Genomic DNA, 113443 nt, shown 5'->3' on the forward strand with positions numbered 1-113443 from the left:
GGATCCGCCCGGGACCGCCGGAGACGACCTAACCTGTTCGTATGACTGACAGACGCCCCGAGTTGCGTGCTTCCGACACCGACCGTGAGCGGGTGGCGGAGATCCTGCGCGATGCCGTCGCCGAGGGCCGGCTGGCGATGGAGGAGTTCCAGGAGCGGCTGGAGGCGACGTACGCGGCGCGTACGTACGGCGAATTGGAGCCGATCACCGCGGATCTGCCGGCCGACGCGAGCGCACCGACGGCTCCGGGGCCCCTCTCGCTGCGCAAGGAAGGCGCAGCGAGGTCCTGGGCCGGGCGGATCGTGAGCGGCGCGCGGGGTTCCACGACCGGCGTGGGCATCCTCGGCGGCTTCCAGCGCAAGGGGCGGTGGACGATCGGGCGCCGCTTCACGGCGGTCTGCTGCATGGGCGGCGGTGAGATCGATCTGCGGGAGGCCGACTTCGCCGGACCGGAGATCGTCATCGACTGCTATGCCGTCATGGGCGGGGTGCAGCTGGTGGTCCCGCCGGGCGTCGAGGTCGACGTCCGGGGCCTGGGCATCATGGGCGGATTCGACCCGGGCGAGGACGGGGTGCCCGGCGACCCCGGCGCGCCCCGGGTGATCGTCAGGGGGCTGGCGCTGATGGGCGGCGTCGGCATCGAGCGCAAGGCGCGCAAGGCCGACGCGCGCCGCCTCCGGGACGAGCGCGGTCAGCGCAAGGAACTGGGCTGACGCGGCGGGGCATCCACGCCCGGCCCGCTCAGAGCGAGGCGGGCGCGGACCGCTTGAGGTGGTCGAGGTCGAGGGCGTTCGCCATCGCCCGGTAGCCCTCGTCGCTGGGGTGCAGATGGTCGCCCGAGTCGTAGACGGGGCGCAGCCGTACGGGTGCCGCCGGGTCGCGCAGCACCTTGTCGAAGTCCACCACCTCGTCGTAGACCGTGCCGGAGCGGATGATGCGGTTGACCTGCTCGCGGACGGAATTCAGCAGGTTGGAGTACCCGCGGTGCCCGCCGAACGGGGTCAGGGTGCTGCCGGTCACCCGCAGGCCCTGCTGGTGCGCCTGGCGGACGATCTGCCGCATGCCGGCGACGATCTTCTTCGGGTCGAGCTGGCGCGGTGACTTGAACAGGTCGTTGAGGCCGATCTCGACGACGACCGCCTTCACGTCGGTGCGCGAGAGCGCGTCGCGCTCCAGGCGGGACAGCACGCTGGGGCCGTTGTTGGGCGAGAAGCGGCTGCCGTTGACGAGCAGCCGGTTGCCGCTGATGCCCTGGTTGAGGACGCCGTAGCGGGGGGCGCCGGGTTCGTTGCGCAGCCGGGCCGCGAGGAAGTCGGTCCAGCGGTGGTTGGCGCCGGCGGTGGAGGTGATGCCGTCGGTGATGGAGTCGCCGATGGCGACGACCGTGCCGCGCGCCTCGGTGCTCCAGACGTCCACGCCGGTCAGATAGCGCCAGTACGGGCTCTGCTCGGTGTACGCGGCGCCGGTGGCGTCCTCGGTGCGGTCCCCGCGTGCCAGGTAAGAGGTCTGACGGGCATACGGGTGATAGGTCGCGGGGCCGGAGGGGGAGGGGGAGTAGGTGGTGACCAGGAGATCGGCGTCGTGCGGCACGTCGAGGCGCACGGGGTCGCTGGTGACCGCGCCGCCCGCGGGGATGCTCACGGCGGGCCGCCCGCCGAAGGTCAGCCGGCGCATGGTGCCGGCGGCGGCGGTCGGGTTGCTCGGCGTGGCGGCCAGCGCCAGCGAGGCATGACTGACCGGCAGCGGGCGCGTGCCGTAGAGGTTGGAGAGCTGGATGCGCGCGCTGGAGCCGCCGACGCTGGTGTGCACGACGTTCCGTATCGACATGCCCGCGTACCCGTCCAGGGTGCCGGGCTCCGCGGCGGCCGCGGACGCCGCCCAGGTGCCGACCCACTGTCCGGAGACCGCGGGCTTCGCCGGGTCACGCGGCTTGCGCGGGGTGCCCAGGCCGCCGTCGTCGCCGCCGAAGCCGACGAATATCGCGGTCGAGATCAGTACGACCACTGCCGCCAGGCCGGCGAGCAGGGCGTAACCCACACTTTTGTTCATGCGGGAGAGGTCTCCTGGGGAAAGCGGAGCGGCGCGCTCCGGGTGGGCAAGGGCAGCGAATGATCAGCGGCACCGTTGCGGTCCGATCGGTTCTCCATGATCCCACGGGCCTTCGGGAGGCCGCCCGGCGCCCTGGCGATGTCCCCCATGACGTGGACGCGGGGAACTCGTGGTTCGTTCCGGGAGTAGGTCACAGTTGGACATACGGCTGAACCGGCGGCCGGCGGACGGTCGGATCGGACCGCCCCGCGGGCCGGCCGTGCGGGACAGGGTACGGCCGCAGGGATGGCGGGGCTCGGTGGGAACGGTGGAGCGGATGCAACGAACGAATGCGGATCGAGCGCCGGACGCGCCCTCGGCGGGCCGGGGCGCGCCGGGTGGCGGGTTCGGCTACAGCGCCGCCGACGCGGAGAAGCGGCGCGGCGTACGGCGGATGAAGACGTTCGCCACCGGCCTGCTGCTGGCGGTGGCGCTGGTCTACGTACTGGCGAAATGGGCGGGATCCTCCGGGGCGGGCGGCTGGACCGGCTATGTCGCGGCGGCCGCGGAAGCCGGCATGGTCGGTGCGCTGGCCGACTGGTTCGCCGTGACCGCACTCTTCAAGCGGCCCCTGGGGCTGCCGATCCCGCACACTGCCATCATTCCTACCAAAAAGGATCAACTGGGTCAGAGTCTCGGCGATTTCGTCGGGGAGAACTTTCTGTCGAGTGATGTCGTGCGCAGCCGGCTGCGGAAGGTCGGCATCAGCGCCCGGCTCGGCGGCTGGCTCGCCGACCCCGGGAACGCCGACCGGGTGACCGCGGAGCTCTCCACCGCGCTGCGCGGTGCGCTGACCGTCCTGCGGGACTCCGATGTGCAGGCGGTCGTCGGCGAGGCGATCACCCGGCGGGCGGACGCGCAGGAGATCGCGCCGGGCATCGGCGCGATGCTGGGGAGGGTGGTGGCCGAGGGCGGCCACCGGCGGGTGGTGGACCTGGTGTGCGGCCGCGCCCACGACTGGCTGGTCGAGCACGGCGACTCCGTCATGGCGGCCGTCTCCGGCGGCGCGCCGGGATGGACGCCGCGGTTCGTCGACCGCAGGGTCGGCGACCGGGTCTACAAGGAACTGCTGCGGTTCGTCACGGAGATGCGGGACATGCCCGAGCATCCGGCGCGCGGCGCGGTGGACCGTTTCCTGACCGACTTCGCGGACGATCTGCAGAGCGACCCCGAGACGCGGCAGAAGGTGGAGCGGCTGAAGTCGGAGGTGCTGGGGCGCGGCGAGGTGCAGGACCTGATCGCCTCCGCGTGGGGCTCGGTGCGGGCCATGATCGTGGCCGCCGCCGAGGACGAGCACAGCGAACTACGGCTGCGGGTACGGGCGGCGCTGCTCTCCCTGGGGCAGCGGCTGGCGGTCGACGACCGGCTGCAGCGCAAGGTGGACGGCTGGCTGGAGGGCGCGGCCGTCTATGTGGTGACGACATATCAGGGCGAGATCACCTCCCTGATCACCGACACCGTCGCCGGCTGGGACGCCACCCACACCTCGAAGAAGATCGAGGCGCACATCGGCCGGGACCTGCAGTTCATCCGCATCAACGGCACGGTCGTGGGCGCGCTGGCCGGCCTGTGCATCTACTCCGTCTCCCGGGCGTTCGGCGGCTGACCGTGCCGGCGCCGGTGACCGGGCGGGCCCGCCCGTCCGGTGACGCCGGGGCGCCGCTGCCTCTGGCGACCTGCGCCCGCAGGGCTTACGGTGCCCGCGTGCGGGAGCGGATACCGGTAGTCGTGCAGGGGCGGCGCACCCGCCGCCGGCCCGTGGCGCGCGCCCTGTGGGCCGGCGCCGAGCTGACCGTGACGTTCGGGGCGGTGCTGCTGTTGCTCGTCGTCCATCAGCTGTGGTGGACCAACCGTCAGGCGCAGGGTGACGCACGCGACCGGGTCGCCCGGCTGGAGCGTCAGTGGGAGACGGCACCGCGGCAGCCCGCCGTCCGGCCGCCCGACGAAGGCGGCTCCGAGCAGCGGGACGACGCGAGCGCCGCCCCGGACGGCGCCCCCCGCGGCGGTCCCGCCCGCACCGGGACCGGGCCGCAGCCGGACCTGGCGTACGCGGTGCTGCGCATCCCGCGGATCGGCGTCACCGCGCCCGTCGCGCAGGGCGTCGGCAAGGCCGCGGTCCTCAACAGGGGCTACGTGGGGCACTATCCGCAGACGGCACAGCCGGGCGGCGCCGGCAATGTCGCGCTGGCCGGGCACCGCAACACCCACGGTGAGCCGTTCCGCCGGCTCGACCGGCTGCGCCCGGGGGACACCGTGCGCCTGGACACCGCCGAGGCCCGCCACACCTATGTGGTCCGCAAGATCCTGCCCCGGACCACTCCCCGGGACGGCACGGTCCTCGCGGACGTGCCGTACAGCAGCGTGCATCCCGGGTACCGCTTCAATGCGCCGGGTGCGTATCTGACGCTGACCACCTGCACGCCGGAGTACAGCTCCGCCTACCGGCTGGTCGTCTGGGCGGTGTTGCGGTCGACGCAATCGAACACAGAAGCCACCGGCGTCCCCTAGGCGAGTGCGTCCGAGGACGCTCATCTAGGCTCTCGACCCGTGCGAAACCAGTTCCCCGGCGGGCGAACCCCGGGCTCCCGAAAGCGCCCCGCGCTGCTGTGGCTGCTTGTGCCCTATGTGCTTTTCCTGGCGGTACTGCCGCTGGTGAACCGGGTGACGCCGACCGTGCTCGGCCTGCCGCTGCTGTTCTTCTGGATGCTGGTGGCCACCCTGCTCACCCCGGTCTCGGTGTGGCTGGCGCGGCGCGCCGACCTCAAGCGGGGCCGCGCGTGAACGCCGCGATCTCCACCTCCGTCTTCGGCGTCTTCATGGTGCTGACCGTGGCGCTCGGCCTGCTCGCGGTGCGCGGCCGGGGCTCCGGCGGCGGTCTCACGGAGTGGTCGGTGGGCGGCCGCAGCCTGGGCACCGTCTTCATCTGGGTGCTGATGGCCGGCGAGAGCTATACGAGCTTCAGCTACCTCGGCGCGGCCGGCTGGGGCTACAACTTCGGTGCCCCGGTGCTCTATGTCCTGGCCTACATGTCCTGCGGCTATGCGATCGGGTACGTCGTCGGCCCGATGCTGTGGGCCTACGCCCGCCGGCACGGTCTGGTCGGCATCACCGACATGGTGGCGCACCGCTACGGACGGCCCTGGCTCGGCGCCGCGGTCGCCGTCCTCGCCACCGTCTGCCTGCTGCCCTACATCCAGCTGCAGATCACCGGCATGGGCGTGGTCGTCTCGACCATTTCCTACGGAGCCATCAGCCTCAACTGGGCCTACTTCATCGGTTTCGCGGTCACCACCGGCTTCGTCGTGGTCAGCGGGCTGCGCGGCAGCGCGTGGGTCTCGGTCCTCAAGGACATCCTCGTCATCGCCACCCTCGCCTTCCTCGCGATCTACGTACCGCTGCACTACTTCGACGGCTACGGGCCCTTCCTGGACCGCGTCGTGGCGGAGAAGCCGCAGTGGCTGACGTTCCCCGGCCACGCGTCGGGCGGGCTCGGACAGACCTGGTTCATCACCACCACCCTCGTCAACTCCCTCACCGTGGTGATCTTCCCGACCACGGTGGCGGGCTACCTCGGTGCCCGCAACGCCGACGCGCTCCGCCGCAACGCCATGTACCTCCCCTTCTACAACGTGCTGTTGTTCGTCCCGATGCTGCTGGGCCTGGCCGCGCTGTTCGTGGTGCCGGGGCTGGTGGGCGCGGACTCCAATCTGGCGCTGTTCAAGCTGGTGGTGGACTCCCTGCCGGCCTGGGCCGTGGGGGTGACCGGGGTGGCCGCCGCGCTCTCCTCCATCGTGCCGATGGCCGTCTTCATGCTGGTCATCGGCACGATGTGGGGGAGGAGCGTGCTGGGCGCGGTGCCCCGCCTGGCCCACCGTCAGAAGCTCTGGTCACAACTGGTGGTGGTCGCCGCGGGTGCGCTGGCGCTGCTGCTGACCTACACCGCCCCCAACACCCTCGTCCGGCTGTCGCTGATCTCGTACGAGGGCATGGCACAGCTCGTGCCGATGCTGCTGCTGGGGTTGGTGTGGCGGCGGCTGACGCTGCACGCCGCGGTGAGCGGCCTCGTGGCGGGCTTCGCGCTCGTCTGTGTGCTGGTGTTCGGCGGTCACGACCCGGTGTGGGGACTCAACGCGGGAATCGTGGCGCTCGCGGTGAATCTGGTCGTGGCGCTCGCGGTCACCTGGCTGGGGCCGCGTGCCACGGATGAGCGGCCGGACGCGGAGGTGCTCGCGCTGGACGACGAGTTCCCCCGGGAGGGCGCGGTCAGCGCTCCGGCGTCGACGTGATCTTCTTGCCCTCCTTGGAGACCGCGAACCACAGGCCGTCCTTGCCCTGGCCGTTGATGTCACCGGGCTGCTTGTCGCCGGTGAACCAGTAGACCGGCCAGCAGTCGACGGCCAGCTGCCGGATGCCGTCCGGGCGGGTGACGGTGGTGATCAGTTCCTCGGGGATCCCGGTGAGCTTCGAGCGGTCGGCGGGCTTGGCGGGCTTCCAGGTCTCCAGGCAGGCGTCGTTGCAGGCGAACTTCATCGGCCAGGCACTGTCCTTGTTGAAGCGGTACAGGGTCCGGCCCTTGCCGTCGACGAGGATCTCGCCGAGGTCGGGGTGGGGGAAGACGGACACGTCGGCGGGCTCCTGGGCGCCCGCCTTCTTGCCGTCCGCCGCCAGGGCGTTCCAGGTGCCGCCGACGCCCTGGCCCTTGGTGTCGCCGGCCTTGGTGTCCTTCGCGTAGCGGTAGGCGGGCCAGCCGCCGATGGTGAGCTGCTTGGTGCCGTCGGCGCGGGCCACCGAGCCGAGCGCGCTCTTGTCGATGCCCGCGGGTGCCTCGGCGCCGTCGGCGGGGACCGGCGGCCAGGTGGTCGCGCAGGAGCCCGAGCAGTTGGACTTGGGCGGTTTCGGGGTGTCCTTGTCGAAGCGGTAGAGCGTCATGCCCTTGGCGTCGGTGACGATCGGGCCGAGCGCGTCGGCCTGGCGCAGGGCGAGCTTGCCCGCGCTGGGCCCGGCGGCCGCCTCCTTGCCCTCGTCGCCGCCGGCCTGGCCGTACGCGCCGCCGTCGCCCGCGCCGCCGGAGGAGCCGTAGTCGCTGGTGCCCTGGCCCGCGGGCTGCACGGTGTCGGTGGTGGGGGTGGTGGCCCCCTGGTTGCCACTGCTGCCGCAGCCGGCGGTCAGCGCCAGGGCGGCGACGGCCGCGGCCGCGAGTCCCACACGACGTCGAGTGCTCATGATGTCTCCTTGAGTCGGTTGGCTGTCCGGTGGTGGGTCCGGTCCGCTGTCCGGTTCCCGGCCGGTGCTGCTCGGTGGCGGGCCGGTGCTTGCGTCCGGGTGCCGGCCGGGTGTGTTGCCGGGGATTACGCGGTGCGGGGTGCCCCCGTTCAATCCGCGCGCAGATTTTCCCCGGCGGCCAAAAACCCGGCCGGCTCTGTCAGTTGGCGCCCTGGATGCGCAGGGCGAGGGCAGGGCAGCGGCGTACCGCGAGCTGGGCGCGGCGCCGCATCCGGGCCGGCATCGGCATGCTGGCCTCCTCGGGGTAGCCGTCCGGGCCGAGCCGCACGATGCCGGGCACCACGTCCGCGCAGAGGCCGTGGCCGCGGCAGAGCGTCCAGTCGACCAGCAGCCGCTCCTGTGGCGGCGCCGGAGGCTTGACGGGTGGCGGTGCCTGGTGCCCGGTGACCGGCAGGGCCCCGGTCACCGGGCGGCCGCACCCGAACCCCCGTGCGTGGCGCTCGAACTCGTCGGGGAAGGCGGCGAGAGCCGAGGCCACGAAGCGGGCGGTGCCGTCCGGGTGGCTGCAGGCGCCCCTGCCGCGCACCGCGCCCATCCGGGCGCGGACCGCGTCCATGGCGGTGTCACCGCCGCCCCGGACGGCGTGCGCGAGGGCGTCGGCGAGGGCGGGCAGGCCCAGTACGCACGGGCCGCACTGGCCCGCGGACTCGGCGGCCATCCAGCGCGCGACGCGCACCGTCTCGCCCGCCGGGCAGGTGTCGTCGGGCAGTGGAAGCACCGCCCCGGCCCCGAGTACGGCGCCGTGGTCGGCCAGTGCGTCACGGGACAGCGTCGCGGTACGGGCGTCCTCGGGGGACAGCCAGGTGCCGTGGTAGCCGCCCAGCATGACGCCCTGGCCCGGCCCCGATCCGCAGAGCGCGAGGACCCGGGCGAGGGGAATGCCGTAGGGGACCTCGACGACCTGGTGGCCGGAGACGGTCAGCAGCAGCGTGCCGGGCTCGGCGGGCAGGCCGGTGGTGCGGTAGCCGAGTGCGCCCAGCCGTGCCGCCAGGGCGAGTTGGGCGTACGTCTCGGTGTTGGACAGCAGCGTCGGCACGCCGTTCAGGCCGCGTTCGCTGGAGCGGACCTTGCGGCCGGAGGGCAGGCCGGGTCCGCCGTTGAGCCCGTTGGTCAGCGCGGTGCCCTCGCCGGTGACGAACCGTTCGGTCAGCAGCGTCACCCGCAGGGCCGGGCGCACCGGCCCGCGTTCGTCGATGGCGCGACGTACCGAGTGCTCCACGTCCCGGCGGGTCACGCCGATCGCGACCTCCTGCGCGCCGATCGCGTCGGCCGCCAGCAGGGCGCCGTCGAGCACCAGATGCGGCACGTGCAGCAGCAGCGCGGTGTCCTTGAGGCAACTGGGTTCCCCCTCGCTGCCGTTGACGACCACGGCGGCCTTGCCGTCCGAGCGGCGGATGCCGTCCAGGACGGCTTTCAGCTTGCGGGCGAAGGGGAAGCCCGCGCCTCCGCGGCCGCGCAGATCGGTGTCCTCGGCCAGCGCGATCAGCTCCTCCCGGTTCAGCTGGGGCGGAGTACCGTGCCGGGCCAGATGTGCCACCCGGTCCAGCCGTGGCATCTCGTCGAGGCCGGCCAGCAGCCGCGGCGGGCCCAGCGAGGCCAGGGTGGGTACGGGGTCCGCTCCGGGGACGGCCGGCAGCGGACGGGTGGGGGCGGGGGCGGTCACGGGCGCCCTCCGGGAATGCGGCCCGGGCCGCGCAGCCGCAGGGCGAGCCGTACGGCCACCCCCACGAGGCAGATCGCGTAGCCCGCGGTCGCCCAACCAGCGGCCTCCCGGCCGGACTTCAGCCCGTGCACCAGGGCCAGTGCCCAGGCGGCATAGGCGCTCATGTGCAGGGCGCGCCACCAGCGGGAGGCGGTGTGGCCGGTGAACGCGCCGCGCACCGCGCCGGTCACCGCGACGGCCACGAAGATGTACGTGGCGAGGGTGCCGAGGCCGATGAGGAACGGCCGCGCGCCGTCGGTGAAGGGCACCGCGACGGAGAGGGCGCCGGTGTGTCCCTGGGCGACCTTGACCCAGATGTGCAGGCCGAGGAAGCCGAGTCCGGCCATGGCCGTGCCCCGGTGCACCGCCTGCGCGAGCAGCCGGTGTCCGGAGTGCAGCACCATCCGGTCGGTGGCTGCGAGTCCCCAGAGCACCGTGACCGACAGGGAGACCAGGGCGAGTACGCCGGCGCCGAAGTCCAGGAACTGCACTGCGGTGTTCATCGCACCGGAGTGCAGGGTGACGGCGAGGAAGAGCAGCAGCGCGGCGGGAAGTGCCGGTCGCAGTAAAGCCGTTGACGCGCCGCCGCCCGGCCGGGTCGGGGGCGTGCCGGGTTCGTTGGGTGGTCGCCGGGGGCGGGGCGGTGGGGGCGAGGGCCGGGCGCGGTGTGCGTGGCGGCTCTGCAATCTGGGTGCGGACATCGATCCTCCCGGGGGTGGAGGGCACGGGTGCGGGATCCGAATTTCGATGAAATCTCCCGGCGGTGGTATTTGCGCCGGGGCATTTGTTCGGGTGACCCCCGGTAACAGTCAACATTCTGTCACCAAGTGGATACACACGGCCGTAATCCGGATGTGCAAAAGCATCTACGAACACGTTCGAGATTTCGTAAGGTTTATCGCGCTGTGACAAATTCCTGCACCGGCGTCGCGGTCGCGCAGGGAGACTCCGGATGATGCCGACTCAGCGCCAGGGCGGTATCCAGCCCTGTCCCAGCCGCATCCCCGCCAGGATCGAGGTAGCGATGTGTGATCTCCTGAACCGCATCGGGTCGCGTCCCCGAGGCGAGTGGAACCGGATAGTAAGAAAGGAACTTCCGGGCCTCGCAGAGAAGGTGGTCGCGGAGTTGCAACGCGGATTTCCCGCATTGTCCGCACTTCTCGGGGATACACCCGTGGAAGAGGCACAATGGGCCCTTGAACAGGCCCTGCTGACATGCCTTGGTTATCAAACAACATCGGAAAGTAAACGGCCGGCCGTATCGTCCGTGGTCACGCCGATGCCCGTCGCAAGGGCCCGCCAGGACCTTTTCGACGCGCTCGCCGGACGACGCGACGTCCCCGAGGGTGGACTGGCCGAACTGGCCCGTGCGGCCGGCTGGCCGATCCCCGACACCCTCCAGGCCGTGGTCCTCGGTACCCCCGCCGAGGCGCCCCAACTCGCCGCCGCACTGGGCCATGCGCTCATCGGCACCGTCGACGGCGACACGTGCCTGTTCGTCCCCGACCCGGCCACCCAGACCAGGGCCCGGCTGGAGGCGGCGCTCAAGGGCCGGGCGGCCGCGGTGGGACACGTCGTGTCCGCCACCGAGGCCGCCTCGTCGCTGCGTTGGGGCCGCTATCTGCTGACGCTGGCGCCCAGCCGCGTCGGCCCCGAAGTGCGCCCGGCGTTCGTCGACGACCACCTCTCGGCGTTGCTGCTCCTCCAGGACGAGTCCCTCGCCGACGCGCTCACCGCCCGCTGGCTCGGCCCGCTGGACGAGTTGACGCCCCGGCAGAGCGAGCGCCTCGAAGTGACGCTGCTGGCCTGGCTGGAGGGCGGTGGTGCGCCGGAGGCCGCGAAACTGCTGCATGTGCACCCGCAGACGGTGCGCTACCGCCTGCGGCAGATCGAGAAGCTCTTCGGCCCGGCGCTGCGTGACCCGCGCACCCGCTTCGAGCTGGAGATGGCACTGCGCAGCCGCCGCCTGATGGCGCATGTGCGCAGCTTCCGGGCACGGGCCGGCCGCCGGGCGCGGGGCGTCACCTCCGCCATCCGTCCGCTCGGCATGGCCCGGGAAGCGCGCGTCAACGGGCTCTGAGAGAGCCGGCGGAAGGCGCTGCCTTCCGCCGGCCCCCGTACGGCAGCTGTCCGCCCGGCCCAGCTCGACCGGCTCGGCCGGAACAGCCGGAACAGCCCGTACAGCACGGAGCGGCGGCCCCGAATCCCGGTTCGGGGCCGCCGCGTCGGTGTGCCGGGCCGTCAGGTGCAGTTGCGGCCGCTGTTGATGCAGTTGACCGCCTTGCTCATCAGGTCGTCCGGCATGACGTTGATGAAGTCACCGTGGTCGGTCACCGGTTTGTGCAGCTGCTCGGGGAAGCTGTCCACCGCGAAGCTGTTGCCCTGCGGGACGTCGTAGGTGATCCGCTGCACCAGCTGCGGTATCGCCGTGAACCCGTTGGGGCAGGCGCCGTTCTGGTCCGAGAACGTCACATGCGTACGGTGGTTGGCGCTGTCGGTGCTGCGGCCGTCCCAGCAGTTCTGGAAGGCGAAGGTCCGTACGACGTTCGCGCCGTCGGGGCAGATCGGGTACTTGTCCTTCAGCTGCCGGTCCTCGAAGCCCTCGCAGCTCCAGGAGGCGTTGGCGTTGTCCGTGCCGTTGGTGAACGCCTTCGCGTCACCGGTGATGATCCGCAGGAAGCGCGGCATCGCCTGGACCTGGCCCTGCTGGCTGCCGCGGAACTGCAGCGTCACCGAGGCCGGTTGGAGCACCGAGCCGACATTGCCGTCGTGCCCGGCTCCCGGCTCGTGCACCGACGTGCCGTCCAGCTTGCGCAGCACCGGCCAGTAGTGGGTGGACTGGTCGCCGTTGTTGCAGGTGGTGTCCGACTCGGAGAGCTTGCGGTCGTCGGAGAAGGCGTCGGTGGAGACGTTGCCCACGTAGTCGTGGACGTGGTGCGCACCGTTGCTCACGCCCGGCGTGACGATGACGTTGTCGGAGTTGAAGTGTCCCTCCTCGTTGCGTCCGCACTCGGTGACGAAGGTGCCGGTGGAGGCGCCGTCGCCCTGCGGGGCCGCGAACGGCGGCCCGCCGGCGTTGGGCTGGACGGAGGTGATGTCGACGAAGTCCTCCGGGGAGGGGCCGCCCACCTGCCCCTGCCCGCCGTCGCCCTGCTGTCCGTCCTGCTCCTGTCCCTGGTCCTGTTGTTGATCCTGCTGCTGGTCCTGATCGCTGTTCGGGTACTGGCCGCTCTGGTAGGACTTCGCGGAGTCCTGGTCGGCCGCCCCCTCCTCGCCGGTGGGCTGGTAGCTGCAGCCGCTCATGCGCAGCAGGTAGTCCGGCCGCTTCGCCGACCGGTCGATCGCGTCGGCCATCGTCCCGAGGGTCCGCTGCCGCTTCTGCTTCAGGTCGCTCAGGACGGTGCTGCCGCCGCCCTCGGTCATCCGCTGATAGGCGTCGGCCACCTGGGCGTCCAGTGCGGCGAGCCCCTTGGAGACCTGCAGTTGGGCGCCGCGCGGCACCTCCCGCAGCCGGTCGCCCACATCGGGACATTTCACGGTGGTCGCCGCCGTGGTGCCCTGCTGGTCCGTCGTCGCGTCGGGACCGGAGTTGCCGGCCAGCGCGGTCGTGGCGACCACCGCGAGTCCGCCGCCGCCCAGCAGGAGGGCGGCCGCGGCGACCAGCATTCTGTTCGTCAACCGCGAGCGTTTATGAGCCTGCTGTTTCTGCCTCATGAGATCACTTCGCTTCGTCCGATGTGAGATGTCGTCGATCCGGCGCGCCTGCCGGGCGCGGGGGCGCCGAGGTTGCCGAAATCGACGAACCCGGTCTTCTCCAGGACCGTGATGTGGTCCAGGACGACGGAGTTGGTCCGGGACGCCAGACTCCGCACCATCGTGTTGCCGCTGTTCGCCCTTACGAGCGCCACCAAGCCGAAGACCTTGCCGTGCGCCCTGCGCAGCAGCTGGGCGAACAGCGGGTCGAAGGCGGCGCCCTGCGCGGCGTCGAGCTGGGCCAGCCAGCCCTGCTGCTGATCGCTGGGCTGGTTGGAGAGCTGGATGCCCAGCGCCCGGCCGGCCTCGATCGCCCGCCGGTCCAACTCGGTGTGACCCGCGACGAGATGGTTGCCCGCGGTCTTCACCGCCTTGCTCCTGCCGCGCTCCTGGGCCTGCCGGCCGGCGGGCAGTTCCCAGAGCCCGGCCAGTCGGACCTTGCGCACGAAGTCGCGGTCCATCGCGGTCAGCGGGCCGTACCGGGTGGACACGGTGCCGCCGCCGTCGTCGTCGAACGCCGGGGCACTCTGGGCCGAAGCGTTCTCCCCGAACAGCTGCACGGGCAGCAGCAGCGCCGCGAGCGTGGCCACGAGCGCGCAGACCACCAGTCCGGTCGCGATGGTGCGTCCGGACATTGCGGAGTTGATGACGATCGACCGCACACGGCCTCCCGGTTTTCGTCCCACTGGGTTCCTCCCGGTGGGCCGGCCGACGGCCGCCCACGGGAATGTCACCGGACGCTAAGGGCCGCGAAGCGCCCGCGGCCCCGGGTCCTCACCCCTGGACAAATAACGGCCGGGCCCGCCGCGGCACTGCTACGGTGCCGCGAGCGGGCCCGGACGGTCGCACGGGCGGCCCCGCACGTCGGAAGTGCCCTGGTCCCGCGTGCGCTCAGCGCGCGGCGTGGCCCGCCGCCGGCCTGCGACGGTGCCCGCGCGACGGACGGACCTCGCGCCGCTCCGGCGCGTACAGGGCGTCGATCTCCGCCGCGTAGGCGCGCACGATCGCGGCCCGCCGCAGCTTCAGCGACGGCGTCAGCAGCCCGGCCTCCTGGCTGAACTCGCCCGGCAGGATGTGGAACGCGCGGATCGACTCGGCCCGCGACACCGAGGAGTTCGCCCGGTCCACCGCCCGCCACACCTCCGCCCGCACCTGCTCCTGCGGGGACAGCTCCGGATGCTCGGGCCCCTGCCCGTCGCGCAGCCGGCGCCAGTGCTCCAGCGACTCCGGATCCAGCGTGATCAGCGCCGTCACATAGGGCCGGTTGTCGCCGACCACCACACACTGCGAGATCAGCGGATGGGCCTGCAGCCGCTGTTCCAGGGCCTGCGGGGCCACGCTCTTGCCGCTGCTGGTGATGATGACGTCCTTCTTGCGGCCGGTGATGACGAGGTAGCCGTCCTCGTCCAGGTGCCCGAGGTCGCCGGTCGGCAGCCAGCCGTCGTAGAGCCCGCTGCCCGGGGCGTCCCGGTCGTCGAGATAGCCCGCGAAGACGACGGCGCCCCGCACCCACACCTCGCCGTCCAGCGCCAGATGCACCGCGCTGCCCGGCAGCGGCCGCCCCACCGTCCCGAACCGCACCCGGCCCGGCGGCTGCGCGGTGATGGCGCCGGTCGTCTCCGTCAGGCCGTAGCCGTCGTAGACGGTGATCCCGGCGCCCGCGTAGAGCAGCCCCAGCTCCCGGCGCAGCGGCGAGCCGCCGGAGATCGCGGTACGCACCCGGCCGCCCAGCAGCTCGCGGATACGGGAGTACACCAGCCGGTCGTAGACCGCGTGCCGGGCCCGCAGAAAGGGGTCGGGGCCGCGTCCGGAGCGGTGGGTCCGGTCCGCGACGGCCTCCGCGTGGCGCACCGCCACCGCCATCGCGGTGTCGAACAGCCGCCTTCTGCCGGTCTCTTCGGCCGCCCGGCGGGCCTGGTCGCAGATCTTCTCGAAGAGGTAGGGCACCCCGAAGAGGAACGTCGGCCGGAAAGACGCGAGGGCCGGGAGCAGCTGGCGTGCCGACAGGTCCGGCTGGTGGCCGAGCAGCACTCCGCCCCGCAGGCAGGCCACCTGCACCATCAGGCCGTAGACGTGCGCCAGGGGCAGGAAGGCGAGCAGCGAAGGCCGCTCCCCGGGCCGGGCGAGCAGATCGCCCCAGCCGGTGCAGATGGTGTCGCACTCGGCGGCGAGATTGGCATGCGTGATCATGCAGCCGCGGGGGTGGCCGGTGGTGCCCGAGGTGTGGACGATCGCGGCGACCGACTGCGGAGTGACCGTACGCCGCAGCCGGTGGACATCCGCGTCCGTCAGCCGGGTGCCCTCCTCGCCCAGCCGGCGCACGCAGTCCCGGTCCAGCTGCCAGATGCGCCGCAGCCCCGTGCCCTCGTCGCAGGCCGCCGCCACGGTCATGGCGTGCGCCTCGTTCTCCACGACGATCGCGGCCACCCGCGCACCGGAGAGGATGCAGCGCAGCTGCTCGGCGGACGCGGTCGGGTACACCGGCACGAGCTGCGCGCCGATCGCCCATACCGCGTAGCTGAAGAGCGTCCACTCGTAGCGGGTCCTGGACATCACCGCGACCCGGGTCCCGGGCCGGATGCCCTCGGCCAGCAGCCCCCTGGCCAGGGCCAGGACCTCGTCGCGGAACTCCGCCGCGGACACCTCCCGCCAGGTGCCGGGAGCGGCCGGGTCCCGGCGGGCGAGCTGGGCGAGGTCCGGGTGCCTTTCGGCGGTGTCGAAGACGGAATCGGCGAGACCTCCGCTGCGCAGCGGAGCCGCCAGGGCCGGGACGCTGAAATCGCGCACAGCACCTCCTAGGTGTTCCCCCTGATCCGCCGCCGCCCCGGCGGCAGGGAGGGCAAGTTACCGGCAGGTCAGCACTCTGCCCAGGCGTGCGGCTACTCTTGAGCGGAAGACGACAAGTCTTGGGCGCGGACCGCCGCGAGATGATCGCGACGGACGCGCCACCGCATGTCCGCGCGGGACGCTCGACGCCAGACGGAAGGAGGACGCCGGATGCACCGCATCGCCGCTTCCTTCCCCGGCCGGGTCCGGAGGGCGTCCACCGGCATCCGCCACACCTCCGCGCTCTTCGTCCTCCTCGCCGGTGTGCTCGCCGGTCTGCTGCTCGCCCAGAGCGGCCTGGCCGGCTCGCTCACCGCCGCCGCGACCACCGCGGCGGTCGTGCTGGTGTGCCGCGCCTTCCTGATCGCGGCCTACGCCCGGCCGGTGCCACCGGGCCGGATCCGCACCGCCATCCGCGACCGCGAACGGCGCACCGCCTTCCTCCCGCAACGGGACCCGGACGCCGCCGGCCGGCCGCGTCCGCGAGCACCGGGCCGTCCCCTCCTGACGGCCGCGTAGGCGCTTCCGGCACCGCTGCACCTCGCCCTCCCGGCGAATCCCGTTGTCCCGCTGCGCCCATGCGGCTCGTCACGCCGAATTCCCCTGCTCTGGCAGGGATCCGCTTTCCGGCACGACGAGACCCGTGGAGGGCTCATCCATGTCCGTTTTCGGCTTTCTCGGCGATGCGCTGGCGCGCGGCGCCGCGGCGATCGACCCGCTGTTCGGCACCGCGGCGACGGCCGTCGCCATCGTCCTGTTCACCCTCATCGTCCGCGCCGCGCTGCACCCGCTCGCCCGCGCCGCGGCCCGCGGTGAGAAGGCGCGCACCGCGCTCGCCCCGCAACTCGCCGCACTGCAGCGCAAGCACAAGGACCACCCCGAGCGGCTGAAGGAGGCGATGGCCGGCCTCTATGCAGAGACCGGTTCCTCGCCCCTGGCAGGCTGCCTGCCGACGCTGATCCAGCTGCCGGTCTTCTTCGTCATGTACCACCTCTTCTCCACCGGCGGCGGCGGGCTGCTCGACCACACCCTGCTGGGCGCCCCGCTCGGCGGCCACTGGAGCGAGGCCCTCGCCGACGGCGGGGTGTTCGGCCCGCACGGCCTGGTCTATCTCGCGCTGTTCGCCCTGATCGCGGCGGTCGCCACCTGGAACTACCGGCGCGCACGGGCCTCCATGGCCGCGGCCCCGCAGCCGGCCGCCGGCGGTGCCGCGGTGCCCGGGATGGCCGGGATGGCGAAGCTGATGCCGCTGCTGTCCTTCGGCACGCTGATCACCGTGGCGGTGGTCCCGCTGGCCGCCGGCCTGTACATGGTCACGACGACGACCTGGACGGCCTGCGAGCGGGCCCTGCTGCACCGCGACCGCGGCCGGAGCACGCCGGAAGCGGAGACGGAGGCCGGGACGGCACCGGGCGCCGAGCCGGCACCGGCCGCCGGCGCGGAGAAGGAGAAGGCACAGCCGCGCGCCGCACGGCAGCGTGCGCCGAAGACCCGGGCGGCGCGGCAGCGTGCGGCCCGGGCGAGGGCGCGTACGGGGCAGGCCGGAGCAGGATCCGCGGCCTCCCGCCCCGGTCCCGCCCGCGGAACGGGGCCGGAGGGAGAGGTCGTTACTACCGCTCAGTAACGGTCCAGTCCGTGAACGGGGTCTTGCGGAGTGGACCCCGTTCTTGGACGATCAGCCAAATCGCTCGATGGCCGTCCCCCATCGGCCGGCCCGGAAGACCCCTTCCAGGGCCGACCCTTCGACCACGGGAGTTGTACCGATGAAGCTGCTGCGTGTCGGAACGGTGGGGGCGGAACGCCCGGCGCTGCTCGACGAGACGGGGGTCCTGCGGGACCTGTCGGGCCACGCGCCGGACATCGACGGAGACCTGCTCGCCAACGACGAGGCACTGGCGTCCCTCCGCGCTGCCGCCGCCTCCGGCGAGCTGCCCGCACTCGACGCGGCGGGGCTGCGGGTGGGCCCGCCGGTGGCCAGGATCGGCAAGGTCGTGTGCATCGGGCTGAACTACCACGATCACGCCCGGGAGACGGGGGCCGCGACCCCCGAGGAGCCGATCATCTTCATGAAGGCCCCGGACACGGTCGTCGGCCCCGACGACACCGTGCTGGTGCCCCGCGGCAGTGTGAAGACCGACTGGGAGGTGGAGCTGGCGGTCGTCATCGGCCGTACGGCCCGCTACCTGGAGAGCGATGAGCAGGCCCTGGCGGCCGTCGCCGGCTACACGGTCGCCCACGACGTCTCCGAGCGCGCCTTCCAGATCGAGCGCGGCGGCCAGTGGGACAAGGGCAAGAACTGCGAGACGTTCAACCCGCTGGGCCCGTGGCTGGTGACCGCCGACGAGGTGCCCGATCCGCAGGCGCTCGGCGTACGGCTGTGGGTCAACGGTGAACTCAAGCAGGACGGCACGACCGCCGAGCAGATCTTCCCGGTGGCCGAAGTCGTCCGCTACGTCAGCCAGTTCATGACCCTCTACCCGGGCGATGTCATCAACACCGGCACCCCGGCCGGTGTGGCCATGGGCCAGCCGGAGCCGAAGCCCTACCTCCGGGCCGGCGATGTCGTGGAGCTGGAGATCGACGGTCTCGGCCGTCAGCGCCAGGAGCTCAAGGACGCCTGACCTGCTCTGCGATACGGCCGGCGGACCCTCACGGGCCGCCGGCCGTACGCGTTTCGCCGACAGCTCAGCCGGTCAGGAAGCGCTCCAGGGCCTCGACCACGAGTGCGTGGTCCTCGGCCTGGGGGAGTCCCGACACCGCGACCGCCCCGACCACGCCCGTGCCGCGCAGCCGGATCGGGAAGGCGCCGCCGTGCGCGGCGTAGCGGTCCGGATCCAGCCGCGAGGACTCCTCGAAGGTGCTCCCCTTGGCGCGGAAACGGGCGCCGACGCGGAAGGAGGACTCCGCGTAGCGCTCGACGACGGCGCACTTGCGCGCGAGCCAGGCGTCGTTGTCCGCGGAGGTGCCCTCCAGAGCGAAGTGGAAGAGCTGCTGCGCGCCGCGCCGGATCTCGACCGTCACCGCGGCGCCGCGCTCGCGCGCCAGTTCCACCAGCAGTGAGCCCAGCCGCCAGGCGTCGTCGTGGCCGAACGCGTCGAAGACCAGCCGCTCCTCCTGGGCGGCCAGTGCGGCGAGTTCACCGCCCGTCCCGCCGCCGGCGCTCATGCCGCGGCCTCGATCCGGACCGTACGGCCTTCGGCCGCCGAGAGCTTGGCGGCCTCCAGGACGCGCAGCGCGGCCGCGGCCTCGGTGGCCGTCACCGGCGGCTGCCCGCCCTCGCGCAACGCCCGCTCGACGGCGGCGTAGTACGCGGGGTAGTCGCCCGGGAGGGTCGGCACCGGCTCGCCGCCACCGGTCAGCGGCGACTCGCCGGAGCCGAGCCGGCCCCAGCCGGACTCCGGCTCCACGCCCCAGTCGGCGCGGTCCTTGCCCGGCCGCAGGCCCTCGCGCAGAGCCGCTTCCTGCGGGTCGAGGCCGTACTTCACATAGCCGGCCGAGCTGCCCAGCACCCGGAAGCGCGGCCCGAGTTGCGCGGTGGTGGCGCTCATCCACAGGTGGGAGCGGACCCCGTTCGCGTGGGTGAGGGCGATAAAGGTGTCGTCGTCGGCGGCGGCGCCCGGGCGGCGGACGTCGGACTCGGCGTAGACGGAGACGACCGGGCCGAAGAGGGCCAGCGCCTGGTCGGCGAGGTGGCTGCCGAGGTCGTAGAGCAGCCCGCCGATCTCCGCCGGGTCGCCGGACTCGCGCCAGCCGCCCTTGGGCTGCGGCCGCCAGCGCTCGAAGCGCGACTCGAAGCGCTGTACCTCGCCCAGCGCGCCGTCCTCGATCAGCTTGCGCACCGTGCGGAAGTCGTTGTCCCAGCGGCGGTTCTGGAAGACGGAGAGCAGCAGGCCGCGGTCGTCGGCGAGGGCGGCGAGCTTCTCGGCCTCGGCCGCGGTGGCGGCGAGCGGCTTGTCGACGACCACCGGCAGACCGGCTTCCAGCGCGGCGGTGGCGAGCGGCACATGCGTCTTGTTGGGCGTGGCCAGCACGATCAGATCGAGGTCCGCGGCGCGGTCGAGGACGGCCTCCGGGGTGTCGGCCGTGCGCACCTGCGGGTGCTCGGCGCGGGCCTGCGCCTGCCGCTCGGGGTTCGCGGTCGAGACGGTGTCGAGGACCAGGCCGTCGGTGGCGGCGATCATCGGGGCGTGGAAGACCGAGCCCGCCAGGCCGTAGCCGAGGAGGCCGACGCGGAGCGGGGCGTGGGGGGCGCGGGTGCCGGTGGAGTCGCTCATGGCTCCCACTTAAGCAACGCTGTTGCCAAAGTGCAAGCGATGCGGACAATGGGTGGGTGACCAGCAACGATCCCGCTCACCGCGCCGCCCCTACGGCGGGGCCGAACCGTTCGGACCCGCCGTCGGGCAACCCCGGCGCCAACCTCCCCGCACTGCGCGGCCACAACGCCGCGCTGGTGCTCGGCCTGCTGCGCGCGGCCGGCGAGAGCGGGGTCAGCAGGCTGGAGCTCGCCGAGCACACCGGGCTGACCCCGCAGGCCGTCAGCAAGATCACCGCCCGGCTGCGCGCCGACGGGCTCGCCGCCGAGGCCGGCCGCCGCGCCTCGACGGGCGGCAAGCCCCGCACCGTCCTGCGACTGGTCCCCGGCGCCCGGCACGCCGTCGGGCTGCACCTGGACCGCGACGAACTCACCGCGGTGCTGGCCGACCTCGCCGGCGACGCGGTGGCCGTCCGCCGCGCGCCGCTCGCCTTCGAGGCCGGTGCCGCGGAGGTACTGGCCACCGCGGAACGCGAGGTCACAGCGCTGCGCGCGGCGGCCGGCGGGCCCCCGGTGCTGGGCGCCGGCGTGGCCTGCCCCGGGCCGCTGGACCACACCCGCGGCGTGCTGGGCCGCGTCACCGGTGCGCCCGCCTTGGAGGGCTTCCCCCTCAGGGACGCGCTCGCCGACCGGCTCGGCCTCCCCGTGGTGCTCGACAAGGACACCAACGCGGCGGCCCTCGGCCTGGCCCAGGGCACCCGCCGGGGCTCGTTCGCCTATCTGCACCTGGGCACCGGGCTCGGTGCCGGGCTGGTGCTCGACGGCGCCCTGCACCGCGGCCCGCGCACCGGCGCCGGCGAATTCGGCCACCAGGTCCTGCAGTTGGACGGGCCGCCCTGCGGCTGCGGCAGGCGCGGCTGCGTCGAGGCGCTCTGCCTGGCGGCGGTGGCACGCGGCGATCTGGCGGAGGCCGCCCGGGTGCTCGGCGTCGGCGCGGCCAACCTGGTGGAGCTGCTGGACATCGACCGGGTGCTGCTGGGCGGGCGCACCGTACTGGGCAGCCCGGAGGAGTTTCTCGGCGGTGTGGCCCGGGTGCTCGCCGCCGAGTCCGTTACGCGGGGCAGGGCCGGGCCGCCGGTGGAGGTGGCGCCGGCCCGGGGCGGCCCCCGGGTGGTGGCGGACGGGGCGGCGCAACTGGTGCTCGCACCGCTGTTCGGGGCGTTCGGCTCCGCACTCGCGGCCCGCCGCGAGACCTCCTGAGGCCGGCCCCGTACGGCGGCTAATCACGATGAGCGGAAAGTCAGCTGATAAGGGGGGAATCGGCGGCTGGTCGGGTGCACACGGGCCGGACCTTCCGGCAGGGCGAGGCGTGCGTGGCAGGGTCCTGAAGGGTCGTGCCGCCCAGCGGCCCGGGCTCGCGGGCCGTTTGCCCGCGGCCCGCCGACGCCCCTTGCCCGCCGACCGAGCAGCGGAGGACCGCGATGCATCCGTCCGGCGCACTCACGCGCACCGTAGCCACCGTTCGCCGCACAGGCACCGCTCACCCCGGGCGCTCCGGGTGCCGCCGCGGCGTCCGGGGTGCCGGACCCGCGCGCGGGGTCCTCACCGCCGGGCTCTTCGCCGCCCTGCTGGCCGGTGCGGCCGCTACGCTCGGCGCGGCGCCGGCCGCCGCCCACGCCCCGACGCCCGCCGACACGTCCGCCCGGACAGCCGCCGCCCACGCCCCGGTTCCCTCCGTCTCCTGCGGGCGGCCCGACAGCACCCGCTTCCCCATCGACTCCCGGGTGGCCGGCGGACAGCGCGCCTACCCGGCCGGCGGCGGCTGGCAGACCTGGAAGCTGGAGCTGCGCAACACCACCGACGCCGCCTGCGAGGACGTCCACCCGGTCGTCGTCCTCGTCGCGGCGCACAGGGGCCTGCGCTCCGGTCAGATCCACCTGGAGTTCCGCGACCCGGCGGGCGGCGGCTGGCGTCCGGTGCCGTTCGAGTCGACCGAGCGCGACGAACAGGTCGGCGTGTTCGGCAAGGGGGCCGACGGCGGTGCGGGCGGCAGCCCGGCGGAGCGGGCGGCGGGCCGCGGCGTGACCGTACCGGCGAAGGGCACCACGGCCCTGCCCGTCCGGATGCGCTTCGCTCCGGACACCCCGCAGGGCGACCTCACCGCCAAGGTCACCACCATGCAGCGCCGCGGCAGCGACGGCGAATGGGTCGGGCAGTCCGACGACTACCGCTTCGCCGTCCGGCCGCGCGGCACCTCGCACGCCCCGACCCCCGGCGCCCCCACAGCCCCCTCTGCCTCCTCGGCGCCGGGGATGCCTCTGCCGCCCCTGGCCCCGTCACGTCCCGCACTGTCCTTGCCGCCCCAAGCCTCGGTGTCCCCTGACGCCACTCCCGCAACGCACGAACCCACCCCGCCCTCGGAGTTGGCCACGACCGGCCATGCCCCTGTCTTCGGCTTCGGCGCGCTGGGCGCCGGCCTGCTCCTGAGCGGCGGTGTGCTGCTGGCGTGGGCCCGTCGCCTGCGGCGTTGACCCCCGCGGCGCTGCGCCTCGCCGGGCGGGGTACCCCCGGCACCGGCTGACTTAGGGTGGGGGCGTCGGCCGTACGTACGAGAAGCGGGTCACCCCGAGCGACCCGCGCCCGGTACGGGACGGACGGCGGCCCTGGTCAACACGTACGGCAGGAGTCCGGCAGTGGCAGAGCGCAAGCCGATCGAGTCATGGCTCACCGACATGGACGGCGTCCTGATGCACGAGGGCATCCCCGTCCCCGGGGCGGACGCCTTCATCAAGCGGCTGCGCGAATCGGGCCGGCCCTTTCTGGTGCTGACCAACAACTCCATCTACACCCCGCGCGATCTGCACGCCCGGCTGTCCCGGATCGGGCTGGACGTGCCGTGGGAGTCGATCTGGACCTCCGCGCTGGCCACCGCCCAGTTCCTGGACGACCAGCGCCCCGGCGGCACCGCGTATGTCATCGGCGAGGCGGGTCTGACCACCGCCCTGCACGACATCGGCTACGTCCTGACCGACCACGAGCCGGACTACGTCGTGCTCGGCGAGACCCGTACCTACAGCTTCGAGGCGCTCACCAAGGCCATCCGGCTGATCAACGCCGGTGCCCGCTTCATCGCCACCAACCCCGACGAGACCGGCCCCTCGGCCCAGGGCGCGCTGCCCGCCACCGGCTCGGTCGCCGCCCTGATCACCAAGGCGACGGGCGTCGAGCCGTACTTCGTCGGCAAGCCCAACCCGCTGATGATGCGCCACGGACTCAACGTCATCGGCGCCCACTCCGAGACCTCCGCCATGATCGGCGACCGGATGGACACCGACGTGCTGGCGGGCCTGGAGGCGGGCATGGAGACCTTCCTGGTGCTCACCGGACTGACCCGCCCCGAAGACGTCGAACGGCACCCCTTCAGGCCGTCCCGCGTCGTCGACTCCATCGCGGACATCGTCGACCTCGTCTGACGCCCCGTCCGGGCCCCGGCGGACCGCCGCGGCCCGGACCCTTCACCACAACGGCGCAGTGGCGGGCCGCACCGGATGCGGCCGGCCCCGCGCGGGCGGACCTTCGGAAGTATCGGAGGTTCACCATGCGCTCACCGCAACTCACGTTCTGTGCCGCAGTGGCGGCCTGCGCGGTGACGGCGGCGCCCGCCCATGCCGGGGAGAAGCCCGGCGCAGGGACCGGAACGGTCTCCGTCACCCCCGTCTCGGCGGTACCCGGCGGGGACGTCATCCTGCGGGTCACCGGCTGCCCGGCTGCCGAGGCCACCGCCCTGTCGGGGGCGTTCGCCGGCACCGTTCCGCTCGCCCGGGCCGCCGGCGAGCTGACGGGCCACGCCCGGATCGGCTCCGGCGCGCAGCCCGGCGCGCACCCCGTCACCGTCGCGTGTCCCGGTGCGGGCGGGCGGACGACCAAGGTCACCGGGACGATGCAGGTCAGCGCGCCCGTCGCGCCGAGCGCACCGGCACGGAGCGGTGCCCGCCCGGCCACCCGGGAGACCCCGCCGGGACAGGCCGACCCGGACGGCAAGGCCCCGCCCGCGGGAGAGCTGAGCAGCACCTCCGCGGTCGGACTGGTGCTCGCGGGGGGCGTGATCCTGGTCATCGCGGGACAGCTGCTGCGGCTGCGATTGCGGCTCCGGCGCGAACGGCAAGGCGGTACGGATGAGAGCTGAGGGCGGTACGGATGAGGACTGAGGGCGGCGCAGATGAGAGCTGACGGCAGCCGGGCGAAACCGCTCGGCACCGGCCATGGCCGACTGCTGACCGGTGTGGCCTGGGCGCTGTTGCTGCTGGGACTGTGGGTGTGGGGCCGCGACCTGACGGACGAGGTCGCGGCCCAGCTGCCCACCACCGGCGATGTCGCCGCCGTCGGCCGTCCGCCGGGCGCGCCCGCGCACGCCCACGCCCCGGTGGCCGCATCGAGAACCGTCCGGCCCACCCGCCTCACCATCGATGCCCTCGGGGTACAGGCCGGCGTCGTCCCCCGCGGCCTTGCCACGAACGGTGCGGTGACCCCGCCGCCCCGGACGGCACCGGACGTGGTGGGCTGGTACGCCGGGGGCCCACCACCGGGTGAGCAGGGTGCCGCAGTGCTCGTCGGACGGGTCGCCACCTCGTCCGACGGAGCTGTTTTCGACGGCCTGAGCAGCATCAGGCCCGGAAACGTGGTGACGGTGCAGCGCTCGGACGGCAGCACCGCCCAGTTCACCGTCGAGGACGTCAAGCTCTACGACCGGGCGCACTTCGACGCCGGCAGGGCCTACGGCGCGCACGAGCGGGGCCGGTCGGAACTCCGGCTGATCGCCACCGGCGGCACCACCGACCCGGCGACCGGCGACAGCACCGTGAACGTGGTCGTCTCCGCCCATCTGACGGGATTCGAGCCCGCGGGCCCGGTGGCCGGCTGAAACGGCCTCAGGCGCGCAAGAAGCACAGGCACACAGGACAGGCGCGCAAGAACAACAGGCGCGCAGCCGCTCAGGAGCTACGCAGCCGCCGGCGAATATTGTCGAAGTGCTTCCGCACCGCCCGTTCCGCGCGACCCGCGTCTCCGGCGCGTACGGCCGCCACGATCTCCCCGTGCTCGCGCCAGGTGGCCCGAGGGTCCGCCGTCGCGTCCGCCAGATCCGTACGCACCCGGTGAAAGGCTTCCCAGAACGCGTCCAGCACCTCACTGAGGAGCGGGTTGGCCAGCCCCCGGTACAGCGCGGCGTGGAACGCCCGGTCCGTCTCCGCCGCAACCGCCCCGGCCGCCGCCTCCTGTTCCATCCGGGACACCAGCCCGTCCAGTTCGGCGAGATCCTCCGGCGGCACCTGCCCCGCGAGCCGCGCGATCAGCCCGGCCTCCACCGCCTCGCGCAGCTCCAGCAGTTGGCGCAGGCTGTCCTCACCGCGCAGATGCCCGGCGACCGTACGGAACGCCAGGCCCTCGCTCATCGGCGCCATCGTCATCGGACCGACATAGGTACCGAACCCGTGCCGGATCTCCACGATGCCCATCGCCTGCAGCCCCTTGAGCGCCTCCCGTACGGAGTTGCGGCTCACCCCGAGCAGCTCCATCAGCTCCGGCTCGGTGGGCAGCGCGGCGCCGGACGGCAGCCGCTCATCGATGATCAGCCTCTTGATGCGGTTCTGAATGTCGCGCGCCATGCGGTGACTCTGCCCCGGGGACGACGATTTGACCAGCGATATGACGGCATTTCATCGCGCGATACGGACCGAATGAAGAAGGAACGCGGCAGGTAAAGCAGTCCCCTCGAATTGGTAAAGTGACGCCCCAAATCACGTCGCGAGGCGGCGAGTCGACGGAATGGGGGCGTCATGGCTGACGACATGTACATCGACGAGACGCAGCTCAACAAGCTGGGGAAGAGCTTTGAGACGCATGCATACGATTTGGAGCAGTATCTGAAGGAATTTTCCTCGAAGGCGGGCGAGGAGCAGATCCACGACGGCTTCGGAATTCTCACCGAATCCGAAGAAATCACCTCCGCCTACATCGAGTTGGCCGAGCACATGGCCAAGTCCCTCGGGAACCTCCACCGTCACCTCGACGGCATCGGCGGTGGCATGCGCGAGAACGCCAAGAACACCGAGTCCGCGGACGACGCCATGGCCGACATGTTCAAGGGGGATGACAGGTGAGCGAGGAGAGCGCCGCCGAGAAGGTCTACGAAGCCGGCATCGAGATCGTCAACCCCGGTGGCCGCCCGGACGTCCTGCGGGACGCGGCCCGGGGCTGGCGCACCATGGGTGATCACCTCGACACCATGTTCTCCACCCTGGACACACAGGTCCAGAACACCCTCGGAGAGCACTGGCGCGGCGAGTCCGCGGACGCCTTCAAGGCCCACTGGGACGAGCTCAAGAAGGCGGTCGACGAAACCGTCCCGGTCTTCGAGAAGGCAGCCAAGGGCCTCGACGAGGCCGCCGACTCCATCGAGACGATCAACGACGAGATCCATCAGATCTATCTGGAGATCGGCGTCTCGGTCGGGGTCGGCGTGGCCCTGTCCTTCGTGACCCTCGGCTTCGGGGCCGCGGCGGGCGCCGCCAACGCCGCCCGCCTCGCCGCCCAGGCGGCCCGCGCCGCCACTCGGCTCGGCGCCATCCTCAGCAAGGTCGCCAAGGCCTTCCGCGCCATCCAGACCTTCGCCCGAGCCGGCAAGTGGCAGCGCTTCCTCGTGGAGATGGGCACGCAGTACGCGGGGGGCTTCGCCTCCGGCGTCGGCACCAGCGTGATCAGCGGCAAGGGCCCCGAATGGCGCGACAACGCCATCAACGCGGGCTACGGCGCGCTCGGCGGGGCCGGTGCGGGAGCCCTGATCGGCGGCCGGCTCGGCGGCGGGATCGCGGAGAGCGCCGCCTCCGGCGCCCTCGGCGGGTCCGGGGCGAGCGTCGTCGGCGACCTCACCAACAACGCCATCAAGGGTGAGGACAACGACGGCACCCAGATCGCCATCGGCGCGGTCTTCGGCGGTCTCGGCGGCGCCGCGGGGGGCGCGGCCACCCACCACGCCATCGACGGGCAGAATCTCAACGGCACACGCGAGCTGGGTATCGACGTCGGCATCAACGGCTCTGCCGGCATGGGCGCGGGCGAGGCCGGCAACGACATCAAGGACGCGCAGGAAGATGCGACCAAGGGCAACGAGAAGGGTGCGGAGCGAGTGAAGGACAAGCCGGACACCAGTAAATTCGGGGCCTTCGGATGAGCGCCGGGGCGGTGCGGCTCGGCCGTTGGGTCACGGTGGCGGGCCCGTCGGCGCTCGTCGTGCTGACGGGCGGCTGGGTGTTCCTGGGTGCCGGCCCGGCCCGAACGTGCGTGGTGTGGGGAGCCCTGGCGGTGGTGGCCGCTTGCGTGGTGGCGCTGATCGGCCACGGCCTGACCGCGGGCCGGATCTTTCCGGAGCAGGCGTACGCCCGCGCGCTCGACGCGGTGCGCGACCCCGCGGGCCGCGCGGGTGCCCCGGTACCCGCGGACCTCCACAGCTCCCGCTGGACCTGGGCCAGGATCACGGCCGTCGCGGTCGCGGTACCCACCGCGCTGGTGCTGTCCGTCTGCCTGGGCGCGGCCGACCCGGACCGCAGCCCCACCGCGACCCGGATCGCCGACGCGGACCACGTGATCAAGGAACTGCCGGTGACCGCCGTCGGCAATGTGGTGCGCGCCGGAAGCAGCAGCCGTTCCGCGGCGACCGCCGACTACACCGTCAAGCTGCCGTCGGCCGCCGACGGCAAGGACGTCTCCGCGACCTTCCGCACGGAGACCAGGAGGGGCCCCCGGGAGGTGGGTGACACCTTCCCTGTCGCCTACGTGCCCGAGCAGCCCCGCCTCGGGGCCGTCGGCGCCCTCACTCCGGCCGAGGTCGAGGCGCAGCTCGCGGGCCGCACGCTGTCGCAGGGCAGTTCCCTCTTCGCCGCGGTGGGATGGGCCGTCGTCGCGCTCGCCATGCTGGGTGTCGCCTCCCCGCCGCGCGGGGCCCGGCGCGTCCAGGCTGACTGGGTCGCCCTCCGTGCCACCGTCACCGGCGCGTCCGAGCATGCCGAACCGCCCTCCGGCAGCGACGCCAAGAAGGACGCGAAGAGCACCTCGCGCTACAAGTGCCTGACCCTGAGCACCGAGGCGGGCGAGGTGCCGCTCGGCCTTGCGGCGTCGCACGAGCGAGCGACCCCGCTGCTCGTCGGCCGTGCGGGCTGGCTGGTGTGGAACCCGGCCGCGACCGGGAAGAAGGTCGCCGCGGACTTCGTCGCGGACGAGGGCTGGCAGTTGCCCGGCCGCGTCCCCGGCGCCGAGGCCGCGCGGGTGGCCGCCCAGCCGCGCGGGCCCGTCGCGATCGACGCCGGCCGGCAGGTCCGGCTTTTGGAGTTCGGCAGTCTCTGGCCCCGTACGGTTCCGGTGTCCGTGCTGCTCGGCCTGCTCGTGTCGGTGGCCGCCGCGGGCGCGCTGCTGCTCCCGGCGGACGGCGGCTGGCGGGTCTGGACGGCCGTGGCCGGCGTCGCCGCGCCCTTCTTCGTCTGGATGCTCGGTGGTCTGCTGGCCCCGGCGAAGGCGACGGAGGCCAAGGGGGCGGTGGCCGGGGAGCCGGCCGCCTGACGACAGCGGAGTCGGGGTTCCGGGGTCTCGGCCCCGGGACCCCGGGCCACCCCGCGTGGGGAGCGGCCCCCGCCGCGACCCTCCCGACAACGACTGAGGCCCCTCGCATGGCGAGGGGCCTCAGTGCTACGTGCGCCGCCAGGGACTCGAACCCCGGACCCGCTGATTAAGAGTCAGCTGCTCTAACCAACTGAGCTAGCGGCGCGCGCTGACCTGAAGAACTTTACACGAAATCCGGGCGTGCCCCGTACCCGCGAGCGGGCTCCCCACGCGCTGAAGCGGTGTGATTCAGCACACGTGCGCGGGCTCCCCGGCCCCGTCCTCCCGTTCCGCGCGGCACTCCGGCGGCCGGGCGGCCGAGTGGCCGAGTGGCCGAGTGGCCGAGCGACCACGCGTTCCGGCCGGAGTTCTCGGGGTGCGGACGATCACGTGCCCGTAATGCTCCATAACGTCACCTTTCTTCCTGATGTGAACCAGATGCCCCGTCAGCATGCGATATCTCCTGCCGGTTGAGAGGCTGAGGTGAACGCCGCGGCGAGAGCCGACGGGTTCCGGATCACAGGAGGGCCCGAGATGGCGGTGCTGGGACACCTTGCGCGCACTCACGTGCGCAGGAGCCCGCATGCCGGATACCGGGCCCGGTCCGATGGCGACGGCGCGGGCCGACCCGGCATGGCGTCCGTCACTCCTTCTTCACCTCCCGCAACCCCGACCTCCGCGGCGGCGTCTGGTAGGACGCGCGCCCTGGCCCGGGTCCACCGGGACCCGTCCCTCCCTCGGAAAGGTTGATCGTCGTGGTGTCGACAGCCAAGCGCACCCTTGAGATGCAGTTCCTCCTCGGGCCGGACGAAACGGTTCCGGTGGCCGGCCGCTTCAGCTACCGCAGTGACCGTCCGTACGAGGTCGAGGTCGCCTTCCTCAGTCGTGGCCGGACGATCGCCACCTGGCTGTTCGCCCGCGACCTGCTGCTCGCCGGCATGCGCGGCGAGGCCGGCGAGGGGGACGTACGGGTGTGGCCCTGCGGGGAGCCGGGGGGCCGGCAGCGCGCGCATATCGAACTGTCCACCGACGACAGCGTCTGCGAGCTGTCGGTGCGCGCGACGGAGCTGACCGCATGGCTGGAGCAGACGGCGGCGATCGTGCCGCCCGGACACGAGGACGACTACCTCGACATGGACACCCATCTGGCCCGGCTGCTCGCGGGGAAGTGCTGATGACGTCCCTGACCACGGTGACCGGTCCCGGCCCGGTCGTGCCGTCCGCGCGGCAGGCCACGAGTCCTGCCGCGCCCGGAGCGGGCGGGCGGGCCCGGGCGCCCGGCGGCGTACCGGAGCGCGCCGCCGCCGAGGACGGGCAGGCCCTCTCCCCGAGCGCGCCGCACGACCCGCGGGCGCACGGCTTCCTCCCCGAGCGGCCCCCTGTCCGTTCCATGATCGGTACGTGGACGCGGCTGGACGCCATGGCCCGCGCCGCGGCGCTCGCGCCCGGCCGCGAGAGCGCCGTCGACCTGGTCGAACGTGCGCACCACGCGCAGGAGTTGAGTGCCCTGCGGCAGCGGGTCTCGCGGCTCTCGCCGCGCAACGCCGAGGCCGCCGCGATGCGGGTCGCGGTGATCGCGGTGGCCTGCGGCTGGGGCGGTCTCGACCCGCTCGCGCCGACCGCACGCAAGGTCGCCGACGAGGCGTTCCTCGATCTGTGGGCGGCGATCGCGCAGCGGATCGACCATGACCAGTTCGTCGCGCTGCCCACCCTCGCGCTGCACAACTGGGCCCCCGAGCGGAAGCCCCGCCGGCACATCCCCATCGACCAGCTGGCCCGCACCGAGCCGCTCGTACCGATCGTCCGCTGGGCGCCGGAGGGGCAGCCGCTCAGCCGCCTGGACCGGCTGATGCTCGCCGCGACCCGGCTGGAGGCGCACGGCATATGGCTCTTCCGGCTCGCCGAGACCCTGGCGGGCCGCTCGCCCGACGACTCCTCCACGCCCACCGCACTGCGCCGCCTGGTCCGCATCCAGCACGCCCTGCGCGCCCAGCTGCGTGCCGAGACAGCCGAGTTGGCGGACGCTCCGGCGGCCACCGTGCCGCAGAGCGCGGTGCTCGCGGCGCTCGCAGAACAGGGTGCCCTGGAGCCGCCGGTCCTTCAGGCCGCGGACGCGGTGCTGGGCATCGGCGGGCGACGCGTGGGTGAGGGCGGGCGCCAACACCAGCGCCGCCACCTGCCGGCGCAGCACCGCGCCTGGCTCAGTGCGATGGACCGCCACTGTGCGCCGGTGCGCACCCTGGCGCACCGGGGCGGCCCGGATGCCGCGGTCTACCGCGAGGCACAGGAGTCGCTGATCGCGCTCCGGCGCACGTACACCGCGCTGGTGCACACGGCCGCCCGCCCGGAATCCGGCTCCCTCACGGTGGCGGCCTGACCTCTGCCGGTGGGGCCGTGGGCAGCGGCCGGGCCGTGTGGGCGGCGGGGGAGAGTCGCTGGGAGAGCCCGGAGATCCGGTTGTTATTGGTCTGGACATGTCCAACACCGCTCACTAGTCTGCGTTTTGGTCTAGACCGCACTTCCAGCTCACGGAACTCCCCCCACGTTCTTCAGGAGCGAAGCATGCGCAAAAAGCTCAGTGCCGCCGTGATAGGTCTCGGCATCGTCGGCGTCTCCTTCCTGTCGACCGGCAGCGCCTCCAGCCACGGCTACAGCGACGCGCCCCCGAGCCGGCAGGCGCTCTGCGCCAACGGCACCGTCAAGGACTGCGGTGCGATCCAGTACGAACCGCAGAGCGTCGAGGCGCCCAAGGGCTTCCCCGCCGCCGGCCCCGCCGACGGCAAGATCTGCTCCGGCGGACACGACAACTTCGCGGAGCTGGACGACCCGCGGGGCGGCAACTGGCCCGCCACCAAGCTCTCCGCAGGGCAGGGCTACACCTTCACCTGGCGGCTGACCGCACGTCATTCGACCGCCGACTTCCAGTACTTCATCACCAAGGACGGCTACGACCCGAGCAAGCCGCTCACCCGTGCCGACCTCGAACCCGAGCCGTTCATGACGGTCCCGATGGGCGGCGCGCAGCCGGGCCAGACGGTCCAGCACCAGGGGACCGTGCCCACCCAGAAGTCCGGCCACCACCTGATCCTCGGCGTCTGGAACGTCGCGGACACGGGCAACGCCTTCTACGCCTGCTCGGACGTCGACGTCTCCTGACCTCCGGTCCGCCCCACGACGGCGGCGCGGTACCGCTGGGCCTCCCTGCCTTCCCCCGGGGAGGCCCTCGTCGCGTCCCGGCCCCGGTGCCCGCGTCGCGTACCGCCCATGGCCTGCGCCACCCTCCATCCCTGCATCGCTCTCCACAACTGACGATGTGTCAGCTACGCTGCGGCGCCATGGCAGCCAACGGCACCAGCGGCGGCACCTCCCGCGCAGGCGACGGCGCCGCCACCGTCGCCGAACTCGTGCTCGCGCAGTGGAACGACCACCGGCCCGGTGTCCTCTGCGGTGACCGCACCCTGACCCACCACGAGCTGGCCGCAGGAGCCGCCGCCCGAGCGGCGTTGCTCGGCGAACTGCTGCCACCCGCGGCAACACCCCACGTCGGTGTACTGCTGGACAACGTCCCCGAATACGCGCTGTGGCTCAGCGCGGCGGCGCTCGCCGGCGCGGCCGTGGCCGGCATCAACCCCACCCGCCGCGGCCCGGAACTCGCCCGCGACATCGCCCATACCGACTGCGCGCTGCTGATCACCGAACGCGCCCATCTCCCGCTGCTGGCCGGGCTGCAACTACCCCTCCCGCCGGACCGTGTGTTCGTCGTGGACGACCCGGCCTTTCGGGACCTGCTCACGCCGTACGAAGGTGTCCGCCCCGCCGAGGTCACCGGCACCGGCCGGCGAGGGACGCCCACCCCGGCCACCCGGATGCTGCTCTGCTTCACCTCCGGATCCACCGGCGCGCCGAAGGCCGCCCTGTGCAGCCAGGGCAGACTGGCGGCCGCCGGCCGTTCGCTGGCCGGATACTTCGGCGTGCGCCGGGACGACGTCCACTACCTCTGCATGCCGATGTTCCACGGCAACGCCGTCATCGCCGGCTGGGCCCCCGCGCTGGCCGGCGGCGCGGCCGTCGCGCTGCGCCGCCGCTTCTCCGCCTCCGCCTTCCTCCCGGACGTCCGCCGCCACGGCGCCACCTACTTCACCTACGTCGGCCGTGCCGTGCAGTACCTGCTCGCCACCCCGCCGGGCCCCGACGACCGCGACCACCGGCTGCGTGCCGGATTCGGCACCGAGGCCGGCAGCGTGGACGCCGCGCGCTTCGCCGAACGGTTCGGTGTGCGCCTCACCGAGGGATACGGCTCGTCCGAGGGCGGCGCCGCGCTCCAGCGCTCGCCGGACACCCCGCCGGGCGCCATCGGGCGGCCCGCCCCTGGGGACGACCTCGCCGTCGTCGACCCGGAGACCGGCGTCGAGCTGCCGCCCGCCCGCCTCGACCCGGCCGGGCGCCTGCTCAACGGCGAACAGGCGATAGGGGAGCTGGTCAACCGCGGCCGCAGTTCCTTCGAGGGGTACTGGCGCAATCCCGAGGCCACCGCCGCCCGCACCCGGGGCCGCGCCGCGGGCCGGGGCGCGGGCTGGTACTGGACAGGTGACCTCTTCTTCCGCGACGCCGAGGGGTTCTTCCACTTCGCCGGGCGCACGGACGACCGCCTGCGGGTCGACAGCGAGAATCTCGCCGCCGCGATGATCGAGAACATCCTTGCCCGCTACGCCCCGGCCGCCGGAGTCGCCGTGTACGCCGTGCCCGATCCCATCGCGGGCGACCAGGTGATGGCGGCCCTCGCCCTTCGCGAGGGCGCGGCCTTCGACCCCGACGACTTCGCGGCGTTCCTCGCCGCCCAGCCGGACCTGGGGACGAAGATGGCACCGCGCTTCGTACGGCCGGTGGCCGCGCTTCCGGTGACCGCCACCAACAAGGTGCACCGCGTCGCGCTGCGCCGGGCCGGATTCCGCTGCCCCGAGCCGGTGTGGTGGTCGCCGCGAGGGGACGGTGCAGCGGGAGGCGCCGAGTCCCAGGGGGCTGCGGGGTGGAGGTACCGGCCGTTCGGCGCGGGGGACCGCGCCGCACTCCTGGCCCTCTACCGCGACCATGAACGGGAGCATCTGCTGGACCGGTGAGCCCCGGCCGGGCCGAGGCAGCGCCGTGCAACGACGAAGTGGGCGTCCCCGGAGAACCGAGAACGCCCACTTCACAGGTGCGCCGCCAGGGACTCGAACCCCGGACCCGCTGATTAAGAGTCAGCTGCTCTAACCAACTGAGCTAGCGGCGCGCGCTGACGAAAGAAATACTACCCGGTCCGAAAGGGTGCTCAGGACCACGTAGGGCGCCCCCTGCCCGCCGGTCAGATCGCGAGCGAGAGCAGCACCGGAGCGGCACGACGGTTGAGGGCATCGGCGGCCTGCCGCAGGCGGTGGGCGTGCTCCAGCGGCATGGACAGCGCGAGGCAGCCCACCGTCGAGCCGGCCGTGATCGGTACGGCGGCGCAGACCGTACCGACGGCGTACTCCTGGAGGTCGAGGACCGGGACCGTCGGCGGCTGGCTGTCGAGCTTGTGGAACAGCACCTTCTCGTTGGTGATCGTCCGGGAGGTGAGCCGGGCGGTCTTGTGACGGGAGAGGTGGTCCTTGCGGCCGTCGTGGTCGAGCTGTGCGAGGAGGCATTTGCCGACCGCGCTGGCGTGTGCCGTACGGCGGAATTCGGCCCACTCGTTGACCTTCGGGGCGAGCGGCCCGTCGGCGTAGTGGAGGATCTTGACCTCGCCGTCGATGTACCGGCTGATGTAGACGGCCGCGCCCACGGAGTCCCGCAGTTCGTCGAGCGTCACCTGCAGCTTGTCCCGAAGGGCCTGGGTGCGCTCACCGCCCGACCCCAGCAGCAGCAGTGAATCGCCGACCACATACGCCCCGTCCCCGACCTGCTCCACATAGCCTTCACGCTGCAGCATCGACAGCATGTGGGAGAGGTGGTCCGGGGACATGGCTGTTTCGCGTGCGATCTGCGCGTCGGTCACGCCGTGGGCGTGCCTGGAGATCGTTTCGAGCACGCGAAGGGCGTACTGCACCGAATGGAACGGCGCGGTCGGCTCGGGCTTCAGCGCCACGGTGTCCCCCTACCAGGTTGTTACCGCTTGCGTCGTGACCGTCGTCGCACCGGACGCGGTCGACGCTTGGCCCGCGACCGTTTCCGTACAACGGGGCTCGTCTCACGATAGCGGTCAACGGCCCTCGATGGAGGGGGTCTTGACCGAAAAGCGTGGGCGGACACGCGTCTGTCCAGGCGCGCGCCACCCTGGCATATGACCATGGCACGGTAAACCCGTTCGGGGGACGGCGGCCGCCGTCGCACGGTGCCCGTGGCGGCGCCCGGCCCCGGCACCTTCACCACGCGCCGGAGCCCGGCCCCCACCTGGGGGACCGGGCTCCGGCGCGTGCGCGGTGTCAGAGCACGGCGCTCAGAAACTCGCGGGTGCGCTCGTGCTCGGGATCCGTGAACATCTGCTCCGGCGGCCCGAATTCGATGACCCGGCCGGCGTCGAACATCATCACGCAGTCGGAGATGTCGCGGGCGAAGTTCATCTCGTGCGTGACGCAGAGCATCGTGATGTCCGTGGTGTGCGCGATGTCCCGCAGGACGTCCAGCACACCGGCCACCAGCTCCGGGTCGAGCGCCGAGGTCACCTCGTCGAGCAGCAGGACCTGCGGCCGCATCGCCAGCGCCCGCGCGATGGCGACCCGCTGCTGCTGGCCGCCCGAGAGCTGGCTCGGGTACTTGTCGAGGTGCTCGGTGAGGCCGACCAGGTCGAGCAGCTCCCGGGCCCGCTCCTCGGCCGCGTCCTTCTCCAGGCCCAGCACGTGCACCGGCGCCTCGGTGATGTTCCGCAGCACCTTCATGTTGGGGAAGAGGTTGAACTGCTGGAAGACCATGCCGATGTTCTTGCGGACCTCACGGCTGTACCGGTCGCTCGCGGGGACGAGCTTGCCGCCCTTCTCCTCGTGCGTGAGGTATTCGCCGTTGAGCTTGATGGTGCCCTCGTCCGGCTTCAGCAGCGTCATCATCAGCCGCAGGATCGTGGTCTTGCCGGAGCCGGAGGGACCGATCAGGGTCACGTGCTTGCCGGAGAAGACCTTCATGTCCAGCGAGTCGAGGACGGTGTGCGAGCCGAACCGCTTGGTGACCTTGTCGAAGTGGATCAGCTCGCTGCCGTCGACCGCCGGGTTGGCCGTCTCCTTGGACCGGTCCGCCGCGTCCTTGGGACCGGTGGTGTTGGGGGTGTTGCTGTCAGCGGACAAGACGACGCTCCAGGGCTCGCAGGAGAAGAGAAGCGGGGTAGGCGATCAGGATGAAGGCGATACCGACGACCGTGTACGGCTCGACGGTCTGGAAGGTCGCGGAGGAGAACTGCCGTGCCTCACCCAGCATCTCCAGCACGCCGATCGCGAAGAGCATCGGCGAGTCCTTCAGCATGGCGATGACGTAGTTTCCCAGCGCAGGGACCACGCGGCGGATGGCCTGCGGCAGGATCACGGCTATCCAGGTGCGGCTGCGCGGCAGGCTCAGCGCGGTGGCCGCCTCCCACTGGCCGGCCGGTACGCCGTCGATGCCGGCGCGGTAGACCTCGGCGGTGTACGTCGAGTAGTGCAGGCCCAGCGCGATCACGCCGGTGACCATGGCGGTGAGCGTGATGCCCCACTCGGGCATGACGTAGTAGAGGAAGAACAGCTGCACCAGCAGCGGGGTGTTGCGCACGAACTCGGTGATCGCGGTCACCGGCCAGCGCACCACCTTGAGGGAGGAGCGCTGCGCCAGGGCCCACACGAGGCCGAGTGCGAAGGCGATCAGTGAACCGAGGGCCAGGGCCTGGAGGGTGACCAGGACGCCCTTCCAGAACGTCGGCAGGAAATCGCCGACCGCGGACCAGTCGAACGTCATCGCACATCACCCTCCGCCGCGGCGCCGGCCGCCGTACCGGTCGCCGGCCCGGCCTGCGTGCCGACGCTCAGCTTGCTTTTCATGGCGGTCCGCTCGGGCGGTGCCTGGCCGATGCCTGCCTTGGCGTGCCGCTCCACCACGCGCATCCCGCGGGTCAGTACAAAGGCCAGCACGAAGTACATGACCAGGATGATCGTGTAGACGGGCGCGCTCTGCGCGGTGGCGTTGCGCACCAGCGAAGCACCGAAGGTGATGTCGCCGACGCCCAGGATCGACACCAGCGCGGTGCCCTTGAGCAGCTCGATCAGCAGGTTGTTGAAGGGCGGGATCATGCCCGGCCAGGCCTGCGGCAGGATGATCTTCCGCAGCTGCTGGGCCGGCGAGAAGCTGAGCGCGATGCCCGCCTCACGCTGCGCCGGGGAGACCGCGGCGACCGCGCCGCGCACCACCTCGGAGCCGTACGCGCCGTAGGTCAGGCCCAGCGTGAGGACGGCGGCCCACATCGGGACCAGCTGCCAGCCGAAGCCCATCGGCAGCACGAAGAACACCCAGAACATCAAGATCAGCGCGGAGGTGCCGCGGAAGATCTCGAAGTAGGCGCCGGACACGAAGCGGACGATCCACAGCCGGTGGGTGCGCGCGACGCCGATCACGAAGGCCACCAGGGCGCCGAGCGCGGCGCTGTAGACGGTCAGCTGAACGGTGATCCACACGCCTTTGAGGAGGAGTTCCCACAAACCCCAGGTGATATCGCTCATGGCCGGCACTTCTCCTTGGCGGTGATCTCCGTCATCTGGTCCTTCTTGAACCCGAAAGGCCGCATCAGGTCCAGGAGCTCGCCGGTCTTCTTCATCTTGTGCAGCTCGCGGTTGAACGCGTCGCGCAGCGCCGTCTCGGGGGTCCGGAAGGCGAAGCCGCCGACATCGATGACCGGCTTGCCGTCCACCAGCGGCGTGACCTCGGCGGTCGCCTCGGCCTTGGTGGTCCTGGACTGGCGTACGACATTGCGCACGGTGACCGCGGTGCCCACGAAGACGTCCACCCGGCCCTGCTCGACGGCGAGCAGGCCGGCCAGCTGGTCCGGGAGCGTGGAGATGTCCTTGACGCCGGCTTCCTTGGCGTAGTCCAGCTCGGCGTATCCGACGCCGGTCGCCATCTTCGCCCCGGTTCTGGCGATGTCCTTATATGTGTGGAGCTTCATCGGATTGCCCTTGCGGACAAGGAAAGCGTCCAGCATCTGGTACTCGGGATCGGCGAAGATGACCTTGGCGCAGCGTTCCGGATTGATGTACATCCCGGCGGCGACCACATCGAACTGCTGAGAATTCAGCCCGACGATCAGCGATCCGAAATCGGTCGGAAAGGGCTCGACCTTGGGTACGCCGAGCCGTTTGAAGATCTCTTTGGCGATGGCGGGTGAGGAGCCGGTCATCTTGCCGTCCCGGCCGATGTAGCTGTACGGCTGCTCACCCGCAAGGCCCAGGGTGACCGAACCTTTCGCACGCAGCCGCTCCAGCAGGTGGCCGCCGTCCTTGGCGTCGGCCGTCGGCACCTGGCTGCAGCCGCTGGTCCCTCCGATCGCACCCGCTGCGCCGAGCGCCGCTACCCCCGCGAGCAGCGAGCGGCGGCGGATGCCGCTAGGCCATTGTCCTTTGGATTCTGAGATGTTCCGTTGTGGTGGCGCCATGGGCGCGCGACTACCCGAACGCCCGGCATATATGCCGATCGTTTCCAGCCCTTGATATAAGCGCCTCGGAGTTGTTCCGTACGCCGGTATTGCCCCCCTACGATCTGGACATGACCGATCGCTTCATCGAAGTCTCCCTGGACAAGCGCGGCGTGAGCTGCACGGCCAAGCTGCTCGACGACCGCGCGCCGATCACCTGCAACGCCGTATGGGACGCCCTCCCGCTCGGCGGCGACGTCTACCACGCCAAGTACGCCCGCAACGAGATCTACACGCTTGTCCCGCCGTTCGCCCCCGAGGAGCCACCGCTGGAGAACCCGACGATCACCCCGATCCCCGGCGATCTGTGCTACTTCACCTTCAGTGACACCCAGTTGGGCACCAAGTCCTACGGCTACGAGACCCAGGCCAAGCACCAGGGCCGCGCCACCGTCGTCGACCTCGCCCTCTTCTACGAGCGCAACAATCTGCTGATCAACGGTGACGCGGGCTGGGTTCCCGGGATCGTGTGGGGTGCCGTCGTCGACGGTCTGGACCGGATGGCCGACGCCTGCCAGGACCTGTGGCGGGCCGGCGCCCTGGGGGAGTCGCTCAACTTCCGCCGGGTGTAGCGGGAGCGGGGATCTCCGCGATCCCCGCTTCGTACAGCGCGTGCGAGGCGCGCAGCACCAGCGCGTCGGCGTGCCGCGCCCCGACCAGCTGCACGCCGATCGGCAGCCCGTCGCCGTCCACCCCGCAGGGGACGGTGGCGGCGGGCTGCTGGGTGAGGTTGAAGGGGTAGGTGAACGGCGTCCAGCCCGTCCAGCGGGTGTGCCCCGACCCGGCCGGCACCTCCGCACCCGCCTCGAACGCGGTGATCGGCTCGGTCGGCGTGATCAGCAGGTCGTAGGTCTCGTGGAAGCGGCCCATCGCCTGGCCCAGCGCCATGCGCGTGTCCACCGCCGCCAGATAGTCCAGTGCGCTGTAGCGGGCCCCCTGGTCGCAGATCTCCCGCAGGCCGGGGTCGAGCAGCTGCCGGTCGGCGTCCCCCAGGTGCTGCACCACCCGGGCCGCACCGCTGAACCACAGCGTGTGGAACGCCTCCACCGGGTCGGCGATGCCCGGATCCACCTCCTCGACGTGCGCGCCGAGCGCGGCGAGCCGGTCGACGGCGCCGCGGACCGCCGCGGCGATCTCGGGCGCCACCGGCACGTCCCAGCCGAGCGACGGGCTGTACGCCACCCGGAGTCCTGCGACCGGGCCGGCCAGGGTCTCGCGGAAGGAGGCGGTGCCCGGCGCGAGCTGCGACCAGTCCCGCCAGTCCGCGCCGGTGATCACGTCCATCATCAGTGCCGTGTCGGCCGCGTCCCGGGTCATCGGGCCGACATGCGCCAGCGTCCCGAACGGGCTCGCCGGATAGAGGGGGACCCGGCCGTAGGTGGCCTTGAGGGCGAAGATCCCGCAGAACGAGGCGGGGATGCGGACCGATCCACCGCCGTCGGTGCCCAGGCTCAGCGGCCCCGCGCCCATCGCCACGGCCGCCGCGCTGCCGCCGCTGGAGCCGCCCGCGGTGCGCCCCGCGTCGTACGGATTGCCCGTCACGCCGTGCCGCGGACTGTCGGTGACACCCTTCCAGCCGAACTCGGGGGTGGTCGTCTTGCCGAGGAACACCGCACCGGCCTGGCGCATCCGGGCCACCGACGGCGCGTCCTCGTCCCAGGCCGGGCCCTCGGCCCGGACCGTGCGCGAACCGCGCAGCGTCGGCGTGCCGCGGGTGAGGATCAGGTCCTTGACGGTGGTCGGCACGCCGTCCACCGGGCCGGCCGGCTCCCCGGCCCGCCAACGCTCCTCCGACTCCTTGGCGGCCGCCAGCGCCTCGTCCGCGGTGATCAGGGTGAAGCAGTTCGTCCGGGCCTGGGCGGCCTCGGCGCGCTCCAAGGCCGCGCGGGTGACCTCGACGGGGGAGAACTCGCCGGCGGCGTACCCGGCCGTGAGCCGCGTGGCGGTGAGATCGGCGAGATGGGTCGGTGCGGTCGTCATGCGTCCTCCGAGCGTGGGCCGCCCCGGAGCGGGGCAGCGGGCGGGTACGGGGCTGCTGCGGGGTGGGGACGTGCGCGGGCGTTGCCGATCGAAGGGCCGGACCGTAACCGGTGGGGCCGTTGGGGCTTATGGGTTCGGGGCTCCTGGGCCCGGAGGCCGGGGGTACGGGAGTGCCCCGGAGGGCGGGAGGCCGACCGGTCCGCGCCGGTCGGCCTCCGCCGCCGTCAGCGCACCGGGACGTAGCCGAGCCGCTTGTCGACGAGGTTGCTCAGGGGCTCGCCGGCGGCCCACTGGTCGAAGTTGTCCTGGAACTGCTCGGCGAGGGCGTCCCGCCAGCCCAGCGTGTCCCCGCTCATATGGGGCGAGATGATCAGGTGCGGGACGTCCCACAGGGGGCTGTCCTCGGGCAGCGGCTCGTGCTGGAAGACGTCCAGGGCGGCCGCGGCGATCCGCCATCCGCGCAGGGCCGCGACGAGATCGTCCTCGACGACCAGCTGTCCACGTCCGATGTTGATGAACCGGGCCTCCGGCTTCATCCGGTCGAACGCCCGCCGGTCGAAGAGATCGCGGGTCGCCTCGGTCAGCGGCGCCGCGCAGACCACCCAATCGGCCTGCGGCAGCAAGCCGTTGAGCGCGTCACTCGCATGGACCGTGCCGAACGAGGGATCCGGTGATCGTTCCCGGCGGCCGACAATATCGACGGTGATGCCCAGCGCCTGGAGGGTGGTGCCGATGGCCCGCCCGATCGGGCCGGACCCCACCACGACCGCGCGGGTGCCGGCGACCCGCAGCGTCTCACGGTGCCGCCAGCGCCGCTGGCGCTGCAATTCCCAACTTCCGTAAAAATCTTTCGCCATGGCGATCACCAGCCCGGCGACGTATTCGGCAATCGGCTGCTCGAAAACGCCGCGCGCGTTGGTCACCAGGGTGTCGTCGGCGATCAGCGCCGGGCACAGCAGCCGGTCCACGCCGGCGCTTGCGGTGTGCACCCAGCGGGGTTTCGGCCCCTCGGAGGGCCAGGAGTCCCGGATCGCATCGGAGGTGAAGTCCCAGGCCAACAGCACGTCGGCGGAGGGGATCAGGTCGGCCAGGGACGCCTCGTCGGCGTAGATCACCTCGGCGCGGCCGGTCAGTCTGTCCAGCTTCGGCGACGGGTCGGAACCAAGGACGAGGACGGTGCTTTCGGACATAGCCAGAAACCGTTCTGAAACGTGAGCCCCTTTTAATGAAGGGGGCGCCGACAGATGCCTGAGATGCGAGGATTGACCACGCTAAGAAGTCGTATCTACGGTGTCAACAACGGCTCTGTCCCGACGTCCCGGCTTGTCCGGCTGCACCAATATCCCCGGCCACTGGCCTGGCCACTCCAGCCCTTCGTTTTTTCTTCTAGGGGCCTTCATGGACGTCTCCTTTCTGGGTGGCCCACAGCCGCAGCTCGGCGTGGGCGTCGTCGCTCCCTTCGACTTCGCGCTCGACCGTGAGCTGTGGCGCTGGGTTCCCGACGATGTCTCCCTCCACCTCACCCGCACTCCCTTCGTGCCCGTCGAGGTCAGCCTCGACCTGGCCCGTCTCGTCAGCGAGCACGAAACCCTGCACGCCGCCGTCCAGGCGCTGTGCGCGGTGTCCCCGCAGGTGATCTCGTACGCCTGCACCTCCGGCAGCTTCGTCGCGGGCATGGCCGGCGAACGGGCCATGTGCGCCGCCATGGCCCAGGCGGGAGAGGTCCCCTCTCTCACCACCTCCGGCGCGCTCATCGAAGCGCTGCGCGAGATCGGCGCCCGCCGCATCGCGGTGGTCACGCCGTACACCAAATCGGTCACCGACTCACTGGAGGACTATCTCGGCGAGGCAGGCATCACGGTCACCGGCCGCGCCTACCTCGGGCTGACCCGGCACATCTGGAAGGTGCCCTACCGCGACGTCGTCGACATGGCCCGCACGGCCGTGGTCGGTGCCGCCGACGCGCTGTTCATCAGCTGCACGAACCTGCCCACCTACGACGTCATCCCGCAGCTCGAGGCCGAGCTGCGGATGCCGGTCCTGTCCGCCAACCAGGTCACGATGTGGGCCGCGCTGCGTGCCATCGGCGTGCAGGCGGTAGGCCCGTATCAGGCACTGCTCGACCCGGTGGCGCGGCGCGGCCCCGCCGCGATGTCCGGGTCGGGAGTCGTCGAGGGAGGACCACGGGTGACGCCCGAGGCCGCCTTCGCCGGCACGTCGGTCCCCCCGCCGGACGGCGAGGTGCCCGACGGCGGCGATCCGCCGCCGTACCTGCCCGACGATCCCGGGCCCCAGCCGCCGGTCTGAGGCCGGCCCGGATCCGACACCCACCCATCCGCTGCCGGCGTCCCCATCGCCGGCAGCGCCCACCCGCACAGCAGCGCCCGCACCCACACGGCTGCACCCGTGCGGATGTAACGGCCGGGCCGTCCTCGCGGCCTCCGGCGCACCCGCGTCCCTGACGCCCCGCCTGCCTTCACCGAACCCCCCCGCATCGGCAGAACCACACCAGCAGAACCACCCGCACCCGCACACCCAAAGGGAGACCTGCATGGCATCGGTCGGCTTCCTCTACCCCGGCTACTCCGCCGAGGACGACTACCCCCGGCTCGAAACGCTCCTGGGCGGCACGGTCAGCCTGCCGCTCGTGCACACCGACATCGGCGAGGACGCCCACCGGGTGGACGCGCTGCTGGAGATGGGCTCCGCCTCGCGGCTCGCCGCCGGCGTCGCGGAGCTGAAGAGCCGTGGCGCCGAAGCCGTCGTATGGGCCTGCACGAGCGCCAGCTTCGTCTTCGGCTGGGAGGGCGCGCACGAACAGGTCCGTGAGCTGTCCGCCACCGCCGGGCTGCCCGCCTCCAGTACGTCCTTCGCCTTCGCGCACGCCGTCCAGGCGCTCGGCGCCCAGCGGGTCGCGATCGCCGCCACCTACCCCGCCGATGTAGCCGAGCACTTCCACGCCTTCCTCAAGTCCGCCGGTACGGAGGTCGTCTCGACCCGCGGCAGCGGCATCATCACCGCCGCCGAGGTCGGCACCTGGGGCCGCGCGGAGGTACTGGAACTCGCCCGCGCGGGCGACCATCCGGACGCCGAGGCGGTCCTGCTGCCGGACACGGCCCTGCACACGGCCGAGCATCTGCCCGCGCTCGAAGCGGAGCTGGGCAAGCCGGTGCTCACCGCCAACCAGGTCACGGCCTGGGAAGGGCTGCGCCTGCTGGACCGCGAGATCGCCTGCCCGGCACTCGGCACTCTCTTCTCGCGACCCGCGCGCACCTGACGCGGGGCCGGCGGCAGGCGGCGGCCGCCCACCGGCCTGCCGCCGGAGCGAGCCGGGTCCCCCGGGGTTCGAACCCCGGGGAAAGGGGCCGGGCCCGCTCCCGGGAATAAGCGGAGAAGTGCTCCGGTTGTCCTCCTCGCACACCGGCAACGCGAGGAGGACCCGCACCGTGAGCGGCGAAGACGACATCCGGGACACCGGCGACGGCATCCGGGGCACCGCCAAGGGCACCGCACCCGTTCCCCTGTCCGTACTCGACCTGGTGACGGTGGGCGCCGGCCGCACCGCGTCCGACGCGGTGCGCACCGCGGTCGGCATCGCGCGGACGGCCGAGCGCCGCGGCTTCCACCGCTACTGGGTCGCCGAGCACCACTCCATGCCCGGCGTCGCATCCTCCTCGCCCGCGGTGCTGCTCGCCCATCTGGCGGCGCACACCGAGTCCATCCGGCTCGGCTCGGGCGGCGTCATGCTGCCCAACCACGCGCCGCTGATCATCGCCGAGCAGTTCGGGACGCTGGAGGCGATGGCCCCCGGCCGCGTCGACCTCGGGCTGGGCCGCGCGCCGGGCACGGACGGCGCCACCGCTGCGGCCCTGCGCAGAAGCGACAGGCTGAACGAAGGCGCCGACGATTTCCCGCAGCAGCTGGCCGAGTTGACCCGGTTCCTCGACGACAGCTTCCCCGACGGCCACCCCTACGCCAAGATCCACGCGGTGCCGGGGCCGGTCCAGGCCACCTCGCCCGGCGGCGTGCAGTCCGCCCACCGGCCGCCGCTGTGGCTGCTCGGCTCCTCGGGCTTCAGCGCCCAGCTCGCGGGATCGCTCGGGCTGCCGTTCGCCTTCGCCCACCACTTCTCCGCGGCCAACACCATCCCCGCGCTCGACCTCTACCGTGCCTCCTTCCGCCCCTCCGAGGTGCTCGCCGAGCCGTACGCCCTGATCGGCGTCTCGGCGCTGGCCACCGAGGAAGAGGAGGAGGCCCGCCGCCAGGTGCTCACCGGCGCGCTCTCCATGATCCGGCTGCGCACCGGCCGCCCCGGCCTGGTGCCGAGCCCGGAGGAGGCCGCCGCGCACCACTTCACCGAGCGGGAGCGCGACTTCGTCGACAGCTGGCTCGGCAACGTCATCCACGGCACCCCGGACGCCGTCCGCCAGGGCCTGGACGACCTCGCCAAGCGCACCGGCGCCGACGAGCTGATGATCACCGCCAACGCCCATGGCGGCCCGGCCCGGCTGCGCTCGTACGAGCTGATCGCGGACGCGTACGGACTGCCGGCGGCCTGACGGGCCTCCGAGGCAGGAGGCCGCCGCGCGCCTCAGCTGCCGGTGCGCCGGCCCGCGTCGAGGAGTGCCTCGACGCGGTCGGGCGGGACCGGCCGGGAGTAGAGCCAGCCCTGGCCGGTGTCGCAGCCGATGCGGCGCAGACGCTCGGCCTGCTCCGAGCTCTCCACGCACTCCGCGGTGACGGTGAGTCCGAGCCGGTGGGCGAGCGCGACCAGCGCCTCCACGATCATCTCGTCCGCCGGGTTGGGGTGCTCCTGGGAGCGGAAGCCGCGGACGAAGGACCCGTCCAGCTTCAGCACGGACACCGGCAGGCGGCTGAGGTAGGCGAGGTTGGAGTAGCCGGTGCCGAAGTCGTCGATGGCGATCCGCACACCCATGTCGCTGAGCGCCTGGAGGGCCTGCAGCGGCCGGCCGGCCGAGCCCATCACCGCGGACTCGGTCAGCTCCAGCTGGAGCAGCCGCGGCGGCAGCCCCGTCTCGGCGAGGATGCCGGCCACGTCCGCGACCAGGTCGGAGTCCCACACCTGACGCACGGCCACATTGACGCTGACGAACAGCGGCTGGTCGCCGGGGTGTGCCAGCTGCCAGGCGCGCGCCTGGTGGCAGGCCCGCTCCAGGACCCAGCGGCCCAGCTCGACGATCGCGCCGTTCTCCTCGGCCAGTGCGATGAAGCGATTCGGCGCGAGTGTCCCGAATTGCGGGTGCCGCCAGCGCACCAACGCCTCGACGCCCTGTGCTCGCCCGTCGTCGAGACCGACGAGCGGCTGGTACTCCAGGGTGAACTCCCCCCGGTCGACCGCCGGCCGCAGCGTGCTGGACAGCGCCTGCCGGGTCATCCGGTGGGCGTTGCGCTCGGGGTCGAAGAGCGTCCAGCGGGCCTTGCCGTCCTCCTTGGCCCAGTACAGCGTGGTGTCCGCGGCCTGCATCAGACCGGTCGCGGTGGTGCCGTTCGCGGTCCGCTCCACCACCCCGATGCTCGCCGAGACCGACAGCCGCTGCCCGGCCAGGTCGAACGGCCGCTGCAGCGCGTCCAGCACGCTCTGGGCCAGCTCGGACAGCTGGTCGGTGCCGGTGGAGTCCTCCACCAGGATCGCGAACTCGTCGCCGCCCAGGCGGGCCACCAGATACCCGCCCCGGCCCGGCCCGCGGTCCCCGGCGCTGTCCGCGCAGCGCATCAGCCGCTGTGCCACCGCGCTCAGCAGCCGGTCGCCGACGCGGTGCCCGAGGGTGTCGTTGACGGCCTTGAAGCCGTCCAGGTCGAGGTAGCACAGGCCGATCCGGCCGGTTCCGGACGGCTCGAAGGTGGCGGTCTCCAAGGTGGTGGAGAGCCGCTCGAAGAACAGGGCGCGGTTGGGCAGCCGGGTGACCGGGTCGTGCATCTGCAGATGCCGCAGCCGGGCCAGTAGATCGTGCCGGTCGCTGATGTCCGCGACCGACAGCAGCACCCGGCCCTCGTGCGCCATCGGCTCGACGGTCACCTCCACCCAGACGGAGTGCCCCTCGGGGTGCTTGAGGCGGCGGGTGCAGCGCAGCCGGTCACTGCGGCCGCACAGCACTTCGCGGTAGGCGGTCCACACCCGCGGGTCCGCCCCGAGATCGGTCAGGTCCGAGGCGGTCGCGGCGACCAGCTCGTCGGGGTCGGCGCCGACCAGTTCGCCGAAGGCGGGGTTGGCGGCGAGGACCAGGCCGTCGCGGTTGAGGACGGCCATCGGGAGGCGGCCGGCGTGAAAGGCGGCGCGGTAGTCGCCGAGCGCGGCGGCCGAGTCGTCGCGGGGGCCGGCGGGGGCGGGGTGAGCGTCACCGGCTCCTTTGGTCGTACCGTTACGCTCCGTTACCGAGGGGAGCGTCGCTCCGGGCGTGCGGCCCGGGCTGTCGGGGTGTCCGCTCACTGCTCGCTCCCGCATGGCGCTTGTCTCGTGATGGAGGGGGGATCTCGCGCTGGAAAGTGTGGCGATCATAGAGGCTGGCGCAGCGGCCGATCCAGCGACGCAGCCGTGATGGTCGGCACGCATGACGGAACTTCAGCCATTTCTGCGCGTGTCTGTTCGTGCAGATTGCCCATTTGGCCGTTTGTCACTTTCCGTTAGGGCGTGGCCGAGACGCGCCGGTCACTCTTCTGGTCCTCCGGAACAGGGCAAATACCTTTAAATCGCCACAGGGTGGGTGAGGGGTCACCGTTCCGTCCCTGGAGGTCGATGTGTCGCGCGCCCAGACACCCGACGGGGTGGACCGCCGCCGCTTGCGGCGCGTCGCGGCCATCGCCACGTCTCTCAGTGCGCTCGTCGCGACGTCCATCGTGGCGGGCCCTGCCACCGCTTCCGAGGCATCCCTCTCCTGCGCGCTCGGGCGCTCCGACGCCCACCACTCCGAGGGTGTGGACTCCTGGAACGGCTCCTACCCCCGTCCGGCCGGCACGCTCGACGCCGTCATGGTCTTCCTGTCCTTCCCGGACTCCGAGCCCGTCGTCCGTACCCGGGACCTCTCCGCGGACTACTTCCCGGCCACCTCCCATTTCTTCCAGCGCGCCTCGTACGGCAGGTTCATGCTGCGGCCGACCATCAAGAAGAAATGGGTGCAGATGCCGCACGCCTCCACCGCTTACGGGATACAGCGGGACTGGGACTCCCATCAACGCGCGGCCTACCTCCGCGACGCGGTCGCCGCCGCGGATTCCACGGTGAACTTCAGCCGCTACGACATGGTCTATTTCGTCGCCGACCCCGACGCCCCCGGTGTCGACTCCGACGCCACCAAGGTCGTCAACCTCGATCAGCCGATGCGCGCCGACAACGCCGACCTCCGCCGCTTCGTCACCGTCTTCGAGCAGAGCCCGCCGGACCGCAACGTCCTCGCCCACGAGACCGGACACGTCTTCGACCTGCCGGACCTCTACCACCGCCCGCAGAGCGGCAACGGCGACTGGGACACCCACGTCGGGGACTGGGACCTCATGGGCAGCCAGTTCGGTCTCGCGCCGGACCCCTTCGCCTGGCACAAGTGGAAGCTCGGGTGGATCACCGACGCCCAGGTCGACTGCGCCGAGCTGACCGGCTCCACCGTGCACACGCTGCAGACGCTGTCCGCCCCCAAGGTGCCGGGCGACAAGCGCCGGCCGCGCCTGCTGGTGGTCCGCACCGGCCCCGACCGCGCGCTCGCCCTGGAGGCGCGCGGCGCCACGGGCAACGACCGGTCGGTCTGCTCCGAGGGTGTCCTCGTCTACCGGGTGCGCAGCGACGTTCCCTCCGGCTCCGGCCCCGTGCAGGTGCTCGACGGGCATCCCCGCACCGAGGCGTGCTGGGGCACCTCCGTCTACCCGCCGCTGGCCGACGCGCCGCTCGGGGTGGGGGAGAGTCTGCGCGACACCGAGGACGGGGTGCGCGTCCAGGTCGTCGGGCGGTCGACCGACGGGGACTGGACGATCAAGGTGGGGGGCGGCTGAGGAAGCCCCTGGGCTTCCGCCGGCAAGGGCTGCTTCATGGCCGACGAAGAAGGCCCTCACCGAGGTGAGGGCCTTCTTCTGTCTGTGCGCCGCCAGGGACTCGAACCCCGGACCCGCTGATTAAGAGTCAGCTGCTCTAACCAACTGAGCTAGCGGCGCCTGCTGACGGGGAAAACATTAGCACCCGGATCGGGGAGGGCAAAAATCGATTCCCCTCACTGCGGGATCAGGGCAGGAAGGCCGCTCCGAGCTGCGCTTTCGACGTACGTGGTGCCTTCTTCGCCCCCGGCGCGGGCGACGCGGAGGCACGCCCAGAGGAGGACGTCCGGGCCGGGGAGCCACGGGTTGCGGACATCGGGGGCGACCAGCCAACGGGAGACGGTCGGGGCGAGGACGTCCTCGGGGGTGCTCCCGTCGGCGGCGGTGGTGGACGCGGCGGGGATCTCCGAGGCGGCCCGGGGGTGCAGCGGCGGGACCGTCACCGCGTCCCCGGTGCCGTGGCACAGCAGCGCCGGCACGGAGGTTCCCCCCTCGCCGCCGGACCTCGCCGACGGCGCCCCCATCCAGTCGAGCAGAGCGGGCAGCCGCTGGGCGGTGCCCGGGGCGGCGAACAGCAGGATCCGGCCGCGCACCGCGGCCACCGGTCCGGAGCCCGGACCCGCCGACCACAGGCGGTCCACCATGCGGCGCCCGAAGAGCGCGGGGGCGTTGATCACGTCGAAGGCGGTGCCGCAGGGCAGGACGCTGGGTGCGGTCGGGCGCGCCGCCCACAGGGTGTGCATGCTGCCCGGGTGAGGGCTGGCGGAGGCGAGCCAGTCGGCGCCGGCGAGGGTGACGTACGCCGTGGTGGGGAACGCGAGATTCCGGGGTGTGTCGGGCAGCCAGTCGCTCATGGGGACAGGTCTACCGATTCCGCGCGATCCGGTGCTGCCGAATGCCGGAATCCGGGACAAGGCCCGGTGGTGAGGAGTATCTTCCCGCCCCTCGCATATGCCAGCGGCTCATGATCATGGACCATGAGCCGTAGCGGGGCGCGTGGGGCGCAGGGGGCGGTTGATCCGCTCAGTCGTTGTCGCCGAGCATCGGGTCGCCGTCGCGCATCAGGCTCCGGCCGAACTCGACCATCTTCTGCGCGTAGTCCTCGGTCCACTCCGCCCGTTCCGCGAGCACCGACAGCGGTAGCCGGTCGAAGCGCCTGGGATCGGCCAGCTGCGCCGCCGCCAGTGCCTGGAACTCCGTCGCCCGGTCGGCGGCCGCCCGGAAGGCCAGCGCCAGCTCCGTCGCACGGCTGAGCAGCTCGCGTGGGTCCTCCATCGACTCCAGGTCGAAGAAGTGCTCGGGGTCGGCGACGGCCTCGGGCGGCTCGAAGAGCAACGCCGCGGGCTTCATCCGCCGGGATGTGGGCGCCGTACCGCGGGGGTCGGGAGCCGGTCGCGGCTCGGACATGGACGTACCTCCTGGATCGTGTGCCGCATTCCATTGTCCCGCCCCGCGCAAGTGGGCCTACGGGCCAGGCCCGCGCCCGCTCCCCGGCCGGGGCACACCTCCTAGGGGCGCCAGGCGACGCGATGCTCCTCCAGATGGGCCAGGACGGCGTGATTGGCCTCCCAGCCGTCCGGGAACTTGACCGTCACACCGAGCTGCACCGGCTCCGTCGAGGGGTGCTCGTCGAGGAGTTCGGCGACCCCCGCCCGGCACACCACGATGCAGGCGTGCCGGTGGCGCGAGGCGAGGACGCACAGCCGGCCGGTCTCCAGATGGAAGGCGGTCGCGTCCGGACGGCCGGAGAGCGGGTGGAGGACGACCGTCACGTCGAACTCGCGGCCCTGCAGGCGGTTGGCGGTGTCCACCGCGACGCCCGTCACCCCGGCGTCGGCGAGCGCGGCGCGGACGGCCGCCGCCTGGTCGCGGTGGGCCGTGCCGACGGCGATCCTGGCGGCCGTGAGCGGGACCGGATCGGGGGAGTTCTCACCGGTCGCGGCGCCACCACGGTCCAGCAGCCGCCGCACCACGGACGCCACGGCGCGCACCGCCTCCGGATCCGTCCGCGGCGTGTGCCGGGCCGGCAGCTCCAGCAGCCCCCAGCCGGACTCCGCGGCCTCGTCCAGGACCCGGTCGACCCCCGAACCGTCCCCGGCCACCCCGAACGCCAGCCGCCGTTCGCCGTGGCCGGTGCCGCTGCGGAACGGCGTGTACGGATAGAACGCGGCGGACACCAGCGGCGCGGCCGTCGCGGGCAGCCGCCAGGACACCGGCAGGCGGTGCTGCGGAAGCCCGGGATTGTGCGCGAGCAGGGTGGACACCGCACTCGCCGACGGGTCGTACGCGAGCCCGGCCCACTGATCGCCGCCGACCACGCTGAACGGATCCAGCTGTCCCGGATCCCCCACGAACAGCGCGCGCTCGAAGAGCCCGGCGACGGCCAGCAGCGCATCGGAGCGCATTTGGTACGCCTCGTCCACGATGGCGTGCCGCCACGGCTCCTCGACCTTGGTGTACGCCCATTTGGCGGCCGTCGAGACGACGACGTCCATCCCGGCCAGATCCGCCACCTTCGCGGACGTGCGGACCGCGGGCAGCTCGGCGAGCGCCGCGTCGAACGCGCCGGGCTCGCTGCTGTGCAGCCGGCCCACGGGCAGGTGCGGATCCTTCTCGGCGAGCCGCAGCACCAGGTCGTCGACCTGTGCGTTGGTCTGCGCCACGACCATCAACGGGCGCCCCGCCGCGGCCAGTTCGCGGGCCGCGCGGACCACCAGGGTCGACTTGCCCGCGCCGGGCGGGGAGTCCACGACCACCCCGCGCTCGGTGCCGTGCAGGGTGTCGGCGAGGATCGCGTCGGTCGCCGCGGCGGCCGCGGCACCGGGGTCGAAGGAGCCCGCACCACGGGAGAGCTGAAGTGCCGTCATGCCGGGCCCTCCAGAATGCCGGTGCCTGCCGGCTGACGGTCGCCGGTCACAGGAAATCCTCCGGGGTGACGGGGTCGGGGATGTCCGCGGGCGCGCCCGCGCCGGAGGCGTCCGGCGGCGGGCCGCCGTGCGTCCAGGGGGTGTCCTCGGGGTCCGGCAGTTCCGGGCCGCCGCGGGGAGCGTGCTCGAACAGCGTCCAGCACACGGTGTCGTCGGGCTCGGGCACCGAACCGGCGTCCGGGGTCTTGCCGCGCCCCATCCCGCCGGTCAGCCGCACCACCAGCGCACCGGGCTCGTCCGCCGCGTACGCGACGAACTCGGCGGGCTGCGATCTGCCGTCGGCCAGCGGACGGTGGAGCTTGGCCCGCTCCGCCAGATGCGGCTGATCGGCCGTGCGGAGGGTGACCAGGGGGCGCGGCATCGGCCGCTTGCCCTCGGAGAACGCCATCTCGACCGCGGTGACCGTGCCGACCAGCGCCTCGCCGGCCAGCCTGCGCCCGGCCATCACCAGCGGGTCGTCCAGGGCTTCCTGGGCGTCCAGTTGCGCCTGCGCGGTCTCCCGGGAGGACAGCTTCCGGGCCGCGGTGATGGCGTCGTCCTGCTTGGGCTGCGGCGGCTCCCCGGCGCGTACCCGGTCGCGGTGCGCGGTGTAGGACCAGCGGTCGCGCTTCCAGCGGTCGGCGACGCGGGGGCCCGCGGGGAGGGCGCGCAGCAGGTCGATGCCCTGCCAGACGGCGTCCCACGTCGGCCGCAACTGCCCCTCGACGAGCGCGCGGACCTCGTCCTCGGCGCCCGGCAGCCCGGCGTCGTAGCGGGCCATCGCGGGGGCGAGCAGCCGGTTGTCGAACGCCGGGTCGGTGGCCGGTCCGGCCGGCGGGCACCGCAACTGGCCGCGCTCGTCCCGCGCGGTCTCCGCGTGCTCGGCCGCCACCGGGCCCGACACGCCCTCCGGCGGGTCGATCCAGGCGAGCAGCGCCCCCAGGTGCTGGTCCTCCAGCATGCTCTGGCCGGTCGCCCAATGACGGGTCAGCAGGCCCGTCATGGACAGCAGCAGGCAGGCGCCGGGCACCCGGGCCCGCTCGCCGACGTGCGTCAGCCAGCGGCCCAGCAGGGGAACGTGCGGCGGCGCGGGGTACGGGGCCTCGGGCTCCTGCTCGGCCGTCCGCCGGAACCGCATCGAGCGTCCCAGCAGCCGTACGAAGTCGATGCCGGAGGCGCTCGGCACGATCAACTGCGGTGCGTCCGCGCACAGTTCGACCTGGACCGGCACCTTCTTGCCGGTCTCCGGGTCGGTCTCCTTGCGCTCCTCCCACTCCACGCCGTCCGCGAAGCCGTCCAGATACGGCAGTACCGACTCGGCCAGCTCGGCGAGGAACGCGAACCGCAGATCGCGGTCGCGGGGCTGCGCCACGGCCAGCAGCAGCGGCTTCTCGCGGTCCGTGCCGACCAGGGCGCCCAGCGGGGCACCGGCCTCGCCCGCGGTGGTCAGCGGAACGAGGACCAGCGGGCGGTCGGAGAGGTGGCGGTGGCGGACCGTGGCCAGCGGCCGGGCGCGGCCGGCCGCCACGGCCTCCATCCGGGCCAGCGTCTCGATCAGCGACATCCGGGCTCCTCGGGCTCCTCGGGGCGTTCCGCTGCGGCCGGGGAGCCGTCGGTCCGCGCGGCGTCGGCCAGAGCCTCCGCTCGCAGCGCGGCGGCTCTGCGCAGGGCCGTCACGGCAGGGTCGTCACAGGCATCCCCGGCATCCCCGGCATCCGCGGTCGGGGTATCCGCACCACGCGGCCCCGGCAGCGCGGAGGCCGCGGAGAGCACCTCGCCGACGGTGCGCAGACCGCCCAACTCGCCCCGCACGCCCCGCCCCAGCGTCTCCACCGCACCGGTGTGGCGGGCGTGCCCCCGGCAGTGGAAGGCCAGCTCGCAGGCGGCCAGGCACTCCGGCGCGTAAGCCGCCTCGACCGCCTCGACGGCCTCCGTCAGCTCCTCGGCCGGCCGGGTCGGTGTGCCGTCGTCCGTGAGCCGCAGGTCGAAGGTGGTCCGCTCGGGCAGCTCGGCGGCGATCTCCTCGACGCGGGTGAGCCGGGCCAGCTGCCGGCGGGTCGTCGCCAGCTGCTTGCGGATGTCGACGGCCGCGGCGGTGGGGAGGTTGGAGAAGTCCTTGGGGCAGACCAGCAGCACCCGGTCGCGGACCCGTACCTCCCGGCCCGTCCGCGCGGCGACGTGCCCCGCGACGGTCTCCAGGGCGAGGACGTACACCGCGGCCTGCCGGGCCGCGGCGCCCACCTTGGCGGCGTCCGCCGCGCCGTCGATCATCGGGAAGGACTTGATCTCGACGACCGTCCAGCTGCCGTCCGGATGGACCACGACCGCATCCGGCTCGACGTAGGCCGGCGAGCCGGCCACCTCGACCGCCAGCATCGGATGGTCGAGCAGCGCCCAGCCGCCGGCCGCGGTCGCCTCGCGCAGCGCGAGGGCCGTACGGGCCGCGCGGCCCTCGGGGCCGGCGGCGGAGAGATCGGGGGTGGCGACCGCCTCGGCCTCGGGCGCGGGGGTGCCCGGCCGGAGCCGTTCGTGCAGCAGCCGCATCAGGTCCTGCCCGCCGTCCGCCTTCACCCGCGCCTCGAAGGCGTTGCCGCGGACGAGCGCGAACTGCGACTGGCCGTACGCCGCGGGCGAGCCGAGCGCGCGGGCCAGCGCGCCCTTGTCGATGCCCGCGCCGTCCAGCAGCGCGCGGCGGCGGCAGCCGGGGTTGGCGGCCAGTGCGGCGAGGGCGCGGGCATCGAGGGAGCGGGGCGGTACGCCGGGGCCGCGCAGCTCGGTGAGCCGCCCCCGGCCGATGCCGGGAGGCGCCCCCTGCCGCGGGCCGGGCGTCGGCATCGGCTGCGCCGCCTGCGGTGCGGCTGCCGCGGGTCGGCTGTCGCGGGAAACGTTCACCTGCGGAAGTCTCGCATCCGGCACCGACATGTGGGGCGAGGGCCGCATGTTCCCCCGAGGATCGCTGCCCGCGTCCCCGCCCACGGACAAAACGACCCCATGCGCGATGATGGAGTTCCCGCGGTCGGCGCAGGCGGAAAGCCGGTGCCCGGCCCGCACCGAGCGAGACAAGCCGGGTGACCGGCGAGAGGTACGACCCATGGCAGCGCGCATTCTCCTGGCCAGGCACGGGCAGACGGAGTGGTCCCTTTCCGGCAAGCACACCGGACGGACGGACATCCCCCTGCTGGACGAGGGCCGGCGCGGCGCCAAGCTGCTGGGGGAGCGGCTGCACCGCACGCCCTGGAACGGCCTGCCGGACGTCGAGGTGCGCACCAGCCCGCTGGTCCGCGCGAAGGAGACCTGCGAGCTGGCCGGCTTCGGCGACCGGGCGCAGGACTGGGACGCCCTGATGGAGGTCGACTACGGCGCGTACGAGGGGCTGACCCCGGCCGAGATCAAGGCCGGGCGGCCGGACTGGCTCATCTGGCGGGACGGGGTCCCGGAAGGAGAGACGCTCGCCGAGGTCTCGGCGCGGGTCGACGAGGTCGTGGCATGGGCCCGCTCCGCCGACCGTGACGTCCTGGTCTTCGCGCACGGCCACATCCTGCGCGCGCTCGGCGCCCGCTGGCTTGGCCTGGACATCTCCTTCGGGGCCCGCATCCGCCTGGAGCCGACGTCCCTGTCGGTGCTCGGCTGGGCCTACGGCGAACCGGCGATCGAACGCTGGAACGACACCGGGCACCTGGGCTGACGGCGGCCCCGCCTCAGGCCGGCTGACGGCCCGTCGGTTCCGCCGGGTCGGCGGACTCCTCGTGCCGGTCCAGGAAGTGCGCGACCGGCGCGAGGCCGCGGTGCGGGCGCAGAGCGCGGGCCGTGCCGTCGAGCATCGTGCGGATCCGCGCCGAGCGGACCTGCTGAAGCAGCGCCAGCGCCCGGGTGCCGGCCTCGGCGGCCTCCTCGGGGGCCCCACCGGCCGCGAGATTGCCCGCGAGTTCCGCGGTGAACAGGGCGATGTTGCGGCTGAAATGAGGGTCCTGCAGGGCCACCGCCCGGTGTGCGTGCTCCGCCGCGCGCCCCCGCTCGCCCAGGGCCGACCAGCACTGCGCCTCCAGACCCTCCAACTCGGCCTCGCCGTAGAAGGTCATCCACTCCGGGTCGCTGTCCGAGGGTCCGCCCGCGAAGAGGCGCTGCGCGCGGACCAGCGCCTGCTCGCAGCCCGTACGGTCGGCCAGGCCCGCCCAGCCGCCCGCCTCGCGCAGGGCGAGCAGCGACAGCAGGCGGGGCGACCCGAGGTGCTTGGCGGCCTGTTGGGCGGCCTGCGCGGCACGCACCGCCTCGCGGGGCCGGCCGGCGTCGCGGGCGAGAAAGGCGGTGTTGCAGAAGGCGTGTGCCTCCAGGGCCGGATCGCCGCACACCCGGGCCGTGGCCAGGGCCTCGGCGTAGTGCGAGCGGGCGTCGTCGAAACGGCCCGAGTCGTGTGCCAACCAGCCGACGGTGATGGCGAGTTCCCCGGCTCCGGAATGCAGCCGGTCCGCGACGGAACGGCGCTGGACACCGGAGTCCAGCAACTCGTAGGCGGCGCGCAGCGGCTGGGTCGCGCGGCGGTAGATGCCCTCCGCGCCGTGCCGGTCGTCCAGCAGCCGGATCCGCCGGACGGCTTCCTCGACGGCGGTCGCCTCGGTGGCGCCGGCCCGGCTGCCGGCGGAACGCGGGCCGGGGACGGCGATGGCGGCGGAACTCAGGGGATGCAGGGTGGTGATGCCCAGGGCGGCCGCCGGGCCGCCGGTGATGAACGCGCGACGCAGCACGTCGCTCTCCTCGCAGATCTGGATACAGGTATCGCGGTGGTCGGTGTCGGTTGCCAGGGGCGCGGTGTCGGTCGTCGCCGTACGCGCCCCCCGTCCGCGTACCGTCTCGCGTGGCGCGAACCCCATGTCGGGCAGCGTCAGACCGGGGAACATGTGCCGGAACACCCGCTCATAGGCGTAGTTCGGACACCGGATCTCCCCGGACTCGACGCGGCCCACATAGCGGGCGTCGCACGAGACCTGCTCGCCGATCTCACGGGCGGACCGACGGACCGCCGCCGCGAACTCGCCCGGTGACAGCCTGCCGCGCAGCTGTCGGAAGGCGGTGTTCGGGCGGGCGGATACGGTGCGGGACGACGCTGATCGTGCTGGTTGCGACGCCATGGCGGACCCTCTCCGTGCCATCTTCGTGCTCTGCCGCGTCTGGCGGTGCGGCGGGACGACCGTACTAGCTGTGACGGTTGCACCACACAGAGTTTGGCCACAAATCGGATATCTCTCCCGCGATCCGCCATGAAGTGCCATCCTTTGCAGCGTTACGCCGCCGTAGCCGTTGACGCGCCACGCCGTTGAAGACGATGTAAAGGGTGCGGTGCGTGCATGAGGAGGGGTTCTCCGTGTGGGAGACCGGCGTGAGCAGAGGCGTCAAGGGTTCCGCGGCCCGGGGCGCCGGCCGTACGGGGCACACCGTGGCAGGCGGCGCACCGGCCATCGCGGCCGCCCCGGGCCACCACCCCCTCCGGGAGCGGACCGCGCTGCCCGACCCCGCGCAGCCCTGTGACCTCGTCACGGTGCCGGCGCGGCAGGGCCTGGAGGCGGTCGACATCCTGCGGCTGCGGGACGGTGTCGGCCCGGTGCTGCACGACGGGGCCTGTCACACGCTGGGCTTCCTGGTGCCGCCCGGCACGGCCGACGGGTGGGACGTGCCGGGCAGCGCCTGTACGCAGACGCACGGCCGCGGACTCGCGCTGAGCGCGGCCCACGGCGAGGAGGGGGCCGTCATCGAGCCCCCGGTGACGGGCACCGGCTGGCTGGTCCCCCCGGAAGGCGCGTTCGCCGCGGCCACCGACCCCACCGTGCTGCGCGAGGCGCTGGGTCAGGCGGCCCGCACGATCGAGGCCGTCGACCGCTGCCAGTGACGCGGTGAACGGCGAGGGGCCGCCCGGACGAACCGGGCGGCCCCTCGTGGCGAACGCGCCTAGTGGGTGCGCCCGGCGGTGGGGGCACCCGGAGCCGGGTCGGCGACGGCCGGGGCGCCGTCCCTGGCCGGACGGGGGATGGTGACGCGCCCGGGGCGGTCGCCCAGCCGGCGCCGCACTCCGCGCATCAACCGCTCCGCGGTGAACGTCGCGCCGTAGACGAAGCGCATCGACGGGCCGAACGACGGCGCCGTCAGCAGACCCGCGAAGAACAGCCCGGGCCACGAGGACTCGAAGCCGGAGGTCAGCTCCGGCGCCCGGCTGACGCCCACCGTCCGCAGTGTGCCGCGCACCTGGGGGTCCAGCAGCCGCAGCCGTCCGAGGTCGGGGGTGAAGCCGGTGGCCGCCAGCACGTGCTCGGTGTCCAGGGTCTCGGTGCCGCCGTCCCTCTTGGTGAGGTCCAGGCGCACTCCGCCGTCCCGGGTCGCCGCGGCCCGGATCCGGTGACCGAGGATGACCGGTACCGCGGACTCGAACCGGTCGCGCAGCCACCAGGCGCCGGCCGGGCCCAGCGCGGTCTCCGCGATGTGCACCCGCGCCGAGGCGGGCAGTCTGCGCACCGCCCAGGGGATCTCCGACCAGACCCAGTTCGGCCAGCCGGTGCCCAGACCGCTGTGCGGATCGCGCAGCGCGCGCAGCCGTCCGCGCTCCAAGGGCTGCGGCGGGGTGTTCCAGTTGAGCCGGTCGGCGCGGGCGAGGATGCGGGCCCGGGCGCCCTCCTCGGCGAGCAGCGCCGCGGTCTCCAGGGCGGCCTGACCCGAGCCGACCACCGTGACGTCCCGGCCGGCGAAGCGGCTCAGGTCGTGGTGGTCGCTGCTGTGGGAGGCGAGGTCCGGGGACAGGCCGTGCAGCGGCTCGGGCCGGTTGACGAACGGCATCACGCCGATGGCGAGCACGACGGTCCGGGCCGCGATGGTCTCGCCGGCGTCCGTCTCCACCCGGAAGCCTCCGGCGTCCGGCCGTACGGAGGTGACGGTGACCTCCTCGACCTGCGGAACCGCCCGCTCCCCGAACCACTGGCCGTAGGCGGTGAAGGTGCCGATCGGGAGGGGGACGCCGTGGCGTACGGCCACGTCGTGGGTGGCGCAGTAGTCCGCGAGGGTGTGGTCACCGCCCGGGGCGGACAGGTTGGAGGACCAGGGTTCCGACTTGAGGAACATGCCGCCCGGCATGTGATCGCGCCAGGAGGCCATCGGGCGGCCCAGCACCCGCAGGCTCAGCCCGGCCGCGGCCGCGTGGGCGGCGATCGAGAGTCCGTAGGGGCCGGCGCCCACCACCACGAGGTCGTACATGGGAGTCCCTGCTCTTTCTCATTGTGTGGTCGGCCTGTCGTCGCCCGCCGGGGTCCCGGCGGGCAGCTCAAGGCCAGGGGTGGTCAAGGCTGTTGGGATGCGCCGACGCGGTGCGTGGTGACCGCGCGGGCGGTGTGCGGTGTGCTGCCCGGTGCCGCGGCGCGCATCCGGTACGCGCCCTTGCGGGCGCCGCGGCGCAGCCATGCCCCGGTCATCGCGAGGAACGGCATCGGGTCGTCGGCGGCGAACCACGCCCGCTCCACCTCCGTGGATCCGCGGATGACGTTCGGCAGTGCGCTCCGCGGCCGTTCGGCGAAGGCCGCGGTGACGGCGGACAGCAGGGCGTAGTTCTCGGCGCGGAAGACGCGCCCGGGCGTACTGCGGCGACCGGGCACCGTGCGGCCGGTCAGGTCCAGATGCAGCGCACGGACCACGTCCAGGCCGGACGAGTCGGTGAAGAGCCGGAACTGGGCGCCCGGCCGGGGGTTGAAGTCGAGGAGGTGGTAGCGCCCGTGGGCGTCGCGGCGGAAGTCGAGGTCGAGGATGCCGCGGTAGCCCAGATGCCGGGCCAGCCGCAACGAGGCGCGCTCCACCTGGGGGTTCGGCAGCCAGCGGCCGACCGCCGTCAGTCCGGTGCGCAGCGGCCAGGCGCGCTCCTTGCGGCCCGAGCCGCCGATCAGGCACCCGCCGCCGTGGGTGAAGCAGCCGTGGAAGAACCAGTCGGTGTCCGGGCCGCCGGGCAGCTGCCGTTGCAGCAGCAGGGCGCTGCCCGCGCGTTCGGACCGCTCGTAGAGCCTGCGGGCTTCGTCGGGGGTGCGTACCAGGGTGGTGCTGCGCAGTCCGGTGGAGGGCGACAGCAGCCAGGGGCGGCTCCACTTGGCGATGACGGGCAGCCCCAGGTCGGTCGCCGCGTCGGCCGCCTCCTGGGTGCTGCCGGGGATGACGGTTGCCGGGTGGGGCACGTCCAGCTCCCCGCAGAGACGGGCGAGTTCGGCCTTGTCGGCCACCCGCTCCGGCAGGTCGGCCGGCTGGTCGGGGAGCAGATAGCGGCCCAGGAGCCGGCCGGCGAGCCGGGCCGCGACGATCGCGCCGCGGTCGTCCATGGGGATGAGTACCGCGGGTCTGCCGATGCGTTCGGAGATGTCGCACAGCTTTTCCAGCAACGGGATATCGGCCACCGGCGGCGCCGGGAGTTCGTGGGACCGGTGCAGGTATCGCGACCGGTCCACTGGGCCTCCCGCGGCGGCCGCCACGACGTGGACCTCGATTCCGGACCGGCCCAGCGATCTGATCGCTCCCAGGGTGCCGTGATGAAAGGGATTGGGGTCGAGTCTGAGCAACAGGGCGGGCACATCGGTGTCGAACGATGGCATGAGGGGAGTCCTTCACTTCGATGGACCGTGTGGGGGATGCAATTCGCTAATGGGCTATCAAAATGCATTCAGGCGGCCGAAATGGGAGATCTCCCTATTACCGTCACAAGAACCGGACGCCGAACAGCGGGCGTCTCCAAAGGAGTCACTATGTCCCAGCGAAGCCGGAGGCTGACGGGCGCTGCTCTGGGGGCGATGACCATCAGCCTGCTCGCCTCCTGCAGCCTTGTGTCCGTACCCGATCGCGCCGCAGAGAAGGACGACGCACGCAACTCCACCGCGGTCTCGGCCGCCTCGACGTCGTTGGGTGCATTTCTGGGATCCGACGAGGAAGGGGTGCGGCGGATGCCCGACCTTCAGGAATGGCTCGGGGGGACGGACATCGGGGTCGGCCACACCTATCTGCCGGGTGACCGGTGGGCGAGCATCGAGGGCCACCCGGACTTCCTGCGGCCCTGGGCCGACTGGCGCGGTGAGGACGAGGACCGGCTGTTCGTGCTCAACGTGCCGATGATGGAGCGCAATGAAGAGGGCGTGTCCGACGACGACGTCCGCGATCTGCTGCAGTACGCCGCGGACGGGGACTTCGACCACCATTTCCGCCGGCTGGCGGAAAACCTGGTGGAGCAAGGGCTTTCGGACACGGTCATCACCCTCGGCTGGGAAATGAACGGCGTCACCTACACCCATCGCTGCGGACCCGACCCGGAAGCCTGGAAGGAGTACTGGAACCGCATCGTGACCGTGATGCGCTCGGTGGAGGGTGAGGATTTCCGATTTGATTTCACGCCGAACCGCGGCCGGGACGCCATCGGCTGGACGAAGTGCTACCCGGGTGATGACGTGGTCGACATCATCGGCATGGACTCCTACGACCAGCCGTCCGGAATGACGTTCGACGAAATGATCGAGGAGCCGTACGGGCTCCAGGACCAGGTCGATTTCGCCGACGAGCACGACAAGGAGATCTCGTACCCCGAATGGGGACTGTTCCGGAACGGCGACAACGACGAATTCGTCCGGCGCATGCTGGAGTGGATCGACGAACACAAGCCGCTCTACCAGACGATCACCGACTACTGCCCGCACGGTGTCTGGCAGTGCGAGGAGAACCCGCGCTCCTCGCGGGCGTACCGCTCCGCGCTCTACGACCTGCCGGATCCCGAGCCGTCCCCCGCACGCCCGCCGGTGCCCGGCAGGCGGGAGAACTGCTTTCCCCTCGACCTCGGGGACAGCATCGAGCGCTGGTTCGGTACCCGGAGGCTGTGCATCCGGATCGATCTGCTGGGGCGGCTGCTGGGGAAGGCGGACTAGTGCCCGCCGGTCCCGGCGGGCCGTGTACCGGGGGGTCATTTCCTGCACACACCCTTCGCCTGCCAGGTGTTCAGCCGGGCCCGCAGAACGCGTACCGGCGTCATCCGGCTGCGGACGACGCCGGCCGCCAGGGCACGGCCGGTCACCTGCGCCGCGTACAGGCCGAGCGCCGGACGCAGCGCGCGGGGGGACAGCAGCAGCCGCTGATTGGTCACCGGCTCCGGGCGCCAGTGCAGCTTGTACGGCTCAGAGCCGCGCAGCAGGCTGAGGACGGTGCGGCCGGTGCCGACGACGTGGCGTGCGTCGTGGCGCATCAGCATGGCGGTGATGTCCACCTTCCTGGCGCGCAGTTCGGGGTCCGCCCCGTAGAGGTAGCCGCCCGCCAGGTCCGCGGACAGCAGCATGATGTCCGCGGCCATCACCCGGCCGTCCATCCGGTACTCGGTGAGCTCCGCCTCGCCGTTGCCGACCATCTCGCGGGTGGCGCGCACCAGGTGCTCGGCGAACCGCGGGCGCAGGTGCTCGGGCGTCACCCCGCGCCCCTGCCACCAGAGCCCGTGCAGCCGCAGCAAGGTCTCCACCGAGGCCGGCACCTCATGGGCCGGCACGGAGCGCTCCTCGACGCCCAGGGCGTCGAGCCTGCGCAGCCTGGCCCGTACGCCTCGGGCGCGGGCTCCGGGTACCCGCCGCAGCAGCGCGTCCATGGACACGCCGGGCAGCTCCAGGCACACCGAGTCGACGAGCGAACGGCGAGGGCCCTCCCAGGCCGCGTAGAGCTGCTCGGCGGCGGCGCCGGGGCGTACCTCCCGCAGGTCGACGAGGGCGCCGCGGGCGGCACCGCGCAGCCCCTCGGCGAGCGCGCCGGCCGCGAGGGCGGCGCAGGAGTCGTCGAGCAGCACGTCGGAGAAGTCGGAGATGCTGCCGCCGAGGGAAACCAGCACCGGCAGCGGACGGTGCGTCAGCATCAGCGGCGCGGCCCCGACGAGCCGGCCGCCGCGCCGCACCAGGATCACCCGCAGCCGCCCGGGAACGCCGTACGACAGCCACCACGAGTACAGCCAGGAGTGGCTCTGGAACGGGGTGGCGGCACGGCAACGGCCGTGCAGCGCACGCCACTCCGGGGCCAGCGCGGCGAACTGCTCCGGATCGCGGCACACCACCGTGTCCAGGGTGTCGGGGTTCTCGCACGACGGTGCCCGCGAGGGAGCCGGCACCGTCGTCGCCGGTGCCGGCGCCTCCGGGACGCCCGGTACGGGCCCCGCGGCCGACAGGTTCCACGCGGTCCGCTGCGACGTCATCGCACCGCTTCCCTGGCCGCGGCCTTCGCGCCCGGTGCGGGCACGGGTCCGTGCGCCGGGGCGGGGACGGTGGCGCCGTGGGACGCCCCGCGCCGCCGGCGCGGCCGGACGAGGAGCAGCAGGCCGCCCATCAGGCCGCCCGCGCAGGCCCCCACCTCGGTGGCGATGGGCACGGACGGCGAGGACGGGTCGACGGGGGACGTGGCGCGGGAGAAGACCATCAGCTTGGCGCGGGTGCGGGTGGCCGTCCCGTTGCCGGTCCGGGTCAGTGAGCGGGCCACCGCGTTGGCGATGTCGGCGGAGGCGCGGGGGGTCGCCGCGGTCCCGGTGATCTCGATCATCGGGGCGTCCGGAGACGTCGTCGCGCGGACCCCGCCGCGCAGCGCGGCGAGCGGCACATCGGAGACGTGGTGCGCGTCGGCGAGAACCGCCCCGCTGGTCGCCACCCGCCCGTACGCCTGTGCGAAACCGAGGGCGGTGGCGGCGTCCGAGCCCTCCGCGGGCACCACCACGACGTAGCTCGTCGCGGCGTACTGGGCCGGCTGAACCATCCCGAAGGTCATCCCGCCGGTCGCGCCCAGCAGCGCACACAGCGGCAGGGGCCACCACGTGGGCAGCCGGCGCAGCCGCGCCCGCAGCCGGTTGCCCCGGCGCCGTGCCTCCGGCGCGGGCATGGCGGATTCTTCCCGTACGGTCTCGTCCATCATGGGGTTCACCTCTTGGAGAGCGACTGGTCGCTCGGGGACGGGGACGGGTCGGGCAGCGACACGTTCGAGGAGTACGACTCCGGCGAACGGGCCGCGGAGACGGTGGATCCGGAGCCCGCGGACCTCATCGCGGGTCCGGCGAGGGCCTGTTGGTAGACCGCCATGAGCGCCTCCGCGCTGTGGGCGATGTCGTAGTGCTCCACCACCGGCGGCACCGGCAGCCGGCCGGGCCCGGTGCGCCGCAGTTCCCGGATCGCGGTGGACAGCTCGTAGGCGCCGGCGCGGAACCGGTGGGCGCCGGGGGCCTGGTCGGCGGGGAGTTCGTCGACGGCCGGGCAGCTGCCGTGCAGGACGTGCAGCCCGGCGGCGAGCGCCTCCAGCACGGCCAGGCCGAACGCCTCGTCCGCGGACGGCGAGACGAAGACGTCCATCGCCGACAGCAGGTCGGGGATGTCGAGGTCCTCGCCGGGACCGGCGGAGGGTGAGGAGGGGCTGACCGCGCCGCCGCGCTGGCCCAGCAGGTGGATGCGGTCACCCGCGCCGAACTGCTCGGCCGTCCGCCGCAGGGTGTCGCGCTCGGGTCCGTCACCCGCCAACAGCAGGTGCGCCCCCGAGATTTGGGTGACCGCCCGGACCAGGACGTCGAACCGCTTGCCGGGGACCAGCCGCCCGACCCCGCCGACCACGAAGGCGTCCGGCGGCAGCCCCAGCCGGGCGCGGGTGGCGGTGCGGGCGTCCGCGTCGAACGCGAAGCGGTGGGCCTCGATGCCGTTGGGCACCACGTGGATGCGCTGCTCGGGTACTCCCCAGCGGACCAGCCGTGCGGCGACGGTGTCGGAGACGGCGACCGTGGCGGCCCCCAGCCGTTCGGTCGCCCGGTACAGCTCGCGGACGCCGCGGGTCAGCCGGCGTCCCTCGATCACCGCGTCGCCCAAGGAGTGCTCGGTGGCGACCACGGTGCGCACACCGGCCAGCCGGGCGGCGATCCGGCCGTAGACGCAGGCGCGGTAGAGGTGGGTGTGCACCAGGTCGTAGTTGCCGTGGCGGATCAGCCGGGCCAGGCGGGGGAGCGCGGTGAGGTCCCGGTTGCCGGTCATCCCGAGGTGGGTGACGGGGGTGCCGTCCGCCTCGATGCCCTGGGCGACAGGGCCCGGATCGGTGAGGGTGATGACCTCGCAGGACACCGGCAGCCGGCGCAGCATCAGCCGCAACTGCTGCTCGGCGCCGCCCACTTCGAGGCCGGTGATGATGTGCAGGACTTTCATCGGATACCTCCAGCGGTAGCGGCCGGGGCGGGCTCTTCGGTGGGGAGGGGGCGGCGGCGCAGGGGGTGCAGCGCGCGCTTGAGATGCAGCCGCCAGGAGGTGTCGGAGGCGCCGATGTGGACCCGCGGCAGGGCGTGCAGGGAGGTCAGCGGGCCGGGGTCGATGGCGCAGGCGTACCGGTAGCCGGCCGCGCGGACCGCCGCCACCGCCCGCGCGTCGACGGTGCCGTAGGGGTAGCAGAAGCCGTCGGGGGCCTGACCGGTCACCGCGGCGAGCCGTGTCCGGCTGCCCGCGGTCTCCCGCTCCAGGGCGCCGTCGTCGACGGAGGTGAGGTCCAGGTGCAGCATCCCGTGGGAGCCGACCTCCAGGCCGGCGTCCGCGACCGCGCGGATGCCGTCCTCGGTCAGCAGCGGTTTGCGGGGCCCGAGCGGATCCCAGGCGTTCTCCCCGCCGGGCCGGCCGGGCAGCACGAACACCGTGGCGGTGCAGTCGTGGCGGCGCAGCAGCGGCAGCGCGTCGGAGAGGAAGTCGGCGTAGCCGTCGTCGAAGGTCAGCCCCACCAGGCCGGCGCCCCGCCCGGCCGCGCGGGCCTGCAGCAGCTCGCCGACGCCGACGCCGCGCAGTCCGCGCCCGCGCAGCCAGCCGAGCTGGCGGTGCAGCCGGTCGGGGGAGACGGTGACGTGGTACGGATCCTCGGTGACATCGGCGACCGAGTGGTACATCAGCACCCACGGCGGGGTGCCGCGGGAGCGGCGGGCGGCCGGGACGGAGGCGACGGCGCGGGTGCCCGGCGTCATGTCGTCGTTGCCGGTCGCGGGTTCAACGGGCATGGGTGCGCTTTCCTTCGACGGTGGCTAGGGGGTTTGCGGGGGGTCTCCGCGGAGCGCGGAGCGAAGCCTGCTGCGGGCGTCGGTGGGGCGGCCGGATCCGCCGACGGCGTTCCCGGGGCCGTTCGGCGGTGCGGCGGGAGTGTGTTCCCCGCCGGGTGCCGGGGTGGTCCGCCGGGCGCGCCCCAGCAGCTGCCGGACCTCGGGGGAGCGGACCGCGACGGCGGTGGCGGCGAAGACGGCGGGCACCAGCAGCGCGCCGGCCGCCGCGCCGAGCAGCGGATGCGGGGCCAGCGCGGCGGCCGGCCCGCCGACGGCGGTGGCCGCGGCGGCCGCCAGTACGAGACGGCCGAGGCCCGCCGCGACCCGGCGCACGGTGATGGCGATGACGCGGGTGCCGAGACCGTGCAGCAGGAGGAGCGCGGTGGCGGTGATGCCGGCCGCGTTGGCGGCGGCGATGCCGTGCACCCCCCACAAGCGGACCGCGAACAGCCCGGTCAGGACGGTGATGAGCAGCCCGGTCGCCATCGACGCGGCCGGGTACCAGGTGGGCCTGGCCGCGCAGAAGAACGGCCGGATGAGTGCCCCCACCAGGCTGTGCCCGAGCAGACCGAGCGCGTACACCCGCATCACCGACGCGGTGGCGGCGGTGTCCGCGGCGGTGAACGCGCCGCGCTGGAAGAGGACCTCGATGATCTGCGGCGCGCACGCGATGACGTACGCCGTGCCCAGCAGCACCACCAGGCCCGCGAGCGTCAGATCGCGTTCCACCCGGCGCCGGGCCCGCTCGGCGTGGCCCTCGGCGACCGCGCGGGCCACCACCGGGAAGGTGACGGTGCAGATCATCAGCGAGAACACCATCGGCATCTGCGCGACCTTCTGCGCGTAGTTCAGATGCGAGATGGCGCCGGCCGGCAGCGAGGAGGCCAGGAACCGTTCGACGAGCACCTGCGCCTGCCGGCCGAGCGCGAAGCAGATGACCGGCGCGAGCAGCCCGAAGCCGAGCAGCGCGGTGCGCTTGGCCACGGCCCGGGGGACCGGCCGCAGCGTCTTGCGGGACGGCAGCCGGCGGACGAAGAAGGGGAGCTGGAGGAGAGCCATCGCCGCCCCGCCGAGCGCCACCCCGGCGGCCGCGGCCCGCACGCCCCATGCGGCGTGCAGCGTCAGCATCGTGCCGATGATGCAGAGGTTGTAGGCGATGTAGATGGCGGCGGGCGCCATGAAGCTGCGGTGGGCGCGCAGCGCGGCGCTGAAGTAGCCGGCGACGCCGAAGGTGAGGACGGTCAGCGCGGTAAGCCGGGTGCAGTCGACGGCCGCGGCCGGGTCGGCAAGGCCCGGCGCCAGCACCCGCACCAGCAGCGGAGCGCCGAGCGCGAGGAGCGCGGAGCCACCGGCCAGCGCGCAGAACAGCCGCGGGAACGTGGCGGTCAGCAGGGCCCACACGGGGTCGCGGCCGTCGTCGGGCAGCTGCCCGGTGGCGCCCTCGGCGGGCCGGGCCGCCCGGGCGGACAGCGCGAGGCTGAACGCCGGGACCAGCAGCAGCGCCATGGCGTCCTCGATCAGCAGCGTCGCCGCCACCTCCGGCACCGTCCACGCCACCAGGAACGCGTCGGTATCGCTGCCCGCGCCGAAGAGATGCGCGATCGTCTGGTCGCGCAGCAGCCCGCACAGCGAGCCGGCGGCGGTCAGCACCGCGGTCAGGGCCGCGGCGCGGGCGAGGAACCGGCCGAGCGGGCTGGAGTTGGGGGGACCGCCGGTTGCGCCCGCGCGCGTACCGACCGGCTCCGGGGGCGCCGCCTGGGGATGTACGGCCGCGGGCCGCGCGTCGGCCGGCGCCTGCTGCTCGGCGGTCGTCTCGCTCATCGCGTGTCCGCCCCGCGCGCGGGCTCCGGGGTGGCCAGCGCCCACCAGGACACGAGCCCGAACAGCACCGCGGTGAGCACCGTCGTGGGGCCGCCGATGTCGGCGTAGAGGAAGTCGACGGCCTGCCAGACCAGCAGTCCGATCGCGATGAGCCCGCAGTCGGCGTGCCGGCCCCCGCGACGGGCGGCCGGCAGTCGGCGCAGCGCGCACACCAGCAGCGCCGCCCAACTGCCCAGCAGCGCCGTGATGCCGACGAGGCCCTGTTCGCTGAGGACCAGCAGATACATGTTGTGCGGGGAGAGCAGCGGCTCCCGCTGGAAGCCCGCTCCGGCGCCGCCGGTGTCGCTGCCGGAGGACAGGCCGAGCGAGGCGTGGCCGTCGCGGTGGGCGGCGAAGCCCTTCAGGCCGACGCCGGTCACCGGGGCGTCGCTCCAGATGGAGGCCGCCGCGGCCCAGAGGGCGTACCGGTCGGTGACCGAACGGTCGGGGGCGGCGGAGACCTCGGTGATGCTGGCGATCCGCTCGCTCATCATCTGCGACCCGACACCGGCCCCGCCGACCAGCACGACGGTCAGGGCACCCAGCACCGCCAGGGTCCGCACGGCGAGCCTTGGCCCGGCCAGCAGCAGCACCACCAGGACGGACACCGCCGTGGCGATCCAGGCGCCCCGGCTGAAGGACACCGCGAGGGGCACCACGAGCAGCGCGGCGCTGCACAGGGCCGCCGGCCGGAGGTGGCGCGGCGCGTCGGCGGCCGGTGCGAGCCCGAGGGCCAGCGCCGCCACCAGGCCGTAGGCGACGACCGTGGCCATCCCCATGACGTCGAGCGATCCGAACGTGCCGACCGCGCGGATGTCCTTGCCCATGTAGGACGCGCCCGTACCGGTCATGAACTGATGGACGCCGATCGCACCCTGCACCAGGGCGAGCAGCACCACCGACCCGGCCACCACCCGGAAGTCCCGGGGGGTGCGCAGCGTCAGCACCAGCGCGGCCGGCACCAGCACGAAGATCTGCACGGCGCGCACGAAGCCGGGCAGGCTCGCGGCCGGGTCGTCCGAGGCCATGGTGGACACCGCGAAGCCCACCGCCAGCGACCCCAGCACGAGGGCCGCGGTGAGGGTCAGCGGCCGCGCGCGCTGCCGCACCAGCCGGATCAGGCAGCACAGCAGCAGCACCGCGGACGCGGCGTCAGCCGGTGTGATCCGGCCGGGGGCCGTGACATCGCCCCGGTCGGCCGGTGCGCACAGCAGCAGGACCGTGGCGAGCGCCGGGACCAAGGGTGCGTAGCGCTTCGACAGCGCTCTCGCCCGGTCGGCCACGGGCCACGGTCCGGTGAGGACGGACGATGGCGCGCCCGCGCTCACCTGCCCTCCAGCCGGAACAGCGAGGACGCCGTACGCAGCATGATCCGGACGTCCTGCCAGAGGGTCCAGCTGTCGATGTAGAGGTTGTCGAAGCGCGCCCGGTCCTCGATGGAGGTGTCCCCGCGCAGCCCGTGCACCTGGGCCAGGCCGGTGATGCCCACCGGCATCCGGTGCCGGGCGCCGTACTCCGGGTAGCGCTGGCTGAACTGCTCGACGAAGTACGGGCGTTCGGGACGGGGCCCGACCAGGCTCATGTCGCCGCGCAGCACGTTCCACAACTGGGGCAGCTCGTCGAGCGAGGAGCGCCGCAGCAGCCGGCCGACCGCGCTCATCCGGCGGTCGTCCGCCACGCTCCACAGCGTCGCCGACTCGTGCGCGTTGCAGGGCCGCAGCGTTCGGAACTTGAGCAGGGTGAAGGCGCGGCCGTGCCGGCCGATCCGCTCCTGCCGGAAGATGACGCCGGGCCCGTCGGAGAGCCGTACCGCCACCGCGCAGCCCAGCAGCACGGGAGCGGCCACCGACAGCGCGAGCGCGGCGAGGGCGATGTCCAGCAGCCGCTTGGCCCAGCCGCCGTGCCGCGGTGCGGGGTTCTCCAGCCGGCGGCAGGTGAAGCCCCACAGGTGCTCGGTGTCGCGCCGCGGCGGCCGGCCGTCGTGCGGGACGGCCGCGCCCGCGAGCCAGACCGCGATGCCCTGGTCGAGGAACCGCTGGAGCAGGGCCGAGGTCTGCGGATCGGTGTGCGGCGGCAGCATGAAGACCGCGTCGCGCACGGTGTTCTGGAGAACGGCGCGGGCGATGTCGTCGGGCGAGTTGAGGCGGGGCAGCGGGGGCGCTCCGCCCTCCGTGGGCGCCGCCTGGGCGCCCGGCACGGCGGAGCCCGGGACGACCACGCCGACCGGGCGCATGCCGTATTCGGGGTGGGCGTGCAGCGCGGCGGAGAGCCGGCCGACGGCCGGGTCGGGGGCGATGATCAGCGTGGAGCGTGGCCGGCGGCGGGCGGCGCCGCGCCGTGCCCGGTAGACCGCGGCGCGGCCGCCGCACGCCAGAGCGGCGTGCGCCGCGACGGCGCACAGCAGCGCGTCCGGGCGCAGCACCTGGCCCGCGGTCATGGCGGCCAGTGCCGCGGCTGCCACGCACCAGCAGACAGCGGCCCGGCCCAGCAGTGCGGGCAGGTCGCCCAGCGCGGTCGGGACGAGGCCGGGGCGGTAGAGCCCGGCGTGGGCGTTGAGCAGCACCAGGCACAGCACCATGGGGCCGAGCAGCGCCAGTGTCGGGCCGGGGTCCCGTACGAGGAAGGCGGCGCCGGCCGTGGCCAGGCAGTCCGCGGCCATCAGCGGGGCGGTGGTCCCGTGCCGGGTGGTGCGGCCGGCCCGCGTCGGTGGTGAGGTGTGGTCGTGGCCGGACCGCCGCGGTGGAAAGACCGCGGCGGTCTGCGGCCGGGTGGCTGTGGACCGGGGCAGGACCCGGGCGGTATGGGTCGCGTCCGCGCTCTCGGTCGTCATCGCCTGCTCTGCTCCCTGTTCTCGGGGCACGGCAGTCCGAGCAGTTCGCGGTACAGATCCAGAACCGCTGCCGCTGTACGCCGCACGTCGTATGTGGTCCGCACGTGCTCCAGGGCCCGCTGGCCCAGCGTCACGCACAGCTGAGGGCGGGTCAGCAACCCGCACAGGGCCCGGGCCAGGGCGGCCGGGTCCTCCGGCGGTACCAGGCAGGAGGACGCCGCCTGGGGCGGCAGGCTCTCCCGGGCACCGCACACATCGGTGACCACCACCGGGCGGGCACAGGCCATCGCCTCCAGTGGGGCCAGCGCCATGCCTTCCCAGCGCGACGGCAGCACCACGAGATCCGCCGCGCGATACCAGGGGGCCGTGTTCTCGGCCGCGCCCGCGAAGAGCACCCCGGGGGGTGCGGCCTCGTGCAGCAGCTGCCGGTCCGGTCCGTCGCCGACCAGCACGAGCCGGGCGTCGGGCACCGCCGCGGTGACCTCGGGCCACGCCTGCAACAGGGTGAGCTGGCCCTTCTGTGGGCACAGTCGGCCCACACACACCACCAGGGGCGCATCGGGGGGCAGTTCGCTCACGGTGGGCAGCGAGGCGCGCAGCTGCCGCCGGGCCCTCTCGTCCGAGCTGCCCGGGGCGTAACGGTTCACATCCACGCCGTTGCGGATCACCGCCCACCGGGCCGCCACGCCCGCCTCCGCGCCACGCAGCCGCTCCGCCTCGCTCACGCACAGCACCCGGTCCGACCAGCGCGCGGCATACCGCTCCCACGCGAGCGCGAGGCGTGCCGTCGGTCCGCCGACGGCCTCGAACGACCAGGCGTGCGGCTGATGGACGGTCGGGATCCGGCCGCGGACGGCCAGCCGGGCGGCGAGCCCCGCCTTGGCGCTGTGCGCGTGGACGAGGTCGGGACGGGTGCGCCGGATCAGCCCGGCCAGCCGCCACGTCTCACCCGGAAGGGTCGGCCCGGGGGACCGGCTCGCGGACCACGGGGCCACTTCCGCGCCGGCCGCCGCCGCGTCACCGTGCAGAGCGCCGCCGGGCGGCGCGGCCACCACGACCCGCAGGCCGGCGGCGACTTGGGCACGCACCAGGTCGGCGACGACACGGGCGACCCCGCCGTCGACGGGCTGGGAGACATGGAGAATCGTAGGCCGCTGTTCGGACTGCAAGTCATGCGGCAGCACGCGCACTGCTCCCCTGATTACCGAGCTGACAGAACTCTCTGCGGGAATTTCCGGGACACGTCGTTCAGCGCCTGCTCTCGGCCTGGACGAAGAGCGCGCCGACCAGGTATCCCGCATCGCGGGTGTCGAAGCGGAAAGTGAGGCGGTCGCCGCCGGACCGGAGGGCCGACTTGATGTCGAAAACATCGGAGTCGAATCCGAGGGTATTCCGGTACGCGGGCAGCCGGACCGTATCCTGACCGTAATCCGCGATCGTCGAATTCATCACATCATTAGCCGGGTTGGCGGAATCCGTGAGGGAAACCGGTGGCCCCTGGTCGGCCGCGACGCTCAGCGCGTCATTTCCCTCGCCCCGGTCGCCGTTATAGGCGACCACCCCCGCGCTGCCGGTCGCATTCGCCGGGATCCGCAGTTTGTCCAGTCCCACCGAGAGCGCGGGATGCTTCGTGCCCAGCGGCTGGAAGCCGTCCCAGAGCGCCAGAGTGCGCAACGGCTCCCGGGCGTTCTCGTACGCGACGACCAGCGTCCAGCCCCCCCACGCCCCTGCCGGGGAGTGGCCCATCGCGACATTGATCTGCGCCACCGTGTACGCGCCGGATCCGCTGTCGCGCACCAGCTTGGTGACGTCCGCCGACGCCTGGAAGCCATCGGTTTTCGACGTGGTGCGGTGTCCGGTCACGGTGTCGGCGAGCACCTGCTTGTACCGGCCGCCGGGCTCGGCGATGAGCACCCGCTCGTTGTCCTTCGGCGGCTTCTGCTCACCGACCCGGAGATTGCCGCCCCAGTACAGCCGGGCGTAACTCACCCGCGAGTCGGCCGGCAACCGCAGGTCGGCGCTGCTGGAGTTGTAGGTGTTCGGGTCGGAGTCGACGTCGATGTACGCCATTCTGTAATGGCCGTTGACGCCGGGGCCGCCCTGCTGTGCTCCCGAGCAGGGCGCGGCCGTGCCGGTCGCCGCCGCCCCGCAGGTGATCGAGGAGTTGGCCGCTCGCGCGATCCCGCCGTGCTGGACGGCGCGGTATCGCTCCGCGAAGGGAATGCTCGAGGATTCCTCGGGGGCCGGCGCCGCCGCCGCCGAAGACAGGGTGGCCGAGAGTGTCACGGACACGAGCGCACATACGACACCACGCCCGGTGAGGCCCATCGACTTCCGCATGTCTTCCTCTCCGACTTCTATCAGTCAAACAGGAGAGCACTCTGACATTAAGCCTGTTGGAAATTGCGGGAGGCACGCCGTGAGCCCGTGCGGGATTCCATCGTCGGAATAGCGGACTGCGGAGGGTGGCGGTGTGCGGGCCGGTGGCCGGAAGAACGTTTTACCGGACGGCCGAACGCCCCGCATCCATGCCGTAATTCGCTCGTTGAGCGCGGTGCCCCATTCGTGAACTGAAAGGAGATTGATGATGAAGCGCTTCGCCAAGACCGCCTCGGCGGCTGCCGTCACGTGCGCGATGGTGATCGGTGGCGCCGGTGTCGCATCGGCCACCAACGGTGGTCACCACCACCACAAGGGCGGCAAGGGCGCGACGGCCAAGGCCCGCGCCTCGCACTCCCCGGGTGTCCTGAGCGGGAACGTCATCCAGATTCCCGTGCACATCCCGGTGAACGTGTGCGGCAACACGGTCAACGTGCTTGCGCTGCTGAACCCGGCCTTCGGAAACTCTTGCGTCAACAAGTGATCCGGCGGCCGGCTCGGGAGGTTGCCGGGCCGGTGCGGTGAGGCTGTACAGCGGTGGGCCGTCGACGACTTCGGCCGTGGTGGCCCACCGCATCGCCGTGCGCGCGAGCAGGGTGCCCGCACCCGGTGCTGACCAGCGGATACGGTTTCCGGACCGGGCGCCATACTGGGGGCATGGCGAAAAACAGGCGCGGGCGAGGCGGCCCGGAGCCCGTCGAGGAGACGGTGGACGGCGGGCTCGCGCAGTTGCGCCCCGACCGTGACCGGCCGCGCGGCTTCACGCTGCTGATCGACGGCGCCCCGCAGTCCCATGTCGACCTCGACGACCCGGCGTACCTCGACTTCGCCTACCAGCGCCGGCTCGGGCACATCGTGGATCTGGCCGCGCCGTCCGGCAAACCGCTCCAGGTCGTGCACCTGGGCGGCGGTGCGCTGACCATGGCGCGCTATGTCGCGGCGACCCGTCCGCGCTCCACCCAGCAGGTCGTCGAGATCGACGCGCCGCTGGTCCAACTCGTGCGCCGGGTACTGCCGTTGGAGAGCGGCTGGCGGATCCGGGTGCGCGGCGGGGACGCCCGTGCGGGACTGGCGAAGATCCCGGACGGCTGGGCGGACCTGATCATCGCCGATGTCTTCAGCGGTGCCCGCACGCCCGCGCATCTGACCAGTGCGGAGTTCGTGGGAGAGGTCAGGCGGGCGCTGCGGCCGGGCGGCTGGTACGCGGCGAACCTCGCGGACGGGCCGCCGCTGCGGTTCCTGCGGGGCCAGATCGCCACCGCCCATACGATATTTCCGGAGCTGTGCCTGACCGCCGATCCCGCGGTCCTGCGGGGCAAGCGCTTCGGCAACGCCATCCTGCTGGCGGCCGAAGGGCAGCTGCCGGTCGCCGACCTGACCCGGCGGGCGGCGACGGACCCGCAGGCCGGCCGGGTCGAACACGGACGGGCGCTGCTGGACTTCACCGGCGGCGCGGCCGCGGTGACGGACGCCACGGCGGTGGCCTCGCCGCCCCCGCCCCCCGAGGTCTTCGACTGAGACGACGGCGCGAGGGCCCCCGTGGCGAGGGGAGCCCCTTCACCACGCGACCGGCGGCCGCCGGCCAAACCGCCTGCTATGTCGCGTTGTTGCTGGTCACCACGGTCGGCGGATGATCGTTCCAGGTGCAGATCACGGACGTGTGGGCGCCGCCGCCGGTGAAGTCCACACGGATCCACTTCTCCTGCTTCCACACCTGCATCTCCCAGCCGGAGTTCGGGGTCGCCGACACCAGCTGGGCGGAATCGGTGCCCATGTCGAAGACGACCCGGCCGCCCTGCGTGGAGTAGCTCTTGATCTGGCCGCCCCCGGCCGGCGACGAACTTCCCGGCGCGGTGGGGGAGGGGCCGCGCGACCCGGCGCCCGCGGAATGGGAGGGCACCGACGGCTGGGACGCCTTGGCGTCCGACGGGGAGGCGTCCTCGTCGGACGGAGCGGACGGCTTCGGCCGGTGGGTGGAGGAGGAACGCGGCGAAATACCGCTGTCCGGCCCGCTCCCCGCGGAGGGCGCCCGGTCGGAAAGGGGCAGCGCGCGCGGCGCGTCGTACGCCGTGCCGGACAGCACGGTGTGCACGCCGAACCACGACAGCGTGACCGCGGCGCCCGTCGCCAGCGTCCAGGCCGCGGCGTGAACCAGTCCTCGTTGCATTTGGCTCATACTGCACCACCCGCCTGCCGGGTCGCAGCCCCTCCGCGACCGCGGTCAACCACCGTGTGGGCGTCAACCCCGGGTAAAGACACCCGCCCGTATGGCGTACGGTGCCGCCCATGGCTCGTGTGCTCGTCGTCGAGGACGATCAGTTCGTACGCTCGGCCCTCATCCGGCATCTGACCGAGGCATCCCACACCGTACGGAGCGTCGGCACCGCTCTGGAGGCGCTGCGCGAGGTGGCGCACGTCGGCTTCGACGTCGTCATCCTCGACCTGGGACTGCCCGACCTGGACGGGTCCGAGGCGCTGAAAATGCTGCGCGGGATCACCGACGTACCGGTGATCATCGCCACAGCGCGGGACGACGAGACGGAAATCGTCCGGCTGCTGAACGACGGCGCGGACGACTACCTCACCAAGCCCTTCTCCGTCGAGCACCTCTCGGCCCGGATGTCGGCCGTACTGCGTCGCTCCCGCGCCACCACGGCCGGCGCAGAACCGCCCTCACGAGTGATCCGGGTAGGCGGGCTCGCCATCGACCCGCTGCGGCGGCAGGCGGAACTGGACGGAGCCGCACTCGACCTGACCCGCAGGGAATTCGACCTGCTGGCGTTCCTCGCCGGCCGACCCGGCGTCGTCGTGGCCCGCAGGGAACTGCTCGCCGAGGTCTGGCAGCAGTCCTACGGCGACGACCAGACCATCGACGTCCACCTCTCGTGGCTGCGCAGGAAGCTGGGTGAAACCGCCGCGATCCCGCGCTATCTGCACACCCTGCGCGGCGTCGGTGTGAAGCTGGAGCCCCCGCTGTGAGATGGGCACTGGTCAAGGTGGCCCTGGCCGTCACCGCCATGGTCGTGGTCGCCTTCGCCGTTCCGCTCGGGCTCGTCGTCAAGGAGATGGCCCGCGACCGCGCGTTCTCCAACGCCGAGCGGCAGGCCGCCACCATCGGGCCGGTGCTCGCCATCACCTCCGACCGCGCCCAGCTGGAGCGGGCCGTCGCCAGCGCCGAGACCGGCGCCGGTGGCCGGATCGGGGTGCATGTGCCGCCCGGCGCCAAGGGCGGCAAGCCCGCCGAGATCGGCTCCCGGCGGGCCGCGCCCGAGGACGTCGAGTCCGCGGCCAGGCTCGGCCGGGCCTCCATCTCACCGGTACCCGGCGGTTCCTCGCTGCTCCAGCCGACGGCTGTGGCGTCCGGTATCGCCGTCGTCGAGGTCTATGTGCCCGATGACGCGCTCACCAACGGCGTCGCCACCTCCTGGGTGGTCCTCGCCGGCGTCGGGCTCGCGCTCATCGTCGGCTCGGTCGCCGTCGCCGACCGCCTCGGTACCCGGATGGTGCGGCCCGCGGAACGGCTGGCCGGCGCCGCGCACGACCTGGGCAAGGGCGAACTCGGCGTCCGCGTCCCTGAGGACGGGCCCAAGGAGCTGCGGTCCGCGGCCGTCGCCTTCAACTCCATGGCCGACCAGGTCGTCCAGCTGCTGGCCAACGAGCGTGAGCTGGCCGCCGACCTCTCGCACCGGCTGCGGACGCCGCTGACCGTGCTGCGGCTGAACGCCGCCTCGCTCGGTGACGGGCCGGCCGCCGAGCAGACCAGGGCCGCCGTCGAGCAGCTGGAGCGCGAGGTCGACCAGATCATCCGCACCGCACGCGAACAGAAGGCGCAGACCCAGCAGGCCGCGGCCGCCGCCGGCTGCGACGCGGCCGAGGTGATCCGCGAGCGGATGGGCTTCTGGTCCGCGCTCGCCGAGGACGAGGGACGCACCGTGCGCGTCGCAGGCGCCGACCGTCCGGTACGCGTCCCCGTCGCCCGGCCCGATCTCGCCGCGGCGCTGGACGCGATGCTCGGCAACGTCTTCCGGCACACCCCGGAGGGCACCGCCTTCGCCGTGGATGTCCACAACGCGGAGGAAGCGGTGATCGTGCTGGTCTCGGACGCCGGGCCCGGCATCCCCGACCCGGACGCGGCGATGCGGCGCGGTCACGGCGGCGGCGGGGACGGCTCCACCGGCCTCGGGCTGGACATCGTGCGGCGGCTGGCCGAGTCGACCGGCGGCGATGTGCGCATCGGCCGCTCGGTCCTGGGCGGCACCGAGGTACGGGTCTGGCTGGCGCTCGACGACCGGCGCGCACGCCACGGGGAGCGGCGCGGGCACCGCCTGCGGCGCACGCTCGGCAGTCGCGGCAAGCGGGCGGCGAGCCGGGTCTGAGGGCTGCCGCGACGGCGCGCGCCCTGGGGCGGGCGCCGGTCCCCGGAGGGCGGACGCGCGCCGTCGACGAGCCGCCGGAGGGGCGGCGGGACGCCCGCGCTTAAGCGCTCCCTTCCGCTGCCTTAAGAGGTCCATAAGTCCGTCAACGGCCGTACGGAAACGGGTAATTGTCCGTTTCGCAGTCGCTAGCGTGCGGGAGCACCCGATACCCCCCACGTGACGACAGGCAGGCACGAGATGAGTTCCTCGGCACACCGCCGGCGCATGAGCCGCACCACCAAGCTGATCGGCGCCGCCGTGGCCGCCGCCGTCGCGGCGGGCGGCGCGATCGCCGTCACCGGATCGGCCATGGCCACCAAGGCACCGCGCAGCGGCGACGCGACGACCGCGAAGGCGTCCGCCGCCTTCGCGCCGTTCGTCGACACCTCGCTCGCCCCCGCCTACGACCTCCTCGGCACGGCCGAGAAGACCGGGGTGAAGAACTTCACCCTCGCGTTCATCACCTCCGGCGGCGGCTGCGACCCCAAGTGGGGCGGCTCCGGCGCGCTGGACGGCGACCCCGTCGCCAAGCAGATACCCGACCTGCGGGCCGCGGGCGGCGACGCCCGCGTCTCCTTCGGCGGCGCCAACGGCTCGGAGCTGGGGCTGGCCTGCGGATCCGCCGACGAACTGGCCGCCGCCTACGGCAAGGTCATCGACCGGTTCGAGCTCAAGAAGGTCGACTTCGACATCGAGGGCGGCGCGCTTCCCGACACCGCGGCCAACACCCGCCGCGCCCAGGCCATCGCCCAGCTGCAGAAGAAGCACCCGGACCTGGACGTCTCCTTCACCCTGCCGGTCATGCCCGAGGGACTGACCCCGGACGGCGTGAAGCTGGTCGCGGACGCCAAGAAGAACGGCGTCGAGATCTCCGCCGTCAACATCATGGCGATGGACTACGGCCCCTCCTACGACGGGGACATGGGTACCTACGCCACCCAGGCCGCCACCGCCACCCAGGCGCAGATCAAGGAGGCCCTCGGGCTGAGCGACGCGGACGCCTGGAAGACCGTCGCCGTGACCCCCATGATCGGCGTCAACGACGTCCAGAACGAGGTCTTCAAGGTCGATGACGCCACCGAGCTGGTGAAGTTCGCCCAGGACAAGCACCTGGGCCGGCTGTCGATGTGGTCCTCGACCCGCGACAAGGCATGCGAGGGCGGCGCGTCGAACTCCGCGCAGCCGACCTGCAGCTCGATCGAGCAGGGCCCGCTGGACTTCACCAAGGCGTTCGGCGCGTACACCGGCTGATCCCGTGCTGCCGGGCGCTCCCCGGCAGCTCCCGGACGGGGCGCAGCGGCATTCCCCCACCAGCTGCGCCCCGTCGTCCTGCCCGGGGCGCAGCGGTCGTCAGCTGTCCGGCAGTTCGTTGGCGCGGGCCACCCCGGCGTACCACCGGGCGCTGGACTTCGGCGTGCGCGTCTGCGTCGCGAAGTCCACGTGCACCGCGCCGAATCGCTTGCTGTAGCCGTAGGACCACTCGAAATTGTCCAGCAGCGACCACAGGAAGTACCCGCGCAGATCGACGCCCGCAGCGAGCGCCCGGTGGGCGGCGTGGAGGTGGCCGCGCAGGTAGGCGATGCGCTCCGGGTCGTGCACGGCTCCCTCGGCGTCGGGCTTGTCGTCGAAGGCGGCGCCGTTCTCGGTGATGTAGAGGGGCAGGCCCGGGGCCTCGCGGTGAAAGCGCAGCAGCAGGTCGTACAGGCCCGACGGATCGATGGACCAGCCCATCTCGGTGTGCTCGCCGGGCGGTTGGTGGAAGGCGATGTGCTCGGCGCCGGCCCACGGTGAGCGGCTGCCGGCGCCGTGGCCGTCATGGCGCGGAGGGGCGTTGTCGGTGCTGCCTGATACCAATGACGGTGTGTAGTAGTTGATGCCCAGCGCGTCGAGGGGGTGGTGGGCGATGGCCAGATCGCCGTCGTGCACGAAGGACCAGTCGGTGAGGGGTGCGGTGTCCGCGAGCAGGTCGTCCGGGTACGCACCGTGCAGCATCGGACCGGTGAAGATACGCGTCGCCAGCGCGTCGATCTGCCGCTGGGCGTCGAGGTCGGCCGGCGCGGACGAACGCGCCCGCACCACCGCGGGGTTGAGGCTGACCATGATGTCGGCGCGGGCCGGCAGCACCTCGCGCAGTGTCCGGGCGGCGAGGCCGTGCGCGAGGTTGAGGTGGTGCGCGGCGCGCAGCGCGGCGACCGGGTCCGTGTGCCCCGGGGCGTGCACGCCCGACGCGTAGCCGAGGAAGGCGCTGCACCACGGCTCGTTGAGGGTCGTCCACAACTCCACGCGGTCGCCCAGCGCCTCGGCCACGATCGCCGCGTAGTCGGCGAAGCGGTAGGCCGTGTCCCGGTGCGGCCAGCCGCCCCCGGCGGCGGAACCGCCGTGGATGTCGGCCTCCAGCTCCTGGGGCAGATCCCAGTGGTAGAGGGTGAGCATCGGGCTGATCCCGTGGTCGAGGAGGTCGTCGACCAGCCGCCGGTAGAAGTCCAGGCCGCGCTGGAGGGCCGGGCCGCGGCCGGTGGGCTGCACTCGCGACCAGGAGACGGAGAAGCGGTAGGCGCCCAGCCCGAGTTCGGCCATCAGGGCCACGTCCTCGGAGCTGCGGTGGAAGTGGTCGACGGCGATGTCACCGGTGTCGCCGGCGAGGACCTTGCCGGGCGTGTGGGCGAAGGTGTCCCAGATCGAAGGGGTGCGGCCGCCTTCCCGCGCGGCTCCCTCGACCTGGTACGCGGCGGTGGCCGAGCCCCACAGGAATCCAGGGGGAAAGCGATGAGTCATGAGGTGCTCCTGTTCGGTGTCTTGGACGGGACGCACGGATGCCCGAGGGGGTGGCGACAGGCGAGGGGGAGAGAGGGAAGCACGGGAAGAGAGGAAAGCGGGGGAAGGAGGCGAGGGAGGAGTTGAGAGGAGCGGACCCCTCACCCCTTGACCGCGCCCTGCATGATTCCGCCGACGATCTGCCGCCCGAACAGCACGAACGCGAGCAGCAGCGGCAAGGTGCCGAGCAGCGAGCCCGCCATGATCACGGCCTGATCGGGGACATAGCCGCGGCCCAGACCGGTCAGCGCGACCTGCACCGTGGGGTTCTCCTGGGTGAGCGCGATGATCGGCCAGAAGAAGTCGTTCCATGCCTGGACGAAGGTCAGCATCCCCAGGACGGCCATCGCGGGACGGGCGGCCGGCAGGACGATGTGCCACACCACCCGCAGGCTGCTCGCGCCGTCCACCCGCGCGGCCTCGACCAGCTCCGTCGGCAGCGCCTGGATCAGGTACTGCCGCATGAAGAACACCCCGAAGGCGCTCACCAGCGTCGGCAGGATCACCGCCTGCAGGTGGTTGGTCCACTCCAGCTCGGCGATGGTCATGAACAGCGGTACGACTCCGAGTTGCGGCGGAATCATCATCGTGCCGATGACCAGCACCAACAGCAGGTTCTTCAGCCGGAACCGCAGTTTGGCGAAGGCGAAGCCGGCGAGCGTGGAGAAGAGCACGGTGCCCAGCGCGATGGTGCCGGCCACCGCCGTCGTATTGGCCAGTGCCAGGCCCATGTTGGCGTCGGTCCAGGCGGTTCCCAGATTCTTCAGCAGGTCGGAGCCGAACCAGAACGGCGGCGGTGTCCTGGCGAGCCGCCCGCTGTCGCGGGAGGCGGCGATCGCCGTCCACACCAGCGGGAAGAGCGACCCGATGCTGAACAGCGTCAGCACGGCGAGGGTGAGCGGCCCGCCGCGCAGCGCCCGGCCCCCTTCGTCGCCCCCGCGCCGTCCGCCCGTCCGGCGACCGCCGGTGCGCCACGGGCCCCGCCGTCCCCCGTCCGTCGGCGGGACCGGTGCCCGCGGCCCGTCCCGGTGCTCGCTTGCCTCGGCCTTGAGCAGCACAGCGTCTCCTCACCGATCCCTGCGCAGCCGCCGGGCGATCAGCAGATGCACCGCGGCGATCAGCAGCAGGATCAGAAACATCGCCCAGGCGACGGCGGAGGCCCGGCCGAGATGGAAGTTGAACCAGCCCTGGTCGTAGAGGTAGAGGCCCAGGGTCTGGAATTGGTGCGAGGCGCCGCCCTTGTGTCCGGCGGCGCCGCCGAAGAGCAGCGGCTCGCCGAAGAGCTGCATCGCGCCGATCGTGGAGACGACGACCGTGAAGAGGATCGTCGGCCGGAGCGAGGGCACGGTCACATGGAGGAACTGCCGGCCGCTGCCGGCGCCGTCCAGTGCCGCGGACTCGTACAGATCCCGGGGGATCGCCTGCATCGCGGCCAGGTAGATCAGCGCGTTGTAGCCCGTCCAGCGCCAGATCACGATCGAGGAGACGGCGAGCTGCGAGGCCAGGGTGCCGCTCTGCCAGTCGACGGGCCCGAAGCCGACGGCCCCGAGCGCCCAGTTGATCATCCCGTAGTCCCGCCCGAAGAGCAGCACGAACACCAGCGTCGCGGCGGCCACCGAGGTGGCATACGGCGTCAGCAGCGCGACGCGGAAGAAGGACGAGCCGCGCATCCGGTGGTTGAGCAGATGCGCGAGCCCGAGGGCCATCAGCAGCTGGGGCACGGTCGACAGCACCCCGACGGTGAAGGTGTTGCGCAGCGCGTTCCAGAAGAACTCGTCCTCCAGCAGCCGGGTGTAGTTGTGCAGCCCGGCCCACTCCATGTCGTCGGGCGCCGACAGTTCCACCCGGTGCAGCGAGGCCCACCCCGTATAGAGGAGCGGAAAGAGCCCGAAGGCGGCGAAGAAGAGGAAGAACGGCGCGATGAAGGCGTAGGGGCTGAAGCGCAGGTCCCAGCGGTAGCGGCGGCTTCGACGGGCACGGCGGCGGGCCTCCTCGTGGCCCGCCTCCGGTTCCGCGGACGCTCGTACGGCGGTGCCGGTCACCCGTCCACCGCGCTTTCGACCTCCTTGAGCGCCGCCCGCCAGCCGGCCGCGGGAGACTTGCCCTGCTGCTCGACCTGCAGAATGCCGACATCCGTGAAGGCATTGCCGATCTGCTGGTCCTTGGGGCCGATCACCAGCGTCGGGATGTCCTTGGCCGCGGCGGAGAAGATCCTGCCGGTCGGGGCGTCACCGAAGTAGGGGTTCCTGGCGTTCTTCACTTCGGGCAGGTCGTAGGCGGCCGGGGTGCTGGGGATGCTGGCCTGGGCGGCGAACACCTTGGCCTGCTGCTCCGGGGCGCTCAGCCAGACCGCCAGCTCGACGGCCTCTGACTTGTGCTTCGCCGCCTTGGGCACACCGATGAACGAGCCGCCCCAGTTGCCCGGCCGGGGTGCGGGCGCGACATCCCACTTGTCCTCGGCCGCCGCGCCGGCCTTCTCCTTGATGTAGCCGAGCATCCAGGGGGCGCAGGCCACCGTCGCGAACCTGCCGTTGGCGAACGCCTGGTCCCACGGCTTCTCGAACTGCTTGAGCCGGGCGGTCATCTTCTCCTCCGCCGCACGGATCGCCAGCGACCAGGCGGTCTTCACGGCGGGGCTGTCACGGTAGATCAGCTTGCCGCGGGAGTCGTAGAACCGCTCGGAGTAGCCGTTGTAGACGGCGGAGAACAGTCCGGCCGCGGAGTCCGTGAAGACCGTTCCCTCGGGGGCCTTCTTCATGTACGCGGCGCCGGTGTCGACGTACTTCTGCCAGTCGCCGGCCCACAGCTTGCCGACCTGCTCGCGCTCCGTGGGGAGCCCCGCCTTGCGGAAGAGGTCCTTGCGGTAACACATCGCGGTGGGGCCGATGTCGGTGCCGAGCCCCACCGTCCTGCCGTCCTCGGTGGTGGCCTGATCCCATTTCCAGTCCAGCCAGCGGCTCTTGTCGACACCCTTGGCGCGGGAGAGGTCCTCGAACTTGTCCGCCTGGGTGGTGACCACCTCGTTGATGTTGCCGACCTCGATGGCCTGCACATCGGACAGACCGCTGCCCGCGGCGAGGTGGGTGAGCAGCTGCGGATAGTAGGCGTCGTTGCGCTCGATCACATTCTCTTTGATCTTCACGCCGGGGTGCAGCTTCTCGTATTCCTTGTAAAGACCGGCCTGTTGATAACCGAAGACGCCGAAGGTGCCGACGGTGACGGTGGTCTCGCCCCCGTCGTCGCCGCCCGCCGAGTCGTCGGCGCAGCCGGCGAGCAGCGCGGCGCCGAGAGCGACGACGGTGGCGAGGATCACCAGCTTGCGTGGTGGGGTGGAACCGCTGCGCATGTGCGTCCTCCTGGTGCCCTGACGCGTACGGTGTGCGTACGAGAGATGAAGGGATCCGATACCTTGGGAGCGCTCCCAGCCGTGATGGGTTGAAGAGTCACCGCATCGCTGCGCGCTGTCAAGGGAGTGCGCGTCAACTCGTTTGACTCCGGCCGGAGTTGGCCGATGTCCGCTTACCGAGCGGTACGCCGGACCCACACGCTGTCAGTGCTTCGGTGTTCAATGACAGAACGCAGCGCGCGCCGGGTGGCGCGGGGCCGCTGCGGCTCGGCGCGGTCCCGGAACCCGGAGGCGGTCAGCATGGCAGTGGCGGCGTACGGCAGGCGGCGCACGGGCCGCCCCACCCTGGAGGACGTGGCGGCCCGCGCGGGCGTCGGCCGCGGCACCGCCTCCCGCGTCATCAACGGCTCGCCCCGCGTCCGCCCCGCCACCCGCGAGGCCGTCGAGCGCGCGGTCGCCGAGCTGGGCTACGTCCCCAACCGCGCCGCCCGCGCGCTGGCCGCCAACCGCACCGACGCCCTCGCCCTGGTCATCCCCGAGCCCGAGACCCGGTTGTTCGCCGAGCCCTACTTCTCCGGCATCATCCGCGGCGTCAGCGCCGAACTCGCCGCGACCGACTACCAGTTGCTGCTCACCCTGATAGGCACGCCCCAGGAGCGCCGCAGGCTGGGCCAGTTCCTCACCGCACACCGCGTCGACGGTGTCCTGTTGCTCTCGGTGCACGCCGACGACCCGCTCCCCGCCCTGCTGGAGCGGCTCGCCCTGCCTGCGGTGCTCAGCGGCCGCCGCACCGCCCGCGAGCCCATGCCGTACGTCGACTCCGACAACGCCGGCGGCGCCCGGGCCGCGACCGAGCACCTCCTCGCCACCGGCCGCCGCGCCATCGCCACCATCACCGGGCCGCTGGACATGTACGTCGCCCGCTGCCGCCTGGACGGCTACCGCCAGGCCCTGGCCGCCGCGGCCACCCACCACCCGGCCCCACCTCTGATCGCCCACGCCGACTTCACCGAGGAGGGCGGCCGGCGCGCCATGGCCGATCTGCTGGACCGCAACCCCGCTCTGGACGCGGTGTTCGCCGCCTCCGATGTGATGGCCGCCGGCGCCCGCGCGGTGCTGCGCGAGCGCGGCCGGCGGGTCCCGGACGATGTCGCACTGGTCGGCTTCGACGACTCCCCGGTCGCCCGCCACATGGAACCGCCGCTGACCAGCGTCCGCCAGCCGATCGAGGAGATGGGCCGTGCGATGGTGCGGGCCCTGCTGGGGGAGATCGCCGAACGGCACTCGCCAGGAGCCCGGTTGGTGCTTCCCACCGAGCTGGTGCTCAGATCCTCGGGCTGAGCGGCGGGCGGCCGGTCAGCCCGGAGTGACGGCGGCCACCGCGCCGCCCCGGACGGCCGCCCGGAAGGCGATGGGGGTGGTCCCCGCCCGCCGCTGGAAGAACTTGCTGAAGTTGGTCGCGTCGGCGAAGCCCAGCCGGTCCGCGATCCGGGACGCCGACCGGTCGCCGTGCGCCAGCAGCCGTTTCGCCTCCAGCACCACCCGGCGGTCGATGAACTCCTTCGCCCCGACTCCGGCGGCGGCCTCGGTCGCGCGGGAGAGGGTGCGCGGGGCATAGCCCAGCGACCGGGCGTAGTCCGCGACCCGTCGGCTGCGGGTGAACTCCCTTTCCACCGCGTCCCGGAAGCGCAAATAGGTCTCGCTCACCTCGCAGGCCCCGTCCCTGTCGGTGTCCACCGCCCCGGCCGGATGCGCGGCCCGCAGCACCAGTACGGCCAGCAGATGCCGCAGTACCTCCAGATGCACCTCCAGCGGCAACCCGCCCAGGGCGCCGAACTCGTGGTGCAGCTGTCGCATCGCCTCCTCCAGGGCCCGCGCCGCGGCCCCCTCCGGGCGGCGTACGGCGGGCCCGTACCAGTCCTCGATCCGGGCGGCGGCCGCGGTGGCCGGGTCGAGGAAGGTGGCCTCGAAGAGCACCAGCAGCCCCTCCGCCCGGGTCAGGTCGCCGAAGTGCTGGACCTGCCCGGGACGCGACCACAGCAGATCACCCGGGGTGAGGAGGTGCTCGCGGAAGTCGACACTGTGCGTCAGCCGGCCACTGCTGAGGGCCAGCAGATGGTGAAAGCCGGGGCGGTGCGGTGTGGACAGCCCGCAGGCGTCGGCGCGCTCGCGCAGCTCGGCGAGCGTCATCACCTCCACCCCCGCGGGCCGACCGGCCGGCGCGGAGAACGCCACCTCTGGGATCTCGGTGACCGGCTCCCCGCTCTGCTGTCGGTTTTTGACCATAGCCCGTCTCCTGGGTACCCCGAAATGTCCAGCTGATGACCCTAGCGTAGAAGACGTCAGCAAGGCTGATGACCGAAAAAGGAAGTCCACACCGGACGCACGGAACACCTGGGAGACCCACCATGTCCACGATCGCTCTGTTCGGGGCCAACGGCACCATCGGCAGCCGCATCCTGCGGGAGGCATTGCAGCGCGGCCACCGGGTGACCGCGGTCGTCCGCGACCCCGCGAAGATCACCACGACCCACCCCGAGCTGACCGTGACCACCGGCGACGTCCTCGACCCGGCCTCCGTCGCCGCGGTGGCGAAGGGGCAGGACGTCCTGGTCAGCGCGGTCGGCGGCGGCGACGGCCCAGGTCACCTCGCGACCATCGCACCCGCTGCCGAGTCCCTCGTCGCAGGGCTGCGCACCCTGGGCGACGTGGCACCCCGCCTGATCACCGTCGGCGGCGCCGGCTCGCTGCGTACCCCCGACGGCAAGCAGGTGTGGGACGCGGAGGGCCTCCCGGAGTTCCTGCTGCAGATCATGCACGCGCACGGCGACGCGCTGGAGCACTACCGCACCGTCTCCGACGTGCGCTGGACGAACCTCAGCCCGGCCGCCACCATCGAGCCCGGCGAGCGCACCGGCAGCTACCGCACGGCCACCGACGACCTGATCGTCGACGCGGAAGGCGTGAGCCGTATCTCCACCGAGGACTACGCCGTCGCCGTCCTCGACGAGATCGAGCAGCCCGGCCACGTGGGCGAGCGCTTCACCGTCGCCTACTGACGCACCGTGCGCTCGGCCGACCGCGGCCGCGGCGGCACCGGCCGGAGCGATGCCGGGGCTGTCCGGAGCGGGGGTGTCCGCAGCGGCGTGCCCGGAGAAACAGCAAGGCCCCCGACCGAAGTCGGGGGCCTTGACAGTGGGGTGAGTAACGGGACTTGAACCCGCGACATCCTGGACCACAACCAGGTGCTCTACCAGCTGAGCTATACCCACCATGACCGGTGCTGTGTGGTTCTTTTTCCCCACCGGCTGAGAAAAAGTGTACAGGGTCCCGAGGGGTGCTCGCTCCCAGGTTTCGGGGCCCGGGACCACGGGCGTGTCTCGCGGTTCGGGGTCGTGGCTGCGGGTCCGTCACGAGGCGTCCGCAGACCGCCCGCCGGGTTCCTTCTCCCGCCAGGGCCCGGACAGCCCCGTGGGCCTCCGCCTGCCGAGAAGGCAGGCGGAGGCCCACGGGAGAGCCCACGAGGCGTGGCCGGCGATGCGCCGGGGAGGGGTCCCCGGCCGCGTCACTCCGCCGCGGACTGCGGCTCGGCCGGCAGGACGTGCTTCGCGGCGATGGTCTTGGCGGTGTCCGAGTCCGGGCCGGGCTGCGGCACGAAGACCGCCTCCCGGTAGTAGCGCAGTTCCGCGATGGATTCGCGGATGTCCGCCAGTGCCCGGTGGTTGCCGCTCTTGTCCGGGCTGTTGAAGTAGGCCCGCGGGAACCAGCGCCTGGCCAGCTCCTTCACGGACGAGACATCGACGATCCGGTAGTGGAGGTAGCTCTCCAGGGTCGGCATGTCGCGCAGCAGGAAGCCGCGGTCGGTGCCGACGGAGTTCCCGCACAGCGGGGCCTTCCCCGGCTCCGGCACATGCTTCTTGATGTAAGCGAGCACCTGCGCCTGAGCGGCCTCCAGCGTCGTACCGCCGTCCAGCTCCTCCAGCAGCCCGGAGGCGGTGTGCATCTGGCGCACCACCTCCGGCATGGTGGTCAGCGACTCGGCCGGGGGGCGGATCACCACATCCACCCCGTCGCCCAGCACATTCAGCTCCGAGTCGGTGACCAGTGCGGCCACCTCGATGAGCGCGTCATTCGCCAGCGAGAGTCCGGTCATCTCGCAGTCGATCCACACCATGCGATCGTTCATACGCCTCACCCTACGGGGCGCTCACGCTGGCTGGGGAGCACGGGGCGTCCGGCACCCCTGCCGACGGGTGCTTCCGGCAGCCGTGAGGCGAAGGCGTCGGAACGCGGCTTGCCCGCTTCGCCCTGTTCGCCCGCTTCCGCGGCCGCCAGTGCGGGCGTCTGCCCGTGACCGGCCACCGCGGCTGCGGTGAACCGCTCCGAACCACCGGATCCCGGCGCCGCACGCTCGCCGCGCTCCACCCGCTCCGGCCGCAGCGCGGAGTCGGACCCGCCGCCCTGCGGCCGACGCGCGCGGTAGGCCGCGCGGTAGGCCGCGGGCGAGGCGCCCAGCTGCCGCCGGAAATGGCCGCGCAGCGCGACCGGCGAGCGGAACCCGCAGCGCCCCGCGACCTCGTCCACCGAATAGTCGGAGGTCTCCAGCAGTCGCTGGGCCTGCAGCACCCGCTGGGTGATCAGCCACTGCAGGGGAGCGCTCCCGGTAAGGGAGCGGAAGCGCCGGTCGAAGGTCCGCCGGCTCATATAGGCGCGGGCGGCCAGCGTCTCCACGTCGAACTGCTCGTGGAGATGCTCCAGCGCCCAGGCGACGACCTCGGCAAGCGGGTCGGCGCCGATCTCCTCCGGTAATGACCGGTCGAGGTAGCGCTGGTGCCCGAGGTCGGACGCGGTGCGGCGCGGCGGTACGACGAGCCGGCGCGCCAGCGCGTTCGCGGCGTCCGCGCCGTGGTCGGTCCGCACGATGTGCAGACACAGGTCGATGCCCGCCGCCGTCCCCGCGGAGGTGAGCACGTCGCCGTCGTCGACGAAGAGCTCACGGGGGTCGACATGGACGGACGGATAACGCTTGGCGAGCGTCGGCGCGTACATCCAATGGGTCGTTGCGGGGCGGCCATCGAGGAGTCCGGCTGCGGCGAGGACGAACGCCCCCGTGCACAACCCGACGATCCTGGCCCCTTCTTCATGCGCGCGGCGCAGCGCGTCGAGCGCGGCGGGCGGCGGGGCCTGGGTGATGGAGCGCCAGGCCGGTACGACGACCGTCCCGGCACGGGAGATCGCCTCCAGCCCGTAGGGGGCCGAAAGTTCGAGCCCCCCGGTCGTGCGCAAAGGTGCGTCTTCGCCGGCGCACACAAGCAGCCGGTACCGCGGAACGCCTGCGTCCTGGCGGTCGATGCCGAAGACCGAGAGCGGAATGGAGCTCTCGAAAATGGGGCCGCCACTGAAGAGGAGCACCGCGACTATTTCGCGGCGTCGTCGGGCGGCGAGCTTGCGTGCGGCATCTGGTACGGCAGCGGAGTCCTGGCTCATGGCACTTAAGCCCCCCTCGGTCGTCTCGCCCTCTCGGTCCTGCACAGTTCCCCCGCCGTCACTACCAAGATCGAATCTACTGTGTCCCGTGAGGATGGAGTGCCAAGTTCACCACTCGCTGGTATGTCGATATGGCAACTTGGCGCGAAGCATTCGATCACGAAGCGTTCCACTCGTCGGGCCTGCATGGGAAGTACGCGTCTCGGCTCTGCCCGCTCGCCGTAGGGCACAACCATGCCCAGCGGTCCTTTCCTCCCTGCTCACACCAGGGTTGTGGGGTGGTGGGGGCAAGGGAGTGGACCCGGCCGGAAGTTGGCTGAAAACGGTCGCGCGCAGACTTGCGGACGCCTTAATCGACCGGCGTACGCCGTCCTGAATGCCGTCCGCCCCCGTGCGCCGCCGTCCGGTTTTCCACCCTTCTGTACCGGTGTCTGCCGGTGTCCTCGGTGAGCACTCGGGCGGCGGTCCGTTCGGATCGCCGCAGCAGTGCGCGGCAGGCGCAGGTCACGACCGCCAGACCGGCGGCGGCGCCGAGCGCGCCGGCCAGGGAGGTGCCGCTCACGAGGAGGATCAAGGGAACCAGCGCGCAGCTGAAGGCCCCCCAGCGCACCACGTCGCTCACTGGGTCGGGTGATCTCTCGGACGGCACGGGCACGTCGTGCTCCCTTCGCGCAGGCAGCTACTACAACGTCTCCGGCGATCATGGGTCACCGCGAGGGGTACGTACGGGGGCAGGGCGGGGCATTGCCATCCGCGCCACGCTCCGGCATGCTCCGGGGAACGTTCGAGGCCCGGGGCCGCCGTGGGCGGGCCACTGTGTCCGCGCCGGGACCTGGGCAGCGGAGGGGTGGCGCCGTACTCTTGGGGTATCAGGTTGGGAAGGTGATTCCCAGTCGTATTGTTCCTCATTGAACTATGGCTCCCGCTCCGCCATCGAGCCAGCTCAGTCAACTGCCGGATCAAGTCAATCGCCGTTCCCCGTTCGCCCCTCCGCAAGAGGATGTCCTCGCCGAGACACCCATGGCCGGTCACGAAATCCCCGAACCCGCGGACCGCAAGCAGGTCGCCGATCCTCTGGCGGGCCTGGAAGCGGTGGAAGAGACACGCCACTCCTGCGACCCCGCCTTCCAGCACGGCGTCGTGGTCGGCTTCGACGGCTCCATGTCGAGCGAGCGGGCGTTGGCGTATGCAATCGGTATGGCCCGGCGCCTCGGCTCCGGGTTGATCATCGTCCATGTGGCCAATCGGCTGCCGACGACCGTCTGGGCGGGCTGTGAGCCCCCGGTCTTCGTGGACGTGCCGGATCACCGTACGGAAGTGCTCGGGCTGGAGCTCGCGTGCGCCGATCACCTCACCGAGGTGCCGTGGATCCTCGTCGAGCGCGGCGGGGACATCTGCCACGAGCTGGAGGAGGTCGGCCAGGAGTACGAGGCCGACGCGATCGTGGTCGGCTCCACGCACGGCATCGTCGGCCGGATCTTCGGTTCGGTCGCCGGGCGCCTGGCGCGCCGCGCGCAGCGCCCGGTCATCGTCATCCCCTGACCGGGCAGACCTACCGGACCGGCCAACTCCCCTCGCGCCGCCCCCGCCTGAGTGCACGTCACTTCGTCGGGGGCTCGTCGTGTCTACTGATGCGTAGAGGTGGATTGTGCGCTTGTGAGGGGTAGGAAGCCGTCACGTGAGCGCGCCGCGGTACGGGCCGCCGGCGGCCGCGCCACGGTTCAACGGCGTGCTGCCGGCCGGGAGGTGACGGCTCCCGGGGCGGCGGCATCCTGCCGGCGTATGGGCGACGCCGGCACAGGGAGCCGGTTGCCGCGCGCGTTCGGTGGCTCGCGCGCAGCCGCCGGCTCCCGACCCCCGGGGGGCTCCGGATCTACTCCACGGTGACGGACTTGGCCAGGTTGCGCGGCTTGTCGATGTCCCGGCCGAGGGTCAACGCCGTGTGGTAGGCGAGCAGTTGCAGCGGGATGCCCATCAGGATCGGGTCCAGCTCCGGCTCGTTCTTGGGCACCACGATGGTGTGGTCGGCCTTCTCCTGCTCCTGGTGCGCGACGGCGAGGATGCGGCCGCTGCGGGCCTTGATCTCCTCCAGCGCGGCGCGGTTCTTCTCCAGCAGGTCGTCGTCCGGGACGATCGCGACCGTCGGCATCGCGGGCTCGATGAGGGCCAGCGGGCCGTGCTTGAGCTCCGACGCCGGGTATGCCTCGGCGTGGATGTAGGAGACCTCCTTGAGCTTCAGCGAGGCCTCGCGCGCCACCGGGTAGCCGCGCACCCGGCCGATGAACATCATCGACTTGGCGTCGGCGTACAGCTCCGCCAGCTTCTTGATGTCCGCCTCGCCCTCCAGGATCTCGGTGATCTGGGCGGGCAGCTTGCGCAGGCCGTCGATGACGCGCTTGCCGTCCGCGACGGACAGGTCGCGGATCCGGCCGAGGTGCAGGGCGAGCAGTGCGAAGGAGACCACCATGTTGGTGAAGCACTTGGTGGAGACCACGCAGACCTCGGGCCCGGCGTGCACGTAGATGCCGCCGTCGGTCTCCCGGGCGATGGCCGAGCCGACCACGTTCACCAGGCCGAGCACCCGCGCGCCCTTGCGCTTGAGCTCCTGGACGGCCGCCAGCACGTCGTAGGTCTCACCGGACTGCGAGACGGCCACGTACAGCGTGTCGGGGTCCACGACCGGGTTGCGGTAGCGGAACTCGGAGGCCGGCTCGGCGTCCGAGGGGATGCGGGCCAGCTCCTCGATCATCTGCGCGCCGATCTGGCCGGCGTGGTACGAGGTGCCGCAGCCGAGGATCTTCACCCGGCGCACGCCGCGCGCCTCGCGGGCGTCGAGGTTCAGGCCGCCCAGGTGCACGGTGGAGAACCGGTCGTCGATCCGCCCGCGCAGCGCGCGGTCCACCGCGTCGGCCTGCTCGGAGATCTCCTTGTGCATGTAGGTGTCGTGGCCGCCCAGGTCGTACGACTCGGCCGCGTACTCGACGGTCTCCGGGGCGGACGTGGTGCGCGAGCCCTCGGTGGTGTACGTGCGGTAGTCGTCGGCCTTGAGGGTGGCCATCTCGCCGTCGTCCAGGGTGACGACCTGGCGGGTGTGCGAGACCAGCGCGGCGACGTCCGAGGAGACGAACATCTCGTGCTCGCCGATGCCCAGCACGACGGGGGAGCCGTTGCGGGCGACGACGATGCGGTCGGTGAAGTCGGCGTGCAGCACGGCGATGCCGTAGGTGCCCTCGATGTGGCGCAGCGCCTCGCGGACCCGCTCCTCCAGCTTGGGGGCGGTGGAGCGGCCGATCAGGTGGGCCAGCACCTCGGTGTCGGTCTCGGAGGCGAAGACCACTCCGTCGGCGGTCAGCCGGGCGCGCAGCTCGGCGGCGTTGTCGATGATGCCGTTGTGGACCACCGCCACCTTGCCCTCGGTGTCGAGGTGGGGGTGGGCGTTCTCGTCCGTGGGCGCGCCGTGGGTGGCCCAGCGGGTGTGCGCGATGCCGGTGCTGCCCGCGAACCGCTTCGGCAGCCGGGACTCCAGCTCCCGGACCCGGCCCTTGGCCTTGGCGGTCTTCAGGCCGCCCGGGGTCTTGCCGGCCGCCTTGGTGTGGATGGCGATGCCGGCGGAGTCGTAGCCGCGGTACTCCAGGCGCTGCAGGCCCTCAAGGAGCAGGGGAGCAACGTCGCGTTTGCCGATATATCCGACGATCCCGCACATACTGTGGCCCTCCGAGAAACGTGATGACGAGTGTTCATTGCTGCGTTCGTGGTGACTGCGATCGCGCGCGTCCGGCGTTTCAGCCGTACACGAGGCGGCGTAGCTGGCGTATCGAGAGTGACGGCGGGGATACCGCGCGGTGCGGCAGCTCGTCGGCGATCCGCTCGAAGATCACCTCGTTGCGCAGCCCCTGGGACTGCAGCTCGCGGTGTCTGCGGCGGACGAAGCCCTCCGTGGTCTCGTCGAAGTACGCGAGCACGTCCAGGACCACCCGGGCAGCTTCGCCGCGGTGCAGCGGCGTGCTGCGCACCAGGTGGTCCACGAGGTCCTCATGGGACGGGCGACGATCGAGCACTCGTCGATACTGCGGGGCCGGGCGCGCTAACGCAAGAAATCTGCCCGATATCGGGCAGGTCCCCGAGATGGCGGCCGGAAAGTGGTCTAAACCTTGACCAGATCCGAGGCTCACGGTACGCATGGTCACCGTTCGGTCGCTCCATGCCATGCAGAAGGTGCCCTCCACACCATCCATGCACGATGCTCGCCGAAGGGACCGTCGATGAGACGACGCAGACTCCTCTTTTCGCTGCTGCTGGCCGCGGCGGCGGGAATGGGGACCGCCGCCGTACCGCCCCAGCCCGACGCCGACCGCGCCGCCACTCCGCTGGGGCAGGTGATCCCCGCCCCCGCGTCGGTGCACAGCGGCGGCGATCCCTACACGATCGGCGGCCGGACCGTGATCCGCGTACCCGGCGGCTCCGGCGAGGCGCGCCGGGTCGCCGGCTACCTCGCGGGGCTGCTGCGGCCCGCCACCGGCTTCGCGCTCCCGGTGACCGCCAAGGACGGCCGGGACGGCATCGTCCTGCGGCTCGGCGGCCGGAGCGCCAAGGGGCTCGGTGAGGAGGGCTACCGGCTGGCCTCCGGCGGCCGCGGGGTCACCATCAGCGCCGAGCGCCCCGCCGGCCTCTTCCACGGTGTGCAGACCCTGCGGCAGCTGCTCCCGGCGAGCCTGGAGACGCGGAGCACGCAGCGCGCGTCCTGGCAGGTGGCGGGCGGCACCATCGAGGACTCGCCGCGCTACGCCTACCGCGGCGCGATGCTCGACGTCTCACGGCACTTCTTCACCGTCGAGCAGGTCAAGCGCTATATCGACCAGCTGGCGATGTACAAGATCAACAAGCTGCATCTGCATCTCTCCGACGACCAGGGCTGGCGGATCGCCATGAAGTCCTGGCCGAAGCTGGCGACCTACGGCGGCAGTACCCAGGTGGGCGGCGGCCCCGGCGGCTACTACACCAAGGAGGACTACCGCGAGATCCTCGACTACGCCGCCGACCGGTACCTGACGGTCGTCCCCGAGATCGACATGCCGGGTCACACCAACGCCGCGCTGGCCTCCTACGCGGAGCTGAACTGCAACGGCGTGGCGCCGCCCCTCTACACCGGCACCCAGGTCGGCTTCAGCTCGCTGTGCGTGCCGAAGGACCGGACGTACGACTTCGTCGACGACGTCATCCGGGAGCTGGCGGCGATGACCCCCGGCCCCTCGATCCACATCGGCGGCGACGAGGCCCACTCCACCAGCCATGCGGACTACGTGGCCTTCATGGACAAGGTCCAGCCGGTGGTCGCCAAGTACGGCAAGAAGGTGATCGGCTGGCACCAGCTGACCGGCGCGCACCCGGCGAAGGGCGCCGTCGCGCAGTACTGGGGCTACGACGCGACCGGCGCGGCGGAGCGCGAACAGGTCGCCGCGGCGGCCAGGAACGGCACCCCGCTGATCCTCTCGCCCGCCGACCGCGCCTACCTCGACATGAAGTACGACAAGAACACGCCGCTGGGTCTGTCCTGGGCCGGTTATGTCGACACCAAGCGCTCCTACGACTGGGATCCCGGCAGCTACCTCCAGGGCGCGCCGCCGGAGTCGATCCTCGGCGTCGAGGCGCCCCTGTGGTCCGAGACGCTCTCGACCTCCGCGCACATCGAGTACATGGCCTTCCCCCGCCTGCCGGGCATCGCCGAGCTGGGCTGGTCGCCGGCGTCGACGCACGACTGGGAGACGTACAAGGTCAGGCTGGCCGCCCAGGGGCCCCGCTGGGACGCCATGGGCATCGGGTACTACCGGGCGCCGGAGGTGCCGTGGCCCGCGAAGTGAGCTGAGCGGCGGGGCGTCGGCAGGCGCCCCGCCGGAGTGTCCCGGGCCGCGGCAGGGCGGAGGGCCCCTGCCGGCCGGCCCGGGAGCGCCGGGCCGGCCGTGGAGCGCTCGCTACACCCCCAACTCCCGTGCGATCAGCATCCGCTGGACCTCGCTGGTGCCCTCGCCGATCTCCAGGATCTTGGAGTCGCGCCACATGCGGGCGACCGGGTACTCGTTCATGAAGCCGTAGCCGCCGTGGATCTGGGTGGCCTCACGGGCGTTGGTGACGGCGATCTCCGAGGAGTACAGCTTGGCGATGGCGGCCTCCTTCTTGAAGGGCTCGCCGTGCACCAGGCGGGACGCGGCGTCACGCCAGGCCAGCCGGGAGGTGTGGGCGCGCATCTCCATGTCGGCGAGCTTGAACTGGATCGCCTGGTTGCTGCCGATCGGCTTGCCGAAGGCGTGCCGCTCCCCGGCGTACTTCACCGACTCGTCGACGCAGCCCTGCGCGAGACCGGTGGCCAGCGCCGCGATGGCGATCCGGCCCTCGTCGAGGATGCGCAGGAACTGGGCGTAGCCGCGGCCCTCCTGGCCCAGGAGGTTGGCGGCCGGTACGCGGACGTCGGCGAAGGACAGCTCACGGGTGTCGGAGGCGTTCCAGCCGACCTTGGAGTACGGGGCGGCGACGGTGAAGCCCGGGGTGCCGGCCGGCACGATGATCGCCGAGATCTCCGGACGGCCGTCCTCCTTGCGCCCGGTGACGGCGGTGACGGTGACCAGACCGGTGATGTCCGTACCGGAGTTGGTGATGAAGCACTTGGTGCCGTTGATCACCCACTCGTCGCCGTCGCGCACCGCGGTGGTGCGGGTGCCGCCGGCGTCCGAGCCGCCGTCGGGCTCGGTCAGGCCGAACGCGCCGAGCAGCTCGCCGCTGCACATCCGCGGCAGCCACTCGCGCTTCTGCTCCTCCGTGCCGAAGTGGTGGAGCGGCATGGCGCCGAGCGAGACGCCGGCCTCCAGGGTGATGGCCACCGAGGAGTCGACCCGGGCCAGTTCCTCAAGGGCGATACCGAGCGCGAGGTAGTCGCCGCCCATGCCGCCGTACTCCTCGGGGAACGGCAGGCCGAACAGGCCCATCCGGCCCATCTCGCGGACGATCTCGTACGGGAATTCGTGGCGCTCGTAGAAGTCGCCGATCTTCGGGGCGACGACGTCGTGCGCGAACGCCTCGACCGTGCGCCGGAGTTCTTCCAGCTCGGAGGGGAGGCGGTGGTCCAGGGACATGGGGGTCACTCCTTGTGGGAGAGGGCGCGGACGGTGCGGGACGGGCTCGGTCGGCCCAGGGTTTCGGCCATCCACACGGAGGTGGCGGTCAGCCGCTCCAGGTCGACACCGGTCTCGATGCCGAGGCCGTGCAGCATCCACACGAGGTCTTCGGTGGCGAGGTTGCCGGTGGCGCTCTTGGCGTACGGGCAGCCGCCTAGGCCGCCCGCCGAGGCGTCGACGGTGGTGACGCCGTGCCGGAGCGCGGCGAGGGTGTTGGCGAGTGCCTGGCCGTAGGTGTCGTGGAAGTGGACGCCCAGCCGGGAGGTGGCCATACCGGCCTCGTTGAGGCAGGTGAGCAGCTTGTGGACGTGGCCGGGGGTGGCGACGCCGATGGTGTCGCCCAGGCTGAGTTCGTCGCAGCCGAGGTCGGTCAGCGCCCGGCAGACCCTGACCACCTGCTCGACGGGCACCGGTCCCTCCCAGGGGTCGCCGAAGCACATCGAGAGGTAGCCGCGCACGTGCATCCCGGCCGCCTTCGCCCGCTCCACGACGGGCGCGAACATCGCCAGCGCCTCGTCGACCGTGCGGTTGAGGTTGGCCTTGGCGAACGACTCGGTGGCGCTGGCGAACACCGCGATCCGGCGGGCGCCCAGGGCGAGCGCGCGGTCCAGGCCGCGCTCGTTGGGCACCAGCACCGGCAGCCGGTGCGCGTCCAGGTCCCCGAGCAGGGGGAACAGCTGCTCGGCGTCGGCGAGTTGGGGCACCCACTTGGGGTGCACGAAGCTGGTGGCCTCGACGGTAGGCAGCCCCGCGTCGGCGAGCCGGTGGATGAACTCGGCCTTGATCTCGGTGGGGACGACCGCCGCCTCGTTCTGCAGCCCGTCGCGGGCGCCGACCTCATGGATGCGGACGCGGCCGGGCAGCCCCTCGGCGGCGACCTCCATCGGCAGTCCTGCTGTGGTCATTTCGCGCTCTCCTGCTCGCCGTCGGGGGCGGTCGGCGGGATGTCGGGATCCGCCTCGTGCGGCGCGACGACGGCCAGGATCTGGTCCATGGCCACCGTCGTGCCCGCGGTGACGTCCAGTTCGGCGACGGTGCCGGCGTGGGGCGCGGTGATGACGTGCTCCATCTTCATCGCCTCCACCACAAGTAGGCCCTGACCTGCGACGACGTCATCGCCGACGGCCACCTTCACGACGGTGACGGTGCCCGGCATGGGGGCGCTGAGCGTGTCCGCGCCGTGTGCTCCGGCGGCTCCGCGCAGCGTCGCCGCCACCGGGTCGTGGTCCTGGACGTGCCAGGAGTCGCCGTCCCGGCCCAGCCAGTCGCCGCTGCGGTGGAAGGTGTGCAGCACGTCGTCGACGGTCACCCGGACGAGGTCCGGTTCGACCTGCCAGGTCCGCTCGCCGCTCGGGGCCGGCCGCAGGTCGTGGGCCACCGGGTCGTGTCCGGCGACCTTGAGCCAGTGCCGGGTCGGGGCGGGCTCGCCACCGAGCCGGAAGCCGGTCGGGGCGCCGAACGGGTCGCGCCAGCCGCCGTCGCCGGTCGCGGGCTCCAGGGCCGCCTGGCGCACCGCGGCGGCCGCGGCGTACACCTCGGCGGGCACCTCGCCGTCGACCAGCCCGGCCGCCTCGCGCTCCACCAGCCCGGTGTCCAGCTCGCCGGACACCACGTCCGGATGGGCCAGCAGGCGGCGCAGGAAACCGGCGTTGGTGGTCACGCCGAGGGTGCGGGTCTCGGCCAGCGCGGCCCGCAGGGTGCGCAGCGCGGACGCGCGGTCCGGGCCGTGCGCGATGACCTTGGAGAGCATCGGGTCGTAGAGGCTGCCGACCTCCGCGCCCCGGGAGAGGCCGGAGTCGGTGCGCACACTGCCCAGCTGTCGGCTTCCCTCGGGCAGCGGGGACCCCCACGCGCTCTGCGGCTCGTGCAGCGCGAGGACCGTGCCGCCGGTCGGCAGGAAGTCGCGCGTCGGGTCCTCGGCGCAGATCCGGGCCTCGACCGCGTGCCCGGTGAAGGTGATGTCCTGCTGGCGGAACGGCAGCCGCTCGCCCGCCGCGACCCGCAGCTGCCACTCCACCAGGTCGAGGCCGGTGATGAGTTCGGTCACCGGGTGCTCGACCTGGAGACGGGTGTTCATCTCCATGAAGCAGTACGCCGACGGGTCCTTGCCCGGGACGATGAACTCGACCGTGCCCGCGCCGCGGTAGCCGCAGGAGCGGGCCGCCTGCACGGCCGCCTCGCCCATCGCGGCGCGGGTGGCCTCGTCGAGCAGCACCGAAGGGGCCTCCTCGATCACCTTCTGGTGACGGCGCTGCAGCGAGCACTCCCGCTCGCCGAGGTGGAGCACGTTGCCGTGGCCGTCCGCGAGCACCTGGATCTCGATGTGCCGGGGGCGGTCGATCCAGCGCTCGACGAGCAGCGTGTCGTCGCCGAAGGAGCCGCGCGCCTCGCGGCGGGCGGCGGCGATCTCGTCGGCGAGCAGCGCCGCGTCACGCACCAGCCGCATGCCCTTGCCGCCGCCGCCCGCGGACGGCTTGAGCAGCACGGGCATGCCGATCTCGCGGGCCGCGGCGGCCAGTTGGTCATCGCTCAGGCCGCTGCCCGAGGAGCCGGGTACGACCGGCACCCCGGCCGTCCGCACCGTCTCCTTGGCGCGGATCTTGTCGCCCATCAGATCGATGGCCTCGGCGGACGGGCCGATGAAGACCAGCCCGGCGTCCGCGCAGGCCCGTGCGAAGCCGGCGTTCTCGGCGAGGAAGCCGTAGCCGGGGTGGACGGCCTGCGCCCCGCTGCGCGCCGCGGCTTCCAGGAGCCGGTCGACGGCGAGATAGCTCTCGGCGGCCGGCGCGGGCCCGAGCCGCACCGCCGTGTCGGCCTCGCGGACATGCCGGGCTTCCGCGTCGGCGTCGCTGAAGACGGCGACGGAGCGGATGCCGAGGGCGCGCAGTGTGCGGATGACGCGGACCGCGATCTCGCCGCGGTTGGCGACCAGGACCGTGTCGAACATCGTCGTGGACATACCTGTGGACATCCCTCTCACATCCGGAAGACGCCGTAGCCGGTGGCCGCGCCGTCCCGTTCGGGGACCGGCGCGTTGGCGCAGGCGGTGAGCGCCAGTCCCAGCACCTGCCGGGTCTCCAGCGGATCGATCACGCCGTCGTCCCACAGCCGGGCGGTCGCGTAGTAGGCATTGCCCTGGGTGTCGTACTGCTCGCGGATCGGGTCCTTGAAGGCGTCCTCGTCCGCCGCGCTCCACTCCTCGCCGCGCGCCTCCAGCTGATCGCGCTTGACGGTGGCGAGGACGGAGGCGGCCTGCTCGCCGCCCATCACCGAGATCTTGGCGTTCGGCCACATCCACAGGAAGCGGGGGGAGTAGGCCCGGCCGCACATGGAGTAGTTGCCCGCGCCGTAGGAGCCGCCGATGACGACCGTCAGCTTGGGCACCCGGGTGCAGGCGACCGCGGTCACCATCTTCGCGCCGTGCTTGGCGATGCCGCCCGCCTCGTAGGAGCGGCCGACCATGAAGCCGGAGATGTTCTGCAGGAACAGCAGCGGGATGCCGCGCTGGTCGCACAGCTCGATGAAGTGGGCGCCCTTCTGGGCGGATTCGGAGAACAGGATGCCGTTGTTGGCGACGATGCCCACCGGGTGGCCGTGCAGATGCGCGAAGCCGGTGACCAGGGTCGTGCCGTACTCGGCCTTGAACTCCGCGAAGCGGGAGCCGTCGACGAGCCGGGCGATGACCTCGCGGACGTCGTAGGGGGTGCGGGAGTCGGCGGGCACCGCGCCGTAGAGGCCGGCCGGATCGACCTTGGGCTCCTCGACGGGCCGCACCGACCACGGCAGCGGGCCGCGGTCGCCGAGGGTGGAGACGATGGTGCGCACGATGCGCAGGGCGTGCGCGTCGTCCTCGGCGAGGTGGTCGGTGACACCGGAGGTCTTGGCGTGCACCTCGCCGCCGCCAAGCTCCTCGGCGGTGACGACCTCACCGGTGGCGGCCTTCACCAGCGGCGGGCCGCCGAGGAAGATCGTGCCCTGCTCGCGCACGATGACGGCCTCGTCGCTCATCGCCGGGACGTAGGCGCCGCCTGCGGTGCAGGACCCGAGCACGGCCGCGATCTGCGGGATGCCCGCGCCGGAGAGCCGCGCCTGGTTGTAGAAGATCCGCCCGAAGTGATCGCGGTCGGGGAAGACCTCGTCCTGCATCGGGAGGAAGGCGCCGCCGGAGTCCACCAGATACAGGCACGGCAGGCGGTTCTCCAGGGCGATCTCCTGCGCCCGCAGATGCTTCTTGACGGTCATGGGGTAGTACGTGCCGCCCTTGACCGTGGCGTCGTTGGCGACGATCACCGTCTCGCGGCCGGAGACCCGGCCGATCCCGGCGATCACGCCGGCGGCGGGCGCGCCCCCGCCATACATCCCGTCGGCGGCCAGCGGCGCCAGCTCCAGCAGCGGCGAGCCGGGGTCCAGGAGGGCGTCCACCCGGTCCCGCGGCAGCAGCTTGCCGCGCGCGGTGTGCCGCGCCCTGGCCTTCTCGCCGCCGCCCAGCCGGGCCGCCGCGAGCTTCTCGCGCAGCCGGGCGGTCAGCTCGCGGTGCGCGGCCTCGTTGGCCCGCCAGGAGTCGGACGCCGGATCGGCGGCACTCCCCAGCACCGGTGCCTGCTCCATCAGTACGAGCCCCCTTGCTCGGTCACCTGCCGCGGCCGCCACGGGGTGCGGGGCGACGGCACGTTGTTAATGGGCGTTAACCTCATTTCCTTCAGGTTAACGAGCACTAACCCGGCTGTCTACAATTGACGGCATGAACAATGCGCATGCGCCCGCCGCGACCAGCCGCCGCGAGCAGATCCTCAAGGAGGCGGCCCGGCTCTTCGCGGAGCGCGGCTTCCACGGCGTCGGGGTGGACGAGATAGGGGCGGCCGTGGGCATCTCCGGCCCGGGCCTCTACCGCCACTTCGCCGGCAAGGACGCGATGCTCGCCGAACTGCTCGTCGGCATCAGTGAGCGGCTGCTGGAGGGCGGGCGGATGCGGGTCGCGGAGGGCGGCGAGAGCCCCGAGGCGGTGCTGGACGCGCTGATCGACGGCCATATCGACTTCGCGCTGGACGACCGCCCGCTGATCACCGTCCACGACCGTGAGCTGGACCGGCTGCGGGAGGCGGACCGCAAGCGGGTGCGCCAGTTGCAGCGGCAGTACGTCGAGCTGTGGGTGGAGGTCGTGCGCCGGGTGCACCCCGGCTCGACCGAGTCGCAGGCGCGCGCCGCCGTGCACGCCGTCTTCGGGCTGCTGAACTCCACCCCGCACCTGGGCAGGCCGGGCGCGCTCCCGGGCCGTACCGAAATGGCCGAACTGCTGCACCGGCTGGCGCTGGGGGCGTTCGGCGCGGTGGCCGCGGAGCCCGTGGCGGCGGGGGCGGCGGGGGCGTAGGCGGGGCGCCGCCGGCCGCCCGGAGCCTCCCGGGCCGGTGCGGCGGGTTCCCGGTGGAGACGTGTCGCACACCGCACGGTGGACCGGGCGCTACCTCTGGACAGTCCTGGTGACCGGCCGGTAGCTTTCGCTGACGAGAGGGCTGAGCAAGCGCTTAGCCATATGCGGCGGTCAAGGAGGCCATGGGCATGCGTCGTACGGTGTTCAACGAGGATCACGAGGCGTTCCGCGACACCATCCGCGCCTTCATAGAGGCCGAGGTCGTCCCCGTCTACGACGAGTGGTACGCCGCCGGCCAGGCGCCGCGGGACTTCTACTACAAGCTCGGCGAGCTGGGCGTCTTCGGTATCCGGGTCCCCGAGGAGTACGGCGGCGCCGGCATCGAGTCGCACAAGTTCGAGGCCGTGATGTACGAGGAGACCGCCCGCGCGGGCGTGACCTTCGGTGGTTCCGGCGTGCACGTGCTGCTCGGCCTGCCGTACATCGAGATGCTCGCCACCGACGAGCAGAAGAAGCGCTTCCTGCCGAAGTTCGTCAGCGGCGAGGAGATGTGGGCGCTGGCGATGACCGAGCCCGGCACCGGCTCCGACGTCGCGGGCATGAAGACCACCGCGAAGCTGTCGGACGACGGTACGCACTACATCCTCAACGGCGCCAAGACCTTCATCACCGGCGGCGTGCACGCCGACCGCGTCATCGTCTGCGCCCGCACCGCCGCCCCCCGCGAGGACGACCGCCGGTTCGGCATCTCCCTCTTCGCCGTGGACACCAAGGCCCAGGGCTACTCCGTCGGCCGCAAGCTGGACAAGCTCGGCCTGAAGGTCTCCGACACCGCCGAGCTGGCCTTCGTCGACGTCAAGGTCCCGGTGGAGGACCTGCTCGGCGAGGAGAACAAGGGCTTCGGCTACCTGGGCCACAACCTCGCCTCCGAGCGCTGGGGCATCGCCTTCGGCGCCTACGCGCAGGCCAAGGCCGCCGTCCGGTTCGCCAAGGAGTACGTGCAGGAGCGCACCGTCTTCGGCAAGCCGGTCGCCGCCTTCCAGAACACCAAGTTCGAGCTGGCCGCCTGCCAGGCCGAGGTGGACGCCGCCGAGGCCGTCGCCGACCGCGCCCTGGAAGCCCTCGACGCGGGCGAGCTGACCGCGGCAGAGGCCGCCTCCGCCAAGCTCTTCACCACCGAGGTCGCCCACCGCGTCATCGACAAGTGCCTCCAGCTGCACGGCGGTTACGGCTACATGAACGAGTACCCGATCGCCCGCCTGTACGCCGACAACCGGGTCAACCGGATCTACGGCGGCACCAGCGAGGTCATGAAGACGATCATCGCCAAGAACATGGGCCTGTGAGCCGTTAGCGCCCGTATCACCGAGCCCTGAGCGAAAGCGCACGCACGTGAACGAAGCCCTGCGGTCCCTGCTCGACCTGCTCGACCTGGAGCGGATCGAGCAGGACATCTTCCGCGGCCTGAGCCGCGCCGCGGTCGTGCCGCGGGTCTTCGGCGGGCAGGTCGCCGCTCAGGCGCTGGTGGCGGCCGGGCGGACGGTCCCGGCCGACCGCCCGCCGCACTCCCTGCACGCGTACTTCCTGCGGCCGGGCGACCCCGGCGCCCCGATCGTCTACACGGTCGACCGGATCCGCGACGGACGCTCCTTCACCACGCGCAGGGTGGTCGCCGTCCAGCACGGGCAGCCGATCTTCCACCTCTCGGCGTCGTTCCAGATCCACGAGGAGGGGCTGGAGCATCAGGAGCCGATGCCGAAGGCTCCCGACCCGCTGACGCTGCCCACCGCCGCCGAGATGCTGCCCCGCTACGCCGACCGGTTCGTCGAGCCGGGTGTCGTCGAGCGGCTGCTGGAGGCGCGTGCCGCCGTCGACCTGCGGTATGTCGACGAGCCGCCGTTCGGCAGCGTCGGCGAGGCGCGCGAGCCACGCTCGCAGGTCTGGTTCCGCACCAACGGCGCGCTCGACGCGGCCGTCAGAGGAGCAGGCGCCGACGGGGAGGACGCCCTCACCCGGCCCCTGCTCGACATCTGCCTGGTCACCTACGTCTCCGACATGACCCTGCTGGACTCGGTGCTGCTCGCGCACGGCCGGGGCGGCTGGGCGGTCGGCGATGTGGTCGGCGCGAGCCTGGACCACGCGATGTGGTTCCACCGCCCGCTGCGCGCCGACGACTGGCTGCTGTACGACCAGGAGTCCCCCACCGCCCAGGGCGGCCGGGGTCTCGGCAAGGGCCGCATCTTCACCGCCGACGGGGAGCTGGCCGTCTCGGTGATCCAGGAAGGCGTGATCCGGGTACCTCGCCCGTAGCCGCGGCGCCGGCCGCGCCCGTGGTCAGCGCAGACCGGCCGCGTGCAGCAGGTAGGCGGTCAGCGGGTCGTAGTGGCGCGGGCTGAGCACGTGGTCGTCCAGCGGGATCGTCACCTGCAGGGTGCCCTCGGCCTCGCCGAGGAACAGCGCCGGGTCGTTGCAGTCCGCGAAGCCCACCGCTTCGATACCGCGCTGGCCGGCGCAGCCCGCCCAGCCGTGGTCGGCCATCACCAGATCGGGCTGCGGCTGCCCCGCCCGCTCCAGGCCGTCCAGGATCGCGGCCATCGGCGCGGGGGAGTGGGTGTGCCACAGCGTGGCGCCGCGCTCCAGCATCGCCACATCGGCGAACTGGAAGACCATGCCGTCGTCCGCCTGCAGCCCCTCCGGGATGACGACGATGTCGCAGCCCTTCGCGCGCAGCGCCTCGGCCGTCGCCCGGTGCACATCCAGCAGCCCGCCCGGGTGGCCGGTCGCGAACAGCACCCGCTGCCGGTCGGCCGCCGCCTTGCGCAGCACCGCGGCGGCGCGGTCCAGCGCGTCCACCGTCAGCTCGGGGTCGATGGTGTCCTGCCCCTGCCGGTGGTGCGGGTCGTCGTTGACCCCGCAGCGCTCGGCCATCACCGCGAGCACGTCCTGCTCGTCGGTCCACCGGTCGCCGAGCTCCAGGCCGAGCCAGTAGTGGCGGTCACCGTTGGCGAGCTTGCGGTAGTGGGAGAGGTTGTTCTCGCGGGGGGTGGCGACGTCACCGGCGATCCGGGTCCGGACGAGATGGTCGACGAGTTCGGCGCGGGTGGGGGCTGCGGCGGCAGAGGCTATCGGCATAGCGCCATTGTGCCCGTACGGATCTCCCGGGGCGGCGGAGTTCCGCAGCGCGGACAGCGGGGGCAGCGGGGGACAGCAGAGACGGGCGAAGAGCCGGACCGGGTCCGGTGCCGGCGGCCGCGGGCGGCGGCCTGGAGCCACTGCCCGGCGGGTGCCCGGCGGAGGGCGGGAGCCCGCCACCCGGACCCATTGGCCAAAACGTCGAACGCCTCCGGCCCCGTCCCCGCAAATGTCCATGTGCGGATCTCGCGGGCCTCCCTAATGTCAGCCCCATGACCACCGCATCCAGTGGGCCCGTCGGCCCCGTCGACTCCTCCCGCATCCCGCGCTACGCCGGTCCGGCGACCTTCGCCCGCCTGCCCCGCCTCGACGAGGTCTCCCGGGCCGATGTGGCCGTCGTCGGTGTCCCCTTCGACACGGGGGTCTCCTACCGGCCCGGCGCCCGCTTCGGCGGCAACGCCATCCGCGAGGCGTCCCGCCTGCTGCGCCCGTACAACCCGGCCCAGGACGCGTCCCCGTTCGCCCTCGCCCAGGTCGCGGACGCCGGTGACATCGCGGCCAACCCCTTCAACATCAACGAGGCGGTGGAGACCGTCGAGGCCGCCGCCGACGACCTCCTCGGCACGGGCGCCCGGCTGATGACCCTGGGCGGCGACCACACCATCGCCCTCCCGCTGCTGCGCTCCGTCGCCAAGAAGCACGGGCCGGTCGCGCTGCTCCACTTCGACGCCCACCTGGACACCTGGGACACGTACTTCGGCGCCGAGTACACCCACGGCACGCCGTTCCGCCGCGCCGTCGAGGAGGGCATCCTCGACACCTCCGCGCTCTCCCACGTCGGCACCCGCGGCCCGCTCTACGGCAAGAAGGACCTCGACGAGGACGAGAAGATGGGCTTCGGCATCGTCACCTCGGCGGACGTCATGCGCCGCGGCGTCGACGAGGTGGCCGACCAGCTCCGCCAGCGCATCGGCGACCGCCCGCTCTACATCTCCATCGACATCGACGTCCTGGACCCGGCGCACGCCCCCGGTACCGGCACCCCCGAGGCCGGCGGCCTGACCTCCCGCGAACTGCTGGAGATCCTGCGCGGGCTGGCGTCCTGCAACCTGGTCTCCGCCGACCTGGTCGAGGTCGCCCCGGCCTACGACCACGCGGAGATGACGTCGGTGGCCGCCTCGCACACCGCCTACGAGCTGACGACGATCATGTCGCGGCAGATCGCGGCCGCGCGCGGCTGACCCACCGCTGACGGTCAATCGCCGGGCGCCGCCGTGGGCGGGGCCCGGCGAGTGCGTAGGGCCGCCGCTGCGGCCGCGGTCAGCGCCCGCGCAGGGACGCGGCCCGGCCGGGGACGGTCACAGCAGCCCGTCCCACATCTGCTCCACGATCATGGACCACCAGCGGTTGGGCCCGCCGAGGCTCTGCGGGTCCAGAGCGGCCAGCTCCTTCTGGAAGCGGGCGGTGTCCTGCGCGGCGCCGATCGGGCTCAGCTGCCTGCGCGCCTGCCAGCCGTCCTGCAGCAGGGCCAGCGACCGGGCGAAGGAGCCCAGGTCGGAGTTGACGAACGACGCCCAGCCCGACCGCAGTTCCACCGCCCAGACCTTGCCGGTCCCCGGCTCGACGCAGATCTCCCGCCCGCAGTCGTCGCCGATCCGGACGTAGCCGTAGTCGTCGTACGACTCCTTCAGATGCGGCTTGAGGGGCGTCCCCCGCAGCTCGGCGAGGCGCGGCAGGTCCACCGCCGCCGGCTCCTGCGCCGACAGCCGGAAGAAGGGCGCGAAGCGGGCCGGCAGCCCGGCCTGGGTGAGCACACCGAGGGCGTCCGGCGGCAGCGCACTGTCCTGGAGTTCCTCGGCGTCGCGACGGGTGAGCGCACCCTCGCCGAACGCGGCGAGCACCTCGGCACCGACCTCGGACACCGAAGGGGCGGGCGGGGCACCGGCCTCCGGCCGCGGCGGGAGCGGCAGCCGCGCCGGGCGGGCCGCGAGAGGCCGGCCCTCGCGCCGCGCCAGGTCGGCGGCGTGCCGGTGGAGCTCCTCCTGGCCCTTGTTCCGGGCGCGGGCGTCCGTGCCGTAGTCGACCGTGTGGCTGACCTTGACCCGCGGCCAGGAACGGGTGATCAGCGCGGCGCAGTTCCCTCCCGGCAGGGCACAGGGCTGCAACTCGCTGTACAGCTCCAGGACGTCCTCGGGGGCGATGCCCCGCTGCGCGAGGTGGTCCACCAACTGCCACTCGGGGTGCGGCCGTCCGGGGCCGCTGCGGGCCAGCTGGGTCGCCTCCGACCCGTCACGGTCGCGGAAGCGGCACACCGCGGTGTAGCCGATGCCCGTGCCCAGCGGCACCCCGTCGTAACTGTCTTCGCTGCTCATCTGGTGAGTCCTCTTACCCGTCGTCGTCGGCCCGCGTCGGGCAGCGGCCGCTTCTGCGCGTCAATCGAGAATGTAGGTGCTGTCACTGACGAGCCGAGGCCACAGGGTGGCCAGTGAGCCCTTCCCCGCACGGCGTGTGCACGCGGGGTCGATCCGGCCGAGCTGTCCCAGGATGTGCTCCCGGAACTCGTCCGCTTCGTGATCGTCACGTGCCTTCGAGGTGAGGACCGCCTTCAGCGCGACCGTCCAGCAGCGCAGAAAGGCGTCGAGCGAGCTGTTGACCAGGCACACGAACTCGCCCGCCTCCGCCAGCAGAACGCGCCCGCCGCCGTGCTCGATGCACAGCCGCATCCCCTCGTCCCCCACGAACCCGAGGACGGAGGCGCCCGGCCAGGGGGCACCTTCCCCGGGGGACGCCTCGCCGGAGGCGTCCTCGCCGCCGTCCAGCAGCGGCAGCGTCGGCACGAAGCGCTCCAGGCCCTCGAACCAGAACTCGGACGCCGGCAGGCCGATATCGGTGAGCAGGCGCGCGGTGTCGGGCAGCGACGCCAGCGGGCCCAGACGCGCGGGATCGGCGCGCACCGGCCTGCCGACCACGGAGAACAACGGCTCCAGATGCTCCGGAGCCAGCGTGACGCCGCCCCACAGGGCATCGTCCACGAGCGTCCACGAGGAGCGCCGGCGCACTCGCCGGGGCAGCGCCCGCTGCCCCCCGCGGCCCTGCGCCACATCGATGAGCATCATCCCGCTGCGCCCGAGCAGCAACGCGCGCTCGCCCGACAGCGGATGGACCTCCCCGGCATGCTCCTCGGGGCACACCAGCGAGGTGGTGTCGAGCGACTCCTCGCCGACCGGGCGCACCCCGACCCAGCCGTCGATGTCGTCCAGCACGACCTCCACCGGCCCGCTCCGCGCCGTCGCGTCCTTCGCGGGCTCCTCCGAGGCTTCCGGGGGCTCCGTCGACGCGTCTCCGACGGGAGAGCCGTCGGCGAGCACCCACCACTGGTAGAGCCCGCTCAGCTCGCCGCGGGTGCAGAACTGCTCGGTCCCCTCCACGCTGCGCCAGCCGTGCAGTTCCACCGGGCCGGGCCACTCGCTGTCGAAGTCCGCCGGGTCGAAGGCTCCCAGCGGCCGCCAGTGCGCCCAGTGGGTGCGCCAGATCCTGGGCATGCCGAGCCGCTGCTGCCAGTCCAGCAGAGCGGTGTCGTCGCAGACCGCGGCGGTCAGCCCCAGGCGCGAGGCGTGCTCCGAGACATGGCCGGTGCGGGGTCCTACGTAGAGGCGGTGCGCCTGTACGAGGGCCCGACGGCGCGCGCGCAGCTCCGGCACGGGCGAACGGTCGGCGTGGCCGTCCGCGTCCTCGAAGGACGGCAGGTCCAGCAGGAACGCCACGGCCGGATCGGCGATCCACTCGTCGAGGACGCCCCCCGAGGCGGCGTGGGCCAGCCCGGGGCCGAGGGTGTACTCCGCCTCGGGCGAGAGCGACTGCCCGCCCGCGGCGGCGCGTTCGGCGTCGGTGAGCACCGCGTCCGGGGCCAGCGCCGTCGCGATCGTGCGCTGCAGGCGGGGCAGCTCCCGGCCGTACGAACGCCGGGCGGCCTCGGCGAGGGCGGGGTCGCGCAGCCGCAGGTGCCGGACGGGCGCGCCCGGCACACCGGGGCCCGCCGGACTGCCGGTGTCCGCCGCGTCCGCTTCCTCCCCGGGGGGACCGTCGGTCACGACCTCCTCCATGACGAAGGCCGCCGCGGCGCGGACCACACGGTCGAGCGCCGCCTCGGACGTCGGCTGTCCGCTGAGCGCCGACACGGCACGCGCCGCGAGCGACACCGGCATGCCCGGCTCGCTCTCGGCCAGCACCACCGGCGTGAGCGCGGTGTCCACATCGTCGGCGGCCTCCTCGAAGGAGGCCAGGAAGAAGCGCCATGCCTCTTCGAGCGTCGTCGGCAGCGGAGGCGACACCTCCGGTGTCCACACCTCTTCCCTGGCCCGCAGGTCCAGCGAAATCGTCTCGGCCAGAAGGAAGTTGGGCCAGGAGCTGTGGGTGACGGCCTCGGCGGCGGCCTCCACGACCTCCGGCCCGGCTTCGCCGTACGCGGAGCCGTCGACCCGCAGCAGGCCGGCGACCCAGCTGCGGAAGGCGGCACGGTCCGGAGCGAAGGCCGGGCTGTCCAGATCTATGAGCGCATGGGCGGGCAACTTGGCCCGGCGCACCAGCTGTTCGGCCTCCTCCCGCGGCAGGTCGAGGAGCAGCCGGAGCGGCTCGGCGCCGTTCCCCACCCGCTTGCGGGTCACGCCGCCCGGCCGCACCAGCGGCAGCAGGACGTCCTCGGTCAGCTGCTCCGGTACCCGGCTCAGGGACGTCCGGCCGGCCCGCGCCGTGTCCAGCAGCGCGACGGTGAAGGGGGTGCCGCGTCGCTTCGCCGCCCGGTGGAGCAGCGGCGCGGGGAACCATGTGCCCTCGGGAAACGGGCCGTCGGGCTCATTTCCCGGCAGCAGGGACCGCTGGACCTCCGCCGCGATCTCCCGCTGTGTGCGCCCCCGCGCGTCCAGCACGAGGTCGAAGGCGTCGGGCGGCGGGGGCGGCGCGACGGACTGGTCGACGAACGCACGGGCGTCGGTGTCGGCGGCCATCGCCAGCCATGCCAAGAGCCAGCTCTTCCCGCAGCCGGGGCCGCCCGTGACGATCCGCACATGGTCGTCCGGCGCCTCCGAGGCGAGCCAGGTGACCAGCGCGTGCGCTGCGGTCGAGCGGCCTACCAGGCGAAATTCCATGGTCCGCAACCTTACTAGCCGTTCGACTACTCATCGTCCGAGTCGGCCGGGCCCATGCCCGCCGGGTGTTCGCGGGTGTCGTCGTCCAAGATCTCGCCTCTGCGCGCCTTGAGATCCTTGAGGTGCTCCCGCATCTTCTGCGAACCCGTGCCGTCATCCGGATGCGGCAGGGTGTGCGTCGTCGGCACCTTCCCGAAGACGCGGTACATCAGGGCAGCACAGCCCTTCTGCGCACAGGGCGCCCGCTCGGTGTAGACCTCCATGAGACGGATGCGCTGGCCATCGGGCAGGGTCGTCTGCATGTGCTGGAGATACTCGACCGCGGCCCGTTCGGAGTGCTTGGACTTGCCGGTCCAGGGCTGGTCGTCGACCTTGTTGACGGCTCCGGAGGTGCCGAAGCTGCGCGCCAGCATGACGTATTCCTGGGTCCCGGGCTCCACGACGTACCTGAACGCCGCGTAGTTCGCCGAGGGTGCCATTCCGAAGTTGTTCTTGCCGCTGTGCTGGTCGGCGGCGGAGTCCGGTACGGCGTACTGCTGGAAGAACTCGTGGTCGAGCCGCGCGCGCTCGACCATACGACCCAGATCGTTGTCGTCCCAGTCCGTCTCCTGGGATCCGACGAGGTCCTGCGCCTCGGACGCGGTGAACTTGCTGGTGTCCGGTTCGTCACGAAGCCGGCCGTCGTGTTCTTCGTCCGAATCGTCGGCGTCCTCCATGTCGGCGTCGGAGTCTGCGTCGGACTCGGCATCGGAGTCGGAGTCGTGGTCCGCGTCCGGCATCTCGCTGTCGGAGTCGTCGTCGTTCTGGTCCGGATGCTTGTTGTTGTCGGTGCCCGCCGGCTCGGCCGGAGGCCGGCGCTCGCCGTCCGGATCGTCGTTGACGTCGTCGCGCTTGTCGTTGTCGTGCTTGCTGTCGTCGCGCGTGTCGTCGTCGCGCGCCGGGCCTTCGTTGTTGTTGTCGGGCGTCCGGTCCGGGTCGGTGGAGTCGTTGTCCGGTGTCCGGTCCTGTTGAGAGGGGTCGTTGTCGGCCGGCTCGGGGTGCGGTCGGCGCTCGTTGTCCGAAGGCCGGCTGTCGTCGTCGGGACGGTTGCTGTCCTCGGGACGGTTGGTGTCCGTGGTCCCGTCGTCGGGACGGTTGGTGTCCGTGGTCCCGTCGTCGGGGCGGTTGGTGTCCGAGGGTTGGGTGCGGTCCCCGGGCCGTTCGCTGTCGCCTTGGTTCGTCGTCTCGCCGTCCGGGCGGCCGTCGGGAGTGGACGGTACGGGGCGGCGGTCGGAGTCGAGGGGGACGGCGAAGACGCCGTTGTCCCCGTTGTGGAGCGGCTTGTCGCTGCGCTGGCCGGTCTGGGAGTCGACGTAGGTGATTTTGCCGTTGTGGTTGACGGCGTTCCAGGCGTGGGCGCGGCCGTTGTTGTCCTGGGTGATGATGACGGCTTGTGAGCCGTGGCCGGAGTCGCGGAGGGTGTTTTCCAGGCGGTTGAAGGCCTGGGGGCCGTTGCCGTAGTCGTTGAAGCGGGCGCCGAGGGTGTTTTCGATGCGGTCGCGGCCGTTGTTCTCGCCGCGGTCGGAAGGGCTGCCGTCGGGGTTGGTGTCGGGGGTGCGCTGGGCGGCGGCGGTGGGGTTGCCGGAGTAGGTGTCGGCGGTGGCGAGGGCGGCGTCGACGCAGTTGTTGTTGCGGCCGGGGGCGTCGGGGCCGGGGCCGTTGATGGAGTCGACCCAGTTGCCGTCGTCGGGGTCCGGGTGCCGCTGCGGATCGCCGTTCTCGTCCTTGGGGACGCTGTCCGCGACCTGCTGCTGGTGCTCGTCGGTGGGGCCGTCCAGACCGCCCGGCTGCTCGCGGTTACGGGTCTCGGACGCCGGGGTGGGATCGCCGGTGTCACGATCGCTGTCGCGGTCGTTGGTGGCGGTGTCGGCCGGGTCGTTGTCCGGGCTGTCCTGGTCGGTGCGGGTGTCCCCGTCAGGGGTGTTGTCCTGGTTCGGACGGTCGTCCCGGTCGGTGGTGTTGTCCTGGTCCGGACGGTCGTCCCGGTCGGTGGTGTCGTCCTGGTCCGCGCGGTCGTCCCGGTCCGGCTGCTGGTCGGTGCGGTCGTCGGTTGCCGTGTCCTCGGGGGGCCGGTTCTGCGAGTCGTCCGTGCCCTGCTCGGGACGTGGCGAGTCCTGCTCCGGGCGCGGCGAGTCCTGCTCGGGACGTGCGGAGTCCTGCTCCGGGCGGTTGGACGCGTCGGAGTCCGGGGTGCGCGTGTCCGGCCTGTCGGTCGCGGGCTCCTGCCGGTTCGGCTCCGGGCGCGCCTCCGGGCGGTCGTTCCGGGGCTGCTCCTGCGGACGCTGTTCCGGGTCGCGCGGCGGCCGCTGCGAGGGGACCGCAGTGTCCGGACGGTTGGAGTCCGGGCGGCCGGAGTCCGGGCGGTTGGACCCCGGGCGGTTGGGATCGGGGCCGTCGAGGCGCGGGTTGTAGGCGGGGCGGTCGGGGCGGCGCTGTTGGGTGATGTCGTGGATGGGCTGGGTGCCGTCGGGACGGCGGTTGGACGGTGGTGTGCCTGTGCCGCCGTTGCCGGTGGGGGGTGTGGTGCCCCGTGGCGGCGCGGTGGGGGGTGTGGCGGTAGCGGTGCCGCCTTGGGGCGGCATGGGGGCGCCCATCATGGGCCCGGCGTTCTGCGGCGTGTTCTGGGGGTTCTGCTGGGATGGAGCGCCGGGTGTGGTGGGGGTGTTGGGGTCCGCCGTGTGCTGGGTGGGCGGGGGCGCCGTCATGGTGTCCGCGGACTGGGTCGTGACGGTGGTGTCGTCGGCGGTGGGCATGGGGTCGCCGGGCGCCGGGTCGCGTTGGCCGATCGGTGGGCCTGAGGAGGTGTGCGGGGTGGCCGCGCCTTGGGAGGGGACGCTGACGTGAGGTGCGGAGGCGCGTCCGCCGCCACCGGTGTTGTCCCCGCTGCCGTTGCCGTTGCCGTCGCCGTTGCCGGTGTTGCCGCTGTCCCCGTTGTGGGGCGCGGCGTTGGGGCCGGGTGTGTCGTTGCCAGTGGTGGGCGGGTTGCCGGCTGCCGGGTCGGGCGTGGACGACGGCTGGTCGGGGGTGGCCGACGGCTGGGGGGACGGCGCGTTGTCCGGGTGTGAAGGTCCGTCCGCGGAGGGCGAGTTGGACTGATGACCGGACGGCTGGTCCGGGCTCGGCGAGGTACGGTCCGGACCGGCGTCGGGCGTCGGGGCCGTATCGGGGCGCGGGGACGGGTCGGAGGCCGGCTGCGTGCTGGTGGTGTCCGGGTTGGGGCGTGCGTTGTCGGGGGTGTTGTCCGGGGTCGGCTGGGTGCTTGCCGCGTCCGGTGAGGAACCCGAGTCAGGTGCGGGGCCCGAGTCCGGCGTGGTTCCGGCGTCAGGTGTGGCGCCCGTATTCGGTGTGGCGCCGGTATTCGGTGTGTTGCCCGAGTCAGGCGTGTTGCCGGCGCCTGGTGTGCTGCCGGAGTCGGGTGTGGCCCCCGCGCCTGGTGTGTTGCCCGAGTCAGGGGTGTTGCCGGCGCCTGGTGTGCTGCCGGAGTCGGGTGTGGCCCCCGCGCCCGGCGTGCTGCCCGAGTCAGGTGTGGAGCCGGCGTAGGGGCTGTTGTTGCCGCCCTGGTAGCCCTCGTCGAAGGGTGAACGCTGCTCCGGCGGCGGCAGGGGGCGGCTCTCCGGCGTGTTCCCGGAGTCGGACCCGGGGGCGGAGTTCGCCGGACCGTCGGAGGAGCCGGCCGGGCCGCTCGTGGACGGCGCACCCTCGGACGAGGTGGAGGGTGAACCTCCGCCGTCGCCGGGCCGACCGCCCGAGCCGCTCCCGCCGCCCGAACCGCTTCCGCTACCCACACCGCTGCCGGGACCGCTCCCGTTCCCGGACGCACCGGTGCCACTGTCCGTACCGCTACCACTGCCGCTGCCGGACGATCCCGAGCCGCTGTCCGTACCGCCACTGCTACCGCTACCGCTACCGCTGCTGGACGCTCCCGAGCCGCTGCCCGAGCCGCCGCTGTCGCCGCTGCCGGATCCGCTCCCGCTGCCCGAGCCGCTCCCGCTTCCGGAGGCGCTTTCGCTGCCGCTACTGCTACTGCCGCCGCTGCTCTCCGAGCCCCCTCCGCCGTGGCCGGCGGCCGAGTCCAGGCCGCCGCGCGCGTGCGCCCCGGCCCTGCCGCCCGCGCCGTCCCGCAGCGCCTCGGTGAAGGTCTGGCCGGAGTTCTTGGCGGCCTCGATGCCCGCTTCCGCGCCGGTCTTGACGCTGCGGTTGACGTCGAAGCCCTGCTGGGCCCCGAAGTTCATGTTCATGCCCTGCGCGATGGCGTCGGAGATCATCGCCTCCA

Annotated in this window: 94 protein-coding genes, 4 tRNA genes and 1 pseudogene (1 of these 99 cut by a window edge); 42 read left to right on the forward strand and 57 right to left on the reverse strand. The window is 72.6% G+C overall.

What is annotated here, in order from left to right; translation table 11 throughout:
• The first annotated feature begins 41 nt into the window (after window positions 1-41).
• The gene (locus QOM21_RS23090) at window positions 42-713 is read left to right on the forward strand and encodes a DUF1707 domain-containing protein (protein ID WP_407552821.1); all 672 of its coding nucleotides are present in this window, start codon (window positions 42-44) and stop codon (window positions 711-713) included.
• A gap of 28 nt (window positions 714-741) precedes the next feature.
• Here QOM21_RS23090 and QOM21_RS23095 read toward each other — a convergent pair whose 3' ends face one another.
• A complete protein-coding gene (locus QOM21_RS23095) occupies window positions 742-2049 on the reverse strand; it encodes an SGNH/GDSL hydrolase family protein (protein ID WP_407552823.1) in 1308 nt (435 codons plus the stop codon).
• A 316-nt stretch (window positions 2050-2365) separates the two neighbouring features.
• Here QOM21_RS23095 and QOM21_RS23100 point away from each other — a divergent pair, with 316 nt between their 5' ends.
• From QOM21_RS23100 to QOM21_RS23115, 4 genes are all read left to right on the forward strand, one after another.
• Complete coding sequence (locus QOM21_RS23100) at window positions 2366-3694, forward strand: DUF445 domain-containing protein (protein WP_407552825.1); 1329 nt, start codon at window positions 2366-2368, stop codon at window positions 3692-3694.
• A 98-nt stretch (window positions 3695-3792) separates the two neighbouring features.
• The gene (locus tag QOM21_RS23105) at window positions 3793-4596 is read left to right on the forward strand and encodes a class E sortase (protein WP_407552827.1); all 804 of its coding nucleotides are present in this window, start codon (window positions 3793-3795) and stop codon (window positions 4594-4596) included.
• A 39-nt stretch (window positions 4597-4635) separates the two neighbouring features.
• Window positions 4636-4869, forward strand: a complete 234-nt coding sequence (locus QOM21_RS23110) for a DUF3311 domain-containing protein (protein WP_407552828.1) — start codon at window positions 4636-4638, stop codon at window positions 4867-4869.
• Window positions 4866-6374, forward strand: coding sequence for a sodium:solute symporter (locus tag QOM21_RS23115; RefSeq protein ID WP_407552830.1), 1509 nt, complete (start codon window positions 4866-4868; stop codon window positions 6372-6374). Before QOM21_RS23110 ends, QOM21_RS23115 begins: the two co-directional genes overlap by 4 nt.
• Here the strand turns inward: QOM21_RS23115 and QOM21_RS23120 are convergent.
• From QOM21_RS23120 to QOM21_RS23130, 3 genes are all read right to left on the reverse strand, one after another.
• Window positions 6352-7311 carry an SCO0930 family lipoprotein gene (locus QOM21_RS23120; protein ID WP_407552832.1) on the reverse strand — a complete coding sequence of 320 codons (960 nt, stop codon included), beginning with the start codon at window positions 7309-7311 and terminating at the stop codon, window positions 6352-6354. The two genes, QOM21_RS23115 and QOM21_RS23120, sit on opposite strands and share 23 nt — an antisense overlap.
• 199 nt (window positions 7312-7510) lie before the next feature.
• Complete coding sequence (locus QOM21_RS23125; RefSeq protein ID WP_407552834.1) at window positions 7511-9034, reverse strand: NADH-ubiquinone oxidoreductase-F iron-sulfur binding region domain-containing protein; 1524 nt, start codon at window positions 9032-9034, stop codon at window positions 7511-7513.
• Entirely contained in the window at window positions 9031-9774 is a 744-nt protein-coding gene (locus tag QOM21_RS23130) for a hypothetical protein (protein ID WP_407552836.1), read from the reverse strand. The genes QOM21_RS23125 and QOM21_RS23130 overlap by 4 nt, the downstream gene beginning before the upstream one ends.
• A 578-nt stretch (window positions 9775-10352) precedes the next feature.
• Between QOM21_RS23130 and QOM21_RS23135 the strand changes: the two genes are divergently transcribed.
• A complete protein-coding gene (locus tag QOM21_RS23135) occupies window positions 10353-11153 on the forward strand; it encodes a PucR family transcriptional regulator (protein WP_407552837.1) in 801 nt (266 codons plus the stop codon).
• Window positions 11154-11314: 161 nt separating this feature from the next.
• Here QOM21_RS23135 and QOM21_RS23140 read toward each other — a convergent pair whose 3' ends face one another.
• The 3 genes from QOM21_RS23140 to QOM21_RS23150 form a co-directional block, all read right to left on the reverse strand.
• Window positions 11315-12739, reverse strand: coding sequence for a DUF1996 domain-containing protein (locus QOM21_RS23140; RefSeq protein ID WP_407555769.1), 1425 nt, complete (start codon window positions 12737-12739; stop codon window positions 11315-11317).
• Window positions 12740-12783: 44 nt separating this feature from the next.
• A complete protein-coding gene (locus QOM21_RS23145; protein WP_407552838.1) occupies window positions 12784-13461 on the reverse strand; it encodes a DUF4142 domain-containing protein in 678 nt (225 codons plus the stop codon).
• 256 nt (window positions 13462-13717) lie between these two features.
• On the reverse strand, window positions 13718-15613 hold the full coding sequence (locus QOM21_RS23150) for an AMP-dependent synthetase/ligase (protein ID WP_407552840.1): 1896 nt from the start codon (window positions 15611-15613) through the stop codon (window positions 13718-13720).
• Window positions 15614-15823: 210 nt separating this feature from the next.
• Here QOM21_RS23150 and QOM21_RS23155 point away from each other — a divergent pair, with 210 nt between their 5' ends.
• The 3 genes from QOM21_RS23155 to QOM21_RS23165 all read left to right on the forward strand — a co-directional run bounded on the left by QOM21_RS23155 (window position 15824) and on the right by QOM21_RS23165 (window position 18273).
• The gene (locus QOM21_RS23155; protein ID WP_407552842.1) at window positions 15824-16171 is read left to right on the forward strand and encodes a DUF6412 domain-containing protein; all 348 of its coding nucleotides are present in this window, start codon (window positions 15824-15826) and stop codon (window positions 16169-16171) included.
• 139 nt (window positions 16172-16310) lie between these two features.
• Entirely contained in the window at window positions 16311-17276 is a 966-nt protein-coding gene (locus QOM21_RS23160) for a YidC/Oxa1 family membrane protein insertase (protein ID WP_407552843.1), read from the forward strand.
• A 139-nt stretch (window positions 17277-17415) separates the two neighbouring features.
• Complete coding sequence (locus QOM21_RS23165) at window positions 17416-18273, forward strand: fumarylacetoacetate hydrolase family protein (protein ID WP_407552845.1); 858 nt, start codon at window positions 17416-17418, stop codon at window positions 18271-18273.
• Window positions 18274-18337: 64 nt separating this feature from the next.
• On the opposite strand, the gene QOM21_RS23170 is transcribed toward QOM21_RS23165, so the two are convergent.
• Entirely contained in the window at window positions 18338-18817 is a 480-nt protein-coding gene (locus QOM21_RS23170; protein WP_407552847.1) for a heme-degrading domain-containing protein, read from the reverse strand.
• A complete protein-coding gene (locus QOM21_RS23175; protein WP_407552849.1) occupies window positions 18814-19926 on the reverse strand; it encodes a Gfo/Idh/MocA family oxidoreductase in 1113 nt (370 codons plus the stop codon). Before QOM21_RS23175 ends, QOM21_RS23170 begins: the two co-directional genes overlap by 4 nt.
• A 56-nt stretch (window positions 19927-19982) precedes the next feature.
• On the opposite strand from QOM21_RS23175, the gene QOM21_RS23180 reads away from it, so the two are divergent.
• From QOM21_RS23180 to QOM21_RS23200, 5 genes are all read left to right on the forward strand, one after another.
• A complete protein-coding gene (locus QOM21_RS23180) occupies window positions 19983-21164 on the forward strand; it encodes an ROK family protein (RefSeq protein ID WP_407552851.1) in 1182 nt (393 codons plus the stop codon).
• A gap of 221 nt (window positions 21165-21385) precedes the next feature.
• Window positions 21386-22435 carry a hypothetical protein gene (locus QOM21_RS23185; RefSeq protein WP_407552852.1) on the forward strand — a complete coding sequence of 350 codons (1050 nt, stop codon included), beginning with the start codon at window positions 21386-21388 and terminating at the stop codon, window positions 22433-22435.
• 162 nt (window positions 22436-22597) lie between these two features.
• On the forward strand, window positions 22598-23377 hold the full coding sequence (locus QOM21_RS23190; RefSeq protein ID WP_393895378.1) for an HAD-IIA family hydrolase: 780 nt from the start codon (window positions 22598-22600) through the stop codon (window positions 23375-23377).
• Window positions 23378-23502: 125 nt separating this feature from the next.
• Entirely contained in the window at window positions 23503-24090 is a 588-nt protein-coding gene (locus QOM21_RS23195) for a hypothetical protein (protein WP_407552853.1), read from the forward strand.
• A gap of 33 nt (window positions 24091-24123) precedes the next feature.
• Window positions 24124-24825 (forward strand): sortase domain-bontaining protein, encoded by a 702-nt coding sequence (locus QOM21_RS23200; protein WP_407552855.1) that lies wholly within the window; start codon window positions 24124-24126, stop codon window positions 24823-24825.
• 70 nt (window positions 24826-24895) lie between these two features.
• On the opposite strand, the gene QOM21_RS23205 is transcribed toward QOM21_RS23200, so the two are convergent.
• Window positions 24896-25567 (reverse strand): FadR/GntR family transcriptional regulator, encoded by a 672-nt coding sequence (locus QOM21_RS23205; RefSeq protein WP_407552857.1) that lies wholly within the window; start codon window positions 25565-25567, stop codon window positions 24896-24898.
• A 171-nt stretch (window positions 25568-25738) separates the two neighbouring features.
• Between QOM21_RS23205 and QOM21_RS23210 the strand changes: the two genes are divergently transcribed.
• Genes QOM21_RS23210 through QOM21_RS23220 form a run of 3 tightly spaced genes read left to right on the forward strand, consistent with a single transcriptional unit; the run spans window position 25739 to window position 28514 of the window.
• A complete protein-coding gene (locus QOM21_RS23210; RefSeq protein ID WP_407552859.1) occupies window positions 25739-26062 on the forward strand; it encodes a hypothetical protein in 324 nt (107 codons plus the stop codon).
• Window positions 26059-27132: a WXG100 family type VII secretion target gene (locus QOM21_RS23215; RefSeq protein WP_407552860.1), complete on the forward strand. Its 1074-nt coding sequence runs from the start codon at window positions 26059-26061 to the stop codon at window positions 27130-27132. Before QOM21_RS23210 ends, QOM21_RS23215 begins: the two co-directional genes overlap by 4 nt.
• Entirely contained in the window at window positions 27129-28514 is a 1386-nt protein-coding gene (locus QOM21_RS23220) for a hypothetical protein (protein WP_407552862.1), read from the forward strand. Before QOM21_RS23215 ends, QOM21_RS23220 begins: the two co-directional genes overlap by 4 nt.
• A 131-nt stretch (window positions 28515-28645) precedes the next feature.
• Here QOM21_RS23220 and QOM21_RS23225 read toward each other — a convergent pair.
• Window positions 28646-28719: transfer RNA gene (locus QOM21_RS23225), tRNA-Lys, on the reverse strand.
• A gap of 589 nt (window positions 28720-29308) precedes the next feature.
• Between QOM21_RS23225 and QOM21_RS23230 the strand changes: the two genes are divergently transcribed.
• The 4 genes from QOM21_RS23230 (at window position 29309) to QOM21_RS23245 (ending at window position 33670) form a co-directional block, all read left to right on the forward strand.
• Window positions 29309-29728, forward strand: coding sequence for an SsgA family sporulation/cell division regulator (locus QOM21_RS23230; protein ID WP_407552864.1), 420 nt, complete (start codon window positions 29309-29311; stop codon window positions 29726-29728).
• Window positions 29728-30930 carry a hypothetical protein gene (locus QOM21_RS23235; protein WP_407552866.1) on the forward strand — a complete coding sequence of 401 codons (1203 nt, stop codon included), beginning with the start codon at window positions 29728-29730 and terminating at the stop codon, window positions 30928-30930. The genes QOM21_RS23230 and QOM21_RS23235 overlap by 1 nt, the downstream gene beginning before the upstream one ends.
• A 185-nt stretch (window positions 30931-31115) precedes the next feature.
• On the forward strand, window positions 31116-31709 hold the full coding sequence (locus QOM21_RS23240) for a lytic polysaccharide monooxygenase (protein ID WP_407552868.1): 594 nt from the start codon (window positions 31116-31118) through the stop codon (window positions 31707-31709).
• A 179-nt stretch (window positions 31710-31888) separates the two neighbouring features.
• Complete coding sequence (locus QOM21_RS23245) at window positions 31889-33670, forward strand: AMP-binding protein (RefSeq protein ID WP_407552870.1); 1782 nt, start codon at window positions 31889-31891, stop codon at window positions 33668-33670.
• A gap of 78 nt (window positions 33671-33748) precedes the next feature.
• On the opposite strand, the gene QOM21_RS23250 is transcribed toward QOM21_RS23245, so the two are convergent.
• The 6 genes from QOM21_RS23250 to ehuB all read right to left on the reverse strand — a co-directional run bounded on the left by QOM21_RS23250 (window position 33749) and on the right by ehuB (window position 38169).
• Window positions 33749-33822, reverse strand: a tRNA-Lys gene (locus tag QOM21_RS23250).
• Window positions 33823-33894: 72 nt separating this feature from the next.
• Window positions 33895-34653: an IclR family transcriptional regulator gene (locus QOM21_RS23255; RefSeq protein ID WP_407552872.1), complete on the reverse strand. Its 759-nt coding sequence runs from the start codon at window positions 34651-34653 to the stop codon at window positions 33895-33897.
• Window positions 34654-34990: 337 nt separating this feature from the next.
• Window positions 34991-35842, reverse strand: a complete 852-nt coding sequence (ehuA, locus tag QOM21_RS23260) for an ectoine/hydroxyectoine ABC transporter ATP-binding protein EhuA (RefSeq protein ID WP_407552874.1) — start codon at window positions 35840-35842, stop codon at window positions 34991-34993.
• A complete protein-coding gene (gene ehuD / locus QOM21_RS23265; RefSeq protein WP_407552876.1) occupies window positions 35832-36482 on the reverse strand; it encodes an ectoine/hydroxyectoine ABC transporter permease subunit EhuD in 651 nt (216 codons plus the stop codon). Before ehuD ends, ehuA begins: the two co-directional genes overlap by 11 nt.
• Window positions 36479-37240, reverse strand: a complete 762-nt coding sequence (gene ehuC, locus QOM21_RS23270; protein ID WP_407552877.1) for an ectoine/hydroxyectoine ABC transporter permease subunit EhuC — start codon at window positions 37238-37240, stop codon at window positions 36479-36481. Before ehuC ends, ehuD begins: the two co-directional genes overlap by 4 nt.
• Complete coding sequence (gene ehuB / locus QOM21_RS23275) at window positions 37237-38169, reverse strand: ectoine/hydroxyectoine ABC transporter substrate-binding protein EhuB (protein ID WP_407552879.1); 933 nt, start codon at window positions 38167-38169, stop codon at window positions 37237-37239. Before ehuB ends, ehuC begins: the two co-directional genes overlap by 4 nt.
• Window positions 38170-38279: 110 nt before the next feature.
• Between ehuB and QOM21_RS23280 the strand changes: the two genes are divergently transcribed.
• Window positions 38280-38780, forward strand: coding sequence for a DUF3830 family protein (locus tag QOM21_RS23280; RefSeq protein WP_393895393.1), 501 nt, complete (start codon window positions 38280-38282; stop codon window positions 38778-38780).
• Here QOM21_RS23280 and QOM21_RS23285 read toward each other — a convergent pair.
• On the reverse strand, window positions 38761-40188 hold the full coding sequence (locus tag QOM21_RS23285) for an amidase (RefSeq protein ID WP_407552881.1): 1428 nt from the start codon (window positions 40186-40188) through the stop codon (window positions 38761-38763). The two genes, QOM21_RS23280 and QOM21_RS23285, sit on opposite strands and share 20 nt — an antisense overlap.
• Window positions 40189-40412: 224 nt before the next feature.
• Window positions 40413-41378 (reverse strand): D-2-hydroxyacid dehydrogenase, encoded by a 966-nt coding sequence (locus tag QOM21_RS23290; RefSeq protein ID WP_407552883.1) that lies wholly within the window; start codon window positions 41376-41378, stop codon window positions 40413-40415.
• Window positions 41379-41586: 208 nt separating this feature from the next.
• Between QOM21_RS23290 and QOM21_RS23295 the strand changes: the two genes are divergently transcribed.
• The 3 genes from QOM21_RS23295 (at window position 41587) to QOM21_RS23305 (ending at window position 44747) form a co-directional block, all read left to right on the forward strand.
• Entirely contained in the window at window positions 41587-42495 is a 909-nt protein-coding gene (locus QOM21_RS23295) for a decarboxylase (protein ID WP_407552885.1), read from the forward strand.
• 244 nt (window positions 42496-42739) lie between these two features.
• Complete coding sequence (locus tag QOM21_RS23300) at window positions 42740-43465, forward strand: decarboxylase (protein ID WP_393895397.1); 726 nt, start codon at window positions 42740-42742, stop codon at window positions 43463-43465.
• A 169-nt stretch (window positions 43466-43634) separates the two neighbouring features.
• On the forward strand, window positions 43635-44747 hold the full coding sequence (locus tag QOM21_RS23305; RefSeq protein WP_407552887.1) for an LLM class flavin-dependent oxidoreductase: 1113 nt from the start codon (window positions 43635-43637) through the stop codon (window positions 44745-44747).
• A 32-nt stretch (window positions 44748-44779) separates the two neighbouring features.
• On the opposite strand, the gene QOM21_RS23310 is transcribed toward QOM21_RS23305, so the two are convergent.
• Window positions 44780-46651: a putative bifunctional diguanylate cyclase/phosphodiesterase gene (locus QOM21_RS23310; RefSeq protein ID WP_407552889.1), complete on the reverse strand. Its 1872-nt coding sequence runs from the start codon at window positions 46649-46651 to the stop codon at window positions 44780-44782.
• Window positions 46652-46944: 293 nt separating this feature from the next.
• On the opposite strand from QOM21_RS23310, the gene QOM21_RS23315 reads away from it, so the two are divergent.
• Window positions 46945-48186 (forward strand): M6 family metalloprotease domain-containing protein, encoded by a 1242-nt coding sequence (locus QOM21_RS23315; protein ID WP_407552891.1) that lies wholly within the window; start codon window positions 46945-46947, stop codon window positions 48184-48186.
• Window positions 48187-48271: 85 nt separating this feature from the next.
• On the opposite strand, the gene QOM21_RS23320 is transcribed toward QOM21_RS23315, so the two are convergent.
• The 6 genes from QOM21_RS23320 to QOM21_RS23345 all read right to left on the reverse strand — a co-directional run bounded on the left by QOM21_RS23320 (window position 48272) and on the right by QOM21_RS23345 (window position 54071).
• Window positions 48272-48345, reverse strand: a tRNA-Lys gene (locus QOM21_RS23320).
• A 56-nt stretch (window positions 48346-48401) separates the two neighbouring features.
• Window positions 48402-49079, reverse strand: coding sequence for a hypothetical protein (locus QOM21_RS23325; protein WP_407552893.1), 678 nt, complete (start codon window positions 49077-49079; stop codon window positions 48402-48404).
• Window positions 49080-49248: 169 nt separating this feature from the next.
• Entirely contained in the window at window positions 49249-49632 is a 384-nt protein-coding gene (locus tag QOM21_RS23330; RefSeq protein WP_407552895.1) for a hypothetical protein, read from the reverse strand.
• A gap of 101 nt (window positions 49633-49733) precedes the next feature.
• Window positions 49734-51092, reverse strand: coding sequence for an AAA domain-containing protein (locus tag QOM21_RS23335; RefSeq protein WP_407552897.1), 1359 nt, complete (start codon window positions 51090-51092; stop codon window positions 49734-49736).
• A 46-nt stretch (window positions 51093-51138) separates the two neighbouring features.
• Entirely contained in the window at window positions 51139-52695 is a 1557-nt protein-coding gene (locus QOM21_RS23340) for a hypothetical protein (RefSeq protein ID WP_407552899.1), read from the reverse strand.
• Window positions 52686-54071 (reverse strand): hypothetical protein, encoded by a 1386-nt coding sequence (locus QOM21_RS23345; protein WP_407552901.1) that lies wholly within the window; start codon window positions 54069-54071, stop codon window positions 52686-52688. The genes QOM21_RS23340 and QOM21_RS23345 overlap by 10 nt, the downstream gene beginning before the upstream one ends.
• A gap of 151 nt (window positions 54072-54222) precedes the next feature.
• On the opposite strand from QOM21_RS23345, the gene QOM21_RS23350 reads away from it, so the two are divergent.
• Entirely contained in the window at window positions 54223-54816 is a 594-nt protein-coding gene (locus tag QOM21_RS23350; RefSeq protein ID WP_407552902.1) for a histidine phosphatase family protein, read from the forward strand.
• Between the two features lie 13 nt (window positions 54817-54829).
• On the opposite strand, the gene QOM21_RS23355 is transcribed toward QOM21_RS23350, so the two are convergent.
• Window positions 54830-56257, reverse strand: a complete 1428-nt coding sequence (locus QOM21_RS23355; RefSeq protein WP_407552904.1) for a tetratricopeptide repeat protein — start codon at window positions 56255-56257, stop codon at window positions 54830-54832.
• A 212-nt stretch (window positions 56258-56469) separates the two neighbouring features.
• Here QOM21_RS23355 and QOM21_RS23360 point away from each other — a divergent pair, with 212 nt between their 5' ends.
• Window positions 56470-57012 carry a hypothetical protein gene (locus QOM21_RS23360; protein WP_407552906.1) on the forward strand — a complete coding sequence of 181 codons (543 nt, stop codon included), beginning with the start codon at window positions 56470-56472 and terminating at the stop codon, window positions 57010-57012.
• A 59-nt stretch (window positions 57013-57071) separates the two neighbouring features.
• Here QOM21_RS23360 and QOM21_RS23365 read toward each other — a convergent pair whose 3' ends face one another.
• Window positions 57072-58364 (reverse strand): NAD(P)-binding domain-containing protein, encoded by a 1293-nt coding sequence (locus QOM21_RS23365; protein WP_407552908.1) that lies wholly within the window; start codon window positions 58362-58364, stop codon window positions 57072-57074.
• 83 nt (window positions 58365-58447) lie between these two features.
• Complete coding sequence (locus tag QOM21_RS23370) at window positions 58448-59737, reverse strand: ATP-grasp domain-containing protein (RefSeq protein ID WP_407552910.1); 1290 nt, start codon at window positions 59735-59737, stop codon at window positions 58448-58450.
• 150 nt (window positions 59738-59887) lie between these two features.
• Here QOM21_RS23370 and QOM21_RS23375 point away from each other — a divergent pair, with 150 nt between their 5' ends.
• The gene (locus tag QOM21_RS23375) at window positions 59888-61051 is read left to right on the forward strand and encodes a glycoside hydrolase family 26 protein (protein ID WP_407552912.1); all 1164 of its coding nucleotides are present in this window, start codon (window positions 59888-59890) and stop codon (window positions 61049-61051) included.
• Between the two features lie 35 nt (window positions 61052-61086).
• On the opposite strand, the gene QOM21_RS23380 is transcribed toward QOM21_RS23375, so the two are convergent.
• The 9 genes from QOM21_RS23380 to QOM21_RS23420 form a co-directional block, all read right to left on the reverse strand.
• Entirely contained in the window at window positions 61087-62349 is a 1263-nt protein-coding gene (locus QOM21_RS23380) for a GNAT family N-acetyltransferase (protein ID WP_407552914.1), read from the reverse strand.
• Complete coding sequence (locus QOM21_RS23385) at window positions 62346-63056, reverse strand: lipopolysaccharide biosynthesis protein (protein ID WP_407552915.1); 711 nt, start codon at window positions 63054-63056, stop codon at window positions 62346-62348. Before QOM21_RS23385 ends, QOM21_RS23380 begins: the two co-directional genes overlap by 4 nt.
• A 5-nt stretch (window positions 63057-63061) precedes the next feature.
• A complete protein-coding gene (locus QOM21_RS23390) occupies window positions 63062-64321 on the reverse strand; it encodes a glycosyltransferase (protein WP_407552917.1) in 1260 nt (419 codons plus the stop codon).
• Window positions 64318-65151, reverse strand: a complete 834-nt coding sequence (locus tag QOM21_RS23395) for a polysaccharide deacetylase family protein (protein ID WP_407552919.1) — start codon at window positions 65149-65151, stop codon at window positions 64318-64320. The genes QOM21_RS23390 and QOM21_RS23395 overlap by 4 nt, the downstream gene beginning before the upstream one ends.
• A 24-nt stretch (window positions 65152-65175) precedes the next feature.
• Complete coding sequence (locus tag QOM21_RS23400) at window positions 65176-67011, reverse strand: lipid II flippase MurJ (RefSeq protein WP_407552921.1); 1836 nt, start codon at window positions 67009-67011, stop codon at window positions 65176-65178.
• A complete protein-coding gene (locus tag QOM21_RS23405; RefSeq protein WP_407555770.1) occupies window positions 67008-68333 on the reverse strand; it encodes an O-antigen ligase family protein in 1326 nt (441 codons plus the stop codon). Before QOM21_RS23405 ends, QOM21_RS23400 begins: the two co-directional genes overlap by 4 nt.
• Before the next feature lie 41 nt (window positions 68334-68374).
• Window positions 68375-69880 carry an exopolysaccharide biosynthesis polyprenyl glycosylphosphotransferase gene (locus tag QOM21_RS23410; RefSeq protein ID WP_407552923.1) on the reverse strand — a complete coding sequence of 502 codons (1506 nt, stop codon included), beginning with the start codon at window positions 69878-69880 and terminating at the stop codon, window positions 68375-68377.
• Window positions 69877-71061 carry a glycosyltransferase family 4 protein gene (locus QOM21_RS23415; RefSeq protein WP_407555771.1) on the reverse strand — a complete coding sequence of 395 codons (1185 nt, stop codon included), beginning with the start codon at window positions 71059-71061 and terminating at the stop codon, window positions 69877-69879. The genes QOM21_RS23410 and QOM21_RS23415 overlap by 4 nt, the downstream gene beginning before the upstream one ends.
• 67 nt (window positions 71062-71128) lie before the next feature.
• Window positions 71129-72220, reverse strand: a complete 1092-nt coding sequence (locus QOM21_RS23420) for a hypothetical protein (RefSeq protein ID WP_407552925.1) — start codon at window positions 72218-72220, stop codon at window positions 71129-71131.
• A gap of 247 nt (window positions 72221-72467) precedes the next feature.
• Here QOM21_RS23420 and QOM21_RS23425 point away from each other — a divergent pair, with 247 nt between their 5' ends.
• Window positions 72468-72743: a chaplin gene (locus QOM21_RS23425; protein WP_407555772.1), complete on the forward strand. Its 276-nt coding sequence runs from the start codon at window positions 72468-72470 to the stop codon at window positions 72741-72743.
• 173 nt (window positions 72744-72916) lie between these two features.
• Window positions 72917-73777 carry a spermidine synthase gene (locus tag QOM21_RS23430; RefSeq protein WP_407552927.1) on the forward strand — a complete coding sequence of 287 codons (861 nt, stop codon included), beginning with the start codon at window positions 72917-72919 and terminating at the stop codon, window positions 73775-73777.
• Between the two features lie 76 nt (window positions 73778-73853).
• Here the strand turns inward: QOM21_RS23430 and QOM21_RS23435 are convergent, their stop codons facing one another.
• Window positions 73854-74435: a hypothetical protein gene (locus QOM21_RS23435; RefSeq protein WP_407552929.1), complete on the reverse strand. Its 582-nt coding sequence runs from the start codon at window positions 74433-74435 to the stop codon at window positions 73854-73856.
• Between the two features lie 110 nt (window positions 74436-74545).
• On the opposite strand from QOM21_RS23435, the gene QOM21_RS23440 reads away from it, so the two are divergent.
• From QOM21_RS23440 to QOM21_RS23450, 3 genes and pseudogenes are all read left to right on the forward strand, one after another.
• Window positions 74546-75238, forward strand: coding sequence for a response regulator transcription factor (locus QOM21_RS23440; protein WP_407552931.1), 693 nt, complete (start codon window positions 74546-74548; stop codon window positions 75236-75238).
• Window positions 75235-76635, forward strand: coding sequence for an ATP-binding protein (locus QOM21_RS23445; RefSeq protein ID WP_407552933.1), 1401 nt, complete (start codon window positions 75235-75237; stop codon window positions 76633-76635). Before QOM21_RS23440 ends, QOM21_RS23445 begins: the two co-directional genes overlap by 4 nt.
• Before the next feature lie 399 nt (window positions 76636-77034).
• Window positions 77035-77925, forward strand: a pseudogene (locus tag QOM21_RS23450) (chitinase); the annotation flags it as partial.
• Between the two features lie 99 nt (window positions 77926-78024).
• Here QOM21_RS23450 and QOM21_RS23455 read toward each other — a convergent pair.
• From QOM21_RS23455 to QOM21_RS23470, 4 genes are all read right to left on the reverse strand, one after another.
• Entirely contained in the window at window positions 78025-79449 is a 1425-nt protein-coding gene (locus QOM21_RS23455) for a GH1 family beta-glucosidase (protein ID WP_407552935.1), read from the reverse strand.
• 140 nt (window positions 79450-79589) lie between these two features.
• Window positions 79590-80402, reverse strand: coding sequence for a carbohydrate ABC transporter permease (locus QOM21_RS23460; protein WP_407555773.1), 813 nt, complete (start codon window positions 80400-80402; stop codon window positions 79590-79592).
• A 153-nt stretch (window positions 80403-80555) separates the two neighbouring features.
• On the reverse strand, window positions 80556-81530 hold the full coding sequence (locus QOM21_RS23465) for a carbohydrate ABC transporter permease (protein WP_407552937.1): 975 nt from the start codon (window positions 81528-81530) through the stop codon (window positions 80556-80558).
• On the reverse strand, window positions 81527-82834 hold the full coding sequence (locus QOM21_RS23470; RefSeq protein ID WP_407552939.1) for an ABC transporter substrate-binding protein: 1308 nt from the start codon (window positions 82832-82834) through the stop codon (window positions 81527-81529). Before QOM21_RS23470 ends, QOM21_RS23465 begins: the two co-directional genes overlap by 4 nt.
• Window positions 82835-83140: 306 nt before the next feature.
• Between QOM21_RS23470 and QOM21_RS23475 the strand changes: the two genes are divergently transcribed.
• Window positions 83141-84175, forward strand: a complete 1035-nt coding sequence (locus QOM21_RS23475) for a LacI family DNA-binding transcriptional regulator (RefSeq protein WP_407555774.1) — start codon at window positions 83141-83143, stop codon at window positions 84173-84175.
• A 15-nt stretch (window positions 84176-84190) separates the two neighbouring features.
• Here the strand turns inward: QOM21_RS23475 and QOM21_RS23480 are convergent, their stop codons facing one another.
• The gene (locus QOM21_RS23480; RefSeq protein WP_407552941.1) at window positions 84191-85120 is read right to left on the reverse strand and encodes a helix-turn-helix domain-containing protein; all 930 of its coding nucleotides are present in this window, start codon (window positions 85118-85120) and stop codon (window positions 84191-84193) included.
• A gap of 122 nt (window positions 85121-85242) precedes the next feature.
• Here QOM21_RS23480 and QOM21_RS23485 point away from each other — a divergent pair, with 122 nt between their 5' ends.
• Window positions 85243-85893 carry an NAD(P)-dependent oxidoreductase gene (locus QOM21_RS23485; protein ID WP_407552943.1) on the forward strand — a complete coding sequence of 217 codons (651 nt, stop codon included), beginning with the start codon at window positions 85243-85245 and terminating at the stop codon, window positions 85891-85893.
• Between the two features lie 137 nt (window positions 85894-86030).
• Here the strand turns inward: QOM21_RS23485 and QOM21_RS23490 are convergent.
• The 3 genes from QOM21_RS23490 to QOM21_RS23500 form a co-directional block, all read right to left on the reverse strand.
• Window positions 86031-86106 (reverse strand) — tRNA-His (locus QOM21_RS23490).
• 293 nt (window positions 86107-86399) lie between these two features.
• The gene (orn, locus tag QOM21_RS23495; protein ID WP_407552945.1) at window positions 86400-87020 is read right to left on the reverse strand and encodes an oligoribonuclease; all 621 of its coding nucleotides are present in this window, start codon (window positions 87018-87020) and stop codon (window positions 86400-86402) included.
• 5 nt (window positions 87021-87025) lie between these two features.
• Window positions 87026-88321: a helix-turn-helix domain-containing protein gene (locus QOM21_RS23500; protein ID WP_407552947.1), complete on the reverse strand. Its 1296-nt coding sequence runs from the start codon at window positions 88319-88321 to the stop codon at window positions 87026-87028.
• A 1020-nt stretch (window positions 88322-89341) separates the two neighbouring features.
• Between QOM21_RS23500 and QOM21_RS23505 the strand changes: the two genes are divergently transcribed.
• Complete coding sequence (locus QOM21_RS23505) at window positions 89342-89863, forward strand: universal stress protein (protein WP_398559149.1); 522 nt, start codon at window positions 89342-89344, stop codon at window positions 89861-89863.
• A gap of 331 nt (window positions 89864-90194) precedes the next feature.
• Here QOM21_RS23505 and glmS read toward each other — a convergent pair whose 3' ends face one another.
• Both glmS and QOM21_RS23515 read right to left on the reverse strand, forming a co-directional pair.
• Complete coding sequence (glmS, locus tag QOM21_RS23510) at window positions 90195-92024, reverse strand: glutamine--fructose-6-phosphate transaminase (isomerizing) (RefSeq protein ID WP_407552950.1); 1830 nt, start codon at window positions 92022-92024, stop codon at window positions 90195-90197.
• Between the two features lie 79 nt (window positions 92025-92103).
• Window positions 92104-92379, reverse strand: a complete 276-nt coding sequence (locus tag QOM21_RS23515; protein WP_393895435.1) for a hypothetical protein — start codon at window positions 92377-92379, stop codon at window positions 92104-92106.
• A 204-nt stretch (window positions 92380-92583) separates the two neighbouring features.
• On the opposite strand from QOM21_RS23515, the gene QOM21_RS23520 reads away from it, so the two are divergent.
• A complete protein-coding gene (locus QOM21_RS23520) occupies window positions 92584-94179 on the forward strand; it encodes a beta-N-acetylhexosaminidase (RefSeq protein ID WP_407552952.1) in 1596 nt (531 codons plus the stop codon).
• A gap of 111 nt (window positions 94180-94290) precedes the next feature.
• Here QOM21_RS23520 and QOM21_RS23525 read toward each other — a convergent pair whose 3' ends face one another.
• The 4 genes from QOM21_RS23525 to QOM21_RS23540 are packed head-to-tail and all read right to left on the reverse strand — an operon-like array spanning window position 94291 to window position 100095.
• On the reverse strand, window positions 94291-95445 hold the full coding sequence (locus QOM21_RS23525) for an acyl-CoA dehydrogenase family protein (RefSeq protein ID WP_407552954.1): 1155 nt from the start codon (window positions 95443-95445) through the stop codon (window positions 94291-94293).
• Between the two features lie 5 nt (window positions 95446-95450).
• Window positions 95451-96392, reverse strand: a complete 942-nt coding sequence (locus QOM21_RS23530; protein ID WP_407552956.1) for a hydroxymethylglutaryl-CoA lyase — start codon at window positions 96390-96392, stop codon at window positions 95451-95453.
• Window positions 96389-98446, reverse strand: a complete 2058-nt coding sequence (locus QOM21_RS23535; protein WP_407552958.1) for a biotin carboxylase N-terminal domain-containing protein — start codon at window positions 98444-98446, stop codon at window positions 96389-96391. The genes QOM21_RS23530 and QOM21_RS23535 overlap by 4 nt, the downstream gene beginning before the upstream one ends.
• 17 nt (window positions 98447-98463) lie before the next feature.
• The gene (locus QOM21_RS23540; RefSeq protein WP_407552960.1) at window positions 98464-100095 is read right to left on the reverse strand and encodes a carboxyl transferase domain-containing protein; all 1632 of its coding nucleotides are present in this window, start codon (window positions 100093-100095) and stop codon (window positions 98464-98466) included.
• Between the two features lie 133 nt (window positions 100096-100228).
• Between QOM21_RS23540 and QOM21_RS23545 the strand changes: the two genes are divergently transcribed.
• The 3 genes from QOM21_RS23545 to QOM21_RS23555 all read left to right on the forward strand — a co-directional run bounded on the left by QOM21_RS23545 (window position 100229) and on the right by QOM21_RS23555 (window position 103165).
• Window positions 100229-100855, forward strand: coding sequence for a TetR/AcrR family transcriptional regulator (locus QOM21_RS23545; protein WP_407552962.1), 627 nt, complete (start codon window positions 100229-100231; stop codon window positions 100853-100855).
• A 188-nt stretch (window positions 100856-101043) separates the two neighbouring features.
• Window positions 101044-102201, forward strand: a complete 1158-nt coding sequence (locus tag QOM21_RS23550) for an acyl-CoA dehydrogenase family protein (RefSeq protein WP_407552964.1) — start codon at window positions 101044-101046, stop codon at window positions 102199-102201.
• Window positions 102202-102247: 46 nt separating this feature from the next.
• Window positions 102248-103165: an acyl-CoA thioesterase gene (locus QOM21_RS23555; protein ID WP_407552966.1), complete on the forward strand. Its 918-nt coding sequence runs from the start codon at window positions 102248-102250 to the stop codon at window positions 103163-103165.
• 24 nt (window positions 103166-103189) lie between these two features.
• Here QOM21_RS23555 and QOM21_RS23560 read toward each other — a convergent pair whose 3' ends face one another.
• Window positions 103190-103987 carry a phosphatase gene (locus QOM21_RS23560; protein ID WP_407552968.1) on the reverse strand — a complete coding sequence of 266 codons (798 nt, stop codon included), beginning with the start codon at window positions 103985-103987 and terminating at the stop codon, window positions 103190-103192.
• 272 nt (window positions 103988-104259) lie between these two features.
• On the opposite strand from QOM21_RS23560, the gene speB reads away from it, so the two are divergent.
• Window positions 104260-105228 (forward strand): agmatinase, encoded by a 969-nt coding sequence (speB, locus tag QOM21_RS23565; protein WP_407552970.1) that lies wholly within the window; start codon window positions 104260-104262, stop codon window positions 105226-105228.
• A gap of 117 nt (window positions 105229-105345) precedes the next feature.
• Here speB and QOM21_RS23570 read toward each other — a convergent pair whose 3' ends face one another.
• The 3 genes in view from QOM21_RS23570 to QOM21_RS23580 are tightly spaced (at most 60 nt apart) and all read right to left on the reverse strand, a layout consistent with a single transcriptional unit that may run on beyond the window.
• The gene (locus tag QOM21_RS23570) at window positions 105346-106359 is read right to left on the reverse strand and encodes an SUKH-4 family immunity protein (protein WP_407552972.1); all 1014 of its coding nucleotides are present in this window, start codon (window positions 106357-106359) and stop codon (window positions 105346-105348) included.
• 60 nt (window positions 106360-106419) lie between these two features.
• Complete coding sequence (locus QOM21_RS23575; RefSeq protein WP_407552974.1) at window positions 106420-109131, reverse strand: SUKH-4 family immunity protein; 2712 nt, start codon at window positions 109129-109131, stop codon at window positions 106420-106422.
• A 26-nt stretch (window positions 109132-109157) separates the two neighbouring features.
• On the reverse strand, window positions 109158-113443 hold the 3' portion of the coding sequence (locus QOM21_RS23580) for a toxin glutamine deamidase domain-containing protein (protein WP_407552976.1). 532 nt of this gene lie beyond the right edge of the window; 4286 of the gene's 4818 nt are visible here — the last part of the coding sequence; its start codon lies off the right edge, out of view; it ends in the stop codon at window positions 109158-109160.

Origin of the sequence: Streptomyces sp. Pv4-95, assembly GCF_045782725.1 — a bacterium.
Lineage (GTDB): Bacteria > Actinomycetota > Actinomycetes > Streptomycetales > Streptomycetaceae > Streptomyces.

Excerpts from the sequence above, each read along its gene's own strand:
- ehuD (WP_407552876.1), bottom strand. The coding sequence starts at position 36,482 with ATGACGTTCGACTGGTCCGCGGTCGGCGATTTCCTGCCGACGTTCTGG.
- QOM21_RS23235 (WP_407552866.1), top strand. The coding sequence starts at position 29,728 with ATGACGTCCCTGACCACGGTGACCGGTCCCGGCCCGGTCGTGCCGTCC.
- QOM21_RS23095 (WP_407552823.1), bottom strand. The coding sequence starts at position 2,049 with ATGAACAAAAGTGTGGGTTACGCCCTGCTCGCCGGCCTGGCGGCAGTG.
- QOM21_RS23175 (WP_407552849.1), bottom strand. The coding sequence starts at position 19,926 with ATGAGCGACTCCACCGGCACCCGCGCCCCCCACGCCCCGCTCCGCGTC.
- QOM21_RS23170 (WP_407552847.1), bottom strand. The coding sequence starts at position 18,817 with ATGAGCGCCGGCGGCGGGACGGGCGGTGAACTCGCCGCACTGGCCGCC.
- QOM21_RS23280 (WP_393895393.1), top strand. The coding sequence starts at position 38,280 with ATGACCGATCGCTTCATCGAAGTCTCCCTGGACAAGCGCGGCGTGAGC.
- ehuC (WP_407552877.1), bottom strand. The coding sequence starts at position 37,240 with ATGAGCGATATCACCTGGGGTTTGTGGGAACTCCTCCTCAAAGGCGTG.
- QOM21_RS23390 (WP_407552917.1), bottom strand. The coding sequence starts at position 64,321 with ATGAAAGTCCTGCACATCATCACCGGCCTCGAAGTGGGCGGCGCCGAG.
- QOM21_RS23385 (WP_407552915.1), bottom strand. The coding sequence starts at position 63,056 with ATGATGGACGAGACCGTACGGGAAGAATCCGCCATGCCCGCGCCGGAG.
- QOM21_RS23295 (WP_407552885.1), top strand. The coding sequence starts at position 41,587 with ATGGACGTCTCCTTTCTGGGTGGCCCACAGCCGCAGCTCGGCGTGGGC.
- QOM21_RS23220 (WP_407552862.1), top strand. The coding sequence starts at position 27,129 with ATGAGCGCCGGGGCGGTGCGGCTCGGCCGTTGGGTCACGGTGGCGGGC.
- QOM21_RS23290 (WP_407552883.1), bottom strand. The coding sequence starts at position 41,378 with ATGTCCGAAAGCACCGTCCTCGTCCTTGGTTCCGACCCGTCGCCGAAG.
- QOM21_RS23140 (WP_407555769.1), bottom strand. The coding sequence starts at position 12,739 with ATGCTGGTCGCCGCGGCCGCCCTCCTGCTGGGCGGCGGCGGACTCGCG.
- QOM21_RS23240 (WP_407552868.1), top strand. The coding sequence starts at position 31,116 with ATGCGCAAAAAGCTCAGTGCCGCCGTGATAGGTCTCGGCATCGTCGGC.
- QOM21_RS23130 (WP_407552836.1), bottom strand. The coding sequence starts at position 9,774 with ATGTCCGCACCCAGATTGCAGAGCCGCCACGCACACCGCGCCCGGCCC.
- glmS (WP_407552950.1), bottom strand. The coding sequence starts at position 92,024 with ATGTGCGGGATCGTCGGATATATCGGCAAACGCGACGTTGCTCCCCTG.
- QOM21_RS23400 (WP_407552921.1), bottom strand. The coding sequence starts at position 67,011 with ATGAGCGAGACGACCGCCGAGCAGCAGGCGCCGGCCGACGCGCGGCCC.
- QOM21_RS23310 (WP_407552889.1), bottom strand. The coding sequence starts at position 46,651 with ATGCGGGAGCGAGCAGTGAGCGGACACCCCGACAGCCCGGGCCGCACG.
- QOM21_RS23550 (WP_407552964.1), top strand. The coding sequence starts at position 101,044 with ATGCGTCGTACGGTGTTCAACGAGGATCACGAGGCGTTCCGCGACACC.
- QOM21_RS23545 (WP_407552962.1), top strand. The coding sequence starts at position 100,229 with ATGAACAATGCGCATGCGCCCGCCGCGACCAGCCGCCGCGAGCAGATC.
- QOM21_RS23380 (WP_407552914.1), bottom strand. The coding sequence starts at position 62,349 with ATGACGTCGCAGCGGACCGCGTGGAACCTGTCGGCCGCGGGGCCCGTA.
- QOM21_RS23370 (WP_407552910.1), bottom strand. The coding sequence starts at position 59,737 with ATGCCATCGTTCGACACCGATGTGCCCGCCCTGTTGCTCAGACTCGAC.
- QOM21_RS23160 (WP_407552843.1), top strand. The coding sequence starts at position 16,311 with ATGTCCGTTTTCGGCTTTCTCGGCGATGCGCTGGCGCGCGGCGCCGCG.
- QOM21_RS23420 (WP_407552925.1), bottom strand. The coding sequence starts at position 72,220 with ATGCGGAAGTCGATGGGCCTCACCGGGCGTGGTGTCGTATGTGCGCTC.
- QOM21_RS23435 (WP_407552929.1), bottom strand. The coding sequence starts at position 74,435 with ATGAGCCAAATGCAACGAGGACTGGTTCACGCCGCGGCCTGGACGCTG.
- QOM21_RS23200 (WP_407552855.1), top strand. The coding sequence starts at position 24,124 with ATGAGAGCTGACGGCAGCCGGGCGAAACCGCTCGGCACCGGCCATGGC.
- QOM21_RS23410 (WP_407552923.1), bottom strand. The coding sequence starts at position 69,880 with ATGACGACCGAGAGCGCGGACGCGACCCATACCGCCCGGGTCCTGCCC.
- QOM21_RS23350 (WP_407552902.1), top strand. The coding sequence starts at position 54,223 with ATGGCAGCGCGCATTCTCCTGGCCAGGCACGGGCAGACGGAGTGGTCC.
- QOM21_RS23530 (WP_407552956.1), bottom strand. The coding sequence starts at position 96,392 with ATGACCACAGCAGGACTGCCGATGGAGGTCGCCGCCGAGGGGCTGCCC.
- QOM21_RS23505 (WP_398559149.1), top strand. The coding sequence starts at position 89,342 with ATGGCCGGTCACGAAATCCCCGAACCCGCGGACCGCAAGCAGGTCGCC.
- QOM21_RS23345 (WP_407552901.1), bottom strand. The coding sequence starts at position 54,071 with ATGCGGCCCTCGCCCCACATGTCGGTGCCGGATGCGAGACTTCCGCAG.
- QOM21_RS23335 (WP_407552897.1), bottom strand. The coding sequence starts at position 51,092 with ATGACGGCACTTCAGCTCTCCCGTGGTGCGGGCTCCTTCGACCCCGGT.
- QOM21_RS23145 (WP_407552838.1), bottom strand. The coding sequence starts at position 13,461 with ATGTCCGGACGCACCATCGCGACCGGACTGGTGGTCTGCGCGCTCGTG.
- QOM21_RS23340 (WP_407552899.1), bottom strand. The coding sequence starts at position 52,695 with ATGTCGCTGATCGAGACGCTGGCCCGGATGGAGGCCGTGGCGGCCGGC.
- QOM21_RS23210 (WP_407552859.1), top strand. The coding sequence starts at position 25,739 with ATGGCTGACGACATGTACATCGACGAGACGCAGCTCAACAAGCTGGGG.
- QOM21_RS23185 (WP_407552852.1), top strand. The coding sequence starts at position 21,386 with ATGCATCCGTCCGGCGCACTCACGCGCACCGTAGCCACCGTTCGCCGC.
- QOM21_RS23570 (WP_407552972.1), bottom strand. The coding sequence starts at position 106,359 with ATGAGCAGCGAAGACAGTTACGACGGGGTGCCGCTGGGCACGGGCATC.
- QOM21_RS23540 (WP_407552960.1), bottom strand. The coding sequence starts at position 100,095 with ATGGAGCAGGCACCGGTGCTGGGGAGTGCCGCCGATCCGGCGTCCGAC.
- QOM21_RS23480 (WP_407552941.1), bottom strand. The coding sequence starts at position 85,120 with ATGGTCAAAAACCGACAGCAGAGCGGGGAGCCGGTCACCGAGATCCCA.
- QOM21_RS23330 (WP_407552895.1), bottom strand. The coding sequence starts at position 49,632 with ATGTCCGAGCCGCGACCGGCTCCCGACCCCCGCGGTACGGCGCCCACA.
- QOM21_RS23100 (WP_407552825.1), top strand. The coding sequence starts at position 2,366 with ATGCAACGAACGAATGCGGATCGAGCGCCGGACGCGCCCTCGGCGGGC.
- QOM21_RS23575 (WP_407552974.1), bottom strand. The coding sequence starts at position 109,131 with ATGGAATTTCGCCTGGTAGGCCGCTCGACCGCAGCGCACGCGCTGGTC.
- QOM21_RS23285 (WP_407552881.1), bottom strand. The coding sequence starts at position 40,188 with ATGACGACCGCACCGACCCATCTCGCCGATCTCACCGCCACGCGGCTC.
- QOM21_RS23325 (WP_407552893.1), bottom strand. The coding sequence starts at position 49,079 with ATGAGCGACTGGCTGCCCGACACACCCCGGAATCTCGCGTTCCCCACC.
- QOM21_RS23430 (WP_407552927.1), top strand. The coding sequence starts at position 72,917 with ATGGCGAAAAACAGGCGCGGGCGAGGCGGCCCGGAGCCCGTCGAGGAG.
- orn (WP_407552945.1), bottom strand. The coding sequence starts at position 87,020 with ATGAACGATCGCATGGTGTGGATCGACTGCGAGATGACCGGACTCTCG.
- QOM21_RS23135 (WP_407552837.1), top strand. The coding sequence starts at position 10,353 with ATGCCCGTCGCAAGGGCCCGCCAGGACCTTTTCGACGCGCTCGCCGGA.
- QOM21_RS23375 (WP_407552912.1), top strand. The coding sequence starts at position 59,888 with ATGTCCCAGCGAAGCCGGAGGCTGACGGGCGCTGCTCTGGGGGCGATG.
- QOM21_RS23165 (WP_407552845.1), top strand. The coding sequence starts at position 17,416 with ATGAAGCTGCTGCGTGTCGGAACGGTGGGGGCGGAACGCCCGGCGCTG.
- QOM21_RS23440 (WP_407552931.1), top strand. The coding sequence starts at position 74,546 with ATGGCTCGTGTGCTCGTCGTCGAGGACGATCAGTTCGTACGCTCGGCC.
- QOM21_RS23300 (WP_393895397.1), top strand. The coding sequence starts at position 42,740 with ATGGCATCGGTCGGCTTCCTCTACCCCGGCTACTCCGCCGAGGACGAC.
- QOM21_RS23425 (WP_407555772.1), top strand. The coding sequence starts at position 72,468 with ATGAAGCGCTTCGCCAAGACCGCCTCGGCGGCTGCCGTCACGTGCGCG.
- QOM21_RS23560 (WP_407552968.1), bottom strand. The coding sequence starts at position 103,987 with ATGCCGATAGCCTCTGCCGCCGCAGCCCCCACCCGCGCCGAACTCGTC.
- QOM21_RS23500 (WP_407552947.1), bottom strand. The coding sequence starts at position 88,321 with ATGAGCCAGGACTCCGCTGCCGTACCAGATGCCGCACGCAAGCTCGCC.
- speB (WP_407552970.1), top strand. The coding sequence starts at position 104,260 with ATGACCACCGCATCCAGTGGGCCCGTCGGCCCCGTCGACTCCTCCCGC.
- QOM21_RS23245 (WP_407552870.1), top strand. The coding sequence starts at position 31,889 with ATGGCAGCCAACGGCACCAGCGGCGGCACCTCCCGCGCAGGCGACGGC.
- QOM21_RS23120 (WP_407552832.1), bottom strand. The coding sequence starts at position 7,311 with ATGAGCACTCGACGTCGTGTGGGACTCGCGGCCGCGGCCGTCGCCGCC.
- QOM21_RS23395 (WP_407552919.1), bottom strand. The coding sequence starts at position 65,151 with ATGCCCGTTGAACCCGCGACCGGCAACGACGACATGACGCCGGGCACC.
- QOM21_RS23205 (WP_407552857.1), bottom strand. The coding sequence starts at position 25,567 with ATGGCGCGCGACATTCAGAACCGCATCAAGAGGCTGATCATCGATGAG.
- QOM21_RS23155 (WP_407552842.1), top strand. The coding sequence starts at position 15,824 with ATGCACCGCATCGCCGCTTCCTTCCCCGGCCGGGTCCGGAGGGCGTCC.
- QOM21_RS23090 (WP_407552821.1), top strand. The coding sequence starts at position 42 with ATGACTGACAGACGCCCCGAGTTGCGTGCTTCCGACACCGACCGTGAG.
- QOM21_RS23525 (WP_407552954.1), bottom strand. The coding sequence starts at position 95,445 with ATGTCCCTGGACCACCGCCTCCCCTCCGAGCTGGAAGAACTCCGGCGC.
- ehuB (WP_407552879.1), bottom strand. The coding sequence starts at position 38,169 with ATGGCGCCACCACAACGGAACATCTCAGAATCCAAAGGACAATGGCCT.
- QOM21_RS23535 (WP_407552958.1), bottom strand. The coding sequence starts at position 98,446 with ATGTCCACGACGATGTTCGACACGGTCCTGGTCGCCAACCGCGGCGAG.
- QOM21_RS23455 (WP_407552935.1), bottom strand. The coding sequence starts at position 79,449 with ATGACTCATCGCTTTCCCCCTGGATTCCTGTGGGGCTCGGCCACCGCC.
- QOM21_RS23470 (WP_407552939.1), bottom strand. The coding sequence starts at position 82,834 with ATGCGCAGCGGTTCCACCCCACCACGCAAGCTGGTGATCCTCGCCACC.
- QOM21_RS23355 (WP_407552904.1), bottom strand. The coding sequence starts at position 56,257 with ATGGCGTCGCAACCAGCACGATCAGCGTCGTCCCGCACCGTATCCGCC.
- QOM21_RS23365 (WP_407552908.1), bottom strand. The coding sequence starts at position 58,364 with ATGTACGACCTCGTGGTGGTGGGCGCCGGCCCCTACGGACTCTCGATC.
- QOM21_RS23195 (WP_407552853.1), top strand. The coding sequence starts at position 23,503 with ATGCGCTCACCGCAACTCACGTTCTGTGCCGCAGTGGCGGCCTGCGCG.
- QOM21_RS23520 (WP_407552952.1), top strand. The coding sequence starts at position 92,584 with ATGAGACGACGCAGACTCCTCTTTTCGCTGCTGCTGGCCGCGGCGGCG.
- QOM21_RS23485 (WP_407552943.1), top strand. The coding sequence starts at position 85,243 with ATGTCCACGATCGCTCTGTTCGGGGCCAACGGCACCATCGGCAGCCGC.